The sequence below is a fragment of the Bacillus cereus group sp. BfR-BA-01492 genome, assembly GCF_022662815.1.
Lineage (GTDB): Bacteria > Bacillota > Bacilli > Bacillales > Bacillaceae_G > Bacillus_A > Bacillus_A cereus_BD.
This window is the reverse complement of sequence record NZ_JAKUEH010000008.1, coordinates 115343-198446: the sequence shown is the minus strand read 5'-3', so window position 1 is coordinate 198446 and position 83104 is coordinate 115343. Positions and strand designations below refer to the sequence as shown.

The following is an 83104-nucleotide window of genomic DNA, read 5'->3' as shown; positions in this document are numbered from 1 at the left end:
GTGAATTTGTAATTGTGTATTATCAGTGGAAATCAAATTCCCTTTCTCATCCATATTTGTATCCCCTTCTACAGAAGCAACAACGTATAAATTTGATTTTTGTAAAACATCGTAAAAATGTCCTCCTTTATAAAATGATTGTCTTTTCGATATTTTACATATAGTCCATCTTGTAATTATTTTCGGAATTTTTCTTATATAAGTAATTTCATATGGATATTCTATCAAAAAATAATAGCTATTTCACCACCTATTAAAATAGAATGCTTTTATCGTATTCCGTTCTACTAAATGGAATGCAAGAGTCATCCTTATAAATGAGGTGATAATGAAAAAAAATCGAAGTGATCTCTCACTCCGAAAAAAGCTAGACTTTTAAAGCTCCATACACTTCCACAATCCTTCTCTTTATTTCAACTTCCCTTCAAACACAATTCTTCTCCCGCACGGTTCTACAACTATTTTCCCATCTTTCTTTACTTCATGAAAGATCGGTTCTTCCATGCGGCGTGATGGCGCATATCCTTCTTGTTCCATACGCGCTAAACAGTCTGTAATTGTTTCATTTTCTTGTACTTCAAATTTCTTCTTTTTAGGTTGTTTTGTCATGTCCTAACCTACTTTCTATTTTTCTTGATGCAAATTGATTTTTCATATATGCGATATATAAAAGTGCAATGACTGCCATTATCAGCATAACGGCTATAAAAAAGCTTGTATACTGTATTCTTTCAATAAATACGCCTCCTAATACAGGTCCTAAAATACTTCCTATACTAAAGGCAATTCCCGATAATATATTTCCAGCGGGCAGCAAATGTCTTGGTAATAAATCCGTCATAAATCCGAGTCCTAATGAGAAACACGAGCCAATTACCATCCCAACTAGAAGCATACACCCAAATACAATCCAATAATACTCATCAAATAGAGCTGCAATGAAGAAAATGATTGTACTCATGCTGAAGGTCCACGTTAAAATTCGATCTCTTCCATATTTATCACTTAATATACCAAGTGGTATTTGTGTAATAATCCCTCCGACTGCAAATGCAGGTAATAAGAACGATACATCGGATACAGACCATCCTTTTCGAAGTGCATATACTGGTAAGTTGCTATTTAGCATGGCTTCTAACACGCCGTATGCTAATGGGCCTATTAATGCAATCCATGCGAAAAGAATGACTTGTTTATAACGTGTGAAGGATGTCCCACCATCCTTTCCATTTTCTTCTTGTATCGGAAATGCATTTTTTATCGGAAGCAATAGTAACCACCCGATTAAACAAAGAATTGTTGATACAATAAATGGCGTTGCGAGTCCATATTGGACGGTGCTAGCTAAATACGGACCTACTGCAAATCCAATCCCGAAAAAGACTCCATATATAGACACTTGTTTTCCGATTTTATTTCGATCCGCAGTTGTCGTAATCCATGTTTGTGTTCCAACATGAAGCATATGATCTCCTACCCCAACGAAAAAACGAAGAACAAACCAGGCCCAAAATGAAAATATTTGTGTAAAAAGGAATAATGAAATAATAACGAGAAATCCACCTATTACAATCACCGGTTTCATTCCAAATCGTTGCATCGGTTTTTCAAGCCATGGTGAAATAAATAAAATTCCGATATATAACGCGGTTGCATGAAGGCCATTAAAACTAGAACGAATTCCCTCTTGCTCAAAAATCATTGCGATAGCTGGCAATAACATCCCTTGTGACAAACCAGAAATTGCAACAATTCCCACCATAATCCAAAATGTAAATCGCATTGACATTCTCTTCCCTCCCCCTTTTCATACTCACCAAAGCTTATTATAAACTGTTTTCACAGCAATGTGTACAAATCGAACAAGAAAAAAGAAGCAAGAAGATGTCTCTTCTCACTTCTTACCCATCCCACACTTTTGCCTTTATAATATGAGGAAAATGTTTATAAAAAGGACTTGTATATACTGTCGAACCATATATAACAGGATATGCTGGAACAAATGAAGGAACGTAACTTGACGAATATGGAAAGAACGGTGGTTCAACCACTTGCATATACATCGGATGAATCAGCACTTTTTTATACGAATGCCCATCATAAGGAGATTGAAATATAAGAGAAGGTTCATGCATTCTAAGCGGTATCATATTTTTATTCCTCCTTTGATACAAATACTACAGTATATGTATCATTTGTATCTTCTGGAAGAACTTATTTACCATTTAACCAATTTGTTACGTGCTGAATATATTCATCTAAGCAATCAATGAATGGGGAATGCCCACAATCTTTTAATATCGTTAACTTTGCATGAGGAAGATGTTTCGCCAATTCTTCTCCCACTACTTGTGGAACAACATAATCTCGATCCCCTTGCAAGACAAGCGTCGGTACCTGTACATGATGAATATGCCCATTTCCTGGTACTACTCCATTATGCTCATCTGAAATATTAAACGTAATTAAAGCATAGTTGACATCAACGAAATTACGCTGCGTTAACATATCATCTAAATATTTGTCATAGCGCTCTGGATCTGGTTGATTATGTGTATAAATTAACATATTCCACAACGTTCGGTAGTAGAGCTTGTTCATCTTTTTTATTGCTTCTAAAACAGGCACAATTTGAACAGGGTCTTGCGCGATTTCTTCTTTCGTTTTTAATAATGTAGATACGATTGGTTGCCCATTCACATCTTTTTTAAAGATTGGATATCCTTTCATACCAACAGATTCTACTAAAATAAGTTTCTTAACTAGTTCCTTATAGGAAGCTGCGAATTCCATTGCAACCCCGCCCCCCATCGACCAACCCATCAATGAGAACTCTTTTAATTGTAGTTCATCGATCCATAACTTCACATCATCTGCAAAATCTCGTAAAGAATCAATTGGTCTATGATATGTGGATTGTCCGAATCCTCTTAAATCAATCGCATAAATATGATATTGATTCTGCAGTTGTTCTATAACTAAATCCCAATGCTGCGAGGATGTCATATTTCCGTGAATGAGTACAAGTATTTCTTTATTTTGCCTTCCGACATCTTGATATGCGATTGTTTCCCCATTGGGTAACGAGACAAACTCCATTGTTGCAGGCTTAGGCATTACAAGTTCCCCCATTCATTTTTAATAGAAAGAAAATTCTAACTCATCTTTAGAATAACATGTAGAATATATGTTCTCAATATAAAATCTATACAAAAATTTTACATAAAACAACATGTCCATCACTAGACAATTTTGATAAAAAAGTATATAGTTAGCTAGGTAACTAATTTGAAAGGATTAAATAAATGGACGAAAAACAACACTTTTTTCATGTTGTCAGTCAAACATCTCGTAAGTTTACGAAGAAATTTAATGAGCGCGTATCACCTACAGGTTTATTTAGTGCGCAGTGGGCTGTCATTTTTCGCATTCATCAAACAGGCCCTTGCACGCAGACGGAACTATGTCAATACTTAAATGTTGAATCTCCAACAATGACTCGTACATTAACGCGTATGGAATCTATGGGCTGGATTATTCGAACAGAAGGAAAAGATCGCCGAGAAAAGCTTATTTCCTTATCAGAAACCGCGCTAGACATGATTCCAGTATGGCAACAAGAAGTTGATGCTTTTGAAGAAAAAGCACTGCAAAATATTAGTAAAGAAGAGATGCAACGAACATTTCAAGTATTACAAACGATTATTCAAAATCTAGATAATTAAATTGGAGGGATGACAATGCAAAGTGAAAGACTTTGGACGAAGGACTTCCTTGGAACTTGTTTCAGTAGTCTATTTATCTTTTTAACGTTTTACATGCTTATGACCACTTTGCCTGTCTATGTCATTGATGGTCTGAAAGGAAAACCAGAAGAAATCGGTTTAGTCGCAACTGTTTTCCTTATTTCTTCTGTATTATGTCGCCCCTTTACGGGAAAATGGCTTGATGATTTAGGAAGAAAGAAAATATTATTTATCTCTCTTTCTCTATTTTTAGCCGCTACGGTTATGTACTTTGGTGCGCAAAGTTTATTTTTATTGCTTGCCCTTCGCTTTCTACATGGAATTGGATTCGGAATGGCAACGACAGCAACAGGTACGATCGTAACAGATGTTGCACCACCGCACCGCCGTGGTGAAGCACTTGCCTATTTCGGTGTATTCATGAGCCTGCCGATGGTAATCGGTCCTTTTTTAGGTTTAACAATTATTGCACACTTCTCATTTACTGTTTTATTTATGATTAGCTCTATATTTTCATTATTTGCATTTTTACTTGGTTTACTCGTAAAGATTCCACATGAACAACCAGTAAAGAAACAAGATCGCCAAAAAATGAAATGGAAAGATCTCATCGAACCTTCATCGATTCCAATCGCTCTAACAGGTTTTATTCTAGCATTTTCGTATAGTGGTATTTTATCCTTTATTCCCATTTACGCAAAAGAGCTTGGTTTAGAAGAAGTGACAAGTTACTTCTTTATTTTATACGCACTTGTTGTTGTTTTATCTCGTCCATTTACTGGAAAGATGTTTGACCGTTTTGGTGAAAATATGCTCGTGTACCCTTCTATTCTTATTTTCACAGTTGGAATGTTTATCTTAAGTCAAGCTCAAACATCATTTTGGTTCCTTGGTGCAGGTATGTTAATCGGTTTAGGATACGGAACGCTGATTCCAAGTTTCCAAACAATCGCCGTTTCATCTGCTCCAAATCATCGCCGCGGTTCTGCAACAGCTACGTATTTTTCATTCTTTGATAGCGGTATTGGGATTGGTTCTTTCGTTTTAGGTATTATAGCTGCAAGATCAAGTTATCATAATATGTATTTCATCGCTGCGATTGTCGTTGCATTTACATTGCTTATTTATTACGTTTTACATGGTAGAAAACAGAAATTCAAAAGACAGCGTACAAACGGACAAATGTCTGCTTAACACTCATAAGGAAAGTAAACTTCTCTGTTTACTTTCCTTATTTTGTATTTCAAAAATAACAAGCGTATACTTATAATAGAACTGATAAGGAGGTACATCCATGAATATAAAAAAATCTCCCCTTTTATTGCTTATTCTCACACTGTTATTTATCATAACAGGACTTGGATTTGCTTTTTTTAAACACAACAAAATAACGCCTTCTAAAGATACAGTAACAAAAGAAAATTGGTTACAAGACCCATACTTACGTTGGTCCTATACAAATATGAAAGAATTGGCTCTTATTCATGAAGTACATAATGACCCAAACAACGTTACGCACTTTCCTATCGCACTACAAAATTTAGATCGTTTCTCTATAAAACAAGGAATGAGACGAGATATTCCTTTAAAAAAATTATTAGATGAAAATAAAACCGATGCATTTGTTGTTGTACATAATGGAAAGCTTGTTTACGAACGCTATTTCAATGGATACAATCCAAATACCCCACACGGAATGGCATCTTTAGCGAAAGTATTTACCGGTGCACTCATCCAATCTTTTATTGAAGAAAAGCGCATCGATGCAAATCAGACTGCCGAAACATATGTAAAAGAATTGCAAGGCACCCCATTTGGAAAAGCGACAATTCAGCAGTTAATGGACATGCAAGTGTCTGTTGAATATCCTACGCATGGATTTAGACAGCCAGGGCTAGAAAACCAAGATGCACAATTGTATTTAGCTAGCAATATGCTTCCGCGCCGCAAAAATTATGATGGTCCGATGAATATTTATGATATGTTACGCGAGGCAAAAGAGACTGCCCCGCCCGGAACTACTTTTTCTTATAATAATGGATCTACTGAAACACTCGCATGGATTATACGAACAATCACTGGCAAGTCTTTAGCTGAAAATGTAAGCGAACGTATTTGGTCAAAAATCGGTATGGAGCAAAATGCTTATTATGTTACCGATGAAACTGGAATTGAACAAGCAAGCGCTGGTTTAAATGCAACGGCAAGAGATATGGCAAAGTTTGGAGAATTATTGTTACATAATGGACAATATCATAGTATGCAAGTTCTTCCCTCTTCTATTTCAGAAAATATTAAAAGCATACGCAAAGGTGAATTAGCAATTGAGCAAGGGGCATCTATTTCGTATCATAATCAATGGTGGATTCCTCATAACGAACATGGTGCCTTCGAGGTGCTTGGAAGCTATGGGCAACGCCTTTATATCGATCCAAAAACAAACATGGTCATTGTCCATTTTTCATCTAATGCTGCCCCAAGCAGTGACGTGCATACAACGTATTCCGATCTGTATGTAGATATCGCTAAACATTTAGAAAAGCTTTCACATGAGTGAGAGCTTTTCTTTTAAATATCTGAATTTTCAGTTTAATAAAGGTTATTGTACTCAATGTAGCGAATATTTACAAAAAATATGAAGGAGGTTGATGTATTTGTTTCGCTCTTTTACAAATGGCTGCGTCGCCCTTGTGCAACGCTTTTTACCAGAACCGTTTATTTTATCCTGTTTGTTAACTGTTTTTGTCATTTTCTTTGGCATGTTTGCTACAGAGCAATCCCCCATTCAAATGATTGCTCATTGGGGTGATGGCATTTGGGGGCTATTATCCTTCGCGATGCAAATGGCCCTTGTACTCGTTACCGGCTCCGCTTTAGCAAACGCCCCACTAATTCGAAAAGGTTTGATGAAAGCGGCGCAGTTACCAAGAACAAGCGGGCAAGGTATTATTGCTATCTCTATCGTTAGTTTGTTAGGAGCCTACATAAATTGGGGATTTGGCATTGTTGTCTCCGTTTTATATGCTAAAGAAGTTGCCAAGCATATAAAAAAATTAGACTATCGCCTTGCAATCGCTTCCTCTTACTCTGGATTTCTCATCTGGCATGCTGGACTTTCTGCCTCTATTCCGCTAACATTAGCGTCCGGAGGGGAGACGTTAATAAAAACAACAGCTGGTAGCCTGAAAGAAGCAATTCCCATTACCGAAACATTATTTTCACCATATGCTCTTGTTCCTATCATTGTCTTCTTCATTACAATGCCACTGATCAATAGAGCAATGCATCCAGATGCGAATCATACTGTTACTGTTGATCCAAATGTATTTCATGAAGAAGCAGCCGCTCAAGAAACAGAAGTTCGTACTTTTGCTGAGAAAATGGAAAACAGTATTTGGATTACGATTTGTATCGGTCTTTTAGGAATCATTTATATGATCCATTACTTTAGTACAAAAGGCTTTAATCTCACGCTCGATATCGTTATTTTTATATTATTAATCGCCGGTCTTATTTTTCATCGTACACCTATTCGATATATTCGTGCTTTTTCCGAATCAACAAAAAGCGCTTCCGGCATTTTATTACAGTTCCCGTTTTATGCTGGCATTATGGGAATGATGATGGGTGCAAATAGCGAAGGACTTTCACTTGGCGGGGCTATTTCAAATTTCTTTATTCAAATCTCTAACGAAACGACCTTCCCTTTATTCACATTTTTAAGTGCAGGGATTGTCAATATCTTCGTTCCATCCGGAGGGGGCCAGTGGGCTGTACAAGCCCCCATTATGATTCCAGCTGGTGCAGAGCTCGGTGTCCCCGCTGCGAAAACGGCGATGGCCATCGCCTGGGGAGACGCTTGGACAAATTTAATCCAGCCATTTTGGGCATTACCAGCTTTAGCAATTGCAGGATTAGGTGCTCGCGATATTATGGGATTCTGTGTGATTAATTTACTCTATGCAGGAGCTATCATCGGTTTATGCTTACTTTTCATTTAAATGATCATACCAAAAAGCTAGTTTTTATACTAGCTTTTCTTCTTTCATCTCTATTTTTCTTAATACGCGAGCCGGATAAAAAGTTAAAATTGCTAAGATAAACCATATCCAAAATACATTATATAGTGAAGTGCAATAGACATTAATCACTCATATGATATTTCATTTTCTACACAAGCAATCACTCTTCTCCATTGCGCAATAGATAGTTGTAACGGTTCATATTTCAACACATTGGTTAAAGCACTTTCTATATATGCCGGATTTTCACTTAAAAAATCCCAACAGAGTACTTTGGGGAGATAATATGCTTGAAATGTTCCACTTTCTTTTATAAGCTGATCAACCTCCCGCTCACAAATTCCTCTTACTAAATAATCAGTCCTTAATTCCTGATATACGTTTTGAGAATGCTCGCTATACTGTTTCAGTTGAAGTAAACAAATAATATATGTACGAAATACATCATCTTGTCGCTCACAACATTTCATAATTCTTTCCACTTCACTCATCGTTACTCACTTCCCTTACATCCCCAAAGTAAAATTAAAAATTCCCTTTCTGTAATATATTCTCTACAATCTTTACATTTTTAGAATTCTTTAATAGTCTCTGGATAATTTTCATCAACTCTTCTTTCTCTAATGTTTGTAGCTTTTCTCTCATCACCTCTTCTCCAATACTTTGAATTTCATATACAACTGCTGCCATATGCTTACAATAGTTTTCATAAGGGCACTCACAACTACTACTTATAAAATCTTCAAGATGAATCACTACCTCATAATCTCCGTAGTTCCCTCTTACAAGTGCAAATACTTTATCATTATGTACTTCTACTTCTTCTACATATCCCTCTTCATAATATTCACACCCTCTATTAATAATGTGCTTAGGAATCCATTTTTTCATCTCGTTTATTAAAAAAGCGTACATAGAACCGTCCTTTCTTCCTTAAATTCCCTTTTGACTTCATTTTATATCATATGGTATTCTATTACATGTCAAGTAGCAAGTCTATAAGACAACAAAACTGGCACCTAATCGGCAAAGGTGTCTCTTTTCATGTTTAGCCGAATGAATGGCCTCTTTCAAGGCATATTCAACTTTTAACACTACACACTCAACAGCATTCCCTTGTATCAGGCTGCTTTCGCAGTCTTTTACTCTACATATTGTCGTAATTTTCAAACAAATCATAACATAAAAAAGAGAGACTAGCTCCCTTTTCGCGCCTTATAATAAACACCTTTTTCACTATGATGGCATTCGTCATCGGCTAAAGTAATTTTCCCATCCAGTTTTAACTCATCTAATAGTCTTGATAAATAAAATTGGTGTAACATTTTTTTTGTAAATTTCCCCTCATGATTCGATTCGATATATTCTTGAATATCTGCCAATGATATCGCCTTATCCTGTTCCATCATATATTCATATACTGCATTACGCAGCTTTACGTACTTTTCAAGCTTCACCGTATATTTACAACCCCTTTCTTCTTATTCTCTTATGATTGAATGGTTTTTTATAATAAAAAAACCTCTTCGATAAGAAGAAGTTACGTCTAATCTCTTCATCTTATCTTTCAGAACAAATATGTTCTGCTGGAATTAGCACCTGCATCGCGGTTGCTGGGTTTCTTTGGGCCAGTCCCTCCACCTCTCTGGATAAGAAAATATTCACTTTACCTCCAATGATATCCACTTTCCTTATAAATGTCAAATCAAAAACATGCTTATGCCCCATACTACAAGTATATGCAAAAAGCAGGACTTGATGATGGCCAAACATGCACGCAGATATGTTCTAGATTCCTTTCATTCTTTGCAAAGATGTGATGATACTGTTCACCTTTTAGAACAAAAATAGAGTTAAGCCGCAATCGGCGCTAGATTTTACGTATACTCTTACCTAACCTTCTTGGTTCTCACGAATTGTCGAAGTAGAAGTGTTACTGCTCATCCATATCGAAACAAATCGAGCCCATCTTAAAAGATGGGCCCTTCCTTATATTATATGCGGTAACACTAGTAGCGCTACTATGAAAAAATAGACTGAATTGAAAATCTCTAAAACCCCTACTTTTAAAATAGAAATTTTCTTACCATATAATAAAATAGCTCGAATTAAACTTGGAAGGAATAGAAGAGAAAAAAGCGGACTCCAAATACATAATAGAATTGGTAACATAATATGATATCCCCAAGATAGATTGCGATATAGCAAATTATGTTTTTCCCGTATCATCGTCTTCACATAAAACGTACTTCCTAAAAAATAAAGAAAGGATACAGCCGCTATCCATAAAGCAACTGCGTCAACAATTTTCATTGAAAAATAATAACTAATCAGACCACCAATACAAAAAATGATTATAGCACAAATGTCATTCGTTAATGCACGTTCCTTTTTTTGATGAGCAAAATATATATTCACTATAAAAAGGGGAATAAGGATACCAATAAACATAACGATTTTCCATTCGTATAATAGCGATATCATGCCAAATATACCCGCAATCATAAAATATAAGAAAGCAGCATATAGAAACTCCTTTTTTCGTCTCTGCTTCATATACATAAGAAATGGATAGGTTGCCAGATATATAAATAACCAAGCAAGAAATAAGGGAATATGATATATAGTAGGATTACCAAGTAATACGCTAAGTAAAAATGGAATAAGCAGCATTCCCCATGCACCATGCTGCTTTGGAATTACGAGCTTCATATGTTTTTGCATCTCCTCTTTGAAAACTTTTCTCATTCACTATTATATAAAAATCTCATATAAAAATTAAAATATATTCAATCAATTTCTTGACACTTTTGTGGATAAAAAAATACTTCTTACTTTCGTAAGAAGTATGAAAGAGGCAAACGAATATGTAAGTCGCGACCCTACTCTATATGAGTATGCTGTAATGTTTTCACATATTCACTAACTATCAATATTCAAAATGCCATATTTCTTTTTAAATCTCATTAAAATCTTAATCCATGCAGAGCTAAATAACATAAGAAAAATCACATTTGAAATGGCATGACTTATATCAAAATAAAAACTTGTCGCATAATATGAAAGAAACGATTTCCACGTCACATCTTGTATAAAACCAAGAAGTCCCCAGGCATTCATAATCCATCCAAAGAAAAAGCCTGCTAAAAAGCCGAAAATTATTCTTCCAGGCAACTTTTTCATCATCCATGTGTTACGAAGACATCCAGCTATAAACCCAATCATTCCCCACGAAAACATTTGCCACGGTGTCCAAGGACCTTGTCCTAAAAAAATATTAGATACAATCGCTGCTGTTGCACCAATCATAAACCCTGCTTCACTTCCAAACACAACCGCCGATACAATGATGACAAATGAAGTTGGTTGCACACTCGGTATAATAGAGAATGGTACACGACTAACAGCCGCTATAGCCGCTAAAACAGCTACCATCACAATTTCACGTGAAACAAAAGCTCGCTTTTCAAAACGTATATAAAATGGCAACATCGTCAAAAAGAGCAATAGAAAACTAGACAACATATAATGTTTACTCATGATAAGCGACGTAAAAAGAAGTGTACTGACAATGACTAGAAAAAAACAGACTATAAAAGTAAAGTATCGTTTGGACACGCTTCGTACACATCCTCCCACGTTAATGCATAAGGCAACCTTTTCCGAATAAAGCGGTTAATCGCTGTTGTATAAAAGAAGTTGCCGCTAAAAAATTCTTTTGGTGCATCATTTATCATTACTTTTCCATCAAATAACATCATACACTGATCCACATATTTTGCAGCAAATTCAATATCGTGTGTTGCCATGACGATCGTTGTTCCTTCTCTTTGTAAAGCTTGAAATAACCGACCTAATTTTTCTTTTTTTGCTGGATCTACCCCTTTTGTCGGCTCATCTAATAATAATAAACTTGGCTTTGATAATAGCGCGATACATAATGCAAGGAGTTGTTGTTCTCCACCGCTACAATCATAGGGATAACGTTCACAAATAGAACGAAGCCAAAACCGATCGAGCATATTTTCTGTCACTACATTTGCTTCTGCTCCATACAATTCACGTGCTCGTTCAAATATTTCCTCCCTCACTGTATCACAGGAAAAATGATAGTATGGATGTTGCGATACATATCCAATTTGTTGAAACCTTTCCTTCGAATGAAGTTTATGAATCGCTTCTCCATTCCAGCGTACTTTTCCTCTTCTTGCTTTTTGTAAGCCTGCTAAAACAGTTAACAATGTCGATTTTCCCGTACCATTTTTTCCGACAAGTGCAATCCATTTTCCTCTTTCAATACATAGCGTTAAATCTTGTAAAATAAACGGACTATGTTTTTCATATTGAAACGATATATGATCTGCTTCTAATATAACATCTTCTTGTTTTGCTTGCTTTTCACTCTGCTTTTCTATCACCATTCCAGAGCGAAGATGTGACTGAGCCTCACGCACTGTAAAAGGAATACTCCCTACATTCCATTCTAAAAATAATCTTGGAATTTGCGGAATAAAGGGATGCATCTTTTCATGTTGCCACATATTTGCTACAACAGCTGCTGGTTTCCCGTCATACTTAATACGCCCATTTTCCATACATATCAGCCTTGATGCAAGGGGAATGACTTCATCTAAACGATGTTCACTCATCACAATCGTAATCCCAAATTCTTCGTTAATCCGCTTTAAAAGACTTAAGAAATCTTTTGCAGCAATGGGATCTAACTGTGCTGTCGGCTCATCCAACAATAATAATTTAGGTTGTAAAACTAGAACAGCTGCTAAATTTACAAGTTGTTTTTGCCCTCCAGATAAAGTATGAACAGATTGATGTAATAAATCTTGAAACCCTAAAAAACTAATGAGCTCTGCAATTCTTTTTTGAATCATATGAGATGGAAGTCCCATATTTTCTAAAGAAAAAGCCATTTCTTGTATAACTGTATCCATAACAAGTTGATTTTCAGGATTTTGGAATACCATGCCAACCTCTTGTGCCGATAATATATTTGGTATTTCCTGCAAATGAACTCCTTCATAAAAAATATCGCCTCTTCGTTTTCCAATAGGGAGTAATTCTTTTTTGAAATGTTTTAAAAGCGTTGTCTTTCCGCATCCTGATTCGCCTGCTAATACAATAAATTCACCATGTGTAACAGATAAAGAAACATCTGCTAAAACTTCTACGTCTTCATCAGCATATATAAACGATACATTCTTCACTTCTGCATGCGCCACCATATCCATTCCCTCCCCTCCATCATAATAGGTAAACTAATAAACAAAATAAATAAAACAAATTGTATACCATCATATTGCTGAAACAGAATCGTTTCTACTCTCGGATAAATAAGCAGTTTACCAGCCCCATACAAGCTAAATAAACAGCAAGCAAGTAGTACAATTATAAAATAGATGACTACAAACCAATCTTGCTTAGCCATTCGATATCGAATATATGTACTTCGCTTTGTAACCCCAAACCCTCGCGCCTGCATAGAATCTGCTGTTTGCAGCGCCTCTTCTAGCGAGCAAACAAGCAATACTTGCAAAAGCTTCATTCCGTTTTTCAGTCGCTCCGTAAGTGAACCTGAATCCAGTTGTACACCTTTTGTTTTTTGAACGAGAGTGATTTGTCGCAGCCTTCTTATAAACAACGGAACAAAGCGGACTGTAATCATCGTTAAAAGTGCAACTTTCGGAGAAATTCTCGAAAATAAATATAAAAATTTATGACTTGAAATCGTATCATTGTAAGAAGTAAATGTAAACATAATGGCAATTAAAGATAATCCCATGACAATGCCATACATACACGCTTCAAATGTAATGCGATTATCCCCTAAACGAAATAATGTCGTCGCTCCTCTATGCGTGAATAAAGCGTTCAGCGCAATAATGAGCAGAAAAAAAAGAAGCGTACTTGGCAGCATTTTTCTTATTTTTTCACCATTGCCTTGCATGATGTTCAAAATGAGTAGCAAAATAATGGCGCTCATTAAAAAAAGAGGATGAAGACACACCATACAGAGTATCATCACCCCAATATAATAGATAAAATTTACAAAAGGATGTAAAGAAGAAAAAATAATTTTCATAACCCTTTACCCAATGCCCTTTCCTAATTTAACACATATACCCATTCAATTTTATCTCCTGGCTTCACTGTCACTGCACCTGCACTTCGGTTTGGAAAAGTTCCATTTACACGATATTTCCATCCGCTCGTACTCGCTACATCTTTTTCGTATAAATCATTAATACCTTTTACATAAATACTATTTCCAAACCCACTTGCATCTACATCTAATCCTGTACGCTGCAATACTTTATACACGGTGTCTCCTTCTTGCACATCCACTTTAGTTGCGCCTAGTAAATACCCTTCATGCCCTTTCACAGAAATTGTAACTTGTTTTTCCTGCGGTTTTGGAGCTGGAATTGGATCTGGCTTAGGGTCAGGCTTCGGAACGACTGGTTGCGGAGCTAACTGTTCCTGCTTTGGCGTTTCTTTTGGCTCATGAACAATTTTTGACTCTTTTTTCGCTTCAGTCTGTTCTTGCGGTTTTGATTCGGTCTTTTCTTCATTTCCTTTTTGTTGTTCAAGTGGTTGTTCTTCAAAAGCTACTGTTTGCTCTTTTTGCTCTTCTTGTTTTACTTCAGGCTGTTCTTTTTGCTCTTTTTGTTTCTCACTTGATTGTTCTTCTGTTTGTTTTTGCTCTTCTAATTGCTCTTCATTTGCTTGCGGTTGTTCCGGTTGTTTTTGCTCTTCTTGTTTCAGTTCATCCTGTTTTTCTGCTTGCTTTTCAACCTCTTTTTGTTCCGTCTGTTTAGAGGCAACTTGCTGCTTAGGCTTTGTTTCGTTTTGGCTACATCCTACAAGCAGACTAAATGATAAAACAAGCGTGAGAAACCATTTCATCATGTTCATGTTATTTTCACCTTCCCTAATAAAATTAGGAGCAAATCATTGCTCCTAATTTTTGTTAAGCTGCTTTTCGTCTCCATAAAGCGTATGCAGAAGCAATACATATTACACCCATTCCGACCGGTATAGCGGCTTCACCAGTTGCTGCTCCTGTTTTTGGTAATTGACGAGTTTGTGTCATTTCCTCATTATGATGATCTACTTTTTCTTGTACAGCAACATTTAATGGTTCATCTTTCGGTTGTTGCGTTTGTTCTTTCATCTCTTGTTCAACTACCGGCGCTTCTACCTCAGACTCTACAATTGGTTGATCTGGAATTTCAGCTTCCATTCGATCGTTTGACCAATCATAAATAGAACCGTTCTGATCTAAAAATACTTTATACTGAATCAACGCTAAAAGTGCTTGTTCAGTAGCCATGGTGTTGCCCTCTGCATCGCTTGGCAACCATTTAAATTCACCATTCTCTAGTTGATAAGAAAGAAGATTTTGCACTGCATTTCCATTCTTTTTCGTAAACTTAGATTCAGTTGGATTACTTCCTATCGCCGATAAACCTAATACCGCTTGCGCAACACTATTAGCGTTCTCTTGGCCATCTGCCTCAAATCCACCGTTTTCTAATTGTTTACTTGATAAATATTGTTCTGCCTTCGCAATAGCTTCTTTTACTTCTTGTTGATTTTGATAAGGTGCTAACGCAGCTAAAACCATCCCTGTTACATCTATACTACTAGCGTCTTCCTTACTACTTTCCACATTATATGTCCAACCACCATCTGTATGCTGTGCATGTAAGATTTCTTGTACTAAAGCAACGCGGCTCCATTTCGCTCCTACTGGCACTTCATATTTTTTTGTATCAAGCGCAATTAACGCAAATGTATAGCCAGTAACAGAATTTAATGTATCCGATTGATAAAGAAGCGGTATCAAATTTTGCCCCGCTATGTTCGTTGGATCTGCATTCATCGCTGTCAATCCAATCACAGTTCTCGCAATATCTGTTGCTGAAAAACGATGTAAGCGTTTCTCAACTTTTTTCGTAGCCGACTGTACATAATTGATTTTTTCTTCCATTGGTACTTCCTGTCCCGAGCGAGACAGTCCAACGGCCATCCAGTCCGTACCAATCCCACCTTGTAACATTCTTTCTGATGTTTTAGAGATGGCCTCTTCTACTTGTCGCTTTATTTCATTGTTGTTTACATATTGTTGCTCTTCTGCTTTTGCATTTTGTTCTAGCTCTGGTTCTTTGGGTTTGTTGGCTTCATCGTTTACTTCTGTCCCTGTATTTTCTTGAATTGTTCCTTCTGTGTTTTTATTTTCTTGGCTATCTTGTTTTTGTTCTTCTTGTTGCTTTTGATCCGTTTTACAAGTTCCTATTTTGTCTACAGTTTGCTGCAACGTTTCTTGATTCATATTGTTCCAATCTACAACAAAACGGTATGCAACAACGTCTCCAGAAGTTAATTTATAACTATCTGCTCCTACCATTGCTGCTTTATCGTTCACATCATATGTCCAGCCACTTGTAGCACCGCCCATTAAACCGTCGATACCTTTCACAAACATACCGTATTGTGAATTTTCAGCTACTACTTTATCCCCCATGACCTTTTGTAATAAGCTGTAAGCTGTTTCCCCATCTTCAATTGACACTTCTTTCGGACAAAGAATAATGCCTCTTTGCGATTCCCCAATAATCGCAAGCGTTGCTGTTTTTCCTTCTGCAAACGTAATATGTACTGTATTTGCAAATGACACAAATACGAGCGCGACTGACATTATCGATGTCAGTAGCCATTTTTTAAATATTGCCATTCTTCATTATTCCTCCCTTTACTTACTATTGACATAAAAAGGCCCCTTCAAGAGCATACAATCTCACTTTAAAGTGAAAAATCAATTACATACTCTCTACATATATAGCATTTCTATTTGTATAGAAAAAACTATGTAGCTCATGAAGACGTGTAATAACATTCATTACTACAAATTCTTCTATTTTAAGGAATCGGTAAACGACATACCTATATATTCATAAAATAATAAATTTCTGTATTATTTTACTATTGACATAAGATTTTGTCTATGTTTTATTAGATTTATTTTCTAAGATTAATAGATTATTTTATATGCTAAAAACTTTTTATTCCATGCCTTCATAAAGCTGCTTTTCCGAAACAACCACACCATCTTCATCCGCATATACATATTGATTTGGAATCCAATCGATTGCTCCAAAATGTAATGGAACTTCTGTCTCTCCCTTTCCTTCTTTTTTACTTCTTTTTGGCATTGTGCCTAACGCCAAAATACCAATATTTATATTTTTTAATTCTTTAGAATCACGAACATAGCCATATACAATAATCCCTGCTAATTGTCGTTTTTCCGCTATACTCGCCAAATTACCTCCGAGTAATGCACAATTTGTAGATGCACTACCATCCACAATAAGAACGGTCCCTGCTCGTACAGTTTGTAATGACTCTTTCACTAAAACATTATCATCCTTTACTTTCACCGTAGCAATTTTCCCATGAAACTGTGTTCTTTTCCCATATGATTGAAAAGCTAGCTGACACACTTGTATCTCATTTTCAAAAGCATCACAAAGATCTGCTGTTTTCCACATGTTTCTCCCTCTCTTCTTTTACATGATATGTTACATATTCTTATATTTTTTTATTTCCCCTGTCTTACATTGCAAAATTTTGTATACTATACATAGACTATCTATAAGGAAGTGTACTATATGAGTAGCAAAACAAATGCTTGTCGACTTCTTGACCAACATAAAATTCCGTACGATGTCCATGAGTACGAATGGGATGAAGAAAATTTAAATGCCAAGCATGTCGCAGAACAAATTGATTTACAACTAGAACAAGTTTTTAAAACATTGGTTCTTAGAGGAGACAAAACCGGGGTTCTTATGGCATGTGTTCCTGCCCATAAAGAACTGAATTTAAAAGCACTTGCGTCGGCAAGTCGTAATAAAAAAGTGGAAATGGTCCACATGAAAGAAATATTAGGACTGACAGGTTATATTCGCGGAGGAGTTTCACCTTTAGGTGTAAAAAAGAATTATCCATTATATGTGGATGAATCCGCATTAAATTGGGATGTCATTAGTATTAGCGCCGGCAAACGAGGATTACAAATTTTTCTATCTGGTAAAGATTTCATTCAAGTAAGAAATGCTATGATTGCTTCCATTTCAATGTGAAAAATATTGATTTTTCAAACATTTATTATTATACTTTTTTGAAAATCTTAAGGAGAGAGTAATATAGAAAAAAGGAATAGAAAGAAAACTTCCCCTCTCATGCATTAAAGATGGAACATTTAAAAATTATTTATAATCTATCATCCGAAATCAGCGAAGGCTCGTCTTTGCTGATTTTATTTTCATACTATATATTGTTTACATAATGTAGTTATGGTTAACACTTTCGTATAAAAAAAGAAGAAACTCCTGTCGTTTCTTCTTTTTTATATTCGGTATATTATGAAAGTTTCGTTAACAATTGACTCAAGTCCTTTTTCGTTTTCGTTGTTAATGATTTCATTTTTGCTATGTCTATTTTTTGTTTCTCCGCTCCTACAATTAATGGATATATACTTTGGCCGATTGTTTTATAATCAGTTGGATGTGAAGCCTCTAACTCTTTTTCAACTACATCCCATTTTTCATTTATTTGTTTTCCCAGTTTATTTACGGTATCTAATTTTGGATTTGCTGCTAAATGTTTATCCAAACTTTCAACAAGTTGAACCACTTCTTTTACACTTGCTTTGACAGTTACACCTTGCTTCGTACCTTTTGTTGTTTTCCCATTTGTCGTTTGATCTGCCGACTTTGTACTTGTCTCTTTTTCTGTCGTTTTTCCACTTGTCGTTTGATCATCTGTTTTTACACTTGCTTCTTTTCCTGTTGTTTGATCACTTGTATTTGTTTCCTTAGTCTTTTGATCTTTCTCTGTCTTTTCATTAGAGGATGTGCTTGTTTCTGTATCTTTCGTTGTAGTCGTTGCATCCGCACTTGCTGTTTTCGCATCTTCTTGGAGATTTGTTTGTTCTTGTTTCACTTGATCTTTTTCTGTGGAAGTACCGCTACAAGCTGTCATAGAAAGCATTGTGCCAATCGCTACAGATGCAATTGTTATCTTTTTCATTTTCATAAAAAAGCCCCCTACATTACTAATTTATCCTCTCCCTTTACGATTCTATTTCTTCATACAAATCCCTTTTTGTCCAGACTACTTTCTTCCCGACAGTTATCTCCATATTTTTATCCGATTGCACTATGCATTCCTTGCTGATATTTGTAGATTTCTCTCTCATTTGAAAGAAAAGAAAAAAGATATTGTCATATTATCAATCGTATGCTTATCAAAAAATCTGCTATTTTGACAATCTTGTTATTTGATAAATAAACATCAGAAAAATCAATTTATTTATCCTGCTGATTAAAGCTTCATTTTATCACATAACATCACCGTTGTTTACATAATTATATTATTCACTAATATATCATCATCAATAATTTCTCCTGTTATTCCCCCTTATTTCCTGACTAAGTAAGGAAATAAAACGAACTCTATCTATTAACTCTACCACGCTATTTTGACACTTATAATCCTTTCTCTTTTCATTAAGTAGAAAATAAATCCTCTGCATACATACAGAGGATTTATTTCCTATTTAATATTTGCTAAAATACGTTCCGCACCTAATTGTATACTTCGAGTAATGATTCCATTCATAATGGTAAATGCGATGAATAGGATGATAAACATTCCCCACATACCAACTTCAAAATAGAAAAATAATGCGCAAACTCCACCTACAATAACTAGATCCATCAAAATATTGGCAAGGAAGTTCCATAATGTTGTATATCTACTCTTAAATAGTTTTTGCTCTGAATCCCAATGTATATCTGCAGTTTGCGCATCCCAACGTACACCAATTATATTTGTGAACCATAAACCATTGGCACTAAGCAATATCCATAATAATGTAAAGAGTGGTGAAATGCCGCCAAAAATCGTCAAAACAACTCCAAATACAGCTAATATTGTTATATTCACAAACCATGCTGTAAATACTTTTGCCAAAAAGATATCTGATGCTTTTACTGGTAAATAACGATTCACATACCATGAACTTCCGTCTCTAGAAAAAGAGGTTGTGGCAATAACATTACTTCCCATTAAAAATAACCCGGCACAAAAACCAATGCCTAGCGCTAAACTAGCCCACTCTGGATTTTTTACAAACTTCGAAATCCACGTTAAGTTTCCATCTTGCACGAAAATAATAAAGAAAAACATAATTGGCAGAACAAAGGTGTTCACGATACAATTGATAAAAAATTGTGGTGTTCTAAATAAAATTTTGAACTCTTTTTTTATATATGCTTTTATGTGTGAACTTTGTACAGTCGATTTTTTAAAATTTTCTGCTGAAATACGCTCTTTTTTTGCCATACTGGTTGAAAGCCCGATAACACCTTTTAAATATGTGCGTTGTGCAACATAGAAAAACAACACGAAAAATGCAAATGAAATCACCGCAAAAAGGAATACATAAACAATTCCTTTCCAAGATGCATTTTCTATTAAACCCATCGCTCCGAAATATGTTGTTGGAAAATAGTTCGTGATTTGAACCAATAAGGAGGATTGATGCTCAGCAAAATAGTTGGCTACCATATCTTCTGACGCTACATTTTTGTTTCTCCATTGCATAAATATATTAATGCCTACAATAAATAATAACGTTACTAATCCAATGAATATATTACCTCTATCTTTATTTTTCGCAACGTTTGTATATCGCATAAGCAATGTCATTAAAAGGGAAGCAAGTACAAGCGGAATAATTGGGAAAAAGATATAAATGATTAGAACGTATACATAATATGTAATAAATGCACCACTTTGTATTCCATAAACAATGAAAATGGGTAATAAAATAAAGGATGCCATTACATACTGTGTAATTAATACGGTAATAAATTTCGCAGTAATAATTTGAGCTGGCTGTAAAGGTAATGGTAGTAACGTTTCAACGTCATTATTATAATAAAATACAGTTAAAATATTCGTAATACTAATAACAAATACCCATATGCTCGCAACAGCCAATCCCATACCAAGCAGCAACGTTTCTTGTCCAAATGCTTTCATTTGTACATACATTCCATATGTAAGTGGTCCAATAAATATAAATCCCGCAAATAATAGTGCTAAAAAGGAAAAAGCATACGCCCATCGTTTCTTTTTATCTGTTATAATGTCAGCATAATTTAATTTCAATAGTACCTTTGTTAGTGTCCAAATTTTATTCATTTCCTGTCATCTCCAAGAACATTTTTTCAAGGGACTCATTCGATTTAAAATGATCTCTCATTTCTGTTAAATTCCCTTGAAACTGTAAGCTCCCCTTATTAATAATCGCAACGCGGTCACATAACTTCTCTGCTACTTCCAGTACATGCGTAGAGAAAAACACTGTTTTTCCTTTATCGGCATGCTCTCTCATCATTTGTTTTAAAGTAAACGCTGATTTAGGATCCAATCCTGTCATCGGTTCATCCAAAATCCATACATCTGGATCATGAAGAAGAACACCAATGATAATAATTTTTTGTCTCATCCCATGAGAATAACTTTGAATTTGGTCGGATAAAGCGTTATATAAATCAAATCTCTCTGCTAACGATTGAATCTTTTCTTGCCGAACGTCATGTGGTACCTCATACATATCCGCCATGAAATTTAAATATTCAATCCCTTTCAAGCGTAAAAACATATCGGGACTATCTGGAACATAACCGAAAGTTTTTTTCGCCTCCATCGGTTCTTGTGCCACATTTTTTCCATTAATTACAATTGTCCCTTTATCAATTGTATGAATACCTGTAATCATCTTAATAGTTGTTGATTTCCCAGCACCATTCGGACCTAAAAAACCAAAAATTTCCCCATCTGGAACTGTTAAGTTTAAGTCTTTTACTGCATATGAATTCTCATTATAACTTTTCGAAACATTCGAAATTTCAATCATACCATCCAATCCTTTCCTCTATTACTAGTAAAATGGTATATTTATTATATCATAGTTATATCTTGTAATTTTAATATTTTTTATTTTCACGCTTTCTTAACCATAAAAATAAATATATAAACCTAAACCAACTGTTAACACAGCCGCAAGTAGAAGGTAAATCATTGTAAGTCGCCTAATATTCCCCTTCGTTGCTTTGCTATAATGTTCGTCCCCTTTTCTACCTATCATAACTGTTCCAATTACAGTTACTACTACAAATCCCAATATAAATATCACGAATTGTTTCATATTTTCTTTCCCTCCTTCACAACTATTTTATGCTATTCTTTTTATTTATCACGCTTATATTGTATCATTTTTCTAAACTTTCAATCTCCTTTCTTTATCATCTATGTGAAATAAATCCAATTATTACTAATAATCAGTGGAAATGTGATATATTTATAACACAAAGTTATATATGTACCATCTAAAAGGAGGCTATGCAATGAAAACGACATGGATCAAATATCTTGGATTCCTCGGCTTCTTCGGCTTCCTAGGATTCTTTTACTACAAAGGATTGTTTAGTATGTTTTGTTTCTTTTTCTTTTTTACAACTTATAGGAAGGTCAAACATGATGAACTCTTTGAACAAATTGTTAATAAATCGTGTCGAAATGCGTTTATCGTTTCACTATTGGCCACGACTATCATTCTATTCATAGAAATTCTACTCCCAAATTCACCTTTACAAGAATTCGATATCGCTATCATTTTCAGCTTACTCATTCTCACATTTGGCTTCTCTATTTATGCTTACGATATACCCATTGATGAAATGGAAGATGCGCCATGGCGTTCATAACGAACATAAAAGAGTCTCGCGCGAGGTTACATATGACGCAAGAAGAGCTAGCAAAGCGAGTTGGTGTGCGCCGGGAAACGATAAGCCATTTAGAAAAAGGCAAATATAATCCTTCTTTACAACTCGCATATGATATCGCCAAAGCATTACAGACTACAATTGATGCGTTATTTATATTCGACGAATAAAGTGAAACTTTAATCAGTGGGGGTTTTCTTCATCCCCCACTGATTATGAGCCCTCACCAATCGGGCTGTTACGGGCAGCCCTACTCCCACCTATCTTCCTTGCTTTTCTCTGAATCTTGAGGTGGGAGTCTTACTGCCCTAAAATAGCGGGATAACTTCTCCATATACAAACGAAGAGGATGCTATACAACATCCTCTTCGTTTGTTTTTCTTATCCTTACTTCTCTAATAACAATTCTTTCATTCTATCCAATTGTTCATTTGTGAAACCTAAGCCGTTCTTAGCATAGTTTTCTATATTTCCATATTTATTATACATTTCATCAATCGCTGCTTGTAAGTATTCAGCACGAGCCTCAAACATTGCAGCTAATATCGCTTTACTCTCTTCACTCTGTATATTTGCGCCTAATAGTGCCATCATTTTTTGATTTAATTGTTCGCGAAATCCATTACTTAATAAATAATCTTCCATTACCGTTTTTTCTGGAACACCGAGCAGAAGTAATAATAAAGCTGAACCAAAACCAGTGCGATCTTTACCCGCTGTACAATGATTAACAAGCGGCAAGTTTTCCGGATCTTGCGCAAGTTGCAAAAACTTCACAAACGCTTCATTTCCCGTTACAAAGTCTTCATTCATTTTCACCAAATATTCACCTGGTTTTCCTAACTTCGATACATCGCCTACTTGGAAAAATTCATTTATATTTAAATCTTTTGCTAAGTCTTGCACAACTGGTAAGCATACTTGTCTAACACCTTGAATGTGAGGATCCGGCTTATGTTTCACTTCAAAATCTGTCCGGTAATCACAAATTAATCTCAAGCCAGATTGTTGTAAATAATCTATATCAGCCCCTGTTAAACCGGCTAATTCTTCCGAACGAAATATTTTACCCCACTTTACCTTGCGTCCATCTGTCGTTTCATATCCCCCTAAATCTCGGAAATTAAATGCTCCTTGAAGCGGTAACTTGCGTTCTGCGACTGTAACAACCTGCCCATTACTCCCTACTAATCGAAAGTAGGGACGCGCATTGTCGCTTGGGCTTTCAATTGTACATGATGATTGTCCCGATACTTTCAATAACAATTTACCATTCTCTTCAATTCCTTCCGAAACAGTATCCCAATATATACGAACTTCCTCCGGCCCCTCTTCCCACTGTATATGTAACATATTATCTTCATTTCGCTCAACACTAGCATGTAATCCAGTTCTTTGCTGTTTCATTATTTCATCAACTCTTTCTGCGTATTGTTTATATATTATTGTATTACATAAATGCTATTTTTGTCCGAATTACCGTTCCTTTACAAACTAAACATTTTTTTATTATGCACATTTAGCTTGTACTTCTGCATGAACAAAGTTGTCCTTGAATATATAGAATACTAGAAAACATTGTACGATTAAAGGAAAGAGGAGGTTCACCTTTGAATATCCAAACGCTGCAGCAACAACTAGAACTCATTCAACAAAATGATTACTCACAAATGCAACATTTCGATATAGATGAGTTGACCCTAGGCATGATGCAGCATATCGGGACAACTGATAGCTATATTCGCAATCAATTAATATATGAATCTTTTTCTCATTTTATCCAACATCATTTTCTCTCCCATGATCAATTAGAACTATTATTGGCAACATGCCTTAGTGAAGAGTATTTATATTTCGAAATATCATCTCCATATACTGATGGGGTATTCACTCGTTCTTATACAGCATTATTAATTGCTTTAATTATTCAATTTGATAATGTTCATACCTTTCTATTGCCAGAAACCATAATAGAAATAAAAGAAAAACTTATTACGTGTATGAATTTAGAATCAGACTTCCGCGGACATATTGAACAAAAAGGATGGGCTCATAGTATCGCGCATATTTCCGACGCCTTTCATCAACTTGTTCAAAATCCTCACATATCCGGTCCGTGTTATGAAGAAATCATTCATTGTTTGTTAAATAAAATATTCATTCATTCGACTATATATTACAATAATGAAGATGAAAGAATTGCTACCCCTCTTTTAGCTATGCTATATTGTGATTTTCCAAAGGAAGCGTTTTTCACCATCTTATATAAAAAAATGAAGCGGCTACCTCAAATTAGAAAACGCCTATCCCTCAATGAATATTGTATGCTATGTGCCAATATAAAAACTTTTTTACGCACATTATTTTTTCGAACAAGAGAAGATCCTCACCTTACCTCACTTGCTAATCGAGTCGATAAAATACTACGAGAATTGCCGCAGTACTATTAAAATCTTACATACATGAGGACATAATTTGTTTATAATTTATATAAAATGCAGCGTGCGTAAGAAGCATGTAAATACATCTCAATATTTTGAGATTATTTTTTTACCGAAAACTAACCCTTCAATTAATTTTTGACAGGTTAATTTAAAAATAGTAAGATAAAAATGAAAATTCAATAGAAAGAGGGATAAAGATGAAAAAAGAAATTGTCTTACCTTTCTCTAAGACAAAAAGAATACGATTAAATGCGGGGTTTTTCAAAAAAATGTTTCCTGCCGCAAAAACGCCTTTAAAAGTTAATCTAACTGATTCTCTCATCGCATTATTAGGTGGGTTTCTCAGCATCGGCCTTCTATCTTATTTAACACAATTCACGAACACATTATGGATTATGGCACCATTCGGAGCAAGTTGTGTGCTAGCATTCGGCATTTGGAATGCTCCTTTTTCACAGCCGAGGAATATTGTCGGAGGTCATTTATTATCTACTTTTATTGGTATTTGTATCTATACTCTTTTCGGAAATACTCCTTGGGCTCTTGCATTAGCAGTTGGTTTAGCAATTTTCGGTATGATGATTACAAAAACAACACACCCTCCTGCTGGCGCAGACCCAATTGTTGTAATTGCTGGAGGATATTCTTGGAATTATCTTTTTAGCCCTGTTTTAATTGGATCGATGATAATTGTTATTGCCGCTTTACTTGTTAATAATCTTCAGAAAGATAGAAAATATCCTACCTTTTGGCTTTAAAGAAAAGTGCCTTTCATTTACAGAAAGGCACTTTTCTTTTACGATTAAAATAGAATTCAAATGGAAAGAAGGGTATTGATATGAAAACACAAACATACTTTCCTTTAATCTCTGAAAATCTATCAATTGACTTCATTAACACAGAAGTAATCCGCTGGGGAAATAGACATGAACTATTAACAGATATCCAAAAGTTCAATGATTGGTTACATATTGTAAGTGAATATACGCCAAGCTTACAATGGTTAATCGAGCACAAAACAATTGAATTGAGCGATAAAGATATTAAGCAACTTCTCCTATTCCGTCAGTTCCTTCGCACTTTATTTTTAGACATAATTCATACGAAAGGAAACATAAAACAAACGGATATCGAAACAATGCAAACATTAGCAAATCAACTTCCTTACTCCATGCAATTACATAAAAATGCAATTGTTCCTATCCCAAACGGATCATTTTATGAATGTATAAAATCACTCATTGCATTGGATATATTACAACTTATTTCAAGCAATCAACTTCAATATTTAAGACGCTGTCAAAACGAAGCATGTATTTTACTATTTCTTGATAAAACAGGACGACGAAAATGGTGTTCAATGAAAATATGTGGCAATCGAAACAAGGTTACGAAACATATGCAAAGCAAAAGACAATAAGGGAACGTCTATCGTTTCCTTATTGTCTTTTGCTTATACCTCTGTCCAATCCAACTATTAGCTCCTGAAAAATTCTAAATATGTACTCTTTCCTACCATCGTATTTTTTGCATGATTACATGCATATTTATCTGATAAGCATTCACTTTCTGTTTTATCCAGAAGGAATTTCATCTATTTTGTCTAAATATATATAGATTCACAAAAATATTCATTCATCTTTGGAGGATTTTGTCATGGTTAAATATATTTCTATTTTAGGTTCAACTGGTTCAATCGGTACATCTGCATTGGATGTAATTGCTAACCATCCTGAACATTTTCAAATTATCGGCTTAACAGCCAATCATAATATTGAACTTCTTGAAAAACAAATCGAAGCATTTCATCCTCGCATTGTATGCGTTGGTACAAAAGAATTAGCAACTACGCTTCGTCAGCGAATCTCCGGCAACATAAAAATCACATATGGTCCTGATGGATTAATTGAAGTTGCAACACATCCTGATACAAACCTTGTTCTTACTTCTGTTGTTGGTATTTCAGGTCTTCTTCCTACAATTGAAGCATTAAAAGAAAAGAAAGACATTGCGATAGCTAACAAAGAAACATTAGTAGCTGCAGGTCATATTGTTACTGATCTTGCTAATCAAAATAATTGTCGCTTAATTCCTGTCGATAGTGAACACTCCGCTATTTTCCAATGTTTAAATGGAGAAAACAGTCAAGAAATTGAAAAGTTAATCATTACAGCTTCGGGAGGCGCATTCCGAAAGAAAACACGGGAAGAAATGGCGATGCTAAAGGCTCAGGATGCCTTAAAACATCCAAATTGGTTAATGGGGGCAAAATTAACGATTGATTCAGCTACCTTAATGAACAAAGGTTTTGAAGTTATGGAAGCACGTTGGCTCTTTAATATTCCTTATGAAAAAATTGACGTTCTCATTCATCAAGAAAGTATCATCCATTCCTTAGTTGAATTTGTAGATGGATCCGTCATGGCCCAACTTGGCGCGCCTGATATGAGAATACCTATTCAATATGCTTTTCATTATCCAACTAGGTTACAATCGAACTATAAAAAACTAAATTTATTGGAGATTGGTAGCTTACATTTTGAAAAACCAGATTTCAAGAAATTCCCTTGCTTACATTATGCTTATGAAGCTGGAAAACTTGGCGGTACAGCCCCTACTGTCTTAAATGCAGCAAATGAAATCGCAAATGCTCGATACTTACAAAATGACATTTCATTCTTTGATATCGAAAAAACAATTTACTCTACACTTGAAGCTCATGATACGATTATTAATCCTTCTTTAGAAGTAGTATTAGCAGCAGATAATTGGGCACGTGAATATGCACAGCAATGCATAAAGAAAGCGAAACTTTAATAAGTAAGTTTCGCTTCGTCCCTCATTAATTATTCGTCTTCACCAATCGTACTTTGATGACCGACCTTACTCCTACTGAAATTTGTGGTGGACAGTAGAACACATAATCATTCAGGATCTTATCCAGACCATTTCATACACATTATTCAAATAAATTTTCTTAAAGGAGAGACACATATGATTTCTAAATTAAATCCAGCTTCTATTGAAATAGCAAAAGCTATTCTTGCTATTCAAATTCCGGCTTATGAAATTGAGGCAAAGTATATAAACAGTCATGCCATTCCGCGTTTATATGACCGCATTACTGATATTCAAAATTGTAAAGAAACCTTTTATGGCTATTTCTTAGAACATACATTAGTAGGTTTTATTTCATTTACAAACGAGGAATCTTTCGTCGATATCCATCGACTCGTCGTATCACCAAACTATTTTCATAGAGGAATTGCTACTGACTTATTACTCCATCTATTTCAACTCTTCCCTCATATGCATACATATATTGTACAGACAGGCAAAGCAAACACCCCTGCCCTTTCTCTATATAAAAAGCACGGATTTATTGAAACACAGAATATTTTGTTACCTGATGGAACACTTCTTGTAAAGTTAGAAAAATCTAAATAAAATAAATAGTTTGACTTAATTCCTTTTTTATGTTATTTTTTTAATTATAAAACCTTTTGCTGAATCCACTATGTGGAGCGGGGGACCCATTTTTGTAGCATTTGCTACTTGGGGCGAATCTTTTTTAAGTAGGGAAACTCTCACTTCCCGAGTCCGACAGCTAACCTCGTAAGCGTAATGGGAGAGGGAAGGTGCTTTTTACTGATGTTACACAGCATTCCTCCTTAACTATAAATAATTTGGAATCGATGTCACAAGAAACCTACATTTATAGTAAAGGAGACTCGTACAATGTTACGTTTATCAGACCACGAAATAAAAATGATGGAACAGCGTGTTCGATTGGAACAACAACGTACGTATCAAGCAAATAAAATGGTTAACAACTTGCATCACAAATACTTTTTCCAACACATTTTTCAGCCAAAAAGATAGAGTAACAATCTAACATATGTACAAGTAGAAAAAAGCTTTGCACCATATGAAGTGACCCCTAAAAGTTAGACACGGTTATTTCATTAGGCAGCTTGATAAAAGTGAGTCCGGTATTGCACCGGGCTCATTTTTAATTTTGCCTTTATCCGTTTTGTATTGTAATAATCTATATATTTTTCTAATTCTATTTTGAAGTGCTCTACACTTTCAAACTCTTTTATGTAGAGAAACTCAGACTTCATGATTCCAAAGAAATTCTCCATTACTGCGTTGTCATAACAGTTGCCTTTACGAGACATACTTTGTAAGATACCTCTTTCTTGTAATGCGTGACGGTACTGTTTCATTTGATAATGCCACCCTTGATCTGAATGCATCATTAGTTGGTGATTTTCAGGTAAACCTTTTAATGCTGTCTCTAACATTTCTGAAACAAGTGAATACGTCGGTCTAGAGCCAATTGTATAGGTAATGATTTCACCATTATACAAGTCTAATATAGGTGATACATACAGTTTCTCACCGAATAATTTAAATTCCGTAATATCGGTTACCCATTTCTCATTTGGCGTATCTGCCGTAAATTTACGCTCTAAAATATGAGGTGCAATTTTACCAACTGTTCCTTTATAAGATTTATATTTTTTCATACGTACAAGGCATTTTAAACCTAACTCTTTCATAATTCGTTGCACTTTTTTATGATTCACTATTTGATTACGATTGGCTAATTCATCACGAATACGACGATATCCATAACGACCTTCGTGTTCATCATAAATCGCTTTAATTTCTACTTTTAAATCGGCATCTGGATCGATTCTATCCATTTGTTTTACATAAAAATAATAGGTACTTCGAGGGATATCGGCTAACTTTACTAATTCTTTCACTTGAAACTCATGCCTTAATTCATAGACTACTTGTGCCTTGTCTTGTTTGGTGATTTTTCCTTGTTTTGAACTAAGGCATTCAACTTTTTTAAATACGCATTTTCCATACGTAAGCGTTCTAATTCAGCTTGTAACGCTTCAACTGAACCTTCTGCCGGAATCTTTTTCGTATCATGTTTTGTGTTTTTACTTTTCATGGATGGACGCCCCTTTTTCTTTGGTTCAAGGGCATCTAAGCCACCTACTTCAAATTGCTTCTTCCATTGATAAACCGTTGTAAAAGAAGGAACCATGAATATAGCCGCTGTATCCATTAACGATATACCCGATTGAGCCATAAAATTTAGTACGTCTAGTTTAAACTCTGCGGTGTAATTTGTATAGACCTCGTGTAAACCTTCTTCTCCATGGAGTTCGTATAAGCGTAACCAGTATTGAAATTGTGCCTTTGTAATATGCATCTGTTTTGCATATTCTGCTTGAGAAATTGTTTTTGGATTAAAGCCTTTAACAAGCGTTAACTTTGAATCCTTCGTAAATTTTGTCATAAAAAAACTACACCTCCAATTGTTAGACTGTGTCTAACAATTGGGGTGCAGTTCACATATTGCAAAGCTTTTTTCTTTTCAAGATTAATATATTACCCCTTTCGTTTCGCTCGATATTTTTTTACTTTCGCAATCGTTCCGCATGCTCTCCCTTCTTTTCCTCCCGCATACATCCCGCACCAACGCTTACTTCCATTACGAGAATGATCAAAAAAGACCCAGCGACAATCTGGACATGCTTTTAATCGACTCCACTTTCCTTCCTCAATCGCTACTAAAATAATGTGTAATAGGATTGTATAAAAATTCTGTTCCCCTACTGGTTCATATGTAATCGCATCCATATTTTCTGTTATACACACACGAAATGGATATTTTTCAAGCCATTGTTGCAGTGATCCTTTTTCCTCAACTATAAAACGAAGTTCATCTCGAAACTGTTTTAGTTCATCCACTGTCCCAAAAGAAATCTCTTCCTCCCAATGCCTTTTCGTAAAACGAAGTACATCTTCTATCGTATGAAGCTCGTCCACTTCCTCTCTTGTATCGTTTGGAATTCTCCACGTATTTAAAAATCCCCTTACAATTTCTAATTGTTCTGGAGCTTCTTGACTTTGATTCAAATACACTCACCATCTTTCTAAAATTTACTTTTTTCTGACTTTATGTATAATTATAGTATAAAATGGTTAACCATTAAAAGTTTTTAATGGTTACAATTTCGGAGGAGATTTTATGAAAAACTTTTCAATCCCCATACGCATTATACTGGTTTCTTCATTCTTTATGTCATTTGGATACTTTGCAGTATACGCTTTTCTTGCCATTTATTTATCGAATTTCTTACACTTTTCTGCTTTGCAAGTTGGAACCATTTTAACGATTATTATTATTACTTCACGAATAATCCCTTTTCTTTCTGGCATGATTGCTGATAAATTGGGTTACATGATTATGATGATCGCTGGCTTACTATTAAGGGGAATTGGTTTTATTTTCCTAGGAATCTTTTCAGAGTTTCATACGATTGCACTCTCTTCTTCGCTTATCGGGTTTGGAACTGCTCTTTATGAACCAGCAGCCCGCGCTGTATTTGGCTCACAACCAGCTTACCTGCGCAAAGATTTATTTACATACTTAAATCTCGCTTTTAACAGCGGCGCGATGATTGGTCCAATTGCTGGTACTTTATTACTCGCATGGAACCCTTTATATCCATTTATACTTACTGGATTTATGATGTTATTATTGGCTATTGTATTTATTTTTCTTAAGCCTCACTTCCAAGTTTCTACTGAAAATATAAATCTTTTATCTGGTTTAAAAAACGTTTTTGAAAACAAACATTTTCTCTCCTTTTCATTCATTATGATTTTCTTTTACATTATGTTTACGCAGCTTACCGTTGCTCTTCCGCTTTATATGACTCATATCAGTCATAGTACAAAGCTAGGTGGACTTGTTATTACGGTAAATGCCATTACAGGTGTTTTATTTATGATTCTATTTCGAAAGGCATTTCATCGTTACAACACCCTTTCAATTGTAAAATGCGGCGTACTATTAATGGGACTTTCTTTTTTACTTATCCCTTTATTGTCCCATCCGTATTGGCTATTTAGCTGCGTGATTTTATTTACAATTGGCGAAACACTTGTATTACCTAACGCCGATATTGCAATTGCAAATTATAGCAATGAATCTTATACAGCAACATATTTTGGCGTCTATCAACTTTCTCTTGCGATTGGCTTTATCGTTGGAAGCTATACCGGCACATTGTCTACATCACAAAATGAAGGAACTTATGCCCTTTGGATCATCTTTGGCACACTAGGTATAACAGGGTTTATGTTGCTTTCTCTTTTACAAAAGTTTGGACAAAAACAAGAAAAAGATATCATTCAAGATATGTAAAACCACTCATTTTCCCTATATAAAAAGTCATCATTTTGAAGCAGTGCAAGCAAAATGATGACTTTCTCTTTTTTATCAAGTGAAACTTTCATTATTCATAACTTATCTTCGTTTCACTTGATTCCTTATTATGCAACACTAGCAAAATAATTACCTTTTCACTCTCAACATTTTGGTGAAATGCATGTTATTTTTTCAAAGCAATCACTTTTTCAGCGCTGTCGATTTGAATCATTATTTTTAAAAAGTTTATTTCCACTGTTTGTTATGGATATCTAAACCTTCCTGACCAAAGAAATGAAGAATATATTCTTTTTCATCTTTATCAGTTTTCTTCGCTGGAGTTAGAGCTTTATCTCCCCAAAGTAAATAACGAAGTTTTTTAAAATCTTCAACTACAGATTTAAAGTCTCCATTGTACCATTTGTTTAGAATGGATTTATATTCGTTTTTTTCATCATCATCATTGATTATATCCAAGTTATTTTTTAAGTATTGGATGTTTTCTTTTGTCATTTGAATTCGCTTTGGATGAAGGACATTAGGAACTTTAAAATTATCGTTATCAAATGTGAGTTTTTGAAATAACATTTCCATCATCTTATGATTTAAGGTTTGCTCGTCTTTTATTTCTCCAATAACCTTAGCAGCCCTAGATAACTCTTCATTGCTGACTACATAATTAGAGCTTTGTTTTTTTTGGACCTTCCGAGCCGTTTCTTCTGTTTTTCCACTACTATATATTAGAGTAATGTAAATTCCTAATAACACTATAGCCAGACCAAGTATCCCACATATAATTTTCTTTTTCACTGTTCATCCCCCCTGAAGTTCTTAGATAAGTTAAACTTAACAAAAAATTCAGGACAATTCTACCTTATTACTTCTGATGGTTAATTTAAAGAATAGCGCTGCTTAACATATTTATTAGCTACCAAAATAATTTTGTTACTGTATTTTTAATTCATCCTATAACATTATATATTCTTTTAAAATAAAAAAGGGAATGAAGAAAATTTCTTATTGTATGTAAGAAACATACTAGATTCTTCTTTATTAAAAAGTTTTTATTTTGCTAACCTTTTTACAGCGAGGAGAGAATTTAGACCTTCTTCCCTTTTAGATAATCGTGCCCCCCTATTAGAAATTAACATTCTTCTTTTTATTATTTATTACAATTAAGATAAGGAAGCCAATAATAAATATGATAAGAGGGATTCCTTGAATAAAGAAAAACCCTTTCCAAAAATCAAATGCTGTACTATCAGGAGGATCTGTTGCAAAACCACCTATAAAAAAAGAGAGAGGTAGCAAGCTAATATTTAACCAGAAACAACCTTGAAGAAACAATAGGAATTTTTTCATAAATAGAAATTCCCTCCATTTTTCTATAAAGGTATAATGACCTTATTAGAAACATTTTTATTGTAAATCTACTTCTCTGAAGCGTTTTATATCATGATAATATGTAATCAATCCTTCAACCTTAATGATACACTGTTCCTAAGTTATCTCCAAAACTACTTATAACATCTTGTTTAATACGATGATTAAATATAAGACTATCATATTTTTTCAGTTTATCATTAGCAAGTTTGTTGATTACTTTTACTTTATATGTGTTATCAATAAATTGCATGCGAGGATTAAAACCTGGCACATTACTCTTTAGACTCCTAATGAACTTGGACACCTACTAAGAGTTGTTTCATACTCGAGATAGCCAAATAAGGGGGCATTTATTATGCAAAGAAGAAAACATTCTATAGAATTTAAACAACAAGTGGTACAAGAAGCAATGGAAACTGGAAATAACGCATGAGTAGCTAGAAAACATAATCTCAGTCCAAAATTCGTACACAAATGGGTAAAAACTTTTCAAGGTCATGATCGACAAAAAGTTGGGCATCATGAAGTGGTTTTATCGGGTGAAGTCAAACAACTAGAAGCAGAAAAATGATCAACTGAAAAAGCTATTAAGTGAAAAAGATTTAGAAATCGCTATCTTGCGTGATGTACTAAAAAAGAAGAACCCTCACTTACTGAAACGCTTGAAGTAGCTCATAAGTGGATTGAGAAAGGATACGCGGTTCGCTGCGTCCTTCGTATCTTGGGAATTTCCCCTTCCACATACTATTATCAGAAAAAGGAAGAAAAAATTGTGAGTGAGGGCAGGCGAAGCTCCTGCATGAGTGAATTCCACCAAAGACACCAAATATGAACGCCTATATTGAATCATTTCATCGTTTACTGGAGTACGAATGTCTGAAGCGCTGTATGTTTCAAACATATGCCGAAGCTTATCAAGAAGTCGTTACATATATTGAGTTTTACAACAACCGAAGGATCCATTCTAGTATTTGGATCTATCACCAAATGAATTTTATCGACGAGTACAAAAAGAAGCGTTAAAAATCAAAGAAGTTCGAGTATGAGGCGAGATTTTTTTCTTGTCTCATCTGAAAAAAGAAGCAAATTGCCGAAAGAAAGAGCAATTCTATGAAACAATGCGTTAAGGATAGTACGTGTCCAAAATTAGGGGGGGAATCCGCTTATACTCTAAAACGACTCTATAAGGTTCTTTTTTGTTTCAAGTGACATTTGACTTAACCCCTCGTTATGAGACAACTGTTTAACTATGTTGTAGACTGTACTGTTATCACCTATAAAGAGCCTTTATATTGGAATACATCTGTCTCTGAATTTGCATTTGAACTACAACCACTTAAAAGTACCTATAGTAAAAATAAAAAATAAGATCTCCTGCAATTTTTTCATTTTGCTTATTTGATTCCAAATAAAGTTGTCTCCCTAAGTGTTTCTATCATTATGATTATGATTGCATTAGGAGCCAGTCTAACAGGACTTTACCGATAAATAATAAGCAAAATTTGTCCAAAGTAATGTAACGGTTGCCAGCCATGTTAAACCGACAATGTAAGACCAACTTGTTTTCTTTGCCATAATTTATTCACCGATTTTCTTCATTGTACCAGTCAACAGCAAGAATTTGTATAAGGGGTACAGCCAACGTACTAACAGAGGTCACCATATCATTTTAAGAAAATTGTACGCTAAGAGATTTATAAAAGCTGTTGGGACTTAATAAACTTTTATAAACATGTCACACCTTGATTTCATAAGGATTAAAGTTTTATCCTTAAAGGTACACCTTTTGGAACGGTTTTGTTCTTTGGATATTTTATGATGTAATGAACACTTAGTACGTCTATAAAAGTGTATATTTACGGATTATCATGGAGATGCTACACAAGTTTCAAGCTGATAAAGAGAAGGAATCTAACCAAACTACTAATGATTCTTCCGATGTTGCTATTAATATCACTGGAACAACTTATGAAACTAAATTAGGCGTGGTACTGTAGACTCTTAGCATAGCTCATATTTTTAACAAAAAACCTCGCAGACAAATTCTGCAAGGTTTTTTAGTCTATATATCTAAAATTAATTTATATATTATAATAAAACTTTTATAATTTATTATCAGAAAATAAAAACATAAAATCTATTTGCTGTTAAATGTAAGCTGCTTTAAAGGCTTGTTGGACAGCTTGTACTTCTGATGAATCTTTACCATATAAGTTCGTTGCTACACGAATACAGGCTTCTTTTAATTCTTTAAAGTCAGAAGTCATATTTAATTCATCCGTATTTGCATAATAAAAAATATCAAACATTTTATCCTCCCCAATGCCTTGTACATTTACTCCATTATGATTTCCACCACTAGCAATCAAATAAGCTACTTTATTAATAATGCTAGAGTTCGTGTGTACACCACCATGATCATGAGCAGCATCAATAGGTAGATTGTTATAATGTCTATAATCTTCTGGATATCTAGAAGAGATAGATGATGGATTTTTCATATCTCTAAAAATACGACCAGATTGTTCTCCCATTGTCCAATTGAACTTTCCGTTATTTGCATACTTTTCAACTGCTACTCCTAAAATATCAGATAAAGCTTCATTAATTGCACCAGATTCTCCTGCGTACTCAAGACCAGACTCATTTCTTGTAACCGCATGTGTAAACTCATGCCCTGCCACATCAAATGCTCTGACAATTGGATCTCCATATACCAGCATAGCCCCATTACTAAATGCATTAAACCATTGCTTTGGATTTCCTTTATTCGTACCATTTGTGTTCCAACCATGAACTACAGAAATTACTTTTTGTCCATTATTGTCAAAGCTGTTACGGCCATATTTTTCTTGATAAAAATCATATACTTTAGTTGCTAAATAATGTGCACTAACTGCTTTAGGATCTGTAAAATTCGTAGAATTACTTGTAACTAAGTCATCCAGATAACCCCATACATTTCTTCTATAATTATTATAATCCTTATAATTAGCTGTATACGTTTCAATTCCCTTACCACGAGAATAATCTGCAAGAATGTACGTTCCATCACTTCGTTGCGAAATTCCAAATGTACGATTAATACCCAAATCATCTTTTCCTGTCCCTGTTAATTTAGAAGGATCTTGTGATTTATTTGATGTCGCAGATTGGACAATACTATTATCTACTTGTATCCCCAATTTTTGAACAAGTTCTTTTAATAGATTCCCACCAAAAGCATCAATTAATACTGTACCAGATACATATTCAGGTGTAGATGCACTAAAAGTAATTTGGTATGCATTTGTAGCTTTATTTGTATTTTCATCTACATATACCACTTGTTTAATTTCTGGTTCCTCAACAAATGTAAGATTATGCCCATAGATGTTAAAAAGCTGTTTCTTTGCATCCTCTTCTGATAGAGTAATAGGTTGTTTCAAATCTTCTTGTTGTTGTAAATCTTGGGCACTATCCCCCGAAACACTCGTAAGTACACCATCGTCATTAACATGTGCGGTCAGTTGATATCCGTATACATCCCGTCCTTCATATGTTTGTTGAAGACGTACCAATGTTGTACCATCATAAGATTTACGACTTTGCGTAACATTATAATTAACTTTTGATTCAGTATTAACTTGCTTTGATGATAATGCTTGTTCTGTTTTTCCTTTTAATGCGTCTTTTGCTACATTTTCCGCCGAATTTTGAGAAGGCGATGTTAAATTACCTGTTCGGAACGTATCTTCCTTTGTTTCCACTTTTAAATCTTCTGTTGCCGCATGTGCTCCTCCATAGGGCATAATCATCGATAACATTACTCCTGTAGTTAATCCTACTTTTACGAAATTCTTCATATTCTTACTCCTTTAAAATTTTATTATTAAATTAAATAAATTTAATTTAAAATTCTAATCCTAAATAAAACATTCAATTTGGTACCTACAAAAATGCTGTTCTGTTCTTTCCATACACTTCTATTATTATTTTTTATTTATTAACAGTACATATGAATATAAAATTATATAACTACAGTAATGAAATATTAAATCCTAATAGCAGGATTTTGAGTTCTATTGTAAAACATAAGTCCTTATATCTAATTCTTTTGGAACCAGACATACACAACTAAATCTTTTAAGGTACCTCCATTCTTATTACTTTTAACTGTAGTCAATCTATTTTATATACCAGTGTAATTATTATAGTTACAATACTTCACGATTATCAATCATTAAATATATGCAATTTTACATATAAATAAAATTATATTCGGTGCTAAAATATCGTATAATTGTCTATACTCTTTTATTTCTTCTGGAGACAATCTCTTTCTTTTTACTTTATATGGATGAAAAAATACTTTGTAGGAAAGGAAACTTACTAATTTCCTTCTATGAATTGTATCCTAAATCGTGGACACTTAAAAAAGTCCATGATTCGAGGCTTTTGTGTATTTTTCCCACTCATTCCTCTTTATCATGATTACTATTTTTAGGTGTATGTTATGATAAATACAAATAATTTGATAAGGGAGTTTCTTATGATTACACGAGAAAAATTTGAAGAGAAGCAAGTGTCTCTATATTTTATAGTACTAATAGTAGCCGCATTATTTGGTTTTATCTGGCCAAATCATGGCGAAAGGTTAGAGCTCATCATTTCATTCATTATTGCCTTATTAATGTACAGTATGTTTTCGCAAATCCCATTTATGTCATTGAAAAATGCATTTGGAAATTCTAGATTTATCAGTGCATTATTAACAACTAATTTTATTGTAGTACCTATTGTAGTATGGATTTTATCTCGACTTTTACCAGATAATCCTCCTTTATTACTCGGTTTTTATTTAGTATTATTAACACCTTGTATCGATTATGTAATTGTTTTTACTTCTTTAGGTAAGGGGAATGAAAAGCTTATTTTGATTTCTACACCTATACTCTTTATTGTGCAAATGTTACTATTACCTTTGTATTTATGGATATTTATGGGGGGTGAAACAGCAAAAATTGTTGAACCAGACCCTTTTATTGAAGCTTTTCTTGGGTTAATTATTTTGCCTCTTGGTATAGCTATTTTAATACAAATTATATCTCGAAAAACTTCAATGGGTAACAAAGTTTTAAATATTTCAGCTTGGCTTCCAGTTCCTTTTATGGCTTTGACTCTATTTGTAGTTGTTGCATCCCAAATAGGAAAACTTCCTGATTTTATAAATCAAGTTATTCAAGTTGTGCCTATATATATCGCTTTTATGGTAATTATGCCAATCATCGCTAAATATATTGCCAAATTATTCAAACTAGATGTTAGTTCAGGAAGAACACTTATTTTTAGTAGTTTTACCCGGAATTCTTTAGTAGTACTACCTCTTGGATTAGCTTTGCCAGATATAAGCACTTTAGTAGCAGCTATAATTGTTACTCAAACTATTGTTGAACTTATAAGTGAGCTAATTTATATACGTGTTGTACCAAATGTTCTGTTGCAGGATAAAACAATTAATTATGAAAAAACAAGCGTCTAACATTGAACTGTCCCCCGAACTGCGGACACTAAAAAAATGGTTCCGGTACAATACCGGAACCATCTTTTAAGTACTTGATTTTTAAAGATCTTTTTATGAAACTGTCCGTTTTAAAGGGTACCGTTCATCTCTTTTTTATCAAGTGAAACTTTCATTGCTAATAACTTATCTTCGTTTCACTTGATTCCTTACTATGCAACACTAGCAAGATAATTACCTTTTCGCTCTGATAGGTACACAAATTTCACAAAGATGGTTATCAACCATCTTTTTCATGTATCGCTCAAACACCGGTCTTGTATCTATTTCATAGTCGCTATTTAGCAAGTTGGGAAAAATTTCAATCCATGCTTTTTGAATCGCCTCTGCCGTATGCTCTACTTCATAAATCGCATATTTCCCGCCGGGTAATTCACTTTCAGCAACAAAATCGTCAATTGGTTCATTTTTTGCAATAACGATGCAAGCATCATAACGACAACTTTCAGGTGGCGTTATTTCTGGGTTGTCATGCGAAATTCCTAATACAATCGCCGTTTCATCTAAAAGTTTTTTCTCCGTAGCCCAACTTTTTAATTTCTCCATCGTTTGCACGTTACCTAACCCGTATGGACCAACTTGTCGCACATATGCAATTCGATATTTTGGTAAGTTCTCAATCTTACTATTCATATAACACTTCTCCCTTTTAAACATATTTACTACAAGTCAAAGATTATCACGATTTAAAAATTTAACCATCTTAATTTTTAAAATATTTTATATTTTTATATAACTGATATAGTGAAATTCCTTATCACACATCATGACAAAAACATCGTTTTATCTATAAAACAATGTTTTTTATTAAGATATAAAAAACACCTTTTAGCCTAACTAAAAGGTGTTTTTCAGTGTTATTAATGAATATCATGTTTTTTGAAGTTACCGCCTTTTACTTCTGCTACATCGTATACCGTAACAAAAGCATCCTTGTCAATTTCATGAATAAGTTCCTTCATTTTACTTTCTTCTAAACGGTTGATCACACATGTGATTTCTTTAAATTGTTCCTTTGAATAACCGCCATATACTTCATTATAGGTTGCACTTCGTCCTAAGCGTTCTCGAATTGTTTCTACCATTAAATCTGGTTCTTTCGTAATAATTTTAAATGTTTTCGATCCGCTTAAACCAACTTCAACAATGTGGATTACTTTAGATGCAATAAAATACGCAATCGCTGACAGGATCGCCCCTTGAAGACCGAACACCGCTGAAACAAAGATAAAAACAAACATATTTAAAAGCAAAATTAAATCACTTGTCCCAAACGGTAATTTACGAGACAGTAATACAGCTAACATATCAATTCCATCTAATGCGCCGCCATTACGAAGAGCAAGCCCCATCCCAAAGCCTATAATAATACCACCAACAACGGTAACTAGCAATGTGTCCCCTTCAATAATCGTTGGAATTTCGTGCATCAAGCTCGTACCAATTGCAAGTGAAGCAATACCGATAATAGAGAAAACAGCAAAACTTTTACCGATTTGCTTATATCCTAACCAAACAAACGGGATATTAATGACTCCAATTAGCACCCCTAATGGTAAACCAAATAGTTGTGAGCTAACGATACTTAAACCTGTTACTCCCCCATCCGATACGTTGTTTGGAATTAATACCGCTTCTAATCCATATGCTGTGATGAATGCCCCAATAATAATCATCAATACTTTTAAACATATTTTTAACTTTTTGGGCTTGTGTATGTTGATTTGACTCATGTTGTTTCCTCACTTCAAACTTATTTCTCTTTTGCTTATGCTGATTGAATCTGCTAGATTCTATTTTACCATATTATTAACAAACTACCCACCACCTACATTGCCTTTATAAAGGGAATGTTTCTAGTCATCGAATCGTATTTACTTAGCTAGTAACTACAAACAACATTTACAGTGGAACAGACGTTTAAAATAAAGTGAAACTTTACTTGACCAAAAAATAAGCTGCCTATAAGCCAGTTTATCAACTTATAAGCAGCTACCCCTTTTATATTTTTATAATCCCTAGCTCAAATTGAATATGTTTCATTTAACTTGCTTATATACGTTTATTTCAAATACAAAACCTTCGTTTAACTATACACAGGTTCTTTCTTGCTTAAACCAAGTGTCTTAGATGTCGATGTATGAATTTCTTGGAAAAGTTTTGGATTTTCTACTAATGAAACACCATAGGAAGGAATCATATGTTTTATTTTGTCTTCCCATTTTTCCATATATTGCGGGAAACATTTTTCTAATACTTCAAGCATGACGTTAACAGCTGTAGAAGCACCTGGAGAAGCACCAAGTAATGCAGCAATTGATCCATCAGCAGCACTAACAACTTCCGTACCAAATTGAAGCGTTCCTTTTCCACCAGTTTCAGTATCTTTAATAACTTGCACACGTTGGCCTGCTACTACTACATCCCAATCTTCACCTTTCGCATTCGGAATAAATTCGCGCAACTCTTCAACACGCTTTTCGTTCGACAGCAACACTTGCTGAATCAAATATTTTGTCAATGCCATCTCCTTTACACCTGCAGCGAGCATAGTAAGTACGTTATTTGGTTTTACAGAACCTAATAAATCAAGATTTGAGCCCGTTTTTAAAAATTTTGGTGAGAATCCAGCAAACGGTCCAAACAACAATGTCTTTTTATTGTCAATATATCTTGTATCAAGATGCGGAACAGACATTGGCGGAGCACCAACTTTCGCTTTTCCGTATACTTTCGCATGATGTTTCTCAATCACTTTTGGATTGTTACATACCATAAATAGTCCACTTACTGGGAATCCGCCGATATGTTTTGATTCAGGAATCCCTGTTTTTTGTAGTAAAGGTAAACTTCCACCACCAGCGCCAATAAAGACGAACTTTGCAGTATGATATTCAATTTTACCATTGTTCATATCATGAACTTTTACTTCCCATAATCCATTTTTCATGCGTTTAATATTTTCAACACTATGTTTATAATTTAATTCAACATTCTTGTTTTGTAAGTGTTCAAATAACATGCGTGTCAACGCACCAAAATTCACATCTGTTCCGGATTCCATTTTCGTTGCTGCTATCGGTTCATTTGATGTACGCCCCTCCATAATAAGCGGCACCCATTCCTTTAATTTTTCAGGGTCATCTGAAAATTCCATTCCTTGAAATAGCGGAATATTTGATAGCGCTTTAAAACGTTTTTTCAAAAATGTTACATTTTTTTCCCCTTGTACCAAACTCATATGAGGTATCGGCATAATAAATTTCTGCGGATTACGAATCAGATTGCTATTAACAAGATAGGACCAAAACTGTCTAGAAAGCTGAAATTGCTCATTAATTTTAAGGGCTTTTTTAATATCTATCGATCCGTCAGTTTTTTCGGATGTATAGTTAAGCTCACAAAGTGCAGAATGGCCTGTACCCGCATTATTCCATTCATTCGAGCTTTCTTCCCCTGCGCCCTCAAGTTTTTCAAACATTTTAATTTCCCATTCAGGTGCTAACTCTTTCAGTAATGATCCTAAAGTTGCGCTCATGATTCCAGCGCCAATTAAGATAACGTCTGTTTTTTTCTGCATGTTGCTCATGATAATCTCTCCATCCCCTATATTGGCAAAAAAGAATCGGCATCTATGCTCAAATAGAAAAAGCAATATGCCACCTAGGCCCCACCTAGGAATATATCTTTTTTGTCTCAATTATAACCATCTCATACTCTATTATAATAATTAATAGACTAAAATATCTAGTATTATCTGATAATTATTTATAGACTAAAATATCTGGTATTATTTTATGATGATGATTCGTCAAACGCGAATACATTCTTAAGAAACTTAAAGTGAACAAAACAAGGAGAAGCTGAAAAGCTTCTCCTCGTTTTAAGATGCGTGATCTTTCTTTTTCATTAATGTTCTTTTTTTCATTGCTTTCGTTAAATATCCACCTTTGAAAGAACGAATTTCATAAGAAGACATGAACGCTTTCGGCGCAATTCTGTTCACAATTTCCAACAGCTCTTGTTCTCTTGAACGCTTTGCCACAATGTCTAATCGATAACGAACAGAATTAATTCCTTCCCCTTCAAACAATGTAACACCAAATCCCGCATTTCTTAATTCATCCACTAGTTCATTACAACGATCTAACAAACTAACATGATACGTAATATAACCGATAGCTAATTTATTTTCTATATAACCACCTAATAAAAGACCGGCACTAAAACCAATTATATAGGCTACAATATTCATCCAATTTGATAAATCTTGAAATACAATCCCTAAACTTATAATATAGATTGCACCTTCGAGTAAACCAACACCAGCAGCGGATCTTGTTTGATTTTTTACAAGCAAAATCGTCCGGATTGTTAAAACAGGAACATAAATAATTTGAAGTACAAAAATCAGTAACGCTTGTAACATATATATCCACCTCTTTTCAAAAAGTCTTTTGTCATCATAACATACAAAACCTTGAGAAAGCGATGGTTTTCCTTGAAATTTTTTAAGAATTTTCTTATACGTCACATAGCGCTCTGCATGTAGTAAGTATACTTTCTATTTTTTCTTGTTTTCTTCTTTCACTAATTGCATATTTGCATAAGCTAAGTTTGCAATCATCAAAAAGTGCCCCCCTAAAATTCCCGTTCCAAATGCCCACATTTCCATTTCATGTTCAATTTCATACATAATAATGGCTCCTAATATCGCAGCTGCAAAACGATTTAAGATGCCGATCCCAGGAACTCGTTTCTTCAATATAATATTTCGTCCTATTTTCTCAACTCGTCTAGCTAATAACCAAAGACAATATGCACTTACTGCTAACCCAATCCCAAATCCGGTTACTTGTTTGGAAAACGGAGTAATCGTTCCTATCAGTAGCAAACCACTAAAAATCATATACAATTGCAGTCGATAAACGCGCAACGCCATTTGAATCAACAATATCCGCTCCTAGTTATCAATTTTATTTTGATTCAAAAAGAAAGCAGCCACCTAAACAGTTGCTGCTTGTTCTTGTTGATGATCAATTTTCCGAATTTCAATGCGCTTAATTTGATAAGAATCTTTTTCAAGCACTTTAAATTCATAATTCTCTGCTTCCACACATTGTCCTTCTTCAATCTCATGATTTTGCATCATAATCCATCCGCCAATTGTATCTACATCTTCTTCCTCAATGTGTAGACCAAATAAATCTTTCACTTCTGAAATCAACACTTTTCCATCCACAATCTTATGATGTTCATTTACGTGTTGGATGGGCGGATCTTCATCTTCATCATATTCGTCGCGAATTTCCCCAACAATTTCCTCTAATATATCTTCAAGCGTTACAATTCCAGCTGTTCCTCCGTACTCATCATATAATACAGCCATCGGAATTCGCTTCTTCTGCATTTGTAGAAGTAAATCATGAATTGGAGTTGTTTCCATCACTTCAATAATTGGGCGCATATACGCACGAATGGATGATAAGTCTTTTGTATCATTGTTCATATATCGAATAAAGAAATCTTTTACGTTCACCATACCGATAATATCATCTTTATCCTCTCCAAAGATTGGATAACGTGTATATCGCTCATTTTGGATAATTTTCATGTGTTCTTCTACTGAATCTTCAAGATAAAAACCAACAATCTCTGTTCGTGGCACCATTATCTCTTTAGCAATGCGGTTATCGAATTCAAAAATATTATTGACATATTTATATTCCGCTTGGTTAATTTCTCCACTTTCATAGCTCTCCGAAAGAATAAGACGTAATTCTTCTTCCGTATGTGCTACGTCATGCTCAGAAGCTGGTTTTAAGCCAAATAAACCTGTTACAACACGAGCTGAGCTATTTAGTATCCAAATAAACGGATACATCACTTTATAAAATATCATTAAAGGTCCAGCAAATAATAAAGTGATTCTTTCAGCCTTTTGAATTGCCATTGTTTTCGGAGCTAGTTCTCCAACTACAACATGCAAATATGTCATAATCATAAACGCAAGGCCAAAAGTTAACACATGTGAAATGGAAGGATTTAAATTCCACTTTTCAAACAATGGACGCAATAATTTTTCTATCGTCGGTTCACCTAGCCAACCAAGTCCCATCGCTGTAACTGTAATCCCTAATTGACAAGCAGATAAATATTCATCTAAATTCGTTGTTACTTTTTTTGCTGCTAGCGCACCGCGTTTGCCTTCCGCAACAAGCTGATCAATGCGACTTGAACGTACTTTTACAATCGCAAACTCCGCTGCTACGAAAAATCCAGTAAATGCGATTAAAATCGCAACCATGACTAAATTAAATATCTCCAATGAATCCCCTTAGTAAAAAACTAAGGTGTTCACCTCCTGTATACTATAATGTTTTCTCATTTACGTTTCTTTTCTTTAGAAAACATAGCGCTATACAGAAATTAAAGGGGATAGATGCAATTTACACTATAAAAACATCATTAGTGTTTGCATCAAAGCTGTCGTTTGACCAGATAAAGATTTTGATATTTTTTCTCGTTGTGAATCAGTCAATCCATCTAACAGAGGTTTTAACTGTGTTAACTCTGTTTCTAATCGTTGGATATGTTCTGTCACTTCGTTCACCTGTTTCGAAACGTGTTCATTGATACCGAGCAGCTTTTTCTTCTCCTCGATCCTCTCTTTAATCTCACAAAGCGGCATATGCATTTCTTTGCATTTCTCAATAAATTGTAGTGTTTCAAATGCTGTTTCGTCGTAATAGCGATAATTGGATTGAGATCGCTCCGCTTTTAAGATACCTAGATTCGTATAATAATCAATCGTTCGTTTCGAAACATGAGCCAAGTGAGCCAACTGTCCGATTCGATACACCTTCCCAACGATCTTCCCCCCTCATTTATATTAAGAACATCATACAATACATAAACTGTACAGTCAAACGTGATGGTTTTTTATTCACAATATGTGCTAACATTTCATTTCAAATGTCACCTGTATTCTATGTTTTCCTTCTATTTGTAAAGGTAGTATCTTTCTATTTATGTTACCATTAATTTATAAATATTCACACAATAGGAGGATTTCTATGGCATTGGACATGAAAGCAAACTGTCAAACATGCAACACTTCACTACAATTAGATTCGGAAGCTTATATTTGTACGTATGAATGTACATTTTGTGCTCCATGTACTGAAAACACGCATCATATTTGTCCAAATTGTGGAGGTGAATTAGTACGTAGACCAAAGAAAAAGAAATAACGTCATGTTTCAAATAAAAAAGAGTCGATCGACTCCTTTTTATTTGAAACATCTATTTAAAAATCCCTTTTAATGTATCACCAATTATAGTAGCTAAATATTCATACCCCTGCTCACTAAAATGCAATCCATCCCGTTCTTCATTCTCTAAAAATCTTTTATAATTGGATTCTTGTATCATAAGAGAATGTAAATCTAGAAAATGGCTTTTTGTTTCTTTCGCTACTTCTTCCATCACCTTTGCATACTGCTTTAACACTTCGTTTGTTCTCGCATGTTGTCTTTCCTCATCGACTGGCGCAGGACTAATAAGAAGTACCTTTTCTGGAGAAATGCTTCGCACAATTTTTGTTACATTTTCTTTATATTTTTCCTTTGGCACTTGCTTATGAAATGCCGCATCATTTGTCCCAAAAAAGACCGTTACAAAGTCTGGTTTCAAAGATAAAACATCCTCTTCTATTCTTCTTAAAGCATCTAATGTATCGTCACCAGGAACTCCCGCATTTACAACTTTCCACTCTGGAAATTGCTCTTGTAAGCGCGGGGTTAACCGACGTGCACCATTCCAAAATGTTTCATCGGCTGTAATGCTATCACCAAAACATACGAATGTGTTCATTTTTCTCTCTCCTTATTATGTATAAATATCTTACTTATTGTACCACCAGCTCATACTTTGTACTTTTTTGAATCCCCATCAATAGCACCGTTTCCAAGTAATTACTCCATGATTTCTGAAACATTCATTTTTCTTATTCCTACCTCACAAATATATAGAATTACCATAATAAAACCACCTTACTATGATTAGACAATTACGGGAAAAAACCTTTAGAAATTCTTATATTATATAAAGAAATACGATTTGTTTTTTATTGATAATGCAGTAGCTACTATTTTTCATTCTTCTTCTGCTTCTAATCATGTTGTCACTTCGCTCAGCTTCACAAATCCCCTCTCTTTGCTTTTATATTTAACAAATACGGGAATAATAAAAAAATACTTTAAACATATAGGAGGCATTGTATGAAACCTGATTTCTTGCAAGCAATTCAAAACGCTGTTGGTCATATTGAACACATTCATATTGAAGAAAGCGGAGTGGACAGCTTGCTCATTCATCATGATGATCCGAATAAGTTAACACAAGTTGCGAAAACATTAGAAAGTCAAAAATTCCATTCTGTAATAAGACATAACGGGTCAACATCATTTATTGAAGTCACCAACAAATGAAAAAAGTTCGGTCATATCCCGAACTTTTTTATCCTTACACTGAAATTTCAAATTCTCTTACATACACTGCTGTCCCTGCCACTTCAACATGCAATACATTATCTTTCTCTGTTCTCTGTACATACACTCGCACACGTCCATCCTTGTGTATCTCCTGTCCTTGTTCAACAATACATCTCATTTCCCGCTTTTTATCTTCTTTCAAAAATGTAGCATAATAGGCTCCCATTACACCAGAAGCTGTTCCTGTTACTGGATCTTCAATTGTTCCGGCATACGGTGATGAAAAATGACGACCATGCATATGCGCTTCTTCATGATACGTTTCGAAACAAAACGGATGAATAGATGCCTCAGGTATTTCTACTAAAATAGATGGAAATAGCTTATTATTTGGCCTCATCTTTTCGCAGGCAGCCAATGTTTTAATAGGTACTAATAATGTCCAAACCCCTGTACTTCCATATACAATTGGTAATGTTTCATCTATATCTTCTTCATGAAGACCAATGCTCCGTGCTATCTCTTCTTTAGAGCCATGAAATGCTTGAAACTGTGGTTCTACTTGGCGCATTCGAACATATACTTCTCCATTTCCATCTATTTCTACGTATACTGGCAAAATTCCAGCTTTCGTTTCAATCGAAAGGTCACGAGCCTCTTTCCATACTCCTCTTGTATAAAGAGCGTATATAGTAGCCACTGTTGCATGTCCACAAAGATTCATTTCATAACCTGGCGTGAAGTAACGAATCTTTATATCGGCAACATTTGAAGAGAATACAAAAGAGGTTTCGTTAAATCCTACCTTTTCCGCTATACGTTGCATCTCATAATCTGTTAACCCTTCTGCATCTAATACAATCCCCGCTGGATTTCCCATATTTGGTTTATGACTAAATGCCTCATAATGTAATACCTTTATTTTCTTCATTTTGTATCCCCTCACCTTACAGATTTTTTATAACCAAATTAATAGAAATAAAAAAGGGCCTACTCGTCGTTGAGCAGACCCTGTCATAGCATTACTACATCCAACGCTCTCCTTCTACAAATGATAGATGCATGATAGCATCAAACGATAAAGAGAGGTTTTATGAGTGTTTAATGGAACAGAAGGAAGTGAGCTTGTCCTGTCCAAAAAAGAGAGAAACTCCCTCTAGCAGACACCAATACTCTTCAGATACACATTGAGGTACCATTTTGGAAACTCTCCCCTATTCATTATATTGCTTCCTGCTCGTCTACATCCCTTGTTATTGTATGATTTCTAGATACGCATTATTTTTTAAGCCTCTCAACGAATAAAACTTAATATCCTGTCAATACTGTTGATAACCTTTTCTAACTTACCCAAGAGTTGAGCAGTTAGCTTTTGCTAGCTGCTCTTTTTTGAGTTCAAGAGATAAGCCATGCCTTATCTTACATCTCTTTGTTCGTAAGATTCTCGACACGATCAAGTATTTTTTCTAGCCTCTGTAAATCTTGTCATGATGTACTTAAAACATATTTATCTGTTGATGTAAATTGTACCCATTGCTCATCCTTCTACATCCATTCCTCCTTTTACAAAATGAAATTTGTATTATTTATTTCTCAACACCTAACATATAGAACCTAATTACTATTATTGGTAATATATAGTTAATCCATTAATTTTCTCTTATACACTTTTTTACAAAGGACCTGCACCCCATGGCAGGTCCTTTGTGTTTGTTGCTAAAGTAGTATTTTTGTTTCATTTTAAAATAGGCGAACTCTCACATTTTCATCACATAATATAAAATACCTAAATATAATATGGAACAAGGAGGTTTATAGCATATGCACCCATATCAGAATTCACATCCACATTATCCAATTAGAAATAACCATCCAAGTTCAAATATACAATACTTAATGCAACGAATGACTAGGTTTGAAAATCGTTTAGATCATCTCATTAAGCTAATTGAAGATAGCAATCAATTGTTACGATCCATTGAGCAACAAAAACAAATTATTTCCAATGGTGGTGGATCGGTTATTGTACGAATGTAAATAAATGATTGTGATTTTAAATATTAGTTAAACTCACAATCATTTATAAAATACAACATTATATAAACTGAGAAGTATGATAATTATAACATTTAGACATAATTATAACTAAAGTTTTTTTGAATATAACATTATAAGGAGACATTTTATGGAAAACAACAGAAACGGAATACTCGCTTTAGTTGTTTTTGCTTTAGGTTTAGCTTTTTTTGTTGTTGGGATGATTTATTCATTGTGGGGAGCATTTTGAAGCTGTAATACGAGCAAAGACACTTAAAAGCTCAAACTGCCTCAAAAGCCCTAGCTTGTTGAAGCATGCACCGATACTTTTGCTACTGTCTACACAGTAGCTTTTTTTAATCAAATATTATGTATTTTTCTTAAACATTATACTCTTCGGAAACTCATACAACCACTTCTTGAAGGTTTGCACAAATGCTATTACAAATTTTCTATTCAAGCGCCTAATTTACATATAGCCCTACTATCATTAAAAATTAATTACCGATATTGCCTTCTATAGCTACTGCTCTAACTTTCGTAAGTTATTTTCCCTTTATAATTCGTATTTATCTATTTCATTACAATACATTGTCTAAATACGCATTCATATACCACTAAGTTCATTTAATCAATATAAATACAAATATTGATTTTAAAAATGAAAATGATGCGCTCTCATCAATCAAATCATCCTAAATAGTTGGATAAGGGTATTTTAAATAACTTTAAAAGGGGATACCACACTGTTTGTAGTATCTCCCTTCCTAAAAGAATGTATGAGTGTTATTAAATACTTACATAGCTTATTCAATCACTATATACTTCATATGATTAACACTTATACTAGAAATACACTATAACAAACCTTTCCCAACTTCCAGCTACATAGCTATTAGCTACTAATTCTTTCCCACCATTAGCCGATACATATCTTCCATTACTAAGAGCTTGCAATACATATATTCTACTATCCCCGCCATTATATAACATAAATTTTTCCCAAGAACCGATAGATGTACGATCTGCTACTACTCTACCATTTGGTTCAAAAGACACATATCTTCCATTACTTTTTGCTTTTAAAGCATACGTATATAGTTCACCGGTAGGAATTAGTTCAAACTTTTCCCAATCATTCACTACATTACGATTAGCTATTACATTCCCATTCGGTTCTGCAGAAACATATTGTAAATGAGCTGCCTGTAGAGCTATCGTCCAACTTCCATGAATAAAATGAACTCCTTTTAGCGAATCCATATTTGTTTGACTAGCTGCCAACGCTTCATTCGATGGGCGTGCTACTATCATAATGAATACAACGAGGGACAACAGAATTGCAGATAACTTTTTAAAATTCCGACTACTGTTTATATGTACAATCGAGCTCTTCATTCCCATTCCTCCTTTTATATAATCAAACTACAACTATACAATAGCAAAAAATGTAAATATATGTAACATGAAGGTGGTTTTATCAATAAATACTGTATTATTCTGTTTATTTTTTCGCAAATAAGTTGTAATCAGCAAATATCGTTTGATAATTTTATTTCAATCAATTTAGTAATGCATGCTTTGAAAACAAATTTGATAAAAAATTCCTCCCCTTGCCTCATATGATAATTGTAAATTACTCCTAATTTTTATTATTTTGTTTTTGAAGAATAATCTGTAATAGATTTCTACATGTTCAATAACCATCGATGGTTGCTAAATATGCAAGTAAAACATTGCATATTTTGTATAAAACCCCACTTCGCTATAGGAAAGTCCAGCTATAGCAACACATTAGCTGGACTTCTTCTCATTTGTACACTACTATTTCTTATGCGAAAACAGCACTTCTCAACTCTCTTTTTAAAACTTTACCTAATGAGGTTTTGGGTAAATACTCCACAAACTTTACTTCTGGTATTTTATAACTTGCTAATTTTTTCTAAAAAAATTTAATCAAAACTCATTTAGAAATCTTTGATTAAAAAGATAGAGTATCGCATCTTTATTCAAAAGTTGTTCTAATTGCTTTATATGAACTTATTAATCTCTCTTTCCTCTTTTAGCTTCTTCTGATGTTCTGCAGCTATTACAAAATACCCGACATTAACCTATGGTGTAGGCACGAACAAAAGACTAGATCACAAGACCTAACCCTTACTTATTTTTAGCTTTGTTTTACATATCTAGTTGTATTGGATGATTTATCATTAAACAACTGTAAGTTCTTTCTATCAAAATTTTGAACTTTATAAGCAATGTCTTTGTGAACAACTTCTGCTTCTACCCCATTTGACATTTGCTTCGTAATATGAAGGTTTAATGTTAAAGAATTTTTATCATAATCCCATGTACCTTCTATATGATTGGTTTTATTTGGATAATCACCTGCATTGTAAACTTCAAAAGTTTTAGAACTTCCACCTTTTAAAATAAATATTAACTTGAATCCCTCAGTAGTCTGTACTCCCCAGTTACCGATTAGTTCCGTACCGTCTACTACATTACTTTGAACTGCATCATAGTCAATTCCTTCTTTCTTATCTAGGTCCTTTGTTTCTTTGTTAGATACAGTACCGTCTCCTCTTTTTGCTAGTTCACCTTTCTTCTTGGCTATGTTTGCTGTAGCTTCTTTCCAATACTTACCTCCTTCTGCTATCATATTTAATGAAGTTTTCATCTTCTCTTCATCCATTTCTTTTACAGACTCTAGTTGAAGAGTATAGGCCTTACTGTAAGTATCCATCGCTTTAATTACAGTTTGATGGTCTTCTTTAAATTCATTAGGTGGGTTTACTTCTTTAATACTTTTTGTCGTCACTTTTACTCTCTCAACTAATCCTTCAAACTCCTTTATCTTCTCAGCTTCAGTTTTATTTGAAGTAGCCATTGTCTGTATATCAACACCCGTTTTAATTAATTCAGCAGCTAAAGCCATAATTTTAGAAGGATACTCTTTTACTGTTAGTTGATCCCCTTTTACCGCTGTTTGTTCATCTTCTTTCTTCTCAGTAGAAGACTTATCTTCCTTTTTACTTGTTGATGGTTTATCTTCATCTTGTACTGTAGTCGCTGCTTTCTTAGAATCTTTCTCTGATGAGTCTGTTCCACAACCTCCTAATAGCATAAGTGGAAGTGCAAAACATACTAGATTCTTTGCTTTCATAATTTTCCATCCCTTTTATTATTTTATTTGCCGCTCTCTCCCTCTGTTCCCCAGAAAAAATGGCATTATATATTAATAAAAGGTGCTTTCGTCAATAGAAAACACCTTTTAGTCATCAACTATTATTTGATAGTCTTAAACTTTTTACAAGATGATCACATGTTCATAACTTTCTCTTTTAAAAAATTAAGCAATATACGGCTCCATGAACGAGGCGGTAAGTACAGCATGAACATCTTTAAATTAACGTAAAACAATTTGGTTTCTCTGCTAATTTCGCATACGAAAACCAAATGACAGCATCTCTACCACTTCCCGCATCGTATTCAATATATTCAAAAAATTAAATATTTAGTTTTACAATCATTTCAATATTACCATATTTACCCCCAAATGTTAAAATTTTTTCTATCTAAATAATAACGGGCTAATCATAATTGCTAACCTCACGCCTTTATTATAACTCCTAACTCACACCATTTTTTAAATATATCCATTTGATGATAAGGTTTTGATCCTTATTGTTCGTGCTTTTCTTTCTACATGCTTTTCTGTGATAGATCCATCCTCATGTTGAATTTGTTCTATCTCCGTCTCTTTACTAGCAATTTCTTGTTCCTGTACTATGTGTAGATCATCATTACCAATCATTCAATTTACAAATCTACTTGCCATTAGTAATGCTAGTTGTCCAGATATGACTTAAATGGATTAACATCGAAAGAATATATACTAGAACAATTATTGAATAAATTTAAACAAAAAATAGAAAAAGTTTATTGGATCAAATTAGAAAAATGTAGATTCTCTGGCTACATTGAATCATCCATCTAACAAAGACATAAAAATAACGATGGTTCTACCTAAACAAAATAAAAACGGAGATTGGTTAGCGTATGGTTTTACTAGTAAAGAAACCTTGGATGCTTTCATTGAAAAAGATAAACAAAGACTAAAAAATAAAATACAGCCCCTAGGTAGTGGTGCTGGTAGTACTGATTTCTATGAACATAAAAATAAAGGTGGACAATATATTTATTGGAGCAGTGGGTTTAAAAACTTGCCTTCTAGTTGGAATGACAGAATCTCTTCCGTAAGTACGGCATCACCTTCTGCAAGCTATTCGACAACACTATGGGAGCATACTTCAACTCAAGGATATGGCAAAGGCGTCTTATTTAGACACTCTGATTGGTATGGCAAAACTGCGAATCTAGCTCCGGATTGGAACGATAAGGCTTCAGCAATTGAAATCAAGAAGTGATGGGAGATTTCAATTGACTAGGTGAAGAAATTGAATAATTACTATTCTCTCATCGATTTAGAAGAAATGAGAGAATAGTGATTTTTTAGAATGTTTTCGCACCGAGAAACAGAGCGATTATCTCACTTTTTTAGCCCCATACCATCCACATTCTCTCCAAATACCTTTTAAGAAAAAACATGGATAAAGTAATAAATATAAATTAGGGATCCACCAAGAAATGTCGAAATCTAAACGGATTGTCCAAAATGCTAAAGCTTGTAATCCTGAACAAAAAGTTAAAATTAATGATAAGAACGCAAAATGGCTCCAAGTATGCTTTTGTTTAGCATACAAATATAAACTTACAAATCCCGTCAATGAGATGAATAAATCCAATGGTAGAAAAGACCAGTTCCATGCTACTAAAATAGGATCTTGATAATCTTTAAACAAATATTCTTGTGGAATCATATGAAAAATTGTTATGAACCAATATATAATAAATCCAATATCAGTAATAAGGAAAAAATATTTTAAACGATTCAACGTATACGTTCCTCCACTTCTTCTTTTTTCTTCTCTTCATGTGCCGTACTATTCAAATTTAAGATCACGACTCCAATTAAAATAAAAAGCATCGCTAGTATCTTAATCACATTGATACTTTCTCCAAAATAAAAGAAACCAATGATTGTAAATGATGTTAAATATTCGCACGAGGCTCCTCTAGTCTCTCCTTACTTCTCCAGTTAAACAAACTTTCAGGCCTAGTTTGCTGCCCTGGTTTCACAAACAACATCGCTCCCATTGCAATAGCGGCCAATACGGCAGCTACAATAAACATAGAAGGGTATCCGTAACTTACAACTAAGTATCCAGTTAAAGTCGGAGCTAAGATTGTCGCGATATTTGCAATAAAATGCATAATTCCACTATAGGTTCCTGCTTGAACAGGAGCTGTGTCGACAATAATTGCCCAAAATAATGAACTTGGCAAGAAAGCAAATGCATTTCCAAGTGACATAAGCGCTAGTACAGCCACATAATTATCCATCGCTGGAATGAAACTAAAGCAAAGTGCTGTAAGGAATAAAGCGATAATCGGCAACCCCGTTCGAGCTAAACGAAGATTTCCTGTTTTACGTAAAATACGATCCGATAGCTTCGCCCCTAACGGCAAAGTAATACAAGCGCCAAGCCAAGGAATCATGCCAAGATACCAAAGAGAAGATAATTCAAAATGGAATACATCTTGCAAATATTTCGGTGTCCAAGTTAATATTAAGAAATTAATATACTGAAAACAAAAATATGCTAATGTAACCAAAACAAATGTTGGAACTTTAAAAAAGGAATACCATGGCTCTTTTTTGATTCCTTTTTCTACTTTTACCGATTGAAGTACACCTTCAGCACTTCGTATTTCAGCTAGTTCTTCTTTCGTTACTCGCGGGTGATTTTCAGGCATATTGGTAAAAGTAAAATACCAAATAATCGCCCATACAATTCCAATTGCACCAAGGATAAAAAACATCATTTTCCAGCTTGTAAAAGAGAGTAACAGAACCGCTACAGGTGCAGTTAACACTGCGCCTAACGGAACACCAACAAAACCAAGAGATGTTAGAAAGGCTCTTTCTTTTGGCGCTGCCCAGTTTGCTGCTGTCTTATTCGAAACCGCGAAAGATGGCCCTTCTGTGAATCCAAATAAAACGCGAAACAGAGCAAATCCCGCTAAAGCAGAGCCCCCCAAAACAGCCATTCCTATTTCTCCAGCAAAAGCTGTCGCAATTTCAAAAATGGACCATGTCGTTGCTGCTGCAATCCATACAAACTTTGGTCCTTTTTCATCTGAAAAAATACCTCCTAATAAAGAACCAATCATGTAACCGTAACCAAAATACCCTAATATCGCTCCCCATTCCTTCGGATCAAAGCCATATTCTTTTATAATAAAAGACTGTGCATAGGCGATAGCTCCGCGATCAATATAATTCACCATCGTAATTAACGTAAGCATCGCAAAAACATAATAGCGGAATTTGTTCTTCATCAAACTCCCCACTCCCTCTCGTATACTCTTGTTTTTCCCTCTAATCTTTTAATAGAATGACATGAACCTTTCCAGGGCCATGAACGCCAAAAGCTAACTCCATTTCAATATCACCCGTCCTGCTTGGACCAGTAATAAAGTTAATACAAGTAGGTAGTCCATTTGGAACGTATTCATGCACTGCAGTCACTCCTTCTGTTAAGCGTCTATAGATGGTTTGTTCCGAAAGGATTGCCACATAAACTGGCGGCAAAATACTAACTAAACGCCCACGCCCACCGCCATTCCATAAAACAACCGTTCCTGTTTCTGCTAGTCCCATTTCAGCATAAGTAATTCCCATATCTGCTCGAGCTACATAGTCTCGTAGTTCCCTTTCATCACCCTTACTCTGCCAAATTCGATGAGAGATGAAATTTTTTGTTAAATACTCTCCTATTTCAAGCTGGTGCAATCTCTCATCATCCCAATACACCGCCGATTGAACATCAAATTTTTCCGCAACGTACTGAAGGGTATTCTCTATTTCTGAGCGATATATGTGACTTACTTCTGTATGTAACGCATGTAAATTTGCAATAAACTGTTCTACTAACGTTTCGTGATCTATCTCTTTAGGAAAGTGCCTAAGCGGATTGTTATTCCACTTAGGCGGGATTACCCCAGAGCGGCGGTTTCGCCCTAGTTTACGTGCAATATTGTTTAAAAAAGATTCTTGTACGTCTGTCATGTTATGAATCCCTCTTTTCTTTTCTCCACCAATCTCGGAATGATTGTTTCGCAGGTTTTGGAAAATCCCTACTCTCTGTCCACCCCTTTAATGGACCTGGCCCCTTCGCGATATAACCATCTTTTGCAAAAATGGATAAGCCAGCATGTGCCATTTTAACACCTTTCTCATACACAAAAGGATGACTCGCCATAAATGCGAAACCTTTAAAAGCTAGTTGCTCAGATTTCGTTATAAACCCTTGTTCCACCTCATCTTTACGATGCTCAATGAGAAGGTCGTGTAACGGAATTTTTACTGGGCAAACATCTGTACATGCCCCGCACAAGCTAGATGCAAAGGGTAATTCTTTTAATTCTTCATATCCTTCTAATAAAGGCGCTAGCACCGCACCAATCGGCCCGCTATACACACTTCCATAAGCATGTCCTCCAATATTGCGATATACAGGGCAAACATTTACACACGCACCGCAGCGAATACACTTAAGCACTTCTTCGTAAGCGGTTCCTAAAATATCTGAACGGCCATTATCTAAAATAATTAAATGAAATTCTTCAGGTCCATCCTTATCTTCCGGTAAACGTGGTCCATTCACTCCAGTTACATAGGACGTAATTTTTTGACCAGTCGCACTTCTTGTTAGCATGGAAACGACAATATCAAGATCTTTCCATGTCGGGACAAGACGTTCCATTCCCATAATAGCGATATGAACTTTTGGCAATGTAGTCGTAAGGCGAGCATTTCCTTCATTACTTATAAGAACGACAGATCCAGATTCTGCTACAGCAAAATTACAACCCGAGATACCAATATCCGCTTCTAAAAATTCTTTACGTAACTTTTCCCTAGCAAATTGTAGTAGCTGATCTGTATCAACCGGTATTTCTCTTCCAGCTTCCTTAGAAAAAAGCTCTGCTACTTGTTCTTTCGTCTTATGAATGGCCGGGGCAATTAAATGCGATGGTGCTTCTCCGGCCAATTGAATGATATATTCCCCAAGATCGGACTCTACCACTTTCAATCCCATCTCTTCTAAGTTTTGATTGAGATGTATTTCTTCTGAAACCATAGACTTCGATTTAATAACCGATTTCGCCCCTCTCTTTCTTGTAATTTCAGAAACATACGATACGGCATCTTCTGCTTTCAAAGCAAAATATACATGTCCACCATTTTTCCGAACATTTGTGGCTAACTGTTCTAAATAACTATCTAAATTTTCAATTGTATGCATCCGAATTTCAGATGCTGCTTCACGCCATTCGTCAATATTCCCTAATTCAGATGTAGCTCGTTCCCTTCCTACCCGAAGCCTGTCTTGTGTAAACGGAACCGCACTTCTCATTTGCGAATCTTTCAATGCTTGATCTACTCTTCCAAAAAATTCTAGTCCCTGCACTACACTCATTTCTCCAGCCCCTTCGCCAGTACTTCTGCTATATGTAACACTTGAATCTCTTTATTTTTCCTACTAAGCCGCCCGCCAATATTCATAAGACACCCCATATCAGCTCCAATTAAGAGATCAGCTTCTGCCTCCTCAATATATTTTATTTTTTCATCGACCATTGTTTCAGAAATCGAACTCATTTTTACCGCAAAAGTCCCGCCAAATCCGCAGCAATCTTGACAATATCGCAATTCTTTTACATCTAGCCCTTTTACTTGTGAAAGTAACTCTAGCGGTTCGTCTTTTATCTCCAGTCCGCGGCTCATATGACAAGATTGATGAAAAACCGCTCTCCTATCTAGCTTAGAATTCAAATCCCTTTTTCCAAGTACATTCATTAAAAAATCTGTTAACTCATACGTCCTATTTGCTAAATACACTGCTTTTTCATACCATTCATGATCATCCTTAAACAGCTCCTTATAATAATGATGAACCATGCTAGCACAAGATCCGGAAGGAGTGACAATATATTCACTATGCTCAAATGCTTTTATCATTTGCTTTGCTGCTAGCTTTGCTTCTTTTTGGTATCCACTATTGTAAGCAGGTTGACCGCAGCAAGTCTGGCCTTCAGGAAAATCCACTTCTACTCCACATTTCTCCATAATTTCCACAACACTCTTACCTACTTGAGGAAAAAACATATCTGATATACATGTAATAAATAACGAAACTTTCATAAAAAATCTCCTCCCCGAAACGGTATCATATACTTTTCACTTATGAACTTACTAAAAACACTTTTATATTTTTAATTTTTAGAATTTTCTATTTTTAAAATCTTTCATTTATGATATCATGTGACGTATTATATAAAAACTATTTATAAGGTTGTTTTTGTATACAAAAAAGGTATAGAAAGAGGGTTGAAAATGGATATAAGACAACTTCGATACTTTATTGTAATCGCGGAAGAAAGACAACTTACACGCGCTGCTCATCGACTACATATGGCACAGCCGCCTTTAAGCAGACAACTATCGTTACTAGAACAAGAATTAGCTGTAAGCTTATTTGAAAGAAACGGTCGAAATATGCATTTAACTGAAGAAGGGAAAATACTATATAGGAAAGCAAAAAGTATTATTGCACAACTAGAAGAAACAATTACAGAGATTAAAGATACCGGTGAAGGACTGAGAGGAAATCTATCTATCGGAGCCTTTCATTCATGCATTCCTTTTCTATCTGAAAAAATTCGTTATTTTCAAAAAAACTATCCAAATGTAAACTTAAAAATATGGGAAGGAGGCCCTTTATACTTAACAGAGCATCTAGCAAATCGGAATATCGAGCTCGCTGTCTTACGCACCCCTTTTAATAAGAAGATTTTTTCAAGCATTTGTTTATCAAAAGAGCCGTTCGTACTAGTCGCGCCCGCTAAATGGGAACTACATCACTCGCAACTTCCAATCTCCATAAACGAACTTCATCATATCCCTCTTTTACTGTTACATAAAGATAAAGAAGATAGCTATCATCAACTCGTCATTGATGAATGCAATCGCCGTGGTATAAAATTAAATATAGCGTGTGAATGCCCTGATTCTGCATTCGTACTTATGCTCATTATGGCTGGAATCGGAGCCTCCATTCTCCCAAAAAGTTCCATACCTTATATCCCGCAAGAATTTATTAGAATTGTAGACTTAATAGATTTTCCGTTCCAGTCTGAATCATCAATTATATGGTTAAAAGATCGGAAGCTCTCTAACAGTGCTAGACGATTTATAGAATGCACGTAAAAATAATTTCGGAGGTGAAACGATGGCTCTCTTCGCTTCTCCATCATTATGTATTATTGCTATAATCTCTTTCGCATTATCTTACTTTATAGGTGTGAAGCAATATACTTGGCTCTTATCTGGTTTTAATGAAAGACGCGTCAAAGATAAGAAAAAACTAGCAAACATAGTTGGGATTTATAATTTAGCAGCTGGTGTCATTGCGACAATTGGTAGTGTCTTCACTACACCAAATACGCAAATTATTGTTCCTATTATTATCGTTGGACATGTTGTATTGGCCGCTTACGTGAATACGAGAATGATTCACTAATACTTCTCAAAACAAAAAAGATAAGCAATTTTGTATATACTTATCTTTTTTCTACTTTTCATTCAGGATATTCTATATTAATATACGGATTTTTTTATATTGTTATAAAGCATCCACATATTCCTTCGCTTCCAGCAATGAATAACCAAATGCTTCGCGCGCTTTCTTAATCGCTGTGATTGTTTTTCCATCTCTCACAAGCTGTCTTAGTTCATGATTAATTTCAGGTTCTATCTCTCTAATTCTCATTTGTTTTGTTATTAGCTCTAATCTAGTCTCTATGCGCTTTAGTCTAGCATCCGTTCGTTTTTCCATCTGTTTTATCTTTTCTCCAAACAATTTGTCGTTCTTTGCATTGTATTGAACTTAATATGTGATATAGCCGGCTGGCTCATTTTACAAAAGCAAATCGAAAATGAAACAGTTATCATCCCGCTCATTATGTCAGGATGGACTTTATACATATTTCGGTACCAGATTCTCTCAAAAACACCGTAATACTACCACCCTCATCCTTAAACGAATGAGGGCACTTCTCTGGAAACCTTTATTTTTTAATAGATATGTTACATACTCCTTGTCTATTTATCTCAATTTGTTTTTCATGATCAATCTCTATCATTAACGGATGAACTTCTGCATCTAACTCTGAGAAAAGCCATCGGCGCCCCGATGGCCCTAATAATAAGTAGACTCCATTTTTTCCCATAAACTGAAAACCATCACGTAACGCTTCTCCGTCTCTTACCAAAATCCCACATTCTACCAATCGGTTTCCTACTGCGAGAACATGATCTGTCGTCAAACTCATTTCACTCACATTTAATATCGAATCAATAGAGAAAGGTTCATTACTTTCTGGAGATGTAGTATGCCTAGAGATAAACTCTACAATATTCCCCGCAGGATCCATGAAATAGAACGAATGTGCATTTGATCGTGAAAAGTATACTTCATCCGCTCCATCTTCTATATTTAAAGTCACCCTATTCTTTGCCCATTCTTTTGCTTCAGAAAACTGATTGGACGGTATATTAAAAGCAAAATGATAAAAAGGTTTAGTATTCAAATTATTTTTACGAAATTCTAATTCGCTCTCCCCTACTTGGATGCTAAAACGTATTTCATTACTATGTAATACTCGAAAACCTAATATACGTACATAAAACTCCTTCATTTCTTCTAAAGCATTACTGTATAAAATCACTCTATTTATCAACATTACAACTTCTTCCCCCTTCAATACGAATTCCATATGAACATCATATGTTTAATGACCGAATTTTACAAATTATTGAATTAACATAAAAATTATAATACAATTTACATTAAGTCTTATAACCTAGTAATAAAGGCAGGTGTCATTATGTATTCAAAAGCGCGAATCACAGCTGTCGGAACTTATGTGCCTGAGCAAGCATTGTCAAATGAAGACATATCAAACCTTGTAGAAACGACAGATGAATGGATTGTTCAGCGAACTGGTATGCATGAACGAAGAATCGCTTCCTCTAATGAATTCTCTACAACTTTATGCATTCGAGCTGTCCAAAACTTAATCGATCGATTCCATGTTTCGATTAATGATGTCGATTTAATTATTGTTGCGACTGCTACACCAGATTACATGTTCCCTAATACCGCAAGTCAAGTCCAAGCTCATTTTGAAATCCCTCATACAGGAGCAATTGATTTAAGTGCAGCATGCGCAGGTTTTGTTTATGGATTAATTGTTGCCAATGGCCTTATTACTTCAAGGACTAACAAAAAGATACTTGTAATTGGCGCTGAAACACTGTCAAAAATTACAGATTATAGCGATCGTACTACTTGCATCCTTTTTGGTGACGGCGCTGGTGCAGCTCTTGTAGAGTATGACGAACATAATCCTAGTTTTTTAGGAACTTATATGGGATCTAATGGTTCTTGGGGAATTCATTTATATCAAACAGCTTTATCTAAAACGATGAATGGAGCACCATTACAAGACACACCTTATCTCGTTCAAAACGGAAGAGCCGTATACAAATGGGCTGTAAATACGGTTCCTCAAGGTGTACAAAAATTACTACAGAAAAACGATTTACATGTAGCCGATATTGACTGGTTCATTCCACATAGCGTGAATTTAAGAATGATTGAATCCATTTGTGAACGAACAGGTATTTCTCTTGATAACACGCTTATAAGTCTACAATATTATGGAAATACTTCTGCTGCTTCTATTCCACTAGCACTTGATATTGGGTTGAAAGATGGAAAAATCACTACTGGTAATACATTACTTTTATATGGATTTGGCGGCGGCCTTGTACATGCGGGACTTATTTTGAAATGGTGTATATAGCGCATCATCATAAGGCTGATGTCTTATCACATCAGCCTTACAAACAACGTATATTGATTACATTATAAAATATTTTTCGCAACAATTTTTAAATGCTCTGGTGCAATAATTTCTTGTATATGTTCCTGCAAGTCTTCCTGAAGCATCTCTTCTATGTGTTCTAATGATACTTCAAGCGATGTACATTCTAATGTTTTAATGTTTAATAATGAATAATGCTCCTTTTTCTTTATAACTAAATACTGATTCTCTTCTGTTATTAGTAGAGAACCTAGTCGAATTCCAAGTAAACGTTGATCATCAAAATTCATCTGATATCCCCCTCTTTACCTATCCAAAAACATTTTACAAAATTAACCAACATACCCTTACTATCAATCTATCATAGATCATTTCAAAAAAATACATCTAATCCGTTTCTATCCCTATAGAGCACTCTTCATTCTCTTTATGTTTCATTACAAAAAAACTTTCTCAACATTTCAAGCTCCCCTTCCTATTTTCGCATCGCTTAAAATGAATTATAATGAATGTAATAAAAGATTGGCCTCTCCTAATTCATGTACATATATTTGATCGGTACGATTTGTTACCGATCCTTTTTTTGTCTTTCTATGATTGACAATATAAACTCTGCATCTCGCGCTACACCACATAGAAGTGCCGAGCCCCTTTGATGTTGCCAAGGTAAACCAATATAGTACAATCCTGATACTATACTAACTCCTCTTGTATGAATTGGCATACCTGCTTGATTCACCGCACCTTCTATTTCAATCCACTGATAATTTGGTATAAATCCTGTAGACCAAATTATATTTTGCACTTGATATGTACTATCATCTGAAAAAATTACTTTGTTTTGCAACGCCCTTACTACCTTTGATTTTACTGTTATTTTCCCATTACGAATCAATCTCTTACATTCAAAACCAAATATAGGATCTTTCTGTTTCTGAAACCATCTTCCCCGTCTCGTATCGATTCCGGCATATAGTAGTCCGATTTTCTCAAGCCAAGCAAAAATGCTCTTTCCCATTATTTTTAATGGTAAAAAAGAAAGCGGATGGCTAATAGCCATCGTAACATCACGATACTGCGCAAGCTCTACCGTAATTTGTGTACCGGAGTTCCCACCGCCAACTACAAGAACTGGTCCCTCAGGAATTTGTTTGGGTGATTGATATTGTGAAGAATGAATTTGAAAAATATCATTGGAAAGATTTTTGGAAATGGAGGGAATGAACGGTCTTTGAAAGGCACCTGATGCAATAATTACTTGTTTAGCTTGTAGCACCTCTTCTGGAGTATAGACTTCAAATGTATCCCCTTTTTTTCTTATCTTTGAAACATTCATCTGTAACCTTACTGGTATAGAAAAATGTTTTGCATATGCTTCTAAATAATTGGCAATTTCATCTTTCGTTGGAAATCCATCTTGCTTTCCAGCTAAACTCATACTTGGCAATGCACTATACCCTCTCGGTGTAAATAACTGCAAAGAGTCGTATCGTTTTCTCCATGAATCACCAATTCGCTCTTCTCCATCTAATAAGACAAAGTGATCGTTTTCTCTTTGCAAATAATACCCCATAGCTAAGCCTGCCTGACCTGCTCCTATTATAATAACATCTAACATGTGCATCCTCCTTTTTACCCTAAAACATATGAATACGTGTTCATATGTTTTCTTCAATCATATAAATTTTCTTTTTACAAATCAAGGGAATTTTTCTTTTCAATCGATAAAAAACCTTTTATAAATCATGCTCACAATTGACTTTTTCGCTATAAAATAAGTTTTCACATAACGTTCAATTGTTTTGTATAGATAGATATCCTATAATTACAATGATTACAAATTTCCGTTGCTATGCCGTGACTCCTAGAAATCTGGGGGTTTTTATCATTTTCATCACTAAGACCCCGATATTTGTTACGAGAACAGAGAATAAATCTAGAACTAAACGTATGACATGATGTTAAGTTGCTGTATTTATTCGCTTTTCCTTGAAAAATCAAAAAGTGAGATTATAAGGATACTACCGAATGTCTATGTCATTACAGTCTCTTTGTTAAACGAGAGGAAGTGTTTTAACAAAACATAGAAATATGTAACGATTATTACTTTCAAACACAACATGACTACTTCAGGGGGGAACATGATCATGAAAAAATTATATTATGCATCGTTCGTATATTTGATTATTGGGTTATTAGCGGGTGTATTTGCGAGAGAATACGCAAAAGCAAAAGGCATTCTCGGCTCTACTCTATTAAATCTTTTACATACTCACACGCTCGTACTAGGATTTTTATTCTTTTTAATTGCTCTAGCATTAGCAAAATCATTTTCATTCCATAAAATAAAAGGTTTTGATATGTGGTTTATCGTTCATAATATCGGGTTAATATTAACCCTTGCTTCCATGGCAACGCGGGGATTCCTTCAACTAAATGGCACAGATTTTAAAGGCTTAACGTATATCGTAGCAATCTCTCATTCTATTATTGGTCTAAGTCTTATTTGGTTTATGATTCTATTAAAAAAATCATTCAAAATATAATGTAAAAAGAGGCTCTCCTATAGGTAGGAAGCCTCTTTTTAAGTCAAATCATTCTCCTGTTTCAGCAAATTTTTTAATTCGCTCTCCAATCTCATTCCGTACTCTTTGGAATACATCCCATTCTTTCCCTGCCGGATCATCGAATCCCCAATGAACACGTTTTACATGTAAAGGTGTGGTTGGACATACATCATTTGCATGACCACACAGTGTTACAACCAGGTCTGCATTGTGTAAAATATGATGATCGATCCTATCAGACGTTTGATTTGTAATATCAATATTTATTTCTTTCATGACCTGAATAGCATTTGGGTTCACGCCATGCGCTTCAATCCCTGCAGAATATACATTCCACTTGTCTCCTAAATATTTTTCCCCGAATCCTTCGGCGATTTGACTACGACAAGAATTACCTGTGCATAAGAAGTAAATCGTTTTTTTGTTTTCCATATGAAGTCCACCTTTTATAAGAAATGTTTATTTTGATTCTATTTGAAAATATTTACGCTGAAACCATAGCGCTACATTTACAAGTGCAATCATAACAGGTACCTCAACTAAAGGGCCTATCACCGCTGCAAATGCTGCTCCAGATTGAATTCCAAATACACCGACAGCGACTGCAATTGCTAATTCAAAGTTATTACTTCCTGCTGTAAATGCTAATGTTGTCGTGACTGGGTAACCTGCCCCAATCTTTTTCCCCATAAAAAATGACACAAAGAACATTACGATAAAATAAATAAGTAATGGAATCGCAATACGTACAACATCCAGTGGTACGCTCACAATCATATTTCCTTTTAAAGAAAACATGACAATGATTGTAAATACTAATGCAATGAATGTAATCGGGCTTATTTTCGGAATAAAGACTTTTTCATACCATAGGCGCCCTTTTATTTTTACAAAGATGAAACGTGTAAACATCCCAGCAAAAAAAGGAATTCCTAAATAAATCAAGACTGACTGAGCAACCTCTACCATTGTAATAGAAATAACAGCGCCTTCTATTCCTAACCATTCTGGAATAATCGTTACAAATATATAAGCATACACTGAGAAAAATAACATTTGAAATACAGAGTTAAATGCTACTAATCCTGCTGCATATTCTGTATCACCTTTCGCTAAATCATTCCAAACGATGACCATTGCAATGCAGCGAGCTAATCCAATCATAATGAGTCCTATCATATACTCTGGCTTGTCTGGTAAAAAGATAATTGCCAAAATAAACATAAGAACTGGTCCAATAATCCAGTTTTGAACGAGTGATAATATAAGTACCTTTCCATCCTTAAAAACGCGCCCCATCTCTTCATAGCGAACCTTTGCAAGCGGCGGATACATCATAAGAACTAAGCCAATCGCAAGCGGAATAGAGGTTGTTCCTATCTGTAAGCGATTCATTCCATCAACAAAATTAGGGGATAGATACCCTATTGCAATTCCTACTACCATCGCCAAAAAAATCCAAAGGGTTAAATATCGATCTAAAAATGATAATCGTTTCATCGTTTCTCCTTTTTGTTTCACAACATGAAGTTGTACTGCTCTCTTTTTCATTAGAATTGTTTAGAACTTCATGGTTCGTCTCGTGTTGAAAAACTCCCATTCATTCTTATCTTCCTAGGCATTACTCCAAATTCGTTGCATGAATTCCGACATGTACCTATTACTTCATTTATCAAGTTTTTTTGATTTATAAAGTACAAAAACTTAGCAGCAACTACCTCTTCCAGTTTTTCGAAATACACAACAAAGTTCTTCCGACAATAAATGATTGACTTCTTCATCATTTAAATCGTAATAACTCCATGTCCCTTTTGTTTCCTTTACAATTAAATTTGCATCAAGTAATATTTTTAAATGGTATGAAAGCTTAGATTGAGAAATACCAAATACTTCTGTTAAATCACATACACATGTCTGTCCACGTTGACATAATTCATACATAATCTCTAATCTTTTTGTATCCGCAAGCGCTTTAAATTTCTTTTCAAATTGCTCAAAGTTTTCTTTCATGCATCCCACCCTTTCATCAATTTTTTTTGATATTTATATTATAGACAAAATTCCCATCACAATACAACCTTTAAATCAAATGTATTTGATTTAAAGGTTGTATTATACCTATGAACGAAAAAAGAAGGGTTTCCTTCCCTTCCTTTTATTTATAATACACTTGGCCGCCATGTAAACTCACGCTTGTTCCCGCTTCACTTTCATTAACAAATTTGATTTTCACATTTCCAATTTGTTCTGTCAATGATGCAACAGGGATGTTTAATACCCCGACAAAATTACCAATTTTTACACTTCCGATTTCTTGTTCTTCATGCAATAATTGAATCTTCATTCTAGAAAACTTACTTTTCATATCTACTACTATATTTTGAGGTTTATTGTAATCTCTACCTTGTCCAATCCAAATATGTCCATGAAATTCTGTTTCCTCATAATTATAAACAGATAAATTAGCAGCTTTCACCTTTACTAAACCAGCCCGATGACGTTTCAAAACTTTTTTATTCCCTGCGCTTATCATATGACCATTTGCATCAAGAGAGTAAGAAAAAAATTCTTCATCTTCAGGTACTTTATAAATATCTGAAGCAATAATATCCTGCTTTAATTCATCCATTTCTTCTTCAGAATAAGACTTTACTACCTTCCCTTCTCCATTATATACTTCCATATACGGCTTCCCATCATGTATGTTTTTGATAGAGTCAGATGCAGAAGATACAACTTTCCCTTGTGCTACACCGCTAGTAGGTAATAATAAAAATAGAAACCAACCAAATAGAACAAGTTTTAACCTATGCCCTCTTTTCATTCTACCCCTCCTACTATTGATATGTTTTAGTTTAACATACGCAAAACTTTTTTACATTTATATCCAAAAAGGAATCTCATAGATATGATGAGATTCCTTTTTTATTAGGCTGATTCTACCATTTTAGCATTGTAAACAAATATGCGGGTTAATATTGTCATTACCATAACAAGAACGAGAAAATATAGTGGCATTATAAACAAGGATCCTGTATGAAGTTGACTCATTCCCCATATCGTAACGGTAACGATTATATAGTACCCTAAGCTGAATAACGCACCTGCCGTTCCAATCACATCTTGGAAGTCTACTAACGCTAAACTTAAACAATTAGGTAACGCAATCCCGATTCCTAATAACAATATAAATATTGCTATAAGAAACATAGTCATATAGAAAACCGTTGCAACTGTTTCAGTTAAAGTAACTATTGATAAAATCGTTACTCCCCCTATCATTATCATACAACCGATATAAATAATTTTTTCTGGTGTATAACTGAAAAGTAGTCGCTTTGAAATTTGCGCTCCAATAATAGAAGCAATAGCTACCACTATACCTAAAAAACCAAACATACCAGGTGATTGTTTAAAATACTCAATAAAAATGAACGGTGATTCAGCGTAATAACTAAATAATATACCGTTCGTTCCCCCGATTAAAATGCCATATGTCATTACTTTTGGATTGCAAATCATTCGTTTTATAATAGAAAAAATGTTTATTTTCCTTGTCGTTACATACGTTCGTGTTTCTGGCAATTTCATAAAAGTACAAATAAATAGCCAAATACTCATCAGAACTAAAGTAAAGAAAACACTTCTAAACCCAAATATTTGATCAATCCATCCACCAATTAACGGACCAACAGCTGGTGTGAATGCAATAACCGCTGAAATCTGTGCAAACATAACATGTCGTTTCTTTCCTTCTACACTTTCACGTAAGATTGTTTGTGTAACAACAGATCCTGTACTTGCCCCAAATGCTTGTACGAAACGACTGATAAGCAATAATTCAATGGAACTCGTCAAATAGCACAGTAAACTCCCAACACCATATGTTATATGTTACAATCCCCCAAAGCATAGCAGGTTTACGGCCGATAAAATCGGATAAAAATCCCCAACAAAATACTCCTACAGCAAATCCGGCAAAGTAAATACTAAGGGTTAACTGCATAGTATTATTACTTACCTGCAACACTTTAGAGATGTCAGGTAAAGATGGCGTGTAAATTGTTTCACTAATTTGTGGAAATGCTATAAGAATAATCATTAACCATAGCGATGGCACTGAGACTTTTTTCATTTCTAATCCCCTCCTATAACTTAGCAAATCTCAGATTATTAAAACTTTCTTTCGCTACGGAACGGGAGGGACCATGATAGAAATGCGGTTATACACTAACAAAATAAACACCTCATTTTCTTCATATAAATATCTATAGGAGGGTATAAGTGAACCTATCATTTTTTACTATTTCTCTTCACAAATATTAACATAACATATATTGTAAATTTTTGTACATAAAGAACCTACTAACAAAAATAGTAGGTTCTTATCTTTCTTCGTGAATATTCTTATTTTTCAGGGGTAAACCATACAATTTGTTGCATGCGAACAAATATAGGTATTTCTTTTTCTTCTAATGTAATATGATCTGGTTTAACACTTCTTAACGTTCCGTTAACGCTTCCTCGAATCGTTTCAACTATAATTCTTCTTCCTACAATAGCTTACACTTCTTTTTGTACAGGGTGATGTTCGTATTCAGTGAGAATCGAAACATAGTATTTTCCTGTTTTTGTTCGAAAAACTGTACAAGACTTGATAATATGAAACGACGGAATTTCCCGATGTTGCTTCATTTTTACAAGTTTCAGTTTCGGCAATTTGATATAGCCATCCAAAAGCATAATGTTTCCATTTACCACATTGGTTGTGTAGGATTGTCTGGCCTTACGGTTTTTGAAATTCGGAAATTCAGCACGACCAAAGAAGAAGTTTTCATATGCCTTCTGCAAATTCAGTTGGGCGTTCGCCAATGCGAGACTATCTACTTCTTTGAGCCATGCAAACTCCTCCTTGTACTTAGCAGGAGTAGGAAACTTTTGTTTCTTTAGCGCTTCTTTGTCACCCTTGAATTGTTCATATGTTTCCTTTCGTTCAGCTAACATTTTGTTGTAGACAAAACGAACACAACCAAAGGTTTTGGTAAGGAGTTGCGCTTGTTCTTGCGTTGGATACAGACGGAACTTATATGCTTTGTTTGCCATATCGAATCACCTCACTTTATACCTTGATTTTCTATATATATTTTTATCACTTCAATGGGAGCACCACCTGTTGTAAGCAAATAAAAACTCCTTGACCAAAAATACTCTTTCCACAGTTCCTTTTTCACCTATGGAAAATGCTTTTTGATCAGTCGTGAACTTGCGCTTTTATAGGCATTGATGAACTTTGACATTTCAGTATTCGGATGTGCTTTGAACAAAATATGCACATGGTCAATATCGTGATTCCATTCGACTAAGGAAATATTGTAACTTTCGCCCAATCGAACAAACATATCTTTTGCATAGTCAGATATGGTATCATCAATCACTTTTCTGCGATATTTTATGACCAGAACAAGATGATCATACAACAGGAACACTGAATGATTCATCCGAGACACCACCTAGAATTAGTACAATCATTATACATGAAAAAGGTGAAAACTTCTTTGATTTCATCGAAGAAGTTTTCACCTTTTTTTATGAGGACTTTTTCAGTGGCCTCACCATTATGCGGTATCTCTTTCATACGTAAAAAATATGAGAAGAAACGATCTTCTTGTCTATTCCCATTTATAAATCCAAAATTCTTCAATTTGCAACCATTTTAATGTTGCAGCATCTTTATTTTGAATTTTCACTTCTGTTTCTTCTAGCATTGCTTCTGTTTGCGAACGATGCGCACGCAAAGCTGCTAGTTTTTGATCAAAGACTTCACTAATATTATTTACGACATCTGGCTCTCCTAATACTTCTTCACGATTTTTCGTAATCGCAACAGCATGTATCACTGGACGCGTTTCTTTTGGCATGCGAGATACAGCACGAACTGTAGCACGCCCGAATGCGTCATGGTCTGGATGAACACCATGTTCTGGATAGAATGTAATAATTCTTGATGGCTGTACATCACGAATGACAGCTTCAATTTTATCAGCTACAAAATCTACATCTTCAAATTCTAATGTTTTATCATGAAATCCGAGCAATCTTAAATCAGTAATGCCCATTGCTTCACATGCATCTTTTAATTCTTTTTCGCGAATACTTGAGATTGTCTCACGGTTTGCAAATACATCTTTCCCCATATTCCTTCCCATTTGACCAAGCGTTCCGCACGCATATGTTACAGGTACCCCTTGTCTTGTTAATAAACTAATTGTTCCTCCTGCTGCAAAAGATTCATCATCGGGATGTGGAAATACAACTAATACATGTTTCTCCATATTTTTCCCTCCTTCTTATTTAAATGGTGTTAAGCTTAATTCAAGGGCTACAGCTAGACGCCCCTTATTATCATGACCTGAAAGTAACAAACGACCTTGCTCGTCCACTTCCCAATGTGTAATACCTTCAGCATATACCCAGCCGTGATCCATTTTCAGACCAACTCGATACGGATTCGTTCCCACAATTTTACCACGTTCAAAACGAATGATAGCATTACGAATGAATGCCCCAACTGTCATCATCTTTTCATTAAAATGGGAAGCGTATGCTCCATTTGTTGTTTCTAAATGAATATATACATCTTTATTTACAAAACGTTCAATTTCATGTTGAACAACTGCTTTATCTTTTACTATTTCCATCGGATTTCACCTCTTTAAAACATTTTACGCAAAAATAATGTAAATTGCTATCTCTATATTAGAGGAGAATGCTCACTTTTCCTAATAATTTGCACTCTATTTTACAAATTTATAGTATGTGAAATTTTGTTTCCGCTTACAATTGCAAAACGTTTTCTTTCCTTTTTTGAATTTGCTACAATATATTTTATGCGGAGGGATAAATTCGACAATTGAATACATATTTTAAAGAAGGTGACATATTGGAACATTCAGCACATGAAGTAACAAACCTGCAATATTATTTTGCAATTGCCGTATTTTTAATTACATACGGATTTATTATTTCTGAAAAATTGAACCGTGCTGTTATTGCACTGTTCGGTGCTGCTATTATGATTATTTTTAGTATTGTAGACTTACATACTGCTTTTACCTCTCATATTCAATGGGAAACAATTACCCTTCTCATCGGCATGATGATTCTTGTCCATATTACAAGTCAATCAGGCGTATTTGAGTATGTGGCGATTAAAGCAGCAAAAGCAGCAGGCGGAAAGCCCATTCGCATTTTATTATTTTTATCCCTATTAACTGCCGTCGGTTCCGCATTTTTAGATAACGTTACAACCGTTTTATTAATCGTCCCTGTTACGTTATCCATTACACGCATGTTAAAAGTACAACCTGTTCCTTACTTCATTTCTGAAGTATTATTTTCAAATATTGGCGGTACAGCGACGTTAATTGGCGATCCACCAAATATTATGATTGGATCGGCAAATAAGCATCTAGATTTTAATGCTTTCTTACTTAATTTAGCACCTATTGTTCTTATTATTTCTGCCGTTACGTTAAGTATTATTTACTTTATGTATAGGAAAAAATTGAAAACAACACCTGAACAAATTGCAAAACTTATGGCTTTAAATGAAAAAGACTATATTCGTGACCAAGGCTTACTCGTCAAATCTCTTTCTATATTAGGTTTAACGATTCTCGGCTTTATTCTTCACTCTATTATTCATGTGGATGCAGCGGTGATCGCAATGACTGGCGCGACGCTCCTTATGCTAATTGGCGTGAAGCAGCACGAATTAGAAGATATATTCGCCCATGTTGAATGGGTAACCATTTTCTTCTTCGCCGGACTATTTGTTCTTGTTGGTGGATTAATCGATATTGGGCTCATTTCATCTCTTGCTAAAGACGTAATTGATGTAACAAATGGTGATATTGGTTTTGCAGCTATGCTTATTTTGTGGGTATCAGGAGCTGCATCCGCAACCATTGATAACATTCCATTTGTCGCAACAATGATCCCGCTTATTCAAGACTTAGCAGCAGGACTTGGCTTATCTGTTGATTCACCGCAAATCGAAGTACTTTGGTGGGCACTATCACTCGGCGCTTGCCTAGGCGGAAACGGAACTTTAATCGGAGCGTCTGCAAACGTGGTCGTAGCAGGTATTGCGAACCGTGAAGGACATGGTTTCTCATACCTTGATTTCTTAAAAATCGGATTACCGTTAACAATCATTGCATTGTTATTATCACATGTTTATATATATGTACGTTATTTAATGTAAAAAGATTGCAGCGTGAAGCTGCAATCTTTTTTAACGAAAGAATATCCCAATAATCGCAAGTGCTCCTAAAACAATTCCTCCAATTTGCCCAACAATTACTGGCGATAATTGAACCCCTTTTTTCACTTCAACCACTGGTCTTTCATGTCTAAGCTGTTGAACTTCACTTTGCAATTGATGCACACTACCATGCAATTCTTTCATCAATTCTTTTAACTCTGCAACCTCTTCATTTACCGGCTTCGTTTTTTCTAAATTCATTTGTAACGACTCCTTATTCTATTCATATTATTGTAAAATTCCGCTACCCCCCATCTTTTTCCTGCAAATCATATGTATATTTTTGTCAATTTTACCCAAGTAGACAATTATCTCTACTTTTACTTCGTTTATACAACGAATGATTTGACAAGGAAAAGCATTTATCACACAATACATGCTATAGCATATATTTTTAGTATTTAAAAATTTACTGGATTCAGATGCTATATATTTATTATAGAGGTGACATATGGTCTTACATGATTTAATTGGATATCTTATTCATCGTACAGATGTCAAAATGACAAATTATTTTACACAAAGGTTAAAACCTTATGGAGTTACACCCGAACAATGGAGCATTATGAGTGTTCTTTCTAGCCAAAAAGGAACAACTCAAAAAGAGCTGGCAGAAGCCATCGATAAGAATCAAACGACTGTCGTAAGAATGATCCATTCAATGGAGAAAAAAGGAATGGTCAAAAAAACTTTTCATAATCAAGACAGGCGTTCTCATTACCTATTTTTAACAGAAAAAGGTGAAGCGATTAAAAAGTCTGTCCTACCTGTTGTAAAAGAAGCTCATCAGTTCGTTACGAGTAATTTAAGCACAGAAGAGACGCAACAGCTAAAATTATTATTAAATAAGTTATATGATACACATTATTCCTAATTGATCCGTATAAAGGACAACTTATTTATACGGATCAAATTATTATTTTATATATGCTGTAGCATATATTTTTATCCCGCTATTTTAAGGCAGTAAGACTCCCACCTCAAGATTCAGAGAAAAGCAAGGAAGATACGTAACAGCCCGATTGATGATGACTCATAATCAGCGGAGGATGAAGCCCCCCACTGATTAAAGTTTCACTTTATTTATATTTCATAAGTTAGTCATATCCATTACTTTCATTTCAAAAGATATACTAAGGAGGAAATTATTTATGCTAAATGGGAAAGTAGCAATTATAACAGGAGCAAGCCGAGGAATTGGAGCTGCAACAGCAAAATTATTTGCTCAATATGGGGCAAAAGTAGTTGTAAACTATATGAATCATATAGAAGCAGCAAAAGAGGTCATCGAATCGATCCATAAAAAAGGCGGAGAAGCAATCGCTATTCAAGCTGATGTTAGAAATCAAGAACAAATGAATTCTCTTGTAGATCAAACGATTTCACATTTTAAAAAAGTTGATATTTTAGTAAGTAATGCAGCAATTGGGTTTACTATAAAGCCCTTCTCTGATATGGAATGGGATGAATTTCTCCCTAAAATTGAAGAAGAAGTAAAAGCTGCTTTCATTTCCACAAAAGCAGTATTGCCTATTATGAAAAAACAAAAATATGGAAAGTTGGTCTATATTTCAAGTGGTTTAAGTAACCAACCTATGCCTGGCTTTATTGCACACGGAACAGCAAAAGGAGCGCTTAATTCCTTTGTAAAGTACCTATCTCAAGAGCTAGGCCCATATCATATTACAGCAAATACAATATCACCTGGTATGGTTGAAACAGATGCTACAAAATATACTCCTGTAGAAGAAAAGGAAAAAGTAGCGATGTTTACTCCATTAGGAAGAATTGCAAATCCCGAGGATATTGCTCGTACTGCCTTATTCCTTGCAAGTGATCAAAGCTCCTTTATTACAGGAACTTATCTTCCTGTATCTGGTGGTATGGAAATGAATTCGTAAAGAAATATCCGTTCTAACTTAGGATGAGGAAACATTCAGAGGTTTCCAATCTTCTGATAAATGGAAATCCCTCGGGAGCAACGTTGGATAGAACAACACCCTTATGACATGTTAATCATTGATTGTGATATGCGAAAGCATTGTTAGAAAAGGATTTTGATTTCGTTACAAAATTACGTGTAAGAGGGGTCCCTACTGTTATTATGTTGAATGAAGAAAATAGAGGTGTAAAGCTTGTTGGCGCTCTTTCTTTAATACATTATGCGAACGGACTCAAACAAGTTCTAAATGTAAAGGCGCTTCGCCCAAAACAACAATCTGCTCTTCCTCATTTACTTGAAAAAGAAATACTAGGAGAAGCATGTTTTATAAAATGAGAATTGTAAAACAGCAACTATACGAATGTTTCATACATGATACAATTACAAAGGAGAATTACAATGGCATATATATTACAAGTTGATTTCAAAATGCAAGGACCATTCGGAAATGAAATGGCAGAGGCTTTTTCTGATTTAGCAAAAAGTATCAATGAAGAAAAAGGATTCATATGGAAAATTTGGACAGAAAATCCGGAAACAAATGAAGCGGGTGGAATTTATATGTTCGAAACAAAAGAAACAGCTAAACAATATTTAGATATGCATACGAAAAGGTTAGCTGGCTTTGGAATCGTTGATGTAAATAGAAAAATTTTCAAGATCAATGAACCACTCACTCAAATAAATCATGGTCCTCTCGTATAAGAAATTTATAAATATAAATGACTAGCGCTGATTTACAAAATATTTAGGTGGCATTCCTTAACAAAGGATGCCACCTTTTTTTACTACCGAGAATATAACGTTTCCTTACATATTCTCTTCTGAATCCTATACATTGATCTATTCTTTCAATCATTTTATGAAACCATTCCATTCATCGGAAACAATAACCCATATTATAGCCTCTCAACCTTTATTCTTTCTCATCTCTTTTTGAATGTTACGCAATGCTTTTTTTGATCCACGCTCTATATCATGCTGCATTTTTCGTTCTTTATAATCTACAAACAACGTATCTAAATCGTAACCTTCTGGATATAACTCCTTCGCTTCTACCTCTAAAGCGATCCGTTTACTATTTACTTCTATAAACCGGTCTTTGGAAAATACGACAACATTGGAGAATTTATCTTTCTCTCGGTATATAATTCCAAAGTCATCATCATCTAATAATCTCACGCGATCCCCTTTTTTATATGCATATGCCTCTTCTACCGCTTGCTTTACAATTTTAGGTTTTCTTACTTTTCCTTCATGTAGCTTTTCTAAACGGTATTCTTTGTTTTCCATATAACCTTTTGCTCTTTGCAATACATGTTCTCGTACATTCATTTTTCGAGAAATCCAAAGCGCGTTACTTTCTCCCGATTTTCCAATTAATAATTGATACATCGGTTCCAATGTTTCACTATGAAATTGCATCGCTGCATTCATAAAGTCACTATGCATTTCTGAGAATCGCTTAATCTCGCCATAATGCGTCGTCGCAACAGTGATACAGCCCATATGATAAAACTCTTCTAAAATAGAAATCGCAAGAGCTGCCCCTTCATTCGGCTCTGTTCCACTTCCTATTTCATCGAATAATAACAGTGTATGATTCGTTGCTCTCCGCATGATTTCAGAAAGATTTTTCATATGAGATGAAAAGGTACTAAGCGCATTTTCGATACTTTGATTATCACCGATATCTACAAAGATATGTTCAAAAACAGCAATCTCCGTTTCTCGCCCTCCTGCAATATGAAACCCCGACATTGCCGCTAATGTTAACAATCCGATTGTTTTCAGAACAATCGTTTTCCCACCAGCATTTGGTCCTGTAATAATTAAGCTTCGATACTTTTGACCAATTTCAAAATTTAGCGGTATCACTTCTCCTGATAAAAGCGGATGCTTACAATGAACGAACTTTATATAGCCGTAATCATTTAACTTTGGTTCTATTCCGCCAATTTGCTTACTAAATTTTGCTTTGGCAAATACTAAATCATATTGACTCATTAGCTCTATATTTATTTTGATTTGATATATGTTTTCTAATATCATTCCTGAGAGAGTTGCTAATATTTGATATTCTTCCATCGCTTCTTCTGCTTGTAAGCTTGCCAGTTCCACGTTTAATTTTGTAACAGTATTTGGTTCTATAAAAACAGTAGAACCTTTAGAAGAAACTGCAACAATTGTTCCTGCAACTTGATTTTTATAAGACGCTTTCACCGGAATCGTATATCGGTCGTCCTTTTTACTAATAAAGAACTCTTGTATATACTTCTTATTTGCACTACTGTTTAAAAATTTATTTAATCGTTCTTTTATTTTTTCTTCTACCGAATCTATTTGATTTCGAATTCGTTTTAATTCTTTACTTGCAGCAGAATCAACACGGTTTCCTTTTATACAAAATTGTATTTCTTCCTCTATGCTTTTAAATTCGGACATAGAATTTGCATACGCTGCGAGCATTGGCGCAAAAAATTCCTTATCTAACATAAACTTTTTAATCTTGCGACAGCCCCGCAAAAAATCTGCAACACTCACGAACTCGCTTGGCTCTAGAATCATTCCTTTTTCTAGTTTTTGCATGATGTTATCAATATTAGAAATACCTAAAAAAGGTACATGCCCTTCTGCATCTAATATCGCTCGCGCTTCCGTCGTTTCATTCAATCGATTTCGTACTACTTTTATATTCGTACTTGGCTCTAATTGATCCAATAATCGCTTTCCTAACCCACTCACACAATAAGATTTAACAATGTCCTTCAACTCGTTATACTGTAACTTTTCAAAAGTCATTTGATTCACTTTCATTTCTCCTCACTATGATTGATTCACATCATAAATGAAGATACCTACTCATTACATTTTAATGAGCTGGTCATATATTTTGGTTTATTCAAATAGACGCAAAAAAGCTGCGGAGATACCGCAGCTTTCGTTACATTTACAAGGCATGTGTAAAATATAATGAAAGAAACCATAAAAAATATGGCAATCCCATCATCATTACACGCTTTATAAAGTATAGTAGGTATCTTCATAGGGTTTCGAAATAAATCCACGGCAAACTAAGGGGTATACTTAATAGAAAATTCCCCTTGTTATTACCAGCTTTATTTCATTCAATTGTTCCTATTTAGAACCTACCACACTCACAAAAAGCACCTCTCATTCATTTATTTCCACTCATTAAAATCTAATTTATTGCAATTATCATACTATATGTTCCAATCCATGTAAAGGTGTCATTTTGTCATGCTTTCATCGTAAGTATACTTCACTCCATGCATGACAGATGCTTTCTTTCCTTACTTTCAGTACAATGAGTATATAATAAAAATAAGGAGTGATTCCCATGACAGATCTCCAAAAACAATTCTTCTCTAGATTGCATATAAAGGAAAAAGAATCGATTTCATTTGAAGATTTAAATGAAATCCTTTACGCGATGGCGCAAACAGTTCCATTTGAGAATTTGGATATTATTCAAGGTAAAGTGAAAGAAATATCAAAAGAACATCTCCAAGAAAAAATTTTAGTAAATAACCGAGGTGGCCTCTGCTATGAACTGGGTCCAATGATGTATTATTTCCTTAAAGATTGCGGATTTGATGTTCATCTCGTATCTGGGACCGTTTATAATGCTGCATCGGCTACTTGGGCTGTCGATTCTGGACATATAGCAACTGTTCTAAAGCACAACAATCAATCTTATTTAATTGAAGTCGGTTTTGGCTCATACCTTCCGCTTGCACCTGTTCCTCTCTCTGGTGAAATCGTCCATTCTGTTACAGGCGACTATCGTATCCGAAAAGAAACGACTGCAAAAGGAAACTATGTTTTAGAAATGGGAATAAATAATGAATTGCTAGATGCTGCTTCCTCTCAAGAGTGGTCTTTAGGGTATGCATTTTATATAGAAAAAGTAGATGAGAACATTGTAAATGAAGCACAAAAAACAATTATCGAACATAAAGACTCTCCTTTTAATAAAGTACCTCTTATCGCAAAACTAACTTCTGACGGGCATGTTTCTTTAACAAAAGATAGCTTAACTGTAACGAAACAAGGCGAAAAGAGAAAAGAAAAGATAACAAAGCAACAATATTCAAGCCTACTGTATTCAATATTTGGCATCCGATTATAATTTATCTTTAAAAGGTTTTGTTGCTTCTGACAAGACTTTTTATATATAGCAGGTATTTTTTGCAATTTGTTGTATTTCATAGTTATATAGAGAGTAGATAAACTATATCATTAGAAAGGACATGATTATGACAACATTCAAAAGTAGATTAGACGTACCCGATCAAGAAAAATGGGATTTAACGGATATTTATCAAACAATTCAAGACTGGCAAAATGACTATCAAAAGGTGGAAACATTCGTAGACGACTTACAGACATTCAACGGGAATATTCATGATAGCCATAGTCTCCTTGCCTACTTAACGAAACGCGAAGAAATATCTCGTTTATTCAGTCTTATTTATGCATATGCACGCCTTCAGTCAGACCTTGACACACGTGATACAAAGGCACAGTCTCTTCTAGACAAAGCATCGCAATTGCAAGTAAAAATCAGTGCAGCAAGCTCCTTTTTCTCTCCATTTTTACTTAGTATAGAAGAGAAAACGTTACATTCTTACATAGAAGAAAACGAGGGGCTACAATATTATAAAGAAGACTTATTAGAATTATATCGTTATAAAAAACATGTGTTAAATAAAGATAAAGAAGAAATCTTGTCCCAAATGGGTGAAGCTCTTTCTTCCCCTCAGCATACATACGGTATGCTTAACAATGCAGATATTGTATTTGGAACTGTTACAGCAAATGATGGAAAAAAAGTACCTTTAACACGCGGCATGTATGCGAAATTAATAAAAGATGAAAATCGGGATAAAAGAAAAGAAGCATATAAAGCGTACTATCAACCTTATCTACAACTGAAAAACTCTATTGCTTCCACTTTATCAGCGGCAATAAAGAATAATGTTACCATTTCAAAAATTAGAAATTATCCTTCTGCCTTAGAAAAGTCTTTATTCGGCGATAATGTTCCAAAGGAAGTATATGATACTTTAATTGAGACAACGAAACAAAATATAGCATCGCTTCATACATATAACAATTTACGAAAAGAAAAATTACAACTAGATGAATTACGACAATACGATTTAAATGTAGATTTAGTGAAAGGTGTGAAACAAGATATCTCTTATGAAGAAGCATTTGAAATCATGCTTACAGCACTATCTCCACTCGGCGAAGAATACCTTCAAATACTTCGAAGTTTTAAAGATAAACGCTATATTGATGTGAGAGAACTACCTGGTAAACGTTCTGGTGCTTATAATTTCGGTTTATACGATATTCACCCTTTTATTCTCTTAAATCATAACGATGATTTAAATAGTCTCTTTACATTGACGCATGAATGTGGACATGGCATGCACACTTATTATTCCCATGGTTTCCAACCGAGAATTTCTGCCCATTACTCCATTTTTGTTGCAGAAGTTGCCTCAACCGTAAATGAAGTATTACTTATTCATCATTTATTAAAAGAAGCGAAAGATATAGATGTGCGTAACCATTTAATCAATCACTTTATCGAAAAGTTTAAAGGCACTTTCTTTACACAAGTTATGTTTGCAGAATTCGAGAAAATTACACATGAAATGGCACAAGAAGGCAAACCACTTAATGCCCAAAGTTTTAACGAAGTATACGAAACATTATTTAGAGAATATAACGGAGAAGCCGTTGTATTTGATGAAGAAGTAAAATATGGTTGGGCGAGAATCCCACATTTTTATCGTTCATTTTATGTTTATAAATATGCAACAGGATTTGCTTCTGCCATCCAAATTGCCGAGCAATTATTAAGCGGCGACCCTCTTGCCCAGCAAAACTATATTGCATTTTTAAAAAGTGGAAGTTCCGATTATCCGCTTCAGCTTTTACAAAAAACGGGTGTCGATTTAACAACACCAAAGCCAATTGAAAGCGCGTTAGAACGTTTTAAGAAACTTGTTGAAGAGTTTTCAACGTTATAATCCAAATAACGGGTGCCTGTCATACAGCGGTACCCGTTATATTTCTATCTTTCTATACGATTCATAATTTTTCGTATAACATTCCTACTAAAAACATACATGTTAATAGAATATTACATAAAACAAATTAAATGATATATCTTTCCTATTAAAATGGAACATGTAGTATATCGCAAAAAAATATTCTATCTATGTTCTTTTTTTAAGTGAATAAACAGACTGATTCCTGATGCTAATATACATAAAGCGATTCCAATCCAGGCCGCTGTATAGCTACCTTTATCTACTACAAAACCAAATATAGGCGGCGCCAATAGAATTGCGACTTGATTTAATGTTAAAGCAAAACTAACCGTGAAAGAAACCTCATTTTCTTTGGCATTTTCTGAAACTTCAACGATAAAAAGACTAAACCACCCGAGACTAAAGAAGCCTAACAATCCGCTTACAATACATATATATCCGATTGACATTATCTTGATATTTAATATAGCAATGACACAGAAACATGCAACAAATACAGAAATCATTAACGGCTTAGTTCGATTTCCTCCATAAAGACGATCACTTATAGCCGCTAGAACAACGCGGCCAATCATCCCGCAAAATAACATAACGGAAAATATCTCTCCTGCCAAAATTGGTGATATAAAAGTTGTAGCAATTAAAAATTTCATAAAGTGTCCCACTACAATCAGTTGTAACGAAATCATACAAATTCCAGTAAACAAAACAGGATATAATTTTTTATTACTTGCGACCATCTTTAACTGTTGCAAAAACGAAATGCTTTTCTTATTACATACACGCTCACTAGAAGAATGAAAAGGTTCTTTGTAAAACAGGAAAAACAAAATCCCCCCAATTACGCATATACTTGAAAGCACATATATAGCAAGCGATAAACTAAATTTTACAGAGAGAAACGGAATGATAAACCCTGCAACAGCTCCTCCTATCGGTATACCCGCCTGCCTAATGCCCATAGCGAACCCTCTATTTTCTTTTGAAAACCATTTTAAAATGACCTTACTCCCACCAGGTTGCGCTGTACTATAGAACACTCCTACAAAACTAAGAACAATGAATAGTCCTATAAATCCATCCGCCAAATGAACAAGTAGTAAAGATCCACCAAGTAAGATAGATCCCATTCCCATTAATAATTTCTCATTATATTGATCAAGCAATCTTCCTACAAAAAGCATACAAAAAAGCGGTCCAATATTAACAGCAGTTAACAACAATCCCATTTGCATATCACTTAAATCATACAGTTTTTTCCAAAAGAAAGATAATAGTCCTACAC

86 protein-coding genes, 7 pseudogenes and 2 riboswitches (1 of these 95 only partly in view) are annotated in these 83104 nt (G+C 34.7%); of the genes and pseudogenes, 31 read left to right on the top strand and 62 right to left on the bottom strand.

Annotation, left to right across the window (positions count from 1 at the left end; translation table 11 throughout):
• From MR063_RS12590 to phaZ, 5 genes and pseudogenes are all read right to left on the bottom strand, one after another.
• A pseudogene (locus MR063_RS12590) lies at positions 1–228 on the bottom strand (hypothetical protein); the annotation flags it as partial.
• Between the two features lie 180 nt (positions 229–408).
• On the bottom strand, positions 409–609 hold the full coding sequence (locus MR063_RS12585; RefSeq protein WP_012094558.1) for an NETI motif-containing protein: 201 nt from the start codon (positions 607–609) through the stop codon (positions 409–411).
• On the bottom strand, positions 593–1789 hold the full coding sequence (locus MR063_RS12580; RefSeq protein ID WP_242198181.1) for an MFS transporter: 1197 nt from the start codon (positions 1787–1789) through the stop codon (positions 593–595). Before MR063_RS12580 ends, MR063_RS12585 begins: the two co-directional genes overlap by 17 nt.
• A 112-nt stretch (positions 1790–1901) precedes the next feature.
• On the bottom strand, positions 1902–2150 hold the full coding sequence (locus MR063_RS12575; RefSeq protein WP_242198179.1) for a hypothetical protein: 249 nt from the start codon (positions 2148–2150) through the stop codon (positions 1902–1904).
• Positions 2151–2214: 64 nt separating this feature from the next.
• A complete protein-coding gene (gene phaZ / locus MR063_RS12570; protein ID WP_242198177.1) occupies positions 2215–3132 on the bottom strand; it encodes an intracellular short-chain-length polyhydroxyalkanoate depolymerase in 918 nt (305 codons plus the stop codon).
• A 173-nt stretch (positions 3133–3305) separates the two neighbouring features.
• On the opposite strand from phaZ, the gene MR063_RS12565 reads away from it, so the two are divergent.
• The 4 genes from MR063_RS12565 (at position 3306) to MR063_RS12550 (ending at position 7747) form a co-directional block, all read left to right on the top strand.
• Positions 3306–3725, top strand: a complete 420-nt coding sequence (locus tag MR063_RS12565) for a MarR family winged helix-turn-helix transcriptional regulator (RefSeq protein ID WP_242198175.1) — start codon at positions 3306–3308, stop codon at positions 3723–3725.
• 15 nt (positions 3726–3740) lie between these two features.
• Positions 3741–4940, top strand: coding sequence for an MFS transporter (locus MR063_RS12560; RefSeq protein WP_242198173.1), 1200 nt, complete (start codon positions 3741–3743; stop codon positions 4938–4940).
• Positions 4941–5040: 100 nt separating this feature from the next.
• Positions 5041–6303 carry a serine hydrolase domain-containing protein gene (locus MR063_RS12555; protein WP_242198171.1) on the top strand — a complete coding sequence of 421 codons (1263 nt, stop codon included), beginning with the start codon at positions 5041–5043 and terminating at the stop codon, positions 6301–6303.
• 97 nt (positions 6304–6400) lie between these two features.
• Complete coding sequence (locus tag MR063_RS12550) at positions 6401–7747, top strand: short-chain fatty acid transporter (protein WP_242198169.1); 1347 nt, start codon at positions 6401–6403, stop codon at positions 7745–7747.
• Positions 7748–7893: 146 nt separating this feature from the next.
• Here the strand turns inward: MR063_RS12550 and MR063_RS12545 are convergent, their stop codons facing one another.
• The 10 genes from MR063_RS12545 to rraA form a co-directional block, all read right to left on the bottom strand.
• The gene (locus MR063_RS12545; RefSeq protein ID WP_242198167.1) at positions 7894–8259 is read right to left on the bottom strand and encodes a group-specific protein; all 366 of its coding nucleotides are present in this window, start codon (positions 8257–8259) and stop codon (positions 7894–7896) included.
• 34 nt (positions 8260–8293) lie between these two features.
• Positions 8294–8683, bottom strand: a complete 390-nt coding sequence (locus MR063_RS12540) for an SWIM zinc finger family protein (protein ID WP_242198165.1) — start codon at positions 8681–8683, stop codon at positions 8294–8296.
• A 281-nt stretch (positions 8684–8964) separates the two neighbouring features.
• A complete protein-coding gene (locus tag MR063_RS12535) occupies positions 8965–9225 on the bottom strand; it encodes a hypothetical protein (protein ID WP_242198164.1) in 261 nt (86 codons plus the stop codon).
• Positions 9226–9325: 100 nt separating this feature from the next.
• Positions 9326–9424, bottom strand: a riboswitch (SAM riboswitch).
• Positions 9425–9757: 333 nt separating this feature from the next.
• On the bottom strand, positions 9758–10480 hold the full coding sequence (locus MR063_RS12530; RefSeq protein WP_242198162.1) for a YwiC-like family protein: 723 nt from the start codon (positions 10478–10480) through the stop codon (positions 9758–9760).
• A 210-nt stretch (positions 10481–10690) separates the two neighbouring features.
• Entirely contained in the window at positions 10691–11386 is a 696-nt protein-coding gene (locus tag MR063_RS12525; protein WP_242198161.1) for an ECF transporter S component, read from the bottom strand.
• Positions 11359–13014, bottom strand: a complete 1656-nt coding sequence (locus MR063_RS12520) for an ABC transporter ATP-binding protein (protein ID WP_242198158.1) — start codon at positions 13012–13014, stop codon at positions 11359–11361. The genes MR063_RS12525 and MR063_RS12520 overlap by 28 nt, the downstream gene beginning before the upstream one ends.
• A complete protein-coding gene (locus tag MR063_RS12515; protein WP_242198155.1) occupies positions 12987–13865 on the bottom strand; it encodes an energy-coupling factor transporter transmembrane component T in 879 nt (292 codons plus the stop codon). The genes MR063_RS12520 and MR063_RS12515 overlap by 28 nt, the downstream gene beginning before the upstream one ends.
• Before the next feature lie 23 nt (positions 13866–13888).
• Positions 13889–14698, bottom strand: coding sequence for a DUF4430 domain-containing protein (locus MR063_RS12510; RefSeq protein ID WP_242198153.1), 810 nt, complete (start codon positions 14696–14698; stop codon positions 13889–13891).
• Between the two features lie 55 nt (positions 14699–14753).
• Positions 14754–16520, bottom strand: coding sequence for a DUF4430 domain-containing protein (locus MR063_RS12505; protein ID WP_242198151.1), 1767 nt, complete (start codon positions 16518–16520; stop codon positions 14754–14756).
• A gap of 328 nt (positions 16521–16848) precedes the next feature.
• Entirely contained in the window at positions 16849–17337 is a 489-nt protein-coding gene (gene rraA, locus MR063_RS12500) for a ribonuclease E activity regulator RraA (protein WP_242198149.1), read from the bottom strand.
• Between the two features lie 120 nt (positions 17338–17457).
• Between rraA and ybaK the strand changes: the two genes are divergently transcribed.
• Positions 17458–17931: a Cys-tRNA(Pro) deacylase gene (gene ybaK, locus MR063_RS12495; RefSeq protein ID WP_242198147.1), complete on the top strand. Its 474-nt coding sequence runs from the start codon at positions 17458–17460 to the stop codon at positions 17929–17931.
• A gap of 280 nt (positions 17932–18211) precedes the next feature.
• On the opposite strand, the gene MR063_RS12490 is transcribed toward ybaK, so the two are convergent.
• The 4 genes from MR063_RS12490 to MR063_RS12475 form a co-directional block, all read right to left on the bottom strand.
• Complete coding sequence (locus tag MR063_RS12490; RefSeq protein WP_242198145.1) at positions 18212–18886, bottom strand: hypothetical protein; 675 nt, start codon at positions 18884–18886, stop codon at positions 18212–18214.
• A gap of 519 nt (positions 18887–19405) precedes the next feature.
• Entirely contained in the window at positions 19406–21061 is a 1656-nt protein-coding gene (locus MR063_RS12485) for a putative ABC transporter permease subunit (RefSeq protein ID WP_242198142.1), read from the bottom strand.
• Entirely contained in the window at positions 21054–21779 is a 726-nt protein-coding gene (locus MR063_RS12480) for an ABC transporter ATP-binding protein (protein WP_242198140.1), read from the bottom strand. Before MR063_RS12480 ends, MR063_RS12485 begins: the two co-directional genes overlap by 8 nt.
• A 96-nt stretch (positions 21780–21875) precedes the next feature.
• Positions 21876–22070, bottom strand: coding sequence for a hypothetical protein (locus MR063_RS12475; RefSeq protein WP_242198138.1), 195 nt, complete (start codon positions 22068–22070; stop codon positions 21876–21878).
• A 199-nt stretch (positions 22071–22269) separates the two neighbouring features.
• Between MR063_RS12475 and MR063_RS12470 the strand changes: the two genes are divergently transcribed.
• Together MR063_RS12470 and MR063_RS12465 are read left to right on the top strand one after the other, a co-directional pair.
• Positions 22270–22629 (top strand): DUF2178 domain-containing protein, encoded by a 360-nt coding sequence (locus MR063_RS12470; protein WP_242198135.1) that lies wholly within the window; start codon positions 22270–22272, stop codon positions 22627–22629.
• Entirely contained in the window at positions 22617–22817 is a 201-nt protein-coding gene (locus tag MR063_RS12465; RefSeq protein WP_242198132.1) for a helix-turn-helix transcriptional regulator, read from the top strand. The genes MR063_RS12470 and MR063_RS12465 overlap by 13 nt, the downstream gene beginning before the upstream one ends.
• 217 nt (positions 22818–23034) lie before the next feature.
• Here MR063_RS12465 and MR063_RS12460 read toward each other — a convergent pair whose 3' ends face one another.
• Positions 23035–24054, bottom strand: a complete 1020-nt coding sequence (locus MR063_RS12460; RefSeq protein ID WP_242198130.1) for a tyrosine-protein phosphatase — start codon at positions 24052–24054, stop codon at positions 23035–23037.
• 203 nt (positions 24055–24257) lie between these two features.
• On the opposite strand from MR063_RS12460, the gene MR063_RS12455 reads away from it, so the two are divergent.
• The 6 genes from MR063_RS12455 to MR063_RS12430 all read left to right on the top strand — a co-directional run bounded on the left by MR063_RS12455 (position 24258) and on the right by MR063_RS12430 (position 28973).
• Positions 24258–25097, top strand: a complete 840-nt coding sequence (locus MR063_RS12455) for a DUF2785 domain-containing protein (RefSeq protein ID WP_242198127.1) — start codon at positions 24258–24260, stop codon at positions 25095–25097.
• A gap of 191 nt (positions 25098–25288) precedes the next feature.
• Positions 25289–25849: an HPP family protein gene (locus MR063_RS12450; protein ID WP_242198124.1), complete on the top strand. Its 561-nt coding sequence runs from the start codon at positions 25289–25291 to the stop codon at positions 25847–25849.
• Between the two features lie 80 nt (positions 25850–25929).
• The gene (locus MR063_RS12445) at positions 25930–26511 is read left to right on the top strand and encodes a CGNR zinc finger domain-containing protein (RefSeq protein WP_242198121.1); all 582 of its coding nucleotides are present in this window, start codon (positions 25930–25932) and stop codon (positions 26509–26511) included.
• 236 nt (positions 26512–26747) lie between these two features.
• On the top strand, positions 26748–27908 hold the full coding sequence (locus MR063_RS12440) for a 1-deoxy-D-xylulose-5-phosphate reductoisomerase (protein ID WP_242198118.1): 1161 nt from the start codon (positions 26748–26750) through the stop codon (positions 27906–27908).
• Between the two features lie 177 nt (positions 27909–28085).
• Positions 28086–28538: a GNAT family N-acetyltransferase gene (locus tag MR063_RS12435; protein ID WP_242198115.1), complete on the top strand. Its 453-nt coding sequence runs from the start codon at positions 28086–28088 to the stop codon at positions 28536–28538.
• A 47-nt stretch (positions 28539–28585) separates the two neighbouring features.
• Positions 28586–28729: riboswitch (cyclic di-AMP (ydaO/yuaA leader) on the top strand.
• Positions 28730–28829: 100 nt separating this feature from the next.
• Entirely contained in the window at positions 28830–28973 is a 144-nt protein-coding gene (locus MR063_RS12430) for a hypothetical protein (RefSeq protein ID WP_012094586.1), read from the top strand.
• Between the two features lie 83 nt (positions 28974–29056).
• On the opposite strand, the gene MR063_RS12425 is transcribed toward MR063_RS12430, so the two are convergent.
• Positions 29057–30414, bottom strand: a protein-coding gene (locus MR063_RS12425) for an IS3 family transposase (protein WP_242198113.1) whose coding sequence is annotated in 2 segments (ribosomal slippage) — positions 29057–29958 and positions 29958–30414 — 1359 coding nt in all. Because the reading frame shifts where the segments join, the coding sequence is not laid out codon by codon here.
• Positions 30415–30506: 92 nt separating this feature from the next.
• Positions 30507–31037 carry a CGNR zinc finger domain-containing protein gene (locus tag MR063_RS12420; RefSeq protein WP_277927859.1) on the bottom strand — a complete coding sequence of 177 codons (531 nt, stop codon included), beginning with the start codon at positions 31035–31037 and terminating at the stop codon, positions 30507–30509.
• A 112-nt stretch (positions 31038–31149) separates the two neighbouring features.
• On the opposite strand from MR063_RS12420, the gene MR063_RS12415 reads away from it, so the two are divergent.
• Positions 31150–32331: an MDR family MFS transporter gene (locus MR063_RS12415; RefSeq protein WP_242198108.1), complete on the top strand. Its 1182-nt coding sequence runs from the start codon at positions 31150–31152 to the stop codon at positions 32329–32331.
• Between the two features lie 249 nt (positions 32332–32580).
• Here MR063_RS12415 and MR063_RS12410 read toward each other — a convergent pair whose 3' ends face one another.
• The 3 genes from MR063_RS12410 to MR063_RS12400 all read right to left on the bottom strand — a co-directional run bounded on the left by MR063_RS12410 (position 32581) and on the right by MR063_RS12400 (position 34024).
• Positions 32581–33090, bottom strand: coding sequence for a DUF6241 domain-containing protein (locus tag MR063_RS12410; protein ID WP_242198198.1), 510 nt, complete (start codon positions 33088–33090; stop codon positions 32581–32583).
• Positions 33091–33471: 381 nt separating this feature from the next.
• The gene (locus tag MR063_RS12405; protein WP_242198105.1) at positions 33472–33696 is read right to left on the bottom strand and encodes a hypothetical protein; all 225 of its coding nucleotides are present in this window, start codon (positions 33694–33696) and stop codon (positions 33472–33474) included.
• 121 nt (positions 33697–33817) lie between these two features.
• A complete protein-coding gene (locus tag MR063_RS12400) occupies positions 33818–34024 on the bottom strand; it encodes a hypothetical protein (RefSeq protein WP_242198103.1) in 207 nt (68 codons plus the stop codon).
• A 503-nt stretch (positions 34025–34527) separates the two neighbouring features.
• Between MR063_RS12400 and MR063_RS22165 the strand changes: the two genes are divergently transcribed.
• Positions 34528–34743, top strand: a complete 216-nt coding sequence (locus MR063_RS22165) for an integrase core domain-containing protein (protein ID WP_396021838.1) — start codon at positions 34528–34530, stop codon at positions 34741–34743.
• Between the two features lie 1124 nt (positions 34744–35867).
• Here the strand turns inward: MR063_RS22165 and MR063_RS12395 are convergent.
• The gene (locus MR063_RS12395; protein WP_242198101.1) at positions 35868–37565 is read right to left on the bottom strand and encodes a M4 family metallopeptidase; all 1698 of its coding nucleotides are present in this window, start codon (positions 37563–37565) and stop codon (positions 35868–35870) included.
• 686 nt (positions 37566–38251) lie between these two features.
• On the opposite strand from MR063_RS12395, the gene MR063_RS12390 reads away from it, so the two are divergent.
• Positions 38252–39241, top strand: coding sequence for an arsenic resistance protein (locus tag MR063_RS12390; RefSeq protein ID WP_242198098.1), 990 nt, complete (start codon positions 38252–38254; stop codon positions 39239–39241).
• A gap of 213 nt (positions 39242–39454) precedes the next feature.
• Here MR063_RS12390 and MR063_RS12385 read toward each other — a convergent pair whose 3' ends face one another.
• From MR063_RS12385 to MR063_RS12355, 7 genes are all read right to left on the bottom strand, one after another.
• Positions 39455–39913: an AraC family transcriptional regulator gene (locus MR063_RS12385; RefSeq protein ID WP_242198096.1), complete on the bottom strand. Its 459-nt coding sequence runs from the start codon at positions 39911–39913 to the stop codon at positions 39455–39457.
• A gap of 227 nt (positions 39914–40140) precedes the next feature.
• Positions 40141–41013 carry a YitT family protein gene (locus tag MR063_RS12380; protein ID WP_242198094.1) on the bottom strand — a complete coding sequence of 291 codons (873 nt, stop codon included), beginning with the start codon at positions 41011–41013 and terminating at the stop codon, positions 40141–40143.
• A gap of 353 nt (positions 41014–41366) precedes the next feature.
• Complete coding sequence (locus MR063_RS12375) at positions 41367–42869, bottom strand: malate:quinone oxidoreductase (protein WP_242198093.1); 1503 nt, start codon at positions 42867–42869, stop codon at positions 41367–41369.
• Between the two features lie 294 nt (positions 42870–43163).
• Positions 43164–43709 (bottom strand): DUF2179 domain-containing protein, encoded by a 546-nt coding sequence (locus tag MR063_RS12370; protein WP_012094592.1) that lies wholly within the window; start codon positions 43707–43709, stop codon positions 43164–43166.
• 135 nt (positions 43710–43844) lie between these two features.
• Entirely contained in the window at positions 43845–44231 is a 387-nt protein-coding gene (locus MR063_RS12365; RefSeq protein ID WP_242143321.1) for an ATP synthase subunit I, read from the bottom strand.
• 54 nt (positions 44232–44285) lie between these two features.
• On the bottom strand, positions 44286–45608 hold the full coding sequence (locus MR063_RS12360) for a hemolysin family protein (RefSeq protein WP_242198091.1): 1323 nt from the start codon (positions 45606–45608) through the stop codon (positions 44286–44288).
• 126 nt (positions 45609–45734) lie between these two features.
• On the bottom strand, positions 45735–46142 hold the full coding sequence (locus MR063_RS12355; RefSeq protein ID WP_012094595.1) for a MerR family transcriptional regulator: 408 nt from the start codon (positions 46140–46142) through the stop codon (positions 45735–45737).
• Between the two features lie 214 nt (positions 46143–46356).
• On the opposite strand from MR063_RS12355, the gene MR063_RS12350 reads away from it, so the two are divergent.
• Positions 46357–46533 (top strand): DUF1272 domain-containing protein, encoded by a 177-nt coding sequence (locus MR063_RS12350; RefSeq protein WP_242198089.1) that lies wholly within the window; start codon positions 46357–46359, stop codon positions 46531–46533.
• 52 nt (positions 46534–46585) lie between these two features.
• Here MR063_RS12350 and MR063_RS12345 read toward each other — a convergent pair whose 3' ends face one another.
• Entirely contained in the window at positions 46586–47155 is a 570-nt protein-coding gene (locus tag MR063_RS12345) for an SGNH/GDSL hydrolase family protein (RefSeq protein WP_242198087.1), read from the bottom strand.
• A gap of 407 nt (positions 47156–47562) precedes the next feature.
• Between MR063_RS12345 and MR063_RS12340 the strand changes: the two genes are divergently transcribed.
• Positions 47563–47772: a hypothetical protein gene (locus tag MR063_RS12340; protein ID WP_242198086.1), complete on the top strand. Its 210-nt coding sequence runs from the start codon at positions 47563–47565 to the stop codon at positions 47770–47772.
• 34 nt (positions 47773–47806) lie between these two features.
• Here the strand turns inward: MR063_RS12340 and MR063_RS12335 are convergent, their stop codons facing one another.
• On the bottom strand, positions 47807–48706 hold the full coding sequence (locus MR063_RS12335; protein ID WP_242198084.1) for a PhzF family phenazine biosynthesis isomerase: 900 nt from the start codon (positions 48704–48706) through the stop codon (positions 47807–47809).
• 890 nt (positions 48707–49596) lie between these two features.
• Between MR063_RS12335 and MR063_RS12330 the strand changes: the two genes are divergently transcribed.
• Positions 49597–49812 (top strand): hypothetical protein, encoded by a 216-nt coding sequence (locus MR063_RS12330; RefSeq protein WP_242198082.1) that lies wholly within the window; start codon positions 49597–49599, stop codon positions 49810–49812.
• 846 nt (positions 49813–50658) lie between these two features.
• Here the strand turns inward: MR063_RS12330 and MR063_RS12325 are convergent.
• The 4 genes and pseudogenes from MR063_RS12325 to MR063_RS12315 form a co-directional block, all read right to left on the bottom strand.
• Positions 50659–51210: a fascin domain-containing protein gene (locus tag MR063_RS12325; protein ID WP_242198080.1), complete on the bottom strand. Its 552-nt coding sequence runs from the start codon at positions 51208–51210 to the stop codon at positions 50659–50661.
• A 433-nt stretch (positions 51211–51643) separates the two neighbouring features.
• Positions 51644–51754 (bottom strand): annotated as a pseudogene (locus MR063_RS22300) (class I adenylate-forming enzyme family protein); the annotation flags it as partial.
• Between the two features lie 225 nt (positions 51755–51979).
• Positions 51980–52978, bottom strand: coding sequence for a DUF3994 domain-containing protein (locus MR063_RS12320; protein WP_242198078.1), 999 nt, complete (start codon positions 52976–52978; stop codon positions 51980–51982).
• A 483-nt stretch (positions 52979–53461) separates the two neighbouring features.
• Entirely contained in the window at positions 53462–53629 is a 168-nt protein-coding gene (locus MR063_RS12315) for a hypothetical protein (protein ID WP_242198076.1), read from the bottom strand.
• 157 nt (positions 53630–53786) lie between these two features.
• Here MR063_RS12315 and MR063_RS12310 point away from each other — a divergent pair, with 157 nt between their 5' ends.
• Positions 53787–54242 (top strand): hypothetical protein, encoded by a 456-nt coding sequence (locus MR063_RS12310; RefSeq protein WP_242198195.1) that lies wholly within the window; start codon positions 53787–53789, stop codon positions 54240–54242.
• A gap of 117 nt (positions 54243–54359) precedes the next feature.
• Here MR063_RS12310 and MR063_RS12305 read toward each other — a convergent pair whose 3' ends face one another.
• The 6 genes and pseudogenes from MR063_RS12305 to MR063_RS12280 form a co-directional block, all read right to left on the bottom strand.
• Complete coding sequence (locus MR063_RS12305) at positions 54360–54770, bottom strand: DUF5360 family protein (protein ID WP_242198074.1); 411 nt, start codon at positions 54768–54770, stop codon at positions 54360–54362.
• Positions 54767–54919, bottom strand: a pseudogene (locus MR063_RS12300) (DMT family transporter); the annotation flags it as partial. The pseudogene MR063_RS12300 and the gene MR063_RS12305, both read right to left, overlap by 4 nt.
• Positions 54920–54927: 8 nt before the next feature.
• Complete coding sequence (locus tag MR063_RS12295; protein ID WP_242198072.1) at positions 54928–56277, bottom strand: MFS transporter; 1350 nt, start codon at positions 56275–56277, stop codon at positions 54928–54930.
• Positions 56278–56317: 40 nt separating this feature from the next.
• Positions 56318–57007 carry a LutC/YkgG family protein gene (locus MR063_RS12290; protein ID WP_242198071.1) on the bottom strand — a complete coding sequence of 230 codons (690 nt, stop codon included), beginning with the start codon at positions 57005–57007 and terminating at the stop codon, positions 56318–56320.
• 1 nt (position 57008) lies between these two features.
• Entirely contained in the window at positions 57009–58421 is a 1413-nt protein-coding gene (locus MR063_RS12285) for a LutB/LldF family L-lactate oxidation iron-sulfur protein (protein WP_242198069.1), read from the bottom strand.
• Positions 58418–59146 carry a (Fe-S)-binding protein gene (locus MR063_RS12280; protein ID WP_242198068.1) on the bottom strand — a complete coding sequence of 243 codons (729 nt, stop codon included), beginning with the start codon at positions 59144–59146 and terminating at the stop codon, positions 58418–58420. The genes MR063_RS12285 and MR063_RS12280 overlap by 4 nt, the downstream gene beginning before the upstream one ends.
• 192 nt (positions 59147–59338) lie before the next feature.
• On the opposite strand from MR063_RS12280, the gene MR063_RS12275 reads away from it, so the two are divergent.
• Together MR063_RS12275 and MR063_RS12270 are read left to right on the top strand one after the other, a co-directional pair.
• Entirely contained in the window at positions 59339–60211 is an 873-nt protein-coding gene (locus tag MR063_RS12275; RefSeq protein WP_242198065.1) for a LysR family transcriptional regulator, read from the top strand.
• A gap of 22 nt (positions 60212–60233) precedes the next feature.
• Positions 60234–60524 carry a DUF3784 domain-containing protein gene (locus tag MR063_RS12270; RefSeq protein ID WP_242198062.1) on the top strand — a complete coding sequence of 97 codons (291 nt, stop codon included), beginning with the start codon at positions 60234–60236 and terminating at the stop codon, positions 60522–60524.
• 102 nt (positions 60525–60626) lie between these two features.
• Here the strand turns inward: MR063_RS12270 and MR063_RS12265 are convergent, their stop codons facing one another.
• Complete coding sequence (locus tag MR063_RS12265; RefSeq protein ID WP_277927858.1) at positions 60627–60863, bottom strand: hypothetical protein; 237 nt, start codon at positions 60861–60863, stop codon at positions 60627–60629.
• Between the two features lie 208 nt (positions 60864–61071).
• A complete protein-coding gene (locus MR063_RS12260) occupies positions 61072–61746 on the bottom strand; it encodes a VOC family protein (RefSeq protein ID WP_242198056.1) in 675 nt (224 codons plus the stop codon).
• Positions 61747–61890: 144 nt separating this feature from the next.
• Between MR063_RS12260 and MR063_RS12255 the strand changes: the two genes are divergently transcribed.
• Positions 61891–62871, top strand: a complete 981-nt coding sequence (locus tag MR063_RS12255; protein WP_242198055.1) for a ketoacyl-ACP synthase III — start codon at positions 61891–61893, stop codon at positions 62869–62871.
• 62 nt (positions 62872–62933) lie between these two features.
• Here MR063_RS12255 and MR063_RS12250 read toward each other — a convergent pair whose 3' ends face one another.
• Both MR063_RS12250 and MR063_RS12245 read right to left on the bottom strand, forming a co-directional pair.
• Positions 62934–63182: a hypothetical protein gene (locus tag MR063_RS12250; RefSeq protein WP_242198053.1), complete on the bottom strand. Its 249-nt coding sequence runs from the start codon at positions 63180–63182 to the stop codon at positions 62934–62936.
• 278 nt (positions 63183–63460) lie between these two features.
• Complete coding sequence (locus MR063_RS12245) at positions 63461–64510, bottom strand: flavin-containing monooxygenase (protein WP_242198051.1); 1050 nt, start codon at positions 64508–64510, stop codon at positions 63461–63463.
• A gap of 529 nt (positions 64511–65039) precedes the next feature.
• On the opposite strand from MR063_RS12245, the gene MR063_RS12240 reads away from it, so the two are divergent.
• Positions 65040–65438: a DUF2871 family protein gene (locus MR063_RS12240; RefSeq protein WP_242198049.1), complete on the top strand. Its 399-nt coding sequence runs from the start codon at positions 65040–65042 to the stop codon at positions 65436–65438.
• A gap of 48 nt (positions 65439–65486) precedes the next feature.
• On the opposite strand, the gene arsC is transcribed toward MR063_RS12240, so the two are convergent.
• From arsC to MR063_RS12190, 10 genes and pseudogenes are all read right to left on the bottom strand, one after another.
• Complete coding sequence (gene arsC / locus MR063_RS12235; RefSeq protein WP_242198047.1) at positions 65487–65891, bottom strand: arsenate reductase (thioredoxin); 405 nt, start codon at positions 65889–65891, stop codon at positions 65487–65489.
• 27 nt (positions 65892–65918) lie between these two features.
• Positions 65919–66959 (bottom strand): ACR3 family arsenite efflux transporter, encoded by a 1041-nt coding sequence (gene arsB / locus MR063_RS12230; protein WP_242198193.1) that lies wholly within the window; start codon positions 66957–66959, stop codon positions 65919–65921.
• A 204-nt stretch (positions 66960–67163) separates the two neighbouring features.
• On the bottom strand, positions 67164–67469 hold the full coding sequence (locus MR063_RS12225; RefSeq protein ID WP_242198045.1) for an ArsR/SmtB family transcription factor: 306 nt from the start codon (positions 67467–67469) through the stop codon (positions 67164–67166).
• 145 nt (positions 67470–67614) lie between these two features.
• Positions 67615–68283 (bottom strand): hypothetical protein, encoded by a 669-nt coding sequence (locus tag MR063_RS12220; RefSeq protein WP_242198043.1) that lies wholly within the window; start codon positions 68281–68283, stop codon positions 67615–67617.
• 104 nt (positions 68284–68387) lie between these two features.
• Positions 68388–69594 (bottom strand): annotated as a pseudogene (locus tag MR063_RS12215) (multidrug effflux MFS transporter).
• Between the two features lie 272 nt (positions 69595–69866).
• A pseudogene (locus MR063_RS12210) lies at positions 69867–70022 on the bottom strand (DUF2642 domain-containing protein); the annotation flags it as partial.
• 3 nt (positions 70023–70025) lie between these two features.
• Positions 70026–70562: pseudogene (locus tag MR063_RS12205) on the bottom strand (RNA-guided endonuclease TnpB family protein); the annotation flags it as partial.
• Positions 70563–70573: 11 nt separating this feature from the next.
• A pseudogene (gene tnpA / locus MR063_RS12200) lies at positions 70574–70957 on the bottom strand (IS200/IS605 family transposase).
• 171 nt (positions 70958–71128) lie between these two features.
• Positions 71129–71791 carry a bacillithiol biosynthesis deacetylase BshB2 gene (bshB2, locus tag MR063_RS12195; RefSeq protein ID WP_242198041.1) on the bottom strand — a complete coding sequence of 221 codons (663 nt, stop codon included), beginning with the start codon at positions 71789–71791 and terminating at the stop codon, positions 71129–71131.
• 15 nt (positions 71792–71806) lie between these two features.
• Positions 71807–72157, bottom strand: a complete 351-nt coding sequence (locus tag MR063_RS12190) for a YojF family protein (RefSeq protein WP_242198039.1) — start codon at positions 72155–72157, stop codon at positions 71807–71809.
• Between the two features lie 242 nt (positions 72158–72399).
• Between MR063_RS12190 and MR063_RS12185 the strand changes: the two genes are divergently transcribed.
• A complete protein-coding gene (locus MR063_RS12185) occupies positions 72400–73725 on the top strand; it encodes an ArsB/NhaD family transporter (protein ID WP_242198037.1) in 1326 nt (441 codons plus the stop codon).
• Positions 73726–73755: 30 nt separating this feature from the next.
• On the opposite strand, the gene MR063_RS12180 is transcribed toward MR063_RS12185, so the two are convergent.
• Complete coding sequence (locus tag MR063_RS12180; RefSeq protein ID WP_242143344.1) at positions 73756–73986, bottom strand: hypothetical protein; 231 nt, start codon at positions 73984–73986, stop codon at positions 73756–73758.
• Positions 73987–74236: 250 nt separating this feature from the next.
• Between MR063_RS12180 and MR063_RS12175 the strand changes: the two genes are divergently transcribed.
• From MR063_RS12175 to MR063_RS12160, 4 genes are all read left to right on the top strand, one after another.
• Complete coding sequence (locus MR063_RS12175; RefSeq protein WP_242198035.1) at positions 74237–74659, top strand: MarR family winged helix-turn-helix transcriptional regulator; 423 nt, start codon at positions 74237–74239, stop codon at positions 74657–74659.
• Between the two features lie 277 nt (positions 74660–74936).
• A complete protein-coding gene (locus tag MR063_RS12170) occupies positions 74937–75686 on the top strand; it encodes an SDR family NAD(P)-dependent oxidoreductase (protein WP_242198032.1) in 750 nt (249 codons plus the stop codon).
• Positions 75687–75826: 140 nt separating this feature from the next.
• On the top strand, positions 75827–76063 hold the full coding sequence (locus MR063_RS12165) for a thioredoxin family protein (protein WP_242198030.1): 237 nt from the start codon (positions 75827–75829) through the stop codon (positions 76061–76063).
• A gap of 63 nt (positions 76064–76126) precedes the next feature.
• Positions 76127–76432 carry a monooxygenase gene (locus MR063_RS12160; protein ID WP_242198028.1) on the top strand — a complete coding sequence of 102 codons (306 nt, stop codon included), beginning with the start codon at positions 76127–76129 and terminating at the stop codon, positions 76430–76432.
• A gap of 204 nt (positions 76433–76636) precedes the next feature.
• Here MR063_RS12160 and MR063_RS12155 read toward each other — a convergent pair whose 3' ends face one another.
• Positions 76637–78538, bottom strand: coding sequence for an endonuclease MutS2 (locus MR063_RS12155; protein ID WP_242198026.1), 1902 nt, complete (start codon positions 78536–78538; stop codon positions 76637–76639).
• 550 nt (positions 78539–79088) lie between these two features.
• Here MR063_RS12155 and MR063_RS12150 point away from each other — a divergent pair.
• Together MR063_RS12150 and pepF are read left to right on the top strand one after the other, a co-directional pair.
• Entirely contained in the window at positions 79089–79880 is a 792-nt protein-coding gene (locus MR063_RS12150; RefSeq protein ID WP_242198023.1) for an arylamine N-acetyltransferase family protein, read from the top strand.
• A 127-nt stretch (positions 79881–80007) separates the two neighbouring features.
• The gene (gene pepF / locus MR063_RS12145; protein WP_242198021.1) at positions 80008–81795 is read left to right on the top strand and encodes an oligoendopeptidase F; all 1788 of its coding nucleotides are present in this window, start codon (positions 80008–80010) and stop codon (positions 81793–81795) included.
• A 185-nt stretch (positions 81796–81980) separates the two neighbouring features.
• Here pepF and MR063_RS12140 read toward each other — a convergent pair whose 3' ends face one another.
• Positions 81981–83104 carry the 3' portion of an MFS transporter gene (locus tag MR063_RS12140; RefSeq protein ID WP_242198019.1) on the bottom strand. 103 nt of this gene lie beyond the right edge of the window, so only the last 1124 of its 1227 coding nucleotides appear in the window; its start codon lies off the right edge, out of view; it ends in the stop codon at positions 81981–81983.

Coding starts and splice junctions, on each gene's coding strand:
- arsC (WP_242198047.1), bottom strand. CDS start 65,891: ATGGAAAACAAAAAAACGATTTACTTCTTATGCACAGGTAATTCTTGT.
- MR063_RS12395 (WP_242198101.1), bottom strand. CDS start 37,565: ATGAAGAATTTCGTAAAAGTAGGATTAACTACAGGAGTAATGTTATCG.
- MR063_RS12530 (WP_242198162.1), bottom strand. CDS start 10,480: ATGAAGCTCGTAATTCCAAAGCAGCATGGTGCATGGGGAATGCTGCTT.
- MR063_RS12150 (WP_242198023.1), top strand. CDS start 79,089: ATGACAGATCTCCAAAAACAATTCTTCTCTAGATTGCATATAAAGGAA.
- MR063_RS12415 (WP_242198108.1), top strand. CDS start 31,150: ATGAAAAACTTTTCAATCCCCATACGCATTATACTGGTTTCTTCATTC.
- MR063_RS12260 (WP_242198056.1), bottom strand. CDS start 61,746: ATGTTGATAAATAGAGTGATTTTATACAGTAATGCTTTAGAAGAAATG.
- MR063_RS12375 (WP_242198093.1), bottom strand. CDS start 42,869: ATGAGCAACATGCAGAAAAAAACAGACGTTATCTTAATTGGCGCTGGA.
- bshB2 (WP_242198041.1), bottom strand. CDS start 71,791: ATGGAGAAACATGTATTAGTTGTATTTCCACATCCCGATGATGAATCT.
- MR063_RS12430 (WP_012094586.1), top strand. CDS start 28,830: ATGTTACGTTTATCAGACCACGAAATAAAAATGATGGAACAGCGTGTT.
- MR063_RS12270 (WP_242198062.1), top strand. CDS start 60,234: ATGGCTCTCTTCGCTTCTCCATCATTATGTATTATTGCTATAATCTCT.
- MR063_RS12520 (WP_242198158.1), bottom strand. CDS start 13,014: ATGGATATGGTGGCGCATGCAGAAGTGAAGAATGTATCGTTTATATAT.
- MR063_RS12480 (WP_242198140.1), bottom strand. CDS start 21,779: ATGATTGAAATTTCGAATGTTTCGAAAAGTTATAATGAGAATTCATAT.
- MR063_RS12505 (WP_242198151.1), bottom strand. CDS start 16,520: ATGGCAATATTTAAAAAATGGCTACTGACATCGATAATGTCAGTCGCG.
- MR063_RS12490 (WP_242198145.1), bottom strand. CDS start 18,886: ATGAAAATGAAAAAGATAACAATTGCATCTGTAGCGATTGGCACAATG.
- phaZ (WP_242198177.1), bottom strand. CDS start 3,132: ATGGGGGAACTTGTAATGCCTAAGCCTGCAACAATGGAGTTTGTCTCG.
- MR063_RS12565 (WP_242198175.1), top strand. CDS start 3,306: ATGGACGAAAAACAACACTTTTTTCATGTTGTCAGTCAAACATCTCGT.
- MR063_RS12580 (WP_242198181.1), bottom strand. CDS start 1,789: ATGTCAATGCGATTTACATTTTGGATTATGGTGGGAATTGTTGCAATT.
- MR063_RS12160 (WP_242198028.1), top strand. CDS start 76,127: ATGGCATATATATTACAAGTTGATTTCAAAATGCAAGGACCATTCGGA.
- arsB (WP_242198193.1), bottom strand. CDS start 66,959: ATGAAACGATTATCATTTTTAGATCGATATTTAACCCTTTGGATTTTT.
- MR063_RS12170 (WP_242198032.1), top strand. CDS start 74,937: ATGCTAAATGGGAAAGTAGCAATTATAACAGGAGCAAGCCGAGGAATT.
- MR063_RS12450 (WP_242198124.1), top strand. CDS start 25,289: ATGAAAAAAGAAATTGTCTTACCTTTCTCTAAGACAAAAAGAATACGA.
- MR063_RS12560 (WP_242198173.1), top strand. CDS start 3,741: ATGCAAAGTGAAAGACTTTGGACGAAGGACTTCCTTGGAACTTGTTTC.
- MR063_RS12275 (WP_242198065.1), top strand. CDS start 59,339: ATGGATATAAGACAACTTCGATACTTTATTGTAATCGCGGAAGAAAGA.
- MR063_RS12255 (WP_242198055.1), top strand. CDS start 61,891: ATGTATTCAAAAGCGCGAATCACAGCTGTCGGAACTTATGTGCCTGAG.
- MR063_RS12380 (WP_242198094.1), bottom strand. CDS start 41,013: ATGAGTCAAATCAACATACACAAGCCCAAAAAGTTAAAAATATGTTTA.
- MR063_RS12440 (WP_242198118.1), top strand. CDS start 26,748: ATGGTTAAATATATTTCTATTTTAGGTTCAACTGGTTCAATCGGTACA.
- MR063_RS12475 (WP_242198138.1), bottom strand. CDS start 22,070: ATGAAACAATTCGTGATATTTATATTGGGATTTGTAGTAGTAACTGTA.
- MR063_RS12335 (WP_242198084.1), bottom strand. CDS start 48,706: ATGAAGAAAATAAAGGTATTACATTATGAGGCATTTAGTCATAAACCA.
- MR063_RS12555 (WP_242198171.1), top strand. CDS start 5,041: ATGAATATAAAAAAATCTCCCCTTTTATTGCTTATTCTCACACTGTTA.
- MR063_RS12540 (WP_242198165.1), bottom strand. CDS start 8,683: ATGTACGCTTTTTTAATAAACGAGATGAAAAAATGGATTCCTAAGCAC.
- MR063_RS12435 (WP_242198115.1), top strand. CDS start 28,086: ATGATTTCTAAATTAAATCCAGCTTCTATTGAAATAGCAAAAGCTATT.
- MR063_RS12510 (WP_242198153.1), bottom strand. CDS start 14,698: ATGAACATGATGAAATGGTTTCTCACGCTTGTTTTATCATTTAGTCTG.
- ybaK (WP_242198147.1), top strand. CDS start 17,458: ATGAGTAGCAAAACAAATGCTTGTCGACTTCTTGACCAACATAAAATT.
- MR063_RS12290 (WP_242198071.1), bottom strand. CDS start 57,007: ATGACAGACGTACAAGAATCTTTTTTAAACAATATTGCACGTAAACTA.
- MR063_RS12370 (WP_012094592.1), bottom strand. CDS start 43,709: ATGTTACAAGCGTTACTGATTTTTGTACTTCAAATTATTTATGTTCCT.
- MR063_RS12575 (WP_242198179.1), bottom strand. CDS start 2,150: ATGATACCGCTTAGAATGCATGAACCTTCTCTTATATTTCAATCTCCT.
- MR063_RS12545 (WP_242198167.1), bottom strand. CDS start 8,259: ATGAGTGAAGTGGAAAGAATTATGAAATGTTGTGAGCGACAAGATGAT.
- MR063_RS12345 (WP_242198087.1), bottom strand. CDS start 47,155: ATGAACACATTCGTATGTTTTGGTGATAGCATTACAGCCGATGAAACA.
- MR063_RS12190 (WP_242198039.1), bottom strand. CDS start 72,157: ATGGAAATAGTAAAAGATAAAGCAGTTGTTCAACATGAAATTGAACGT.
- MR063_RS12325 (WP_242198080.1), bottom strand. CDS start 51,210: ATGAAGAGCTCGATTGTACATATAAACAGTAGTCGGAATTTTAAAAAG.
- pepF (WP_242198021.1), top strand. CDS start 80,008: ATGACAACATTCAAAAGTAGATTAGACGTACCCGATCAAGAAAAATGG.
- MR063_RS12340 (WP_242198086.1), top strand. CDS start 47,563: ATGAAACCTGATTTCTTGCAAGCAATTCAAAACGCTGTTGGTCATATT.
- MR063_RS12465 (WP_242198132.1), top strand. CDS start 22,617: ATGGCGTTCATAACGAACATAAAAGAGTCTCGCGCGAGGTTACATATG.
- MR063_RS12460 (WP_242198130.1), bottom strand. CDS start 24,054: ATGAAACAGCAAAGAACTGGATTACATGCTAGTGTTGAGCGAAATGAA.
- MR063_RS12405 (WP_242198105.1), bottom strand. CDS start 33,696: ATGAAAAAATTCCTATTGTTTCTTCAAGGTTGTTTCTGGTTAAATATT.
- MR063_RS12295 (WP_242198072.1), bottom strand. CDS start 56,277: ATGAAGAACAAATTCCGCTATTATGTTTTTGCGATGCTTACGTTAATT.
- MR063_RS12445 (WP_242198121.1), top strand. CDS start 25,930: ATGAAAACACAAACATACTTTCCTTTAATCTCTGAAAATCTATCAATT.
- MR063_RS12585 (WP_012094558.1), bottom strand. CDS start 609: ATGACAAAACAACCTAAAAAGAAGAAATTTGAAGTACAAGAAAATGAA.
- MR063_RS12180 (WP_242143344.1), bottom strand. CDS start 73,986: ATGAATTTAGAAAAAACGAAGCCGGTAAATGAAGAGGTTGCAGAGTTA.
- MR063_RS12240 (WP_242198049.1), top strand. CDS start 65,040: ATGAAAAAATTATATTATGCATCGTTCGTATATTTGATTATTGGGTTA.
- MR063_RS12245 (WP_242198051.1), bottom strand. CDS start 64,510: ATGTTAGATGTTATTATAATAGGAGCAGGTCAGGCAGGCTTAGCTATG.
- MR063_RS12280 (WP_242198068.1), bottom strand. CDS start 59,146: ATGAAAGTTTCGTTATTTATTACATGTATATCAGATATGTTTTTTCCT.
- MR063_RS12315 (WP_242198076.1), bottom strand. CDS start 53,629: ATGATTGGTAATGATGATCTACACATAGTACAGGAACAAGAAATTGCT.
- MR063_RS12390 (WP_242198098.1), top strand. CDS start 38,252: ATGATTACACGAGAAAAATTTGAAGAGAAGCAAGTGTCTCTATATTTT.
- rraA (WP_242198149.1), bottom strand. CDS start 17,337: ATGTGGAAAACAGCAGATCTTTGTGATGCTTTTGAAAATGAGATACAA.
- MR063_RS12330 (WP_242198082.1), top strand. CDS start 49,597: ATGCACCCATATCAGAATTCACATCCACATTATCCAATTAGAAATAAC.
- MR063_RS12225 (WP_242198045.1), bottom strand. CDS start 67,469: ATGAAAGAAAACTTTGAGCAATTTGAAAAGAAATTTAAAGCGCTTGCG.
- MR063_RS12175 (WP_242198035.1), top strand. CDS start 74,237: ATGGTCTTACATGATTTAATTGGATATCTTATTCATCGTACAGATGTC.
- MR063_RS12220 (WP_242198043.1), bottom strand. CDS start 68,283: ATGAAAAGAGGGCATAGGTTAAAACTTGTTCTATTTGGTTGGTTTCTA.
- MR063_RS12320 (WP_242198078.1), bottom strand. CDS start 52,978: ATGAAAGCAAAGAATCTAGTATGTTTTGCACTTCCACTTATGCTATTA.
- MR063_RS12470 (WP_242198135.1), top strand. CDS start 22,270: ATGAAAACGACATGGATCAAATATCTTGGATTCCTCGGCTTCTTCGGC.
- MR063_RS12285 (WP_242198069.1), bottom strand. CDS start 58,421: ATGAGTGTAGTGCAGGGACTAGAATTTTTTGGAAGAGTAGATCAAGCA.
- MR063_RS12515 (WP_242198155.1), bottom strand. CDS start 13,865: ATGAAAATTATTTTTTCTTCTTTACATCCTTTTGTAAATTTTATCTAT.
- MR063_RS12385 (WP_242198096.1), bottom strand. CDS start 39,913: ATGAATAGTAAGATTGAGAACTTACCAAAATATCGAATTGCATATGTG.
- MR063_RS12350 (WP_242198089.1), top strand. CDS start 46,357: ATGGCATTGGACATGAAAGCAAACTGTCAAACATGCAACACTTCACTA.
- MR063_RS12485 (WP_242198142.1), bottom strand. CDS start 21,061: ATGAATAAAATTTGGACACTAACAAAGGTACTATTGAAATTAAATTAT.
- MR063_RS12250 (WP_242198053.1), bottom strand. CDS start 63,182: ATGAATTTTGATGATCAACGTTTACTTGGAATTCGACTAGGTTCTCTA.